104 protein-coding genes, 4 tRNA genes, 2 pseudogenes and 1 riboswitch (1 of these 111 cut by a window edge) are annotated in these 112,639 nt (G+C 57.8%); of the genes and pseudogenes, 49 read left to right on the top strand and 61 right to left on the bottom strand.

What is annotated here, in order from left to right; genetic code table 11:
- Together argE and KMP13_RS09780 are read right to left on the bottom strand one after the other, a co-directional pair.
- Positions 1–380, bottom strand: the 5' portion of a protein-coding gene (gene argE, locus KMP13_RS09785; RefSeq protein WP_215265669.1) for an acetylornithine deacetylase. Its footprint begins 781 nt before the window's first position; the window shows 380 of its 1,161 coding nt (coding positions 1–380); it begins with the start codon at positions 378–380; its stop codon lies beyond the left edge, outside the window.
- Between the two features lie 18 nt (positions 381–398).
- A complete protein-coding gene (locus KMP13_RS09780) occupies positions 399–1,583 on the bottom strand; it encodes a M24 family metallopeptidase (protein WP_215265668.1) in 1,185 nt (394 codons plus the stop codon).
- A gap of 158 nt (positions 1,584–1,741) precedes the next feature.
- On the opposite strand from KMP13_RS09780, the gene KMP13_RS09775 reads away from it, so the two are divergent.
- Positions 1,742–3,118, top strand: a complete 1,377-nt coding sequence (locus tag KMP13_RS09775) for an aspartate aminotransferase family protein (RefSeq protein ID WP_215265667.1) — start codon at positions 1,742–1,744, stop codon at positions 3,116–3,118.
- A gap of 50 nt (positions 3,119–3,168) precedes the next feature.
- Here KMP13_RS09775 and KMP13_RS09770 read toward each other — a convergent pair whose 3' ends face one another.
- A complete protein-coding gene (locus KMP13_RS09770; RefSeq protein ID WP_215265666.1) occupies positions 3,169–3,636 on the bottom strand; it encodes an Lrp/AsnC family transcriptional regulator in 468 nt (155 codons plus the stop codon).
- A 128-nt stretch (positions 3,637–3,764) separates the two neighbouring features.
- Here KMP13_RS09770 and KMP13_RS09765 point away from each other — a divergent pair, with 128 nt between their 5' ends.
- Both KMP13_RS09765 and KMP13_RS09760 read left to right on the top strand, forming a co-directional pair.
- Entirely contained in the window at positions 3,765–4,553 is a 789-nt protein-coding gene (locus tag KMP13_RS09765) for a phenylalanine 4-monooxygenase (RefSeq protein WP_215265665.1), read from the top strand.
- Positions 4,554–4,567: 14 nt separating this feature from the next.
- Positions 4,568–4,900: a 4a-hydroxytetrahydrobiopterin dehydratase gene (locus tag KMP13_RS09760; protein WP_215265664.1), complete on the top strand. Its 333-nt coding sequence runs from the start codon at positions 4,568–4,570 to the stop codon at positions 4,898–4,900.
- A 118-nt stretch (positions 4,901–5,018) separates the two neighbouring features.
- Here KMP13_RS09760 and rpoH read toward each other — a convergent pair whose 3' ends face one another.
- The gene (rpoH, locus tag KMP13_RS09755; protein ID WP_215265663.1) at positions 5,019–5,915 is read right to left on the bottom strand and encodes an RNA polymerase sigma factor RpoH; all 897 of its coding nucleotides are present in this window, start codon (positions 5,913–5,915) and stop codon (positions 5,019–5,021) included.
- 567 nt (positions 5,916–6,482) lie between these two features.
- Entirely contained in the window at positions 6,483–7,505 is a 1,023-nt protein-coding gene (locus tag KMP13_RS09750) for an RluA family pseudouridine synthase (RefSeq protein ID WP_215265662.1), read from the bottom strand.
- On the opposite strand from KMP13_RS09750, the gene KMP13_RS09745 reads away from it, so the two are divergent.
- Positions 7,504–7,812 (top strand): DUF6476 family protein, encoded by a 309-nt coding sequence (locus KMP13_RS09745; protein WP_215265661.1) that lies wholly within the window; start codon positions 7,504–7,506, stop codon positions 7,810–7,812. The two genes, KMP13_RS09750 and KMP13_RS09745, sit on opposite strands and share 2 nt — an antisense overlap.
- A gap of 21 nt (positions 7,813–7,833) precedes the next feature.
- Here KMP13_RS09745 and KMP13_RS09740 read toward each other — a convergent pair whose 3' ends face one another.
- Positions 7,834–8,409 (bottom strand): hypothetical protein, encoded by a 576-nt coding sequence (locus tag KMP13_RS09740; protein ID WP_215265660.1) that lies wholly within the window; start codon positions 8,407–8,409, stop codon positions 7,834–7,836.
- A 207-nt stretch (positions 8,410–8,616) separates the two neighbouring features.
- On the opposite strand from KMP13_RS09740, the gene KMP13_RS09735 reads away from it, so the two are divergent.
- Positions 8,617–9,012 (top strand): hypothetical protein, encoded by a 396-nt coding sequence (locus KMP13_RS09735; protein ID WP_215265659.1) that lies wholly within the window; start codon positions 8,617–8,619, stop codon positions 9,010–9,012.
- Between the two features lie 186 nt (positions 9,013–9,198).
- Here the strand turns inward: KMP13_RS09735 and KMP13_RS09730 are convergent.
- Positions 9,199–9,275: transfer RNA gene (locus tag KMP13_RS09730), tRNA-His, on the bottom strand.
- Between the two features lie 202 nt (positions 9,276–9,477).
- Here KMP13_RS09730 and KMP13_RS09725 point away from each other — a divergent pair.
- Complete coding sequence (locus KMP13_RS09725; protein ID WP_215265658.1) at positions 9,478–9,666, top strand: DUF6324 family protein; 189 nt, start codon at positions 9,478–9,480, stop codon at positions 9,664–9,666.
- 14 nt (positions 9,667–9,680) lie between these two features.
- Here the strand turns inward: KMP13_RS09725 and KMP13_RS09720 are convergent, their stop codons facing one another.
- A complete protein-coding gene (locus KMP13_RS09720) occupies positions 9,681–10,184 on the bottom strand; it encodes an MmcB family DNA repair protein (RefSeq protein ID WP_215265657.1) in 504 nt (167 codons plus the stop codon).
- A gap of 45 nt (positions 10,185–10,229) precedes the next feature.
- Positions 10,230–10,823: a hypothetical protein gene (locus KMP13_RS09715; protein WP_215265656.1), complete on the bottom strand. Its 594-nt coding sequence runs from the start codon at positions 10,821–10,823 to the stop codon at positions 10,230–10,232.
- 254 nt (positions 10,824–11,077) lie between these two features.
- Here KMP13_RS09715 and KMP13_RS09710 point away from each other — a divergent pair, with 254 nt between their 5' ends.
- Positions 11,078–12,037, top strand: a complete 960-nt coding sequence (locus KMP13_RS09710; RefSeq protein WP_215265655.1) for a helix-turn-helix transcriptional regulator — start codon at positions 11,078–11,080, stop codon at positions 12,035–12,037.
- A 118-nt stretch (positions 12,038–12,155) separates the two neighbouring features.
- On the top strand, positions 12,156–13,148 hold the full coding sequence (locus tag KMP13_RS09705) for an MBL fold metallo-hydrolase (protein WP_215265654.1): 993 nt from the start codon (positions 12,156–12,158) through the stop codon (positions 13,146–13,148).
- A gap of 41 nt (positions 13,149–13,189) precedes the next feature.
- On the opposite strand, the gene KMP13_RS09700 is transcribed toward KMP13_RS09705, so the two are convergent.
- Positions 13,190–14,062: a LysR substrate-binding domain-containing protein gene (locus KMP13_RS09700; RefSeq protein ID WP_215265653.1), complete on the bottom strand. Its 873-nt coding sequence runs from the start codon at positions 14,060–14,062 to the stop codon at positions 13,190–13,192.
- Positions 14,063–14,160: 98 nt separating this feature from the next.
- On the opposite strand from KMP13_RS09700, the gene KMP13_RS09695 reads away from it, so the two are divergent.
- Both KMP13_RS09695 and KMP13_RS09690 read left to right on the top strand, forming a co-directional pair.
- Complete coding sequence (locus KMP13_RS09695; RefSeq protein ID WP_251363776.1) at positions 14,161–14,400, top strand: DUF6552 family protein; 240 nt, start codon at positions 14,161–14,163, stop codon at positions 14,398–14,400.
- A 379-nt stretch (positions 14,401–14,779) separates the two neighbouring features.
- Positions 14,780–15,607, top strand: a complete 828-nt coding sequence (locus tag KMP13_RS09690) for a hypothetical protein (RefSeq protein WP_215265651.1) — start codon at positions 14,780–14,782, stop codon at positions 15,605–15,607.
- A 185-nt stretch (positions 15,608–15,792) separates the two neighbouring features.
- Here the strand turns inward: KMP13_RS09690 and KMP13_RS09685 are convergent, their stop codons facing one another.
- The 7 genes from KMP13_RS09685 to KMP13_RS09655 all read right to left on the bottom strand — a co-directional run bounded on the left by KMP13_RS09685 (position 15,793) and on the right by KMP13_RS09655 (position 20,241).
- Complete coding sequence (locus tag KMP13_RS09685) at positions 15,793–15,930, bottom strand: hypothetical protein (protein WP_215265650.1); 138 nt, start codon at positions 15,928–15,930, stop codon at positions 15,793–15,795.
- 140 nt (positions 15,931–16,070) lie between these two features.
- Entirely contained in the window at positions 16,071–16,574 is a 504-nt protein-coding gene (gene nusB, locus KMP13_RS09680) for a transcription antitermination factor NusB (protein WP_215265649.1), read from the bottom strand.
- A complete protein-coding gene (locus tag KMP13_RS09675; RefSeq protein ID WP_215265648.1) occupies positions 16,571–17,122 on the bottom strand; it encodes a 6,7-dimethyl-8-ribityllumazine synthase in 552 nt (183 codons plus the stop codon). The genes nusB and KMP13_RS09675 overlap by 4 nt, the downstream gene beginning before the upstream one ends.
- Positions 17,123–17,135: 13 nt before the next feature.
- Positions 17,136–18,257: a 3,4-dihydroxy-2-butanone-4-phosphate synthase gene (gene ribB / locus KMP13_RS09670; RefSeq protein ID WP_215265647.1), complete on the bottom strand. Its 1,122-nt coding sequence runs from the start codon at positions 18,255–18,257 to the stop codon at positions 17,136–17,138.
- Between the two features lie 279 nt (positions 18,258–18,536).
- The gene (locus KMP13_RS09665; RefSeq protein ID WP_215265646.1) at positions 18,537–19,115 is read right to left on the bottom strand and encodes a hypothetical protein; all 579 of its coding nucleotides are present in this window, start codon (positions 19,113–19,115) and stop codon (positions 18,537–18,539) included.
- A complete protein-coding gene (locus tag KMP13_RS09660) occupies positions 19,112–19,702 on the bottom strand; it encodes a riboflavin synthase (protein ID WP_215265645.1) in 591 nt (196 codons plus the stop codon). The genes KMP13_RS09665 and KMP13_RS09660 overlap by 4 nt, the downstream gene beginning before the upstream one ends.
- Positions 19,703–19,848: 146 nt before the next feature.
- Positions 19,849–20,241 carry a hypothetical protein gene (locus tag KMP13_RS09655; protein ID WP_215265644.1) on the bottom strand — a complete coding sequence of 131 codons (393 nt, stop codon included), beginning with the start codon at positions 20,239–20,241 and terminating at the stop codon, positions 19,849–19,851.
- A 172-nt stretch (positions 20,242–20,413) separates the two neighbouring features.
- On the opposite strand from KMP13_RS09655, the gene KMP13_RS09650 reads away from it, so the two are divergent.
- From KMP13_RS09650 to KMP13_RS09640, 3 genes are all read left to right on the top strand, one after another.
- On the top strand, positions 20,414–21,709 hold the full coding sequence (locus tag KMP13_RS09650; RefSeq protein ID WP_215265643.1) for a capsule biosynthesis protein: 1,296 nt from the start codon (positions 20,414–20,416) through the stop codon (positions 21,707–21,709).
- An 89-nt stretch (positions 21,710–21,798) separates the two neighbouring features.
- The gene (locus KMP13_RS09645) at positions 21,799–22,932 is read left to right on the top strand and encodes a polysaccharide biosynthesis/export family protein (RefSeq protein ID WP_215265642.1); all 1,134 of its coding nucleotides are present in this window, start codon (positions 21,799–21,801) and stop codon (positions 22,930–22,932) included.
- 4 nt (positions 22,933–22,936) lie between these two features.
- Complete coding sequence (locus KMP13_RS09640; protein WP_215265641.1) at positions 22,937–24,970, top strand: capsular polysaccharide biosynthesis protein; 2,034 nt, start codon at positions 22,937–22,939, stop codon at positions 24,968–24,970.
- A 25-nt stretch (positions 24,971–24,995) separates the two neighbouring features.
- On the opposite strand, the gene ribD is transcribed toward KMP13_RS09640, so the two are convergent.
- The 11 genes from ribD to KMP13_RS09585 form a co-directional block, all read right to left on the bottom strand.
- Complete coding sequence (gene ribD / locus KMP13_RS09635; RefSeq protein ID WP_353055701.1) at positions 24,996–26,102, bottom strand: bifunctional diaminohydroxyphosphoribosylaminopyrimidine deaminase/5-amino-6-(5-phosphoribosylamino)uracil reductase RibD; 1,107 nt, start codon at positions 26,100–26,102, stop codon at positions 24,996–24,998.
- 28 nt (positions 26,103–26,130) lie between these two features.
- Positions 26,131–26,601, bottom strand: coding sequence for a transcriptional regulator NrdR (nrdR, locus tag KMP13_RS09630; protein ID WP_215265640.1), 471 nt, complete (start codon positions 26,599–26,601; stop codon positions 26,131–26,133).
- Between the two features lie 136 nt (positions 26,602–26,737).
- Positions 26,738–27,157, bottom strand: coding sequence for a secondary thiamine-phosphate synthase enzyme YjbQ (locus KMP13_RS09625; protein WP_251363775.1), 420 nt, complete (start codon positions 27,155–27,157; stop codon positions 26,738–26,740).
- 35 nt (positions 27,158–27,192) lie between these two features.
- A complete protein-coding gene (locus KMP13_RS09620; RefSeq protein WP_215265639.1) occupies positions 27,193–27,627 on the bottom strand; it encodes a hypothetical protein in 435 nt (144 codons plus the stop codon).
- 348 nt (positions 27,628–27,975) lie between these two features.
- The gene (locus tag KMP13_RS09615; protein WP_215265638.1) at positions 27,976–28,275 is read right to left on the bottom strand and encodes a hypothetical protein; all 300 of its coding nucleotides are present in this window, start codon (positions 28,273–28,275) and stop codon (positions 27,976–27,978) included.
- 235 nt (positions 28,276–28,510) lie between these two features.
- Positions 28,511–28,972: a thiol-disulfide oxidoreductase DCC family protein gene (locus tag KMP13_RS09610; RefSeq protein ID WP_215265637.1), complete on the bottom strand. Its 462-nt coding sequence runs from the start codon at positions 28,970–28,972 to the stop codon at positions 28,511–28,513.
- Complete coding sequence (locus KMP13_RS09605) at positions 28,963–29,454, bottom strand: hypothetical protein (RefSeq protein ID WP_215265636.1); 492 nt, start codon at positions 29,452–29,454, stop codon at positions 28,963–28,965. Before KMP13_RS09605 ends, KMP13_RS09610 begins: the two co-directional genes overlap by 10 nt.
- A 60-nt stretch (positions 29,455–29,514) precedes the next feature.
- A complete protein-coding gene (rpoD, locus tag KMP13_RS09600; protein ID WP_215265635.1) occupies positions 29,515–31,503 on the bottom strand; it encodes an RNA polymerase sigma factor RpoD in 1,989 nt (662 codons plus the stop codon).
- 143 nt (positions 31,504–31,646) lie between these two features.
- Positions 31,647–33,638, bottom strand: coding sequence for a DNA primase (gene dnaG, locus KMP13_RS09595; protein ID WP_215265634.1), 1,992 nt, complete (start codon positions 33,636–33,638; stop codon positions 31,647–31,649).
- 30 nt (positions 33,639–33,668) lie between these two features.
- The gene (locus KMP13_RS09590) at positions 33,669–34,046 is read right to left on the bottom strand and encodes a hypothetical protein (RefSeq protein ID WP_215265633.1); all 378 of its coding nucleotides are present in this window, start codon (positions 34,044–34,046) and stop codon (positions 33,669–33,671) included.
- Between the two features lie 155 nt (positions 34,047–34,201).
- Positions 34,202–35,632 (bottom strand): Glu/Leu/Phe/Val family dehydrogenase, encoded by a 1,431-nt coding sequence (locus KMP13_RS09585; protein WP_215265632.1) that lies wholly within the window; start codon positions 35,630–35,632, stop codon positions 34,202–34,204.
- Between the two features lie 353 nt (positions 35,633–35,985).
- On the opposite strand from KMP13_RS09585, the gene KMP13_RS09580 reads away from it, so the two are divergent.
- Genes KMP13_RS09580 through KMP13_RS09570 form a run of 3 tightly spaced genes read left to right on the top strand, consistent with a single transcriptional unit; the run spans position 35,986 to position 38,861 of the window.
- A complete protein-coding gene (locus KMP13_RS09580; RefSeq protein WP_215265631.1) occupies positions 35,986–37,659 on the top strand; it encodes a TadE/TadG family type IV pilus assembly protein in 1,674 nt (557 codons plus the stop codon).
- On the top strand, positions 37,656–38,204 hold the full coding sequence (locus KMP13_RS09575; RefSeq protein ID WP_215265630.1) for a TadE/TadG family type IV pilus assembly protein: 549 nt from the start codon (positions 37,656–37,658) through the stop codon (positions 38,202–38,204). Before KMP13_RS09580 ends, KMP13_RS09575 begins: the two co-directional genes overlap by 4 nt.
- 3 nt (positions 38,205–38,207) lie before the next feature.
- Complete coding sequence (locus KMP13_RS09570) at positions 38,208–38,861, top strand: TadE/TadG family type IV pilus assembly protein (RefSeq protein WP_215265629.1); 654 nt, start codon at positions 38,208–38,210, stop codon at positions 38,859–38,861.
- A 21-nt stretch (positions 38,862–38,882) separates the two neighbouring features.
- Here the strand turns inward: KMP13_RS09570 and KMP13_RS09565 are convergent, their stop codons facing one another.
- Entirely contained in the window at positions 38,883–39,404 is a 522-nt protein-coding gene (locus tag KMP13_RS09565) for a hypothetical protein (RefSeq protein WP_215265628.1), read from the bottom strand.
- 145 nt (positions 39,405–39,549) lie between these two features.
- Between KMP13_RS09565 and KMP13_RS09560 the strand changes: the two genes are divergently transcribed.
- Complete coding sequence (locus KMP13_RS09560) at positions 39,550–40,461, top strand: pirin family protein (protein ID WP_215265627.1); 912 nt, start codon at positions 39,550–39,552, stop codon at positions 40,459–40,461.
- A 121-nt stretch (positions 40,462–40,582) separates the two neighbouring features.
- Positions 40,583–41,539, top strand: a complete 957-nt coding sequence (ppk2, locus tag KMP13_RS09555) for a polyphosphate kinase 2 (RefSeq protein WP_215265626.1) — start codon at positions 40,583–40,585, stop codon at positions 41,537–41,539.
- A 22-nt stretch (positions 41,540–41,561) separates the two neighbouring features.
- On the opposite strand, the gene KMP13_RS09550 is transcribed toward ppk2, so the two are convergent.
- A complete protein-coding gene (locus KMP13_RS09550) occupies positions 41,562–42,167 on the bottom strand; it encodes a TetR/AcrR family transcriptional regulator (RefSeq protein WP_215265625.1) in 606 nt (201 codons plus the stop codon).
- Positions 42,168–42,273: 106 nt separating this feature from the next.
- Here KMP13_RS09550 and KMP13_RS09545 point away from each other — a divergent pair, with 106 nt between their 5' ends.
- From KMP13_RS09545 to KMP13_RS09525, 5 genes are all read left to right on the top strand, one after another.
- A complete protein-coding gene (locus KMP13_RS09545) occupies positions 42,274–42,537 on the top strand; it encodes a hypothetical protein (RefSeq protein ID WP_251363773.1) in 264 nt (87 codons plus the stop codon).
- Between the two features lie 117 nt (positions 42,538–42,654).
- Positions 42,655–43,941 (top strand): homoserine dehydrogenase, encoded by a 1,287-nt coding sequence (locus KMP13_RS09540; protein WP_215265624.1) that lies wholly within the window; start codon positions 42,655–42,657, stop codon positions 43,939–43,941.
- A 165-nt stretch (positions 43,942–44,106) separates the two neighbouring features.
- Positions 44,107–45,081, top strand: a complete 975-nt coding sequence (gene glpX / locus KMP13_RS09535; RefSeq protein WP_215265623.1) for a class II fructose-bisphosphatase — start codon at positions 44,107–44,109, stop codon at positions 45,079–45,081.
- A 108-nt stretch (positions 45,082–45,189) separates the two neighbouring features.
- Complete coding sequence (gene recJ, locus KMP13_RS09530; RefSeq protein ID WP_215265622.1) at positions 45,190–46,929, top strand: single-stranded-DNA-specific exonuclease RecJ; 1,740 nt, start codon at positions 45,190–45,192, stop codon at positions 46,927–46,929.
- Between the two features lie 94 nt (positions 46,930–47,023).
- Positions 47,024–47,098: transfer RNA gene (locus tag KMP13_RS09525), tRNA-Glu, on the top strand.
- Between the two features lie 118 nt (positions 47,099–47,216).
- Here the strand turns inward: KMP13_RS09525 and KMP13_RS09520 are convergent.
- Entirely contained in the window at positions 47,217–48,539 is a 1,323-nt protein-coding gene (locus KMP13_RS09520; RefSeq protein WP_215265621.1) for an aspartate aminotransferase family protein, read from the bottom strand.
- The gene (locus KMP13_RS09515) at positions 48,536–49,384 is read right to left on the bottom strand and encodes a 3-keto-5-aminohexanoate cleavage protein (RefSeq protein WP_215265620.1); all 849 of its coding nucleotides are present in this window, start codon (positions 49,382–49,384) and stop codon (positions 48,536–48,538) included. Before KMP13_RS09515 ends, KMP13_RS09520 begins: the two co-directional genes overlap by 4 nt.
- 141 nt (positions 49,385–49,525) lie before the next feature.
- On the opposite strand from KMP13_RS09515, the gene KMP13_RS09510 reads away from it, so the two are divergent.
- The 4 genes from KMP13_RS09510 (at position 49,526) to KMP13_RS09495 (ending at position 54,573) form a co-directional block, all read left to right on the top strand.
- On the top strand, positions 49,526–50,392 hold the full coding sequence (locus tag KMP13_RS09510) for a MurR/RpiR family transcriptional regulator (RefSeq protein ID WP_215265619.1): 867 nt from the start codon (positions 49,526–49,528) through the stop codon (positions 50,390–50,392).
- 50 nt (positions 50,393–50,442) lie between these two features.
- A complete protein-coding gene (locus KMP13_RS09505; RefSeq protein WP_215265618.1) occupies positions 50,443–51,405 on the top strand; it encodes a TAXI family TRAP transporter solute-binding subunit in 963 nt (320 codons plus the stop codon).
- A 95-nt stretch (positions 51,406–51,500) separates the two neighbouring features.
- Positions 51,501–54,134: a TRAP transporter permease gene (locus KMP13_RS09500; RefSeq protein ID WP_215265617.1), complete on the top strand. Its 2,634-nt coding sequence runs from the start codon at positions 51,501–51,503 to the stop codon at positions 54,132–54,134.
- Between the two features lie 13 nt (positions 54,135–54,147).
- The gene (locus tag KMP13_RS09495) at positions 54,148–54,573 is read left to right on the top strand and encodes a universal stress protein (RefSeq protein ID WP_215265616.1); all 426 of its coding nucleotides are present in this window, start codon (positions 54,148–54,150) and stop codon (positions 54,571–54,573) included.
- A gap of 28 nt (positions 54,574–54,601) precedes the next feature.
- On the opposite strand, the gene KMP13_RS09490 is transcribed toward KMP13_RS09495, so the two are convergent.
- From KMP13_RS09490 to KMP13_RS09460, 7 genes are all read right to left on the bottom strand, one after another.
- Entirely contained in the window at positions 54,602–55,345 is a 744-nt protein-coding gene (locus KMP13_RS09490) for a substrate-binding periplasmic protein (RefSeq protein ID WP_215265615.1), read from the bottom strand.
- A gap of 181 nt (positions 55,346–55,526) precedes the next feature.
- On the bottom strand, positions 55,527–55,685 hold the full coding sequence (locus KMP13_RS09485; RefSeq protein ID WP_215265614.1) for a hypothetical protein: 159 nt from the start codon (positions 55,683–55,685) through the stop codon (positions 55,527–55,529).
- On the bottom strand, positions 55,682–56,149 hold the full coding sequence (locus tag KMP13_RS09480; protein WP_215265613.1) for a hypothetical protein: 468 nt from the start codon (positions 56,147–56,149) through the stop codon (positions 55,682–55,684). The genes KMP13_RS09485 and KMP13_RS09480 overlap by 4 nt, the downstream gene beginning before the upstream one ends.
- The gene (locus tag KMP13_RS09475; protein ID WP_251363772.1) at positions 56,149–57,423 is read right to left on the bottom strand and encodes an agmatinase family protein; all 1,275 of its coding nucleotides are present in this window, start codon (positions 57,421–57,423) and stop codon (positions 56,149–56,151) included. Before KMP13_RS09475 ends, KMP13_RS09480 begins: the two co-directional genes overlap by 1 nt.
- Entirely contained in the window at positions 57,398–58,171 is a 774-nt protein-coding gene (locus tag KMP13_RS09470; RefSeq protein ID WP_215265612.1) for an ABC transporter ATP-binding protein, read from the bottom strand. Before KMP13_RS09470 ends, KMP13_RS09475 begins: the two co-directional genes overlap by 26 nt.
- Positions 58,168–58,929, bottom strand: coding sequence for an ABC transporter permease (locus tag KMP13_RS09465; RefSeq protein ID WP_251363771.1), 762 nt, complete (start codon positions 58,927–58,929; stop codon positions 58,168–58,170). The genes KMP13_RS09470 and KMP13_RS09465 overlap by 4 nt, the downstream gene beginning before the upstream one ends.
- Before the next feature lie 121 nt (positions 58,930–59,050).
- Complete coding sequence (locus KMP13_RS09460) at positions 59,051–60,121, bottom strand: putative urea ABC transporter substrate-binding protein (protein WP_215265610.1); 1,071 nt, start codon at positions 60,119–60,121, stop codon at positions 59,051–59,053.
- 98 nt (positions 60,122–60,219) lie between these two features.
- Positions 60,220–60,331, bottom strand: a riboswitch (guanidine-I (ykkC/yxkD leader).
- Positions 60,332–60,621: 290 nt separating this feature from the next.
- On the opposite strand from KMP13_RS09460, the gene KMP13_RS09455 reads away from it, so the two are divergent.
- Entirely contained in the window at positions 60,622–61,410 is a 789-nt protein-coding gene (locus KMP13_RS09455; RefSeq protein WP_215265609.1) for an HAD-IIB family hydrolase, read from the top strand.
- On the top strand, positions 61,403–62,638 hold the full coding sequence (locus KMP13_RS09450; protein ID WP_215265608.1) for a glycosyl transferase: 1,236 nt from the start codon (positions 61,403–61,405) through the stop codon (positions 62,636–62,638). The genes KMP13_RS09455 and KMP13_RS09450 overlap by 8 nt, the downstream gene beginning before the upstream one ends.
- Here the strand turns inward: KMP13_RS09450 and KMP13_RS09445 are convergent.
- From KMP13_RS09445 to KMP13_RS09430, 4 genes are all read right to left on the bottom strand, one after another.
- Positions 62,616–64,367 carry a sugar phosphorylase gene (locus KMP13_RS09445; protein WP_215265607.1) on the bottom strand — a complete coding sequence of 584 codons (1,752 nt, stop codon included), beginning with the start codon at positions 64,365–64,367 and terminating at the stop codon, positions 62,616–62,618. The two genes, KMP13_RS09450 and KMP13_RS09445, sit on opposite strands and share 23 nt — an antisense overlap.
- Positions 64,368–64,550: 183 nt before the next feature.
- Complete coding sequence (locus tag KMP13_RS09440) at positions 64,551–66,194, bottom strand: transcriptional regulator (RefSeq protein ID WP_215265606.1); 1,644 nt, start codon at positions 66,192–66,194, stop codon at positions 64,551–64,553.
- 354 nt (positions 66,195–66,548) lie between these two features.
- A complete protein-coding gene (cueR, locus tag KMP13_RS09435; RefSeq protein WP_215265605.1) occupies positions 66,549–66,956 on the bottom strand; it encodes a Cu(I)-responsive transcriptional regulator in 408 nt (135 codons plus the stop codon).
- 48 nt (positions 66,957–67,004) lie between these two features.
- Positions 67,005–69,449 carry a heavy metal translocating P-type ATPase gene (locus KMP13_RS09430; protein ID WP_435370352.1) on the bottom strand — a complete coding sequence of 815 codons (2,445 nt, stop codon included), beginning with the start codon at positions 69,447–69,449 and terminating at the stop codon, positions 67,005–67,007.
- A gap of 336 nt (positions 69,450–69,785) precedes the next feature.
- On the opposite strand from KMP13_RS09430, the gene KMP13_RS09425 reads away from it, so the two are divergent.
- Positions 69,786–70,919, top strand: a complete 1,134-nt coding sequence (locus KMP13_RS09425) for an S-(hydroxymethyl)glutathione dehydrogenase/class III alcohol dehydrogenase (protein WP_215265812.1) — start codon at positions 69,786–69,788, stop codon at positions 70,917–70,919.
- Positions 70,920–70,997: 78 nt separating this feature from the next.
- Here KMP13_RS09425 and KMP13_RS09420 read toward each other — a convergent pair whose 3' ends face one another.
- From KMP13_RS09420 to KMP13_RS09410, 3 genes are read right to left on the bottom strand one after another with little or no spacing between them, the layout of a single operon-like run.
- Positions 70,998–72,512 carry a SpoVR family protein gene (locus KMP13_RS09420; RefSeq protein WP_215265603.1) on the bottom strand — a complete coding sequence of 505 codons (1,515 nt, stop codon included), beginning with the start codon at positions 72,510–72,512 and terminating at the stop codon, positions 70,998–71,000.
- Positions 72,502–73,836 carry a YeaH/YhbH family protein gene (locus KMP13_RS09415; protein ID WP_215265602.1) on the bottom strand — a complete coding sequence of 445 codons (1,335 nt, stop codon included), beginning with the start codon at positions 73,834–73,836 and terminating at the stop codon, positions 72,502–72,504. Before KMP13_RS09415 ends, KMP13_RS09420 begins: the two co-directional genes overlap by 11 nt.
- Before the next feature lie 15 nt (positions 73,837–73,851).
- Positions 73,852–75,786 (bottom strand): PrkA family serine protein kinase, encoded by a 1,935-nt coding sequence (locus tag KMP13_RS09410; protein WP_285895535.1) that lies wholly within the window; start codon positions 75,784–75,786, stop codon positions 73,852–73,854.
- 719 nt (positions 75,787–76,505) lie between these two features.
- Here KMP13_RS09410 and KMP13_RS09405 point away from each other — a divergent pair.
- The 4 genes from KMP13_RS09405 (at position 76,506) to KMP13_RS09390 (ending at position 83,935) form a co-directional block, all read left to right on the top strand.
- Positions 76,506–79,100, top strand: coding sequence for an Ig-like domain-containing protein (locus tag KMP13_RS09405; RefSeq protein ID WP_215265601.1), 2,595 nt, complete (start codon positions 76,506–76,508; stop codon positions 79,098–79,100).
- Between the two features lie 64 nt (positions 79,101–79,164).
- Positions 79,165–80,466 carry a TolC family protein gene (locus KMP13_RS09400; protein ID WP_215265600.1) on the top strand — a complete coding sequence of 434 codons (1,302 nt, stop codon included), beginning with the start codon at positions 79,165–79,167 and terminating at the stop codon, positions 80,464–80,466.
- A 20-nt stretch (positions 80,467–80,486) separates the two neighbouring features.
- Positions 80,487–82,769 carry an ATP-binding cassette domain-containing protein gene (locus KMP13_RS09395; RefSeq protein WP_215265810.1) on the top strand — a complete coding sequence of 761 codons (2,283 nt, stop codon included), beginning with the start codon at positions 80,487–80,489 and terminating at the stop codon, positions 82,767–82,769.
- Positions 82,766–83,935, top strand: coding sequence for an HlyD family efflux transporter periplasmic adaptor subunit (locus KMP13_RS09390; RefSeq protein ID WP_215265599.1), 1,170 nt, complete (start codon positions 82,766–82,768; stop codon positions 83,933–83,935). The genes KMP13_RS09395 and KMP13_RS09390 overlap by 4 nt, the downstream gene beginning before the upstream one ends.
- Positions 83,936–84,030: 95 nt before the next feature.
- Here KMP13_RS09390 and KMP13_RS09385 read toward each other — a convergent pair whose 3' ends face one another.
- From KMP13_RS09385 to KMP13_RS09360, 6 genes are all read right to left on the bottom strand, one after another.
- Positions 84,031–84,741: a trypsin-like serine peptidase gene (locus KMP13_RS09385; RefSeq protein WP_215265598.1), complete on the bottom strand. Its 711-nt coding sequence runs from the start codon at positions 84,739–84,741 to the stop codon at positions 84,031–84,033.
- 446 nt (positions 84,742–85,187) lie between these two features.
- Positions 85,188–85,994 (bottom strand): carbohydrate ABC transporter permease, encoded by an 807-nt coding sequence (locus KMP13_RS09380; protein WP_215265597.1) that lies wholly within the window; start codon positions 85,992–85,994, stop codon positions 85,188–85,190.
- Positions 85,991–86,866, bottom strand: a complete 876-nt coding sequence (locus KMP13_RS09375; RefSeq protein ID WP_215265596.1) for a carbohydrate ABC transporter permease — start codon at positions 86,864–86,866, stop codon at positions 85,991–85,993. The genes KMP13_RS09380 and KMP13_RS09375 overlap by 4 nt, the downstream gene beginning before the upstream one ends.
- A gap of 76 nt (positions 86,867–86,942) precedes the next feature.
- Positions 86,943–88,220 (bottom strand): ABC transporter substrate-binding protein, encoded by a 1,278-nt coding sequence (locus KMP13_RS09370; RefSeq protein ID WP_215265595.1) that lies wholly within the window; start codon positions 88,218–88,220, stop codon positions 86,943–86,945.
- A gap of 94 nt (positions 88,221–88,314) precedes the next feature.
- The gene (locus KMP13_RS09365) at positions 88,315–89,379 is read right to left on the bottom strand and encodes an ABC transporter ATP-binding protein (protein ID WP_215265594.1); all 1,065 of its coding nucleotides are present in this window, start codon (positions 89,377–89,379) and stop codon (positions 88,315–88,317) included.
- Positions 89,376–90,185, bottom strand: coding sequence for a DeoR/GlpR family DNA-binding transcription regulator (locus KMP13_RS09360; RefSeq protein WP_215265593.1), 810 nt, complete (start codon positions 90,183–90,185; stop codon positions 89,376–89,378). Before KMP13_RS09360 ends, KMP13_RS09365 begins: the two co-directional genes overlap by 4 nt.
- A 168-nt stretch (positions 90,186–90,353) precedes the next feature.
- Here KMP13_RS09360 and KMP13_RS09355 point away from each other — a divergent pair, with 168 nt between their 5' ends.
- From KMP13_RS09355 to KMP13_RS09325, 7 genes are all read left to right on the top strand, one after another.
- Positions 90,354–91,313 carry a dihydrodipicolinate synthase family protein gene (locus tag KMP13_RS09355; protein WP_215265592.1) on the top strand — a complete coding sequence of 320 codons (960 nt, stop codon included), beginning with the start codon at positions 90,354–90,356 and terminating at the stop codon, positions 91,311–91,313.
- Positions 91,304–92,236, top strand: a complete 933-nt coding sequence (locus KMP13_RS09350; RefSeq protein ID WP_215265591.1) for a proline racemase family protein — start codon at positions 91,304–91,306, stop codon at positions 92,234–92,236. The genes KMP13_RS09355 and KMP13_RS09350 overlap by 10 nt, the downstream gene beginning before the upstream one ends.
- Positions 92,229–93,467: an NAD(P)/FAD-dependent oxidoreductase gene (locus KMP13_RS09345; RefSeq protein WP_215265590.1), complete on the top strand. Its 1,239-nt coding sequence runs from the start codon at positions 92,229–92,231 to the stop codon at positions 93,465–93,467. Before KMP13_RS09350 ends, KMP13_RS09345 begins: the two co-directional genes overlap by 8 nt.
- 67 nt (positions 93,468–93,534) lie before the next feature.
- Entirely contained in the window at positions 93,535–94,206 is a 672-nt protein-coding gene (locus KMP13_RS09340; RefSeq protein WP_215265589.1) for a GntR family transcriptional regulator, read from the top strand.
- A 162-nt stretch (positions 94,207–94,368) separates the two neighbouring features.
- A tRNA-Ser gene (locus tag KMP13_RS09335) sits at positions 94,369–94,458 on the top strand.
- 147 nt (positions 94,459–94,605) lie between these two features.
- A complete protein-coding gene (locus KMP13_RS09330) occupies positions 94,606–95,097 on the top strand; it encodes a DUF6538 domain-containing protein (RefSeq protein WP_215265588.1) in 492 nt (163 codons plus the stop codon).
- Between the two features lie 51 nt (positions 95,098–95,148).
- A protein-coding gene (locus tag KMP13_RS09325) for an IS3 family transposase (protein WP_251363769.1) occupies positions 95,149–96,302 on the top strand; the annotation gives its coding sequence in 2 pieces (ribosomal slippage) (positions 95,149–95,410 and positions 95,410–96,302; 1,155 coding nt in all).
- A gap of 880 nt (positions 96,303–97,182) precedes the next feature.
- Here the strand turns inward: KMP13_RS09325 and KMP13_RS09320 are convergent.
- From KMP13_RS09320 to KMP13_RS09300, 5 genes are all read right to left on the bottom strand, one after another.
- The gene (locus KMP13_RS09320; RefSeq protein ID WP_251363768.1) at positions 97,183–98,124 is read right to left on the bottom strand and encodes an ABC transporter permease; all 942 of its coding nucleotides are present in this window, start codon (positions 98,122–98,124) and stop codon (positions 97,183–97,185) included.
- Positions 98,125–98,156: 32 nt separating this feature from the next.
- The gene (locus KMP13_RS09315) at positions 98,157–100,637 is read right to left on the bottom strand and encodes an ATP-binding cassette domain-containing protein (protein ID WP_215265586.1); all 2,481 of its coding nucleotides are present in this window, start codon (positions 100,635–100,637) and stop codon (positions 98,157–98,159) included.
- A gap of 9 nt (positions 100,638–100,646) precedes the next feature.
- On the bottom strand, positions 100,647–101,744 hold the full coding sequence (locus KMP13_RS09310) for a substrate-binding domain-containing protein (RefSeq protein WP_215265585.1): 1,098 nt from the start codon (positions 101,742–101,744) through the stop codon (positions 100,647–100,649).
- 300 nt (positions 101,745–102,044) lie between these two features.
- Positions 102,045–103,745: an FAD-dependent oxidoreductase gene (locus tag KMP13_RS09305; RefSeq protein ID WP_215265584.1), complete on the bottom strand. Its 1,701-nt coding sequence runs from the start codon at positions 103,743–103,745 to the stop codon at positions 102,045–102,047.
- A 46-nt stretch (positions 103,746–103,791) separates the two neighbouring features.
- Complete coding sequence (locus KMP13_RS09300; RefSeq protein WP_215265583.1) at positions 103,792–105,216, bottom strand: amidase; 1,425 nt, start codon at positions 105,214–105,216, stop codon at positions 103,792–103,794.
- Positions 105,217–105,447: 231 nt separating this feature from the next.
- Here KMP13_RS09300 and KMP13_RS09295 point away from each other — a divergent pair, with 231 nt between their 5' ends.
- The 7 genes and pseudogenes from KMP13_RS09295 to KMP13_RS09265 form a co-directional block, all read left to right on the top strand.
- Positions 105,448–106,221: an IclR family transcriptional regulator gene (locus KMP13_RS09295; protein ID WP_215265582.1), complete on the top strand. Its 774-nt coding sequence runs from the start codon at positions 105,448–105,450 to the stop codon at positions 106,219–106,221.
- A 38-nt stretch (positions 106,222–106,259) separates the two neighbouring features.
- Positions 106,260–107,063, top strand: a complete 804-nt coding sequence (locus KMP13_RS09290; protein WP_215265581.1) for an IclR family transcriptional regulator — start codon at positions 106,260–106,262, stop codon at positions 107,061–107,063.
- An 89-nt stretch (positions 107,064–107,152) separates the two neighbouring features.
- Entirely contained in the window at positions 107,153–107,902 is a 750-nt protein-coding gene (locus KMP13_RS09285) for an SDR family NAD(P)-dependent oxidoreductase (protein WP_215265580.1), read from the top strand.
- A 74-nt stretch (positions 107,903–107,976) separates the two neighbouring features.
- Complete coding sequence (gene nthA, locus KMP13_RS09280) at positions 107,977–108,606, top strand: nitrile hydratase subunit alpha (protein WP_215265579.1); 630 nt, start codon at positions 107,977–107,979, stop codon at positions 108,604–108,606.
- Between the two features lie 15 nt (positions 108,607–108,621).
- On the top strand, positions 108,622–109,302 hold the full coding sequence (gene nthB, locus KMP13_RS09275) for a nitrile hydratase subunit beta (RefSeq protein WP_215265578.1): 681 nt from the start codon (positions 108,622–108,624) through the stop codon (positions 109,300–109,302).
- Between the two features lies 1 nt (position 109,303).
- Positions 109,304–109,690: a nitrile hydratase accessory protein gene (locus tag KMP13_RS20445; protein WP_435370354.1), complete on the top strand. Its 387-nt coding sequence runs from the start codon at positions 109,304–109,306 to the stop codon at positions 109,688–109,690.
- Positions 109,666–109,890 (top strand): annotated as a pseudogene (locus tag KMP13_RS09265) (TraM recognition domain-containing protein); the annotation flags it as partial. The gene KMP13_RS20445 and the pseudogene KMP13_RS09265, both read left to right, overlap by 25 nt.
- A 165-nt stretch (positions 109,891–110,055) precedes the next feature.
- Here KMP13_RS09265 and KMP13_RS09260 read toward each other — a convergent pair.
- Both KMP13_RS09260 and KMP13_RS09255 read right to left on the bottom strand, forming a co-directional pair.
- On the bottom strand, positions 110,056–110,484 hold the full coding sequence (locus KMP13_RS09260; RefSeq protein ID WP_215265576.1) for a DUF1330 domain-containing protein: 429 nt from the start codon (positions 110,482–110,484) through the stop codon (positions 110,056–110,058).
- 1 nt (position 110,485) lies between these two features.
- On the bottom strand, positions 110,486–111,277 hold the full coding sequence (locus KMP13_RS09255) for a crotonase/enoyl-CoA hydratase family protein (protein WP_215265575.1): 792 nt from the start codon (positions 111,275–111,277) through the stop codon (positions 110,486–110,488).
- Positions 111,278–111,351: 74 nt separating this feature from the next.
- Here KMP13_RS09255 and KMP13_RS09250 point away from each other — a divergent pair, with 74 nt between their 5' ends.
- Positions 111,352–111,957 carry a TetR/AcrR family transcriptional regulator gene (locus KMP13_RS09250; protein WP_215265574.1) on the top strand — a complete coding sequence of 202 codons (606 nt, stop codon included), beginning with the start codon at positions 111,352–111,354 and terminating at the stop codon, positions 111,955–111,957.
- A 92-nt stretch (positions 111,958–112,049) separates the two neighbouring features.
- Here KMP13_RS09250 and KMP13_RS09245 read toward each other — a convergent pair.
- Together KMP13_RS09245 and KMP13_RS09240 are read right to left on the bottom strand one after the other, a co-directional pair.
- A pseudogene (locus KMP13_RS09245) lies at positions 112,050–112,439 on the bottom strand (IS91 family transposase); the annotation flags it as partial.
- Positions 112,440–112,548: 109 nt separating this feature from the next.
- Positions 112,549–112,625 (bottom strand) — tRNA-Met (locus tag KMP13_RS09240).
- Positions 112,626–112,639: the final 14 nt, after the last annotated feature.

Genomic DNA, 112,639 nt, shown 5'->3' with positions numbered 1-112,639 from the left:
CGGTCGCGGACTTGGGCGCCAAGAACCGGAGCCATGGTCAGCATCGCGGCCAGGAACCCTTTCATATCGCAGGCCCCGCGCCCAAAAAGCTTGCCGTCGCGTTCGACCATTTGAAACGGATCGCTGGTCCAGTCCTGATCGGTGACCGGCACCACATCGCTGTGGCCGGACAGCAAGATACCGCCCGCCACATCGGGGCCAATGGTGGCAAAAAGGTTGGCTTTGGTCCCACAAGGAGACGGTGAGATATCGACCCGCGCGCCGGCTTCTTCCAGCACATGTGCGACATAGGCGATCAGGTCGAGATTGCTGTCGGCTGAGACCGACGGAAAGGCGATGAGATCGGCCAGAAGCGCCTTGGCGCGGTGCAGTCTATCCATGGACACGCCCTGCCTTTCCTAGTCTTTTACGAAGAGTTTACGTTCGGTGCCGCAGAGAGTTTCGGCGGGGCCGTCGGCGGTGATCAGGATCGACTCGGTGGTCTCAAGCCCCCAGGTGTCCATCCACAACGCGGGCATAAAATGAAAGACCATGCCGGGCTGCAAAACGGTCTGGTCTTCGCTGCGGATCGAGGCGGTCCGCTCGCCCCAATCGGGCGGATAGCTGAGACCGATGGGATAGCCCATGCGCCCCTCGCGCGTGATGCCATGTTTGTCGAGCACCGCCATAAAGGCATTGGCGATATCCGAGGTACGATTGCCAGCGCGTGCGGCCTGTAATCCGGCCTCGATCCCTTCGAGCTGGGCAGCTTCGGCGGCGCGGACCGCATCCGGGGGCGTGCCGAGGTAGATGGTGCGACACAGCGGTGCGTGATAGCGGCGATAGCATCCGGATAGTTCAAAAAATGTCGCCTCATCGGCGCGCATCGGATCCCCGTTCCAGGTCAGATGTGCGGCCGTGGCATCCAGCCCCGAGGGCGTCAGCGGCACGATGGCTGGGTAGTCGCCCCATGCACCATCGACCCCAGTGATGCCCGCATGCATGATGTCGGCGACCAGTTCGTTTTTCGCAACGCCGGGGGCGGCGCGGTCGATGGCGGTGGCCATGACCTTGTCCGAGATCTGCGCGGCTTTGCGGATAAAGGCGATCTCCTCAGCCGATTTAACCAGCCGTTGCCAGTTCACCACGGCGGTGGCATCCGCCAGCGTCGCATTGGGCAGGTCTTGCGTCAGAACCGCATGGGCTTTGGCGGAGTAATAGTAATTCTCCATCTCCACCCCGATGCGGGCGCTGTCCATCCCAAGGGCGCGGATGTGGCCCGCCAGATCCTGCATCGGGTGGCGTTCGGTGGATTGCACATAGTGGTCGCCGTAGCCGTGGATCGCGTCCAGCTCCATCCAACAGGTGCGCCCGGCACCGACCGCATCCATCTGACGGCCCCACCAGATCGGCGTGCCTTCGAGCCCCAGCAGCACCCCTTGGTGGACGTAGAACGACCAGCCGTCATAGCCGGTCAACCAGGCCTGGTTCGAGGGGTCGGTGACAAAAATCAGATCAAGACCGGCCGCCTGCATGGCTGTGCGGGTCTGGGCAATACGGCGGTCATATTCCGTCTGAGAGAAGGGGGCAGTTCCTGCGGGCATGGCATGCGCCTTCATTGGGTCATGGGTCAATTGTGTACATCTCAGCGGAATTCATCGCGGATTGACCAAGAAAAACCGACATGATCCTTGACGAATTCGACCAATCCGCCAACGTTGTACACAAATTGATCAAATTCTAACCGGAACGGAACCTCAGAATGCTCAAAAACGATCAGCTGGACCAATGGGATCGCGACAACTTTTTCCACCCCTCCACCCATCTGGCGCAGCACGCCCGTGGGGAGAGCGCCAACCGGGTGATCAAGACCGCGTCTGGTGTGTTTATCGAGGACCGCGATGGCACCAAACTGCTGGATGCCTTTGCCGGGCTTTATTGTGTCAACGTCGGCTATGGCCGTCAGGAGATTGCCGAGGCGATTGGAGCGCAGGCCAAAGAGCTGGCCTATTACCATTCCTATGTGGGTCACGGGACCGAGGCGTCGATCACCCTGTCCAAGATGATTCTGGACCGCGCGCCTGCGAACATGTCCAAGGTCTATTTTGGCCTGGGCGGGTCAGATGCCAACGAGACTAACGTCAAGCTGATCTGGTATTACAACAATATCCTGGGTCGGCCCGAGAAGAAAAAGATAATCTCTCGCTGGCGGGGTTATCACGGTTCTGGTCTGGTGACCGGATCGCTGACCGGGTTGGAGCTGTTTCACAAGAAATTCGACCTGCCGATAGAACAGGTGATCCACACCGAGGCACCCTATTACTATCGTCGTGCCGATCTGGATCAGAGCGAAGAACAGTTTGTCGCCCATTGCGTGGCCGAGCTGGAAGCGTTGATTGCTCGGGAAGGTGCCGACAGTATTGCGGCCTTTATTGGCGAACCGGTACTAGGGACCGGGGGTATTGTGCCGCCGCCTGCGGGCTATTGGGCGGCGATCCAGGCAGTACTGAAGAAACACGACATCCTGTTGGTCGCCGATGAGGTGGTCACCGGTTTTGGCCGTCTGGGCACAATGTTTGGCTCGGACCACTACGGTATGGAGCCCGATATAATCACCATCGCCAAAGGCTTGACCTCGGCCTATGCGCCGCTGTCGGGATCTATCATCTCGGACAAGGTCTGGGCGGTGTTGGAACAGGGCACCGATGAAAACGGCCCCATCGGGCACGGCTGGACCTATTCCGCGCATCCCATCGGGGCGGCCGCCGGTGTTGCGAACCTGAAACTGCTGGATGAGCTGAACCTGGTGTCCAATGCGGGCGAGGTTGGGGCCTATTTGAATGCCACCATGGCAGAGGCTTTGGGCGACCACCCCCATGTGGGTGAGATCCGCGGTGAAGGCATGTTATGCGCGGTGGAGTTTGTGAAGGATCGCGACAGCCGCACGTTTTTTGACGCTGGTGACAAGGTCGGGCCGCAGATTTCGGCCAAGCTGTTAGAACAGTCCAAGATCATCGCCCGCGCCATGCCCCAAGGGGACATTCTGGGCTTTGCCCCGCCCTTCTGTCTGAGCCGCGATGAGGTGGATCAGGTGGTTGCAGGCACCGTTGCGGCGGTGAATGCGGTCCTGCCGAAGTAAGACCCAATGGGCGGCGTGGGGGTCCATGCCGCCTGCCCTTTGGACCTGTGTTAGATCAACGGCCAGGGGCTGCGCGATTTGGTTTGGCGCAGGATGAAATGCGTCTGGCTTTCACGCACAAGGCCCGAGGATAAGATCCCCTTCATCAGGAAACTCTCCAGATCTTCCGGGTCCTTCGCCGCGACTTTGAGGATGAAATCCGCACTGCCGGTGATGCTGGCGCATTCCACGATCCGCACCTGCGTTTCGACCAACCGGCCAAAGGCGGCAATCGTGTCCTCGTGGTGGTCCATCAGCGTGACAAAGACATAGGCGAGCGCGTTGAGCCCCAGCCCTTTTGGATCAAGGCGCGCAACATAGCCCCGGATAAGCCCGGCCTCTTCCATCCGTTTGATCCGCCGCCAGCAGGGTGATTGCGACAGGCCTGCGACCTCGGCCAGTTCCTGAAGCGAGGCTTTGCCGTCTTTTTGCAGGACCGCCAACAGGCGGTGATCGGCCTCATCCAATGTGAGTGGCATTTTCCAATCTCTCCCGGTTTCGCGCAAAATCTTACCTCATATTGGCGCATTCTCCGCAAGTGAGGCAAATTATTTTGTCAGATCTGCGCAAAGCTGAACCTCAGGGTTGCACGCAAAGGGAGGCGCTGATGCCAAAATCCACCACCTATGCCGCCAAAGTACAGGGAGCCGATGGGCGCATCCCCTATACGGTGGCCGATGATGCCGTCTGGGGGGACCTTTATGCGCGTCAGGAGCCACAGATCCGCCAGCATATGGCGCGCCCCTATCTGGAAGGGTTTGACAAGATCACCCTGCCCCAGACCCGCGTGCCCCAATGTATCGAAGTCAGTGCGCAGCTGCGACGATTGACGGGGTGGCAGGTGGATCCGGTGCCTGCGCTCATCGGCTTTGGTCGGTTTTTTGAGATGTTGGCCAATCGCAGTTTTCCAGCCGCCAGCTTCATCCGCTCACGCGAAGATTTCGACTACATCGAAGAGCCGGATATTTTCCACGAGCTGTTCGGCCACACGCCGCTGTTGACTGATGTGCGCTTTGCCGATTTTTCCCAAGCGATTGGTGAGACCGGCACCCGGTGTGCGCCCGAGGACTACAGCTGGTTGATCCGGCTTTACTGGTTCACGGTTGAATTTGGCCTCTTGCGCGAGGATGGCGGGATCAAGGCTTTAGGCTCGGGCCTGGCCTCCTCCCCCGAGGAGCTGGCGTGGAGCCGGTCTGGGCAGCCCGAGATGCGCGCGTTCGACATTATCGACATCCTGCGCACGCCCTATCGCATCGACATTCCGCAGCCGGTTTATTTTGTGCTGGAGGATCCGGACCAGCTGTTTGCCTCTGCCAAACGTGACCTGATGGCGGACATTCACCACGCCCAAGCGCTGGGGCTACATGCGCCCAAATACCCGCCCAAAGTGGCCTGATCCGAGGACAAATCATGACTGCAACACCCACCCTGCGATGCGGGGCTGACACGCCACGGCTGACGACAGCCGAGATCGACACCCACCTGCGCGAGAGCCTGCCCGAGTGGGTGTTTCTTGACGGCGAGAATGCCCTGATGCGACGCGTGGAGACGAAAGGCTTTGCCAAGCCAGTGTATCTGACCAATCTGGCGACGTTTCTAGCGGATCAGTCCGGTCATCACCCGGATCTGCGGCTGGGTTGGGGATATTTTGAGATCCGCTACACCACCCATGACGCCGGTGGCATCACGGCAGTGGATATCGCCTGCGCCCAGCGGTTTGATGCCGTGTTGGACGCGACCTAGCAGACATGGGAAACCCCGGCACGACTAGGTGGCCGGGGTTTTCATGCGCCTGATGCAGCAGCATCAGACAGAGAGAGACACCTGGGGAGACACGTGGGGGAGATGTCTCAAGCTGGTGTTAGACGATGGCCAACATGCCTTTGTCCTTGGCCAGGTCGCGCATTTTCTTTTGCAGCTTTTCAAACGCACGCACTTCGATCTGGCGAATGCGTTCACGGCTGACGCTGTATTGGCCGCTCAGCTCTTCCAGGGTTTTGGCCTGATCGGCGAGACGACGCTGGGTCAGGATGTCTTTTTCGCGGTCGTTCAGCACATCCATTGCCAGGCTCAGAAGTTCGCGACGCGCTTCCAGCTCGTCACGGGCCTCGTAATCACCTGCCTGGTCGGCATCTTCGTCTTCCAACCAGTCCTGCCATTGCATGGTGCCTTCGCCCTCAGCACCAACCGTGGCGTTGAGCGAGGCATCCCCGCCGGACATGCGGCGGTTCATCGAGATCACTTCGGTCTCGGTCACGCCCAGATCTTTGGCGATGCGTGCAACATTGTCGGGATGCATGTCGCCTTCGTCCAGCGCGCCGATGCGGGCCTTGGCCTTGCGCAGGTTGAAGAACAGTTTTTTCTGTGCCGAGGTGGTGCCCAGTTTCACCAGCGACCAGGAGCGCAGGATGTATTCCTGGATCGAGGCGCGGATCCACCACATGGCATATGTCGCCAAGCGGAAGCCCTTTTCCGGATCAAACCGTTTGACGGCCTGCATCAGACCGACGTTGGCCTCGGAAATCACCTCAGCCTGGGGCAGACCATAGCCGCGATAGCCCATCGCGATTTTCGCCGCGAGGCGCAGGTGAGATGTCACCATCTTATGGGCCGACTTGGAGTCTTGCTCTTCGACCCAACGTTTGGCCAACATGTATTCTTCTTCGGGTTCCAACAGCGGAAACTTGCGGATTTCCTGCAGATAGCGGTTCATACCGCCTTCTGGAGTTGGGGCCGGCAGATTTGCGTAATTCGCCATTTAGGTGTCCCTCCCGTAATGTTTAAGGGCTTAACATTAAGACATATGGGTGCGTACAAACGTGTCTTCAAGACATGTCATTAATAAACTGATTAGTTCGCTTTTGAGAAAGGGTCTGTGATGCGCGTCACAGTGATGTGCAGGGCTGAAACATCGCAAGCGGCTGTGCGCCGGAGAATGCGCGCGCAAACCTTCCGGTTTTGGTAATGTTTTGAAGGCTTTGTCATCCGTGCCAAAGCGCGGATGCGACGCGTGAGACCACAGGAATTTTATGCGATTTCGATGTAGGTATTTTCAAAAAATATGGATTTTGTAATATTTTCTGGGGAGTTTTTTCGGTTTTCATCCCGATTTTCGCAAAATCCGATAACAGATTCGGAAATTTATTCTGCGCGCCGGTTTGGTTGCACCCGCCACCACAAGGGCTCCCGCCCCCGCTCCATGGTTCTACGAACCACGATCAGCGTTGGGCCAAGCGCCGCGCCGAAGGCGCGGCGCCGGTCGCCTCGGGCAGAGCCCGAGGCGAAACACCTCATCCTCAAATGTTACTGAATAACGCGACGTCCGTTAAGCCAACGCGTCCAGAACGTCCTGCATATCCGCAGGCAATGGCGCTTCAAACCGCAGGTCGGCGCCGGTGACCGGGTGGTCGAACCCCAGGACTGCGGCATGCAGAGCCTGCCGCGGAAAGCCCGTCAGCGCGGCAATGGCTGTGGGCGACAGGGCCTTGGGCGAGAGTTTGCGTTTTCCACCGTAGGTGGGGTCCCCCACCAGCCCGTGACCGGCGTGCGCCATATGCACGCGGATCTGATGGGTGCGGCCCGTTTCCAACCAGCATTCCACCAGTGCGGCCGCCGCAGGCGTGCCAAAGCTTTGCACCACGCGCACGCGGGTCACCGCGTGGCGGCCGCCCTGAAACAGCACCGCCTGGCGTTGGCGGTCGGTCTTGTGGCGGGCCAGTTGGGTTGTCAGTTTGAGGATATTGCCGGGTTCGAAATTCGCACCGCGCACGCCGCGCAGACGGGGATCGGTGCTGGCAGGCACGCCGTAGCAGATGGCGCGATAGTAGCGTTCGACCGTGTGTTTCTCAAACTGCGCAGCCAGGCCTTGGTGGGCGGCGTCGGATTTGGCAACCACCAGCAGGCCTGAGGTCTCTTTGTCGATCCGGTGCACAATGCCGGGACGCTTCACCCCGCCAACGCCAGACAAGTTGGCGCCGCAATGATGCAGCAACGCATTGACCAATGTCCCTGACGGCGAGCCGGGCGCCGGGTGCACCACCATGCCGGCGGGTTTGTTGACCACAATCAGATCGTCATCCTCAAACACCACCTCAAGCGGGATGTCTTCGGGGCCGATATGGCTTTCGTCGGCCTCTTCCACGGTGATCTCCACCTGGTCGCCCTCGGCCACGCGCGCCTTGCCGTCGCTGACGACGGTGCCGTTGACCTGGATGCTGCCGGCCTCCAACAGGCGGGTCAGGCGGGTGCGTGAAAGCGTCGCCTCCTCTGGCACATCCCGCGAAAGCGCTTTATCAAGCCGCTTAGGCGGGTTTTCCGCAATAACAAATGAGATCTGGCGGCTGCCCATGACTGACCCTTTAAATGTCGAGACCGAGGAAGAACCGCGCCAGCTGAAGTTCCTGCGCCGATTGGTGACAGGGCTGACTGCGGTGATGGTTTGCGGGCTTGTAGTCATTGTCGCGCTGCTTGTCATCCGTTTGTCAAACAGCGGACCGCAACTGCCGGAAAATATCGCCCTGCCAGCAGGGACCGAGGCACGCGCCGTGACCTTTGGCGATGGTTGGATCGCTGTGGTCACCACGGATGATCGCATCGTGATCCTCAACAGCCTGTCGGGCGCGATCCGTCAGGAGATCACGCTCACCCCCGAATGATCCGGCGCTGAGCGCTTGCGCTTAGGAGCGTAGCAGGACCTTGTTGCTTTCCAGCGCTTCGGCGATGCGGGCGTATTGGTTGCGGTTCTTATTGTCGGCGGAGCGCAAGAGTTTGGTAGTGGCCTCTTCGAGAATATCCACCGCTTGCGCGTTCACGGCTGCCAGCGCGTCCGGTGCAATGGCATTCAGGGGACGTGTGGTGCCTTCGGGGCCTTGTCCGGGTTGCGTGGCTTTGACCCGGCCCCGGCTGCGATCGCGGTTTTGCCGCGCAAGAGTGCCAAGCTCAGCCGAGGTTTCGGCCAGGATGCTGCGCACCTCGTCATAATCCGTGCCTTCGGGGATCTCTTCGGCGACCTGTTCCAAACGGTCAGACAGACAGTCTACTTGCAGGCTTTGATCCTGGATCTGGCCACAGAACAGGCGCGCGGTTGCGAGGCTGCCGAGAAGATCGCGCAAGAACAGTGACGAGCCAAAGCCACCGGCCGGCACCACCACCGTGTACAACACACCAGTAGACTGCGCCGACACCATAGCAGGTGTCACGGTCAGCCCGACAATCGACAAGCCGGTTACCAGTGGACGAAAGAAAGCGCGCATAAATCCCTCCAGGATCAGAACCAAATAGATCAATACCAAAAGACCCGGCCCGCGTAGGGTCTTAACAGGTTCAGAATTAGCACAGCTGCCGCGATAAACCTACGGTATATTCTGGGCAGAACGACGCCGGGTGGATTCTGCATACTTGCGTCACAGGCCCTGCCTGAATTACCATTGCGGCGGTAAGTGACAGGGTAAAAACGTCTTATGTTTCTCAATTTTCCACGCAAAGTCACATGTCTGGGCGTCTTGAGCCTGATGGCGCTGAACGCACCGCAGATAGCTGATGCGCAAGTGGCCGAAGCCGCCTTGGCCGAGGCGCGGGTGCGGTTGGCCTGTGGCGGTGGCACCCCCGTGTCGGCAGTCTATTTGCCAAGCGGCGCGATCGAAGTGACCTGTCGCGCCAATGCGCCGCGCCGCGCGGTCACCAATTCTGCCGCCGTTGAAACTGCGCGGCAAAACCCGCTGGGCGGCACCGGTCTAGCCACCGCTCCGGCGGCTGGGGTTCTCGCAACGGCGGTGATTTTGGGGATTGTTGTCGGGGATGGCGGCGAAAACACCACCACAACCGAACCATCCTCTGTTGATGTTGAGCCCCAATAGAACTACGCGCCCGAGAAAATTCTTAGGAAAACGTATCAACCGCTCCGATCACAGGGGCGGTTTTGTTTTTGCACAGGCTTCGCGCAGCACCACTCAATCACGGCACTGCATGGTGTCGACAAAACCACCAACACATTGGCAACGTGTTGATCTATCGCACTATTTTTCGGAAACTTGTGAGGGTAGTGGTACCACCTCCCCGGCTTGAACGGGGGACCTCCTGATCCACAATCAGGCGCTCTAACCTACTGAGCTAAGGCGGCACTGCGGGGCGATTTATAGCACGTTTTTGGTGAGCGCAAGAGGGGGAAAACAAACTTTTGTCTGGAAGCGCGAAAAACCGTCACAATTCCGGACATAGGTATGCCCCCGCCCCCAAGTGCGCGGGTTGCGCAGAATACTTGCAAATGCCTGTGAGGCACGCTAGCAGAAATGCTCATCCCACCACTCACGCCGGAGGCCATCATGGGCATCAATACCGAACGCGATATCGAAGCCAACCTGCAAATCGGGCCCACCGACGAAGGCATGATCCGCCTGTTCATTGAAGCAGACGGGATTGAAATTCCGATGGATTTTGACCCCGAAGAAGCGGAAGACATCGCCGAAGAAATCCTGGCAGCAGCCCAGGCAGCCCGCGCCGTCGCCGGGTAAGCCATCGCTGCGGATCAGCGCCCAATGTCGTCGGGGAGATCAACGCCGGAAAAGAGATCAACGCCCTGCCCCGGGCGTGGATCACGCAAGACATGCAGGCGGCGGGCGGCGTCCATGGCGAATTTATGGGTGAGCTTTTTGCGGCGCGCAGCGGCCAGCTTGTCCTCGGGCCCCATGCGGATGATTTCGGCGTCATAGTCATCGCCGATGATCAGACCGGTGCCATCCGGCAGCAGTTCGGTTGGAAACTCGGTATCCACGGCCCAGAAGTAGCGATCACACCACTCCAGATACCCCTGCCATTTCTGGTCCGAGGTGAAATCCGCGCGGCTGGATTTACATTCCACCACCCAGATCTCCCCTTTGGGGCCCAATCCCATCACATCCACCCGCAAGCCTCGCGTGGGCACGAATTCCTCGATCGAGGCAAAGCCATGCGAACGCAAATGCCGCGCGACCCCGCGTGCAAGGCGCTGTCCCGGTTGTAAAACGGAGCTGTCATAGGTGGAATCTGCCATGGGTCAACTGTGAACAATTGGGGAACAAAAGACAAGCCTGTCCCCTTATTGGCTGGCATCACCACGGCGGCCTTCACGCCGATTGGGTTTAGACGAACAAGGATTCTCCCCACCCGGTGGCATTTCACTGGCCGAGCCAACCTGAAAATCGCCGGCAGTCGAGCCATAGGAAAAGGTCGCCGCAATAAGGCTACCTGCATGACAGCGCACACGAGCGGGCGTGCTTTGCCGTTCCGACCAAGGCTGATAGACGCTTGGTAACATCGCACTGACGTGAGACGGCCCCTGGATCACAAGGCGTTGCGCGTTTCCCCATGCATAGATCAAAGCCTCTGCATCCGACACAGGAAGCGCTGGCACCGCAGCAACATGGCAAAGCACCCAGCGACCATCCACTTCGGTCGCAGTGGCAACAAGGTTTTCGGTGGGGTGACGGATCGCCATCTGCTGCAAATCCGCGCTTGGATTAACCGGCGCCGTTTCTGGGTATTGCGACCAAAGCTTTTTGCTTTGCACCGCAACCAAAGCCTCGCAGGCGACCGACATTTCGAACCAAGGAAGGACCTCATCGGAATTAAAGGCCGATGCAGGCGTGACGCCAAATGGAAAGAGGCACAATAGTGCCAAAATCTGTTTCATAATGAGCTCTAAAAAATGATGTGCGAATGCGGTCACAGGGTGGCCACCAAAAATGGTGATTATATGTCCCGACTTTGGTCTGCAGCGCGCCAAGACGGCAGATAATACGCGTTTTGAGCTTAGGGGGATGACCGCAAAATCATCGCCAGCCCACTGATTTCGAGATCTCGGACCTGTCTCGCAGAGTTTTTACTCGACTGGCTGTCTCGTGCACTCAATCATCTGGCACCTGAGACAAAAAGCGGACGGTGGCCATGGCGCAAGGTTTGCCCGACATCCCAAACGAGACGGTGGAAAACTGGCAACGCATTGTGAATGTGATCGCCAATCTCGCCGATGTGCCTGCAAGCCTGGTGATGCGCACCCATGCGCCCCATCACGCGGTTTTTGTGGCCAATGAAGCGGAGGAGACGCCCTATGTCGTGGGTCTGCGTTTTCATCTACACGAGAAGCTTTATTGCAATGGCGCGCTCGAACAGGGGGAGCTGATCGTCGAGGATGCGACCTGTGATCCGGCTTGGGTCGACAATGACGATATGGAACATGGGATGAGCTTTTATGCGGGCTATCCGCTTTATTGGCCGGATCGCACCGTGTTTGGAACAATTTGCGTGCTGGACACCAAATGCAATCAAAAGGCGTTGATGTTTCTGGAGGGGCTCAAACAGTTTGCCCGTGTCATTGAGGCAGATCTGAAACTTCTGGTCGAGGCCGAGGCACGTGTGCAGCTGGAACAGCAGTTACAAGAGAGCCTGGATCAGCTGGAGAGCAAAGTCGCGGACCGCACCGCCGAACTGGAAGAGGCCAATATCGCATTGCGGGTCTTGCTGCAGAATGTGGAGACCTCAAAGGAGGAGCATGACGGTAAAATCGCGCGCCAGATCAACGAGTTGGTGACGCCGATGCTCCAAAAGCTGCGCCCGCGTCTGGTGGGGGATGAAACGGCCGGCGTCTATCTGGATCTGCTGGAAGAGAACCTGCGCTCCATCACCCAATCCGCCCCCGGAGAGCTGACAGATTTGATCGAGGTTTTGACCCCAACCGAAAAGGACATCGCCCTGATGGTCATGCGCGGGCAGACGACCAAGGATATCGCCCGCACCCTGTCGCGTGAGCCAAGCACGGTTGAATTTCACCGCAACAACATCCGCAAAAAGCTGGGACTGTTAAAAAGCGGTCAAAATCTGCGCAGCAAACTGTTGTCGATCCAGTGACCATGGGGGTTTGCCCCATGGTTTCTCCAAAGTTTTCCCATGCAGGGGAACCACCCCATCCTCGTTACCCTCAAGGTAATGGCGCGCAAACGGACGCCAGCAGCACAGGGAAAACACGATGGAACTCGAAGATCTGAACCTCAAACCGACCTTGATCAACGGTGAGAAGGACACGCTGACGCCGGGTCTGTCCCGCCGCTCCTTCTTTATGGCTGCGGGCGCGGCGGGCGTTGGCGGGGCCACCTCGCTTTTGTCGAGCACCGCAGCGCAGGCGCAGTCCACCGATTGGACCCAGCCGGGCAACAACAACGGCGTGATTGAGCTGCAAAAGACCACCGGCCAATCCGTCGACGGCGATCTGGCGATTGACTTTTATGGCCACTGCGCGTTGAAATTCACCTCTCCCAGCGGGGCGACGGTGATGTTTGATCCCTGGCGCGATGACCCATCGGGCGCGTGGGGGCTGTGGTTCAAAAATGAATTCCCCGAAACACCCGTCGATATCTGCATGTCGACCCACACCCATTTCGACCATGACGCGATCCACCGACCGGTGTCGACCATGGTGCTGGACCGGATGGTTGGCAATTTTGAATTCGCCGATATCAAGATCACCGGTTTTGCCGACAAACATGCCTGTGAGGCGCCGGGATGGTACAATTGGACCAATGCCTTGGCCGAATTTGGCGTCGAAGCCTGCCCGCCCAACAATGTCAGCCACATGGATATGGTGGTCTATGTGATTGAAACCGGCGGGTTGCGGACGTTGATCTGGGGCGACAACCGTCACAATCCGCCACAGGAATTCTGGGACGCCATTGGTGAGATTGATATTCTGACCCTGCCAGTAGACGGCTCACAGCATATTCTGAGCTACGGTCAGGGTGATGACATCGTCTCTCGCCTGAAGCCCAAGGTGATCATCCCAACCCATTACCTGAACGAGACCACCAGCTATACGCTGACCACGCTGCAGGATGCCGATGAATGGGTGAAATCGCAATCCAGCTATAAAATGCTCGACAGTGCCAGCCTGTCGCTGAATGCGGGTGAGGTTTCGGGGATGGACAAGGAATTCATGTATTTCGGAAACCACGCCCAGACCGCGTAACGCGGTCCAAGGTCACAATCACAACGGCGGGCGCATTGCGTTTATGGGCCCGCCGCGTCTTTGAGCCAGGCGACCACCGCCATGATCGCGCTATTGCGGTGGGAGCTGCGCGGGGACAACAGGTAGAAGTCATGTGTTTTACTGTTCGGTAGCTTTGCGACCTCCAGCAACGTCCCTGCGGCGATGTCATCGGCGACCAGAAAGCGGCTGACCAAGGCAATCCCCTGCCCCGAAAGTGCCGCATCCACCGCCAGGGCGGTCTGACTAAGGCGCAGGCCCCGTCTGGCTTGATCTATGATCCCCAGCTCGGCCAGGGCGGCCGGCCACAGGTCATGCGCGTCGTGGATTTTTGGCAGCGCCGCCAAGTCATTGGCGGTGATCGGACGCGCACAGCTTTGCACCAGCGACGGCGCGACCACGGCCACCATATCCTGTTGAAACAACAGATCTGCATTCAACATGGCACCAAAGGGCGGCGTGCCTTGGCGGATGGCCAGATCAATCCCGTCGCTGTGAAAACTGGAGACGCTTTCCGTGGCCATGATCCGCAGATCAATGTCCGGGTGTTGCGCGGCAAAATCGGGAAGGTTCGGGATCAGCCATTTGGACGCAAAACTTGGCGTGACGCTGATCACCACTTTGTTGGGTTCAGGTCGCAATTCAGAGGTCGCCTGACGCAGCGCGGAAAAGGCTGCGGCCACCTGCTGGTGATAGCTGCGCCCCGCCGAGGTCAGCGCCAGCCCTTTGGGCACCCGGTCAAACAGGGTCACACCCAGTTCAGCCTCCAGATGGCGCACATGTTGGGCCACGGCCCCCTGGGTCACGCCCAATTCATCGGCAGCCGCCCGAAAGCTGAGGCGACGCCCCGCGGCATCAAAGGCGCGCAACCCGTTGAGAGGCGGAAGGGAGATCATAATGCAATAGTTTTCCTACTGTCAGACAAGGCAAGTTCTCAGTCGCGAGATCAGCTTAACACATATATTTAAATACGTATCACAGTGAAAGCATGGTCATGACAGTAGAAACATTCGCAAACCCTCGACTGGTGTTCATTATCAAATGGGCGGCCTCTGTTGTGCAAATCATGGGATATGCCGCGACCGGGTTTGGCTGGATGCCTTGGAATCTGTACCTGTTCTTGGTCGGGGTTGTGGGGTGGTTTGTTGTGGGTTTCCTGTGGAACGACAAGGCGCTGATGCTGGTCCATCTGGTCGCCTTGGGCGCGATGATCGCTGGCATGATCAGCAGCTAGCCGCTTCCTTGCGCACAGTGTTGCAGGCGCTGATGTTTGAACCGGCACGACGCGGATGTTGCGCGCAGGAGGGACAAGCGGGCCTTGTCTCCCAGTGCGCAAGGGCATAGGTAGGGCACAGGCGGGTTCTGCCCTTCTTGTGATTAGCAGCATTCCGGTGGCCTTAAGCAAATCCGAGGGAGCTGGCTCTGTTCGGGTCGTGGCCTGATTACCTGGCACCCACCTGTATATACAGGTCCTCGGGAATCAAAGCAGCACGGTTGACTGGTGGTCCCGCCGCATCACCCCATTTGACGTAAGCGTTGCAACCTGTCTTTGCCCTGTTACAGGGGTGGTTTAAAAATGCGGGTCTTTGCTCCCGAATTCTGCCGAGGCCCCCATGTATTTTGAAACGCTCCAATCAATCAGCCTGAATGGTAAAATCGGCGTGCCCAATGATGATCGCGTGGGATCGTCGCCAGATCGGGCCTGGGTTGTGGATGGTGCCACCGATCTGGGCGAGCCCGGACTTTTGGGCAACCAAGGTGGTGCTGCTTGGCTGGCCACGGCGGCAAGCCACGGCTTTGCGCAGGCGACCGGCGCGGATCTGCGGCGCAGCTGCACCGAGATGTTTGACCATGTCGCCGCCCGTTTTGATCACGACCGCACGCGTGCGCCTGTTGCGGCCTGGGAGCTGCCCAAGGCGGCCTTTGCCGCGGTGCAACTGGTGGGCGGGCAGATCGAATGTGCTTGGGCGGCGGATTGTCCGATCCTGTTGCGCGGTCAGCACGGCGCGGTTTGGGGCACTGGCGCGCCGGATACGTCTACCGAAGTGGCGGACGCGCAGGCCTTGGGCATTGGCACAGGTGCAGCGCCTGAGCTGTCAGGTGCCGTCCTTGAGGACCGCCGCGCCCGCCGCATGGGGACAGATCACGCAGCCCTCAACCCCAATCCTGTGGCGGCGGCGCGCATCACCCAATACAGCCAACACCCGATTGCGATTGGCGATGAGGTGCTGATCATGAGCGATGGATTCTCCTCCCTGGTCAGCGACTATGGCGCCTATACGGCCGAGACCCTGTGGCAAGCGGTGCAAGACAACGGGCTGGCCGCCTTGGCCCAGGAGATCCGCGAGATCGAGCGCGCAGATGAGGCCTGCGCCCGCTTCCCGCGTTTTAAGGTCAGCGATGATGCCACCGCGATCTGGCTGCGCGTCGCGCGGCGTTAACGCGACGACTTGCAAAACGCAAAACACGCCGCAGGATATGCGGCGTGGGCTACGTATCTATCCGAGTATGATCCCAAATACGGCTTCCAAATTTTCCGGCGCAGTTATACCGATCAGGAAACAATCAAGCGGGTATCTGCCGACTGGAGCGTCATGCCTGCCCAAAAGAATAGCAGGCAGTGCAGTTAGCGGCGGGTTCGAATCTGGCGATCAACCGGACGTTCTGGGCGGCGGGCGACGACCCGCGCGCGCTGAACTAGGCCAAACCCCTCAAGGATATGAAGAATTGCAATGCGAAAGTCGCGTTTCAGCTGCTCGACCATGGGTTCCTCCGTTTACGTCTTAAAAGCGTAACATGCGCAGATCTGAGGTCCAGAGGCAGAGCAGAAGTTTTACAAAAAAACGCACCCAAACGGGTGCGTCACTTTCACTTATGTAGCGTGAATTACATCGCAGAGCAGTCTCAGAACGCTTCGGGACGGGCCTCGCGCGCCATGTGGTCGAGAACTGCGTTGACGAATTTGGCTTCCTTGCCTTCGGGGAAGAAAGCGCGGGCGATGTCGACGAATTCCACAATGATCACTTTGGGCGGTGTTTTGCTTTCGACCAGCTCGGCACCGGCGGCGCGGAATAGGGCGCGTAAGGTAGGGTCGATCCGGTCGATCGGCCATTTGGCCACCAGGGCGCGGTCGGTCATCTGGTCGACTTTGGCCTGGTTGTTGACCGCATCTTTGATCAGCGCGCGGAACAGTTTGGGGTCCCCTTCCACCATTTCGTCACCGTCATATTCGGCGCCAAAGCGGTGGTCTTCGAACTCCACAATCACCCGATCAAAGGACAGGTTGCTGTGTTCCATTTGGAACAGCGCCTGCACCGCATAAAGCCGTGCTGCCGAACGCATCTGGTGTTTGTCAGTGGCCTTGGACGGCTTTTTGGCGGAATCGCCTGTGGAGTTCGTATCGGTCATGCGGTTGTGGGTCCATTGTCTGCGCCAGCCAGTTTGATGGCTTCGGAGGGCGCTTTGAAACCGACGCCCTTGGTCTGGGCGCCCCACTTACGCGTGAGCGCCACAAGATGCAAGGCCGCAGCCGCCGCACCGCCGCCTTTATTCTGTTCGCTTGGATCTGCGCGCACTTCGGCCTGGGGGCGGTTTTCCACGGTCAGGATGCCATTGCCGATGCACAGGCCCTGCAGACCCAGCAGTTGGATCGCGCGGGAGCTGTCGTTGCAGACGGTGTCATAATGGGTGGTCTCGCCCCGTATCACACAGCCAAGCGCCACGTATCCGTCAAAATTCGAACGCGCATCAGTGATGGCGATGGCGGTGGGGATTTCCAGCGCGCCGGGCATCTCGATCACCTCAAACGTGCCGCCTGCGGCCTCGATCTCGGCCATGGCGCCAGCGACCAGATTGTCGGCAATGTCCTTGTAATAAGGCGACACAACAATGGCGATTTTCACCGGCTTGTCGAAGTCTGCGCGCGGCATAATGTAATGTTGTTCATGTCCAGCCATGTCAGCTCTCCTCTCACGCGTCTTTCATAATCGGGCGGGTGCCCACGATGGCCAGGTCAAAGGCGTCCAGACCAAGATAGGTGGTTTGCGGCGAGTCAGTGAGCAAAATCAGCTCCTTCACGCCAAGGCTCGACAGGATCTGCGCGCCCATGCCGGTTTCCTTGATGGTGCGCGGCCCCTCGTCTTCGGCGGCGTAAAGCGCACTGTGCGGCGCGCGAAACAGACAGACGATGCCGCGGCCTTCCTCGGCGATTTTGCGCATCGCGGTTTGCAACTCACCCGCAGGTTTGGGCCCCAATCCCAAAAGGTCCGAGGCTTCGTGTTGAGCGTGGGTGCGCACCAGAACCGGTTCCGGCGTGGTGATGTCACCTTTGATCAAGACCACATGTTCGATGCCGTGGATCTGGTCGGTGAACAGGCGCATCTGCCAATCACCACCAAATTCCGAGGTGACGGTGCATTGGCTGGTTTCCACCACCAGATTGTCATTGCGCGACCGATAGGCGATCAGATCGGAGATGGTGCCGATCTTCATATTATGCACAGCGGCGAACTCCACCAGATCCGGCAAACGCGCCATGGAGCCGTCTTCTTTCATGATCTCACAGATCACCGCCGAAGGGTTCAGCCCGGCCAGGCGCGAGATATCGACCGAGGCCTCGGTATGGCCGGCCCGCACCAGAACCCCGCCCTGTTTTGCCCGCAACGGAAACACATGGCCCGGTGTGGCCAGGGCTGCCATGGTGTTTTGCTCGTTGATGGCCGTGGCAATGGTCAGCGCACGGTCCCCGGCCGAAATCCCGGTAGAGACCCCTTCGCGCGCTTCGATGGAGACGGTGAATGCGGTTTCGTGGCGGGAGGAGTTATTGACTGCCATCATCGGCAAGTCCAGGGCGTCGATGCGCGATGCGATCATCGGCAGGCAAATCAGCCCGCGCCCATGGGTGGCCATGAAATTGACGGCATCCGCATCGGCAAATTCGCCGGCAATGATCAAATCACCTTCGTTTTCGCGATCTTCGTGGTCGACCAGGATATACATCTTACCCTGACGGGCATCCTCGATAATATCCTCAATGGGGCTGATGGCGTCTTTCAACTTGGCCTCAATCGGGCCGGGCGTTGCATAACTCATGGCGCAGTCTCTGTGTTTGGGTCTCCCCCAAGCGCCCAACGGAATCAAGCCACAAGGCGCGGGGGGCTGCTGCGCACAGGGATAGACCAGTGCCTGTGTCATTACCAGCCCAAGACATGCAGAGCTGATGGGCCGCACAGGTTTGGTTCAATGGGTTTTATGGAAATTTAAGCACATGAAACGGCGGCGCACAGGTCGCGCAAGCGACCTGCCACGCCCAAGGCTTGTGTTCGGGCATCTTTGATGCCTGAACAAGGCGCGGGAGCACGCCCGTTTGCTTTAGCCTGCGCCTCTGTGGAAATACTCTGCCGCCGTCAGATATCCCCCTGCGCGGGCGGCGGTGCTCCATTCGCTTTCCATTGGTGCGTCGCCGATCACCAGAACCGTATTGCCCGGCAGTTTCTGCGCCTGGATCAGGCCTGAGACCCGGTCGCGCATGGCGCTCCAGTTCTCGTTGAACTTGGGCGCCACATCCGCCGCATCCAGCACCGGATTGGCAGCGATCACCCCCTCCGGCGTATTGGGCGCATGGACCAGTGTCAGCTTTTGCGCCGCACGCACCGTCTCCAAAGCGCGGGTCTGAGCGTTCGGCATCTTGGCCCCCTGCCCGATAATCCGCAGCGCATTAGAGGAAAACATCAGCGCCAGAATATCCTGCCCCGAGGTCTGACGGATGCTGGCATAGGTTTTGTAGTCCATTCCCAGCTCGGCCGCGCGTTTCATCCGCATTTTGACAATCATCAAGGGGATCGTCTTGCGCATCAGCTGTCGCTGGGCCGAGCGCCATTGGTGAGTGCGCCAGCGGTGACCCGGCTCCATCGAGGGGCCTTGGTTATGACCAATCCCCGCGCCGCTCATGATGTGAACGCGCCCAGACGCGCCACGTAACGGGCCAGCGTGTCGATTTCCAAATTGATGCGATCGCCCACTTTGGCGCGGCCCCAGATGGTGACCTCTTTGGTGTGGGGGATGAAGTTGATGCCGAAATCACAGCCCTCGACCTCATTCACTGTGAGCGATGTGCCGTTCAGCGCGACCGAGCCTTTGGGCGCGATAAACTTCGCCAGCTCTTCGGGGGCACGCAAGGTAACCCGAGTGCTGTCGCCTTCGTCTTTCATGGCGATGATCTCGGCCACGCCGTCCACATGGCCCGACACGATATGACCGCCCAGCTCATCGCCGACCTTCAACGCGCGTTCCAGGTTCAGGCGGCTGCCCACCACCCAATCACCAATATTGGTTTTGGCCACGCTTTCGGCTGAGATCTGCACGTCGTACCAATCGTCCCCAAGTACGACCACAGTCAGACAGACCCCGTTTGACGCGATCGAGGCTCCCATGTCGATGCCCGCAGTGTCATATGACGTCTTGATCCGCGCCCGCAGGTCACCGGTCTGTTCCAGCTCGGTAATTTCCCCAACATCGGTGATAATGCCTGTGAACATCGCAAATTCTCCTGTTACCGCCCGCGCGGCAGCCTGTGTGTTGATTTGAGAGGTAATGCCTGCAACCCAAACCGGCAAGGGCTAGCGTCACCTGCGGCGCACAAGTCGGGTCCAAGGCGCGCGAAAAACAGGATGTTCACATTGGATCAGGTGTTGCCCAAGATCATTTCGGATAACCCTTCAATCTCTGGACTCGACCTGAGGTTCCCGGTCGCCAACCGAACAACTGCACGTTCCGAGTCTTCAAGGGAACCGCAACCAGCTTCCATTGCATCCGCGACATTTTCAAAATCCACAGGGGTGCATGTGAAGACACTGTATCGGCCGATCTTATCGTTGAATTCAGTGAAACCCGCCTTTTGAAGAATACGCGCAGCACCCTCTAGGTCACCTGTGTTCAAATTATCAAAGACCCAGACATGTCCCTTGGTTCTATGCGGCTCTTTGCGATAATGCGCATCGTGAATGCAACGCGCGAGCGCGAGCACTAAGCCACGTTTGGAAAGATCAGGTTTGGGAAGCCAAGGAGGATAATCCATATCGACAGTTCTGGCATTTTTCGCACTGAAGACAAGTGTGGCATCCTGTACCTGCTTATCCTTCCACTTGTCCTCCCTTCAACTTGGGAAAGACACAGTTTCGCCCCAGAGGTTTTTTATTTAAATACATTAACCAAAACAGCAGACCGACCAGAGTACGATTGCCGCCATTATGATCCAGTCCAATCCGTCACGTCATTTCCTGTTCCTGCAAGGACCGCATGGGCCGTTTTTTGCGCGGCTGGGGCGGATGCTGGGCGCTGCGGGCTGTAAAGTCTGGCGGGTGGGATTTAACGCGGGCGACCGTGCGTTCTGGCCTGATCGCACCAGTTACATCCCGTTCACCGATCCGGTTGAGACCTGGCCAGATACCTTTGCCCGACTGCTGGAGCAGCATGGGATCACCGATATCGTTCTCTATGGCGACACCCGCCCCATCCACGCCCAAGCGGTTGAGGTCGCCAAAGCGCGCGGGCTACAGGTCCATGTGTTTGAGGAAGGTTATCTGCGTCCCTATTGGGTCAGCTATGAACGTGGTGGCTCCAACGGGCATTCGCCCTTGATGGCGCTGTCGGTGCCTGAAATGCAAGAGGCGCTGGCGCGCTCTGATATGGAGGCTCCGCTGCCGCCGTCCCATTGGGGTGACATGCGCCAACATGTGTTCTACGGCGCGCTCTATCATTGGTTTGTGATGTTCTGGAACAAGAAGTACCGGAACTTCCGCCCCCATCGCGAACTAACCGTGGGCAAGGAATTTCTGTTGTATCTGCAACGCCTTGTCCTGATGCCGTTGCAAGCGCTGGAGCGTCGGGTGGCCACTTGGCGCGTGCGCAATGGCGGCTTTCCCTATCACCTGGCGCTGTTGCAGCTGGAACATGACAGCTCGTTCCAGATGCACTCTCCCTTTGCCTCGATGTCGGATTTTCTGGACCTGGTGGTTTCGGAATTCGCCAAAGGCGCGCCGGGTCATCATCATCTGGTGATCAAGGCGCATCCGCTGGAAAATGGCCGGGTGCCGTTGCGCAAGATCCTGCGCGACCTCGCCCGCAAACACGGAGTGGCGCACAGGGTGCATTACTTGCGGGGCGGCAAGTTGGCGCAGCTTTTGAACGAGGCCCGCACGGCCGTGACCGTCAATTCCACCGCCGGTCAGCAGGTCCTGTGGCGCGGCATTCCGCTGCGTGTGTTTGGCAAGGCGGTCTATGACAAGCCGGAATTTGTCTCCCAACAGCCCCTGGCGGACTTTTTTGCAACCCCTGCGCGCCCCGATGCGCGCGCCTACCGCGATTTTCGCCGCTTTCTGCTGGAAACCTCGCAGGTTGCCGGCGGGTTTTATTCCCGTTCGGGTCGGCGTCAATTGTTGCGGCAGGTTGTGGACCTGATTCTGGCACCCGACGATCCCTATGATGCGCTGAAACAGGGCACAGCGGCACCGCGGCAACAGTTGCGACTGGTCAACGACGCTTAAAACCCTGTGGGACTGGATTTTTCTCTTTGGCTGGGCTAGCCTGCAAGAAAAAAGCAGGCAGTTACAATTTTTGGTCAGGAGACCGAGCAGTGAAATCCGTATCCATTGGATGGGCGAAGAGCGTCGCCCTTTGTGCCGCCCTTGGTATTGTGGCCTCTTGTGGCCTGCCAAAGGTTGGGCCCAGCAAACGCCAAATCTTTGCCGGTTCCGTGCAACGTGAAGGCGATGCCTTTGTCATTTCGGTCAATGACCGGGTGACCCGTGCGACGGCCGTTGTGCCCGCGCTTGGGTTTTCGTCGAAATTCACCAATGCCGCACGTCTGACGTCGGATGTGATCCGTCCAGGCGATGTTCTGGGTCTGACGATCTGGGAAAACGTGGACGACGGTTTGCTGGCCGCCGAAGCCACGAAATTCACCGCATTGGAAGAAGTCCAGGTCGACAGTGCCGGCTTTATCTTTGTGCCCTATGCCGGGCGTGTGCGGGCCTCGGGCAACACCCCCGAACAGCTGCGCAAATCCATCACCACAGAGCTGGAAGGCCAGACGCCGGACCCGCAGGTTCAGGTGCGTCGCCTCGCCGGTGATGGCGCGTCGGTCTCTTTGACAGGGGCTGTAAACGGTCAGGGTGTTTACCCGATTGAACGCCCCACCCGCACGTTGGCGACCATGTTGTCCCAGGCCGGCGGTGTGTCCATTGAACCCGATATCGCCCAGATCTCACTGATCCGTGGCAATGAGAGCGGCACCATCTGGTTGCAGGATCTCTATGAACATCCGCAATTGGACATTGCTCTGCGCGGCGGTGACAAGATCCTGGTGGAGGCGGACACCCGCACCTTTACCGCGCTTGGCACCACCGCGGCGCAAGCGCGCGTGCCCTTTGAAAGCCGCGATATGTCGGCGCTTGAGGCGATTGCCCAAGTGGGCGGCTTGATCTCAACCTCGTCCGATCCGACCGGCGTCTTTGTCTTGCGCAACGAACCGGCCGAGATTGCGAACCAGGTGCTGGGGCGTGACGATTTGGTGGGCGCGCAGCGTCTGGTCTATGTTCTGAACCTCGAAGAGCCGAACGGTCTGTTCATGGCGCGCGATTTTGTGATCCGCGACCAAGATACGCTTTATGTGACCGAGGCGCCTTATTCGCAATGGACCAAGACGATCTCGCTTCTTGTGACCCCGGTTGGATCCCTGTCCAGCGTCGGCACAGCATTTGAAGGCTAACACCATGCGGCTGCGCGTCAGCCGTGCAAAAGCCGGGGGCAACAGCACTCGGCTTTTTGTGTATAACGGCGGATTTCTGACACAGGCGCGGCTGCGCCGTATTCTGGCGCTCAAAGGGTATGAGATGACCCTTGGGCTGCCCGGCGACGACGATCTGGTTGGTATCTGGGGCAATTCCCCCACCGCCCATCGGGGCCGCAACATCGCCAAGGATCACAGTGTCGGCTTGCTGCGGGTTGAGGATGCCTTTTTGCGCTCGGTCCTGCCGGGACGCTCTGGCAGCCCGCCGCTAGGTTTGCTGCTGGACCGAGGTGGCAATCATTTTGATGCCAGCACCCCCAGCGATCTGGAACAGTTTCTGGCCAACGCGCCACTGGACGACAGCAATATGATGCGGCGTGCGCGTGGATCGATCGACCGGCTGCGCGATCTGCATCTGTCCAAATACAACAATTTCACCCCCGAGGCCGAAGTGCCTGATCCCGGCTATGTTCTGGTGGTGGATCAGACGCGCGGCGATGCCTCGGTCCGGGCTTCGGTTCCGGATGCAGAAAACGCCGATCTGGCCCGGTTTCGTGAGATGCTGGTCTTTGCTCAACAGGAACACCCCGGCGCGCGCATCCTGATCAAGACCCATCCCGAGACGCGCGCGGGCTTCCGCCCCGGCTATTTCAGCGCAAAAGACGCGCAAGGACGGATCGAGCTGTTTGATCGCGCCGTCTCCCCCTGGGCGCTGCTGGACGGGGCGATTGCCGTCTATACCGTGTCATCGCAATTGGGGTTTGAGGCGATCCTGACCGGGCATAAACCGCGCGTCTTTGGCCAGCCGTTTTATGCGGGCTGGGGGCTGACGCAGGATGAATTCCCCATCGACCGGCGTTGGCGCAAACTGACCCGCGCGCAGCTGTTTGCCGGGGCGATGATGATGTATCCCTGTTGGTATGACCCGTTTGAGGACCGCCTGTGCGACTTGGACCGGGCGATTGATATTCTGGAGGCCGAGGTGCGCGCCTGGCGGCAGGACCGTGCGGGGTGGGTGGCATCCGAGATGCGCCTGTGGAAACGCAAACCCCTGCAGGGGTTCTTTGGCCGTCACACTGCGATGAGCTTTACCGACGACCCCGACGCCGCACGTGCCAGTGGCAAGAACTGGATGGTCTGGGCTGGCAAGGCCACCGAGGCCCATCAGGGCGCGTGGCGGGTGGAAGATGGGTTTCTGCGCTCCCGTGGATTGGGGGCCGAACTGGTGCCGCCCCTGTCCCTGGTTCTGGACCGGCAGGGGATTTATTACGACCCCAGCCAAACGTCGGACCTGCAAGACATGATTGCCGCGCGCGAGGTTCTGACCCCCGAAGAAGAACGCCGCGCCGAGGCTTTGGTGATGCGTCTGGTGCGCGAGAGCCTGTCGAAATACAATCTTGGGGGCGCCCTGCCCGATCTGCCGGAAGGCCACCGCATTCTGGTGCCTGGGCAGGTGGAAGATGATGCCTCGATCCTGACGGGGACCGGCAAGATCCGCACCAACCTGGATCTGCTGCGCCGCGTTCGGGCGGGAAATCCCAAGGCGGTGATCATCTATAAGCCCCATCCGGACGTTGAGGCCGGACTGCGCAGTGGCAAGGTGACCATCCCCGAGGAACTGGCTGATGTGATTGCCCATGGGGCCGATCCGATGGCCCTGCTGGATGTGGTGCAAGAGGTCTGGACCATGACGTCGCTTTTGGGGTTTGAGGCCCTGTTGCGCGGCGTCAAGGTGACCACGCTGGGCGCGCCTTTTTATGCGGGATGGGGGCTGACCCGGGATCTGGGCACAGTGCCGACCATTCGCAAGGCCCGGCCCAAGATGTTGGGGTTGGCCCACGCGGCCTTGATCGACTATCCGCGCTATTTTGACCCCAAGACCGGCTTGCCCTGTCCGGTGGAGGTGGTAGTCGACCGCCTTGCCAGCGGCGATATGCCCAAACCGGGACTGGCCAATCGGAGCCTGTCAAAACTGCAGGGGGCCTTTGCCTCATACGCGGGGCTGTGGCGGCGGTGAGGCCATTCCCAAGCCGGGTGTTACGTTAGATCTTTTCCTGACGACGCACCCAGCGGTGCAGGATGTCGGCCCCAACCGGGCGGACTTCTTCCAGCACATAGCGCGGCGCCTCTTCGAGACGTCCCAGCCCCAAAGCCCCGATGGAGGGCAGACCTTCGGCGCCAATGCCAAGACCTGCGGTAAAGCCGATCAGCTCATCCACCAGGTCAAAAGCCAAAAGGGACGCCGCAAGAGCTGAACCACCTTCGCAGAAAATCCGGTTGAGCCCGGCCTGGCCCAGCTGGCGCAGAACATCGGCAGGATCAAGCTGCACGCCGTGCACCGCGCTGGGGATCATCCGTGCACCCAGCCCTTCCCAGGCGCGAATACGTTCCACATCGGCCCCCGGCCCATGGGCGATCCAGACCGGAATGTCATTGGCGGTGCGCGCAAGCTGACCCATCAGGGGCAGATCCAGATGGCGCGAGATGACAACCCGCACCGGTTGGTGATTGACGCCCATGTCCCGCACCGTGAGCGAGGGATCATCGGCGCGTGCGGTGCCTGCGCCCACCATGACCGCATCATGGCGCATGCGCATGGCGTGGACCATGCGGCGCGCCTCGGACCCGGTGATCCATTTGCTTTGCCCTGATCCGGTGGCAATACGCCCATCAAACGAGCTGGCCAGTTTCAAGGTCACCCAAGGACGCCCCTGTTCGGTGCGGCGAAAGAAGCCCGCATGATCGCGCGCGGCCTGATCGCTGAGCACACCGGTTGTGACTGTGATGCCCGCGTCGCGCAGCATCTGGAACCCCTGGCCTGAGACACGCGGATCGCTGTCTTCGATCGCGGCGACCACATGGGCCACACCCGCATCGATCAACGCCTGAGCACAGGGCGGGGTTTTGCCAAAATGGGAACAGGGTTCAAGGGTGACATAGACGGTTGCCCCACGCGCCCCCTCCCCGGCTTGCGCCAAGGCCTGGGGTTCGGCATGGGGGCGGCCGCCCGGTTGCGTCCAGCCGCGTCCCAGAACGCGACCGTCTTTGACAATCACACAGCCCACCGCAGGGTTTGGCCAGCAATTGCCCATGCCACGCCGCCCAAGAGACAGCGCCAGCGCCATAAACCGTTTGTCTGTATCACTCACGCCAGAAGTACCCGAGTTTGGAGGAAGATCAGCTCTCTTCCGGTGGCACGTCGGGCCGCAGCTCATGGACGAAATCTTCGAAATCATCGGCGGCCTGGAAGTTCTTATACACGCTTGCAAAGCGCACATAGGCCACCGTGTCAATGCGCGCCAACGCCTCCATCACGATCTCACCGATTTTCTTGGAGGGGATGTCGGTCTCCCCCATGCTTTCCAGACGGCGCACGATGCCGGAAATCATCTGATCTATACGTTCCGGGTCGACCGGGCGTTTCTGCATGGAGATGCGGATCGAACGCTCCAGCTTGTCGCGGTCAAAATCTTCGCGGCGACCGTTGGTTTTCACCACCACCAGATCGCGCAGCTGCACCCGTTCATAGGTGGTAAATCGCCCCCCACAGGACGGGCAGAACCGGCGGCGCCGGATCGAGACGTGATCCTCGGCGGGGCGAGAATCTTTTACTTGGGTATCAATGTTTCCGCAAAACGGGCAACGCATCGGCCAGTCCCCCTCGACTCTCCAAATGGAAAAGTAGTGCTGCTTTCGGCTTAGTTATCCACAACTATAGGGGAGCCGCTAGGGTTTGGGTAGTGGGGAAATTCAATCTCTATACTTGGGGTCAAAATAACCCGGTTCAGGCGAGATGGGCAAAGATCCGCCGCGCATGGGGGGCGTCGCGGTGTTCAAAAAGGAAGATCCCCTGCCAGGTGCCCAGAACCGGCTGTCCGCCGCTGACGGGAATTGTCAGGCTCACCGGCAGGATTGCCGCCTTGATATGAGCGGGCATATCGTCCGGCCCCTCATAGGTGTGGCGCAGATAGGACATGGCGGGATCGCTGGAGGGGGGCACCAGACGTGAGAAATAGGCGAGCAGATCCGACTGGACCTCAGCATCGGCATTTTCCTGGATCATCAACGAACAGGAGGTGTGGCGCACAAAGAGCGTCAACAGGCCGGTTGAGACACTGCTTGCCGCCACCCAGTCACAAATGCTGCGGGTGAGCTCATAGGTGCCCTGCCCGTGGGTTTGCACCCCAAATTCCTTTTGCACCATAGACGCCACCCTGTGATGAGATCCCGCCATTAGGATCAGTCCCGAAACAGGGTTGGGAAACGGTCACAGCTGTAAAAGGCGGAATTCACGCTTTTGGCGCGGCCGACTGAGAGGGTTCCCACAACCCGAAACTCTTTGTCCAATGGGGTAACACCGGCGGCGGTCGGATCCAAGGTAAAGAGCACCGCATCGCGGCTGTTCACAGCCTGCGCAGGTCCCAGACCGCGGGCGACATAGACTTTTTGGTTCCACGACGTTTTCTGCACCCGGTGCAAGTAGTCGCCCACGGCACACCAGTAGTCATCCAGACCAGCGTTGCGGGTAAAGCCGCCGACTTCGATCAGCACATTGTCACGCGGTGCAACCCGCATATCGTTTTTGGCGCGAAACACGCCATTTGCGGCCTGAACAGGCAAAGCAAGCGACACGGCGGTCAGGGCCGCCAGAAGAGTGGTAAAACGAAGAGACATAGTAAAAGCCTTCCCTTGCCAAAATAGGTTCACATGGCACCCTGTGCTTGCGCGAATGAACATGCGCGGCGCTCTGGATGCGTCTGAAGTGTTACTTAGGTAGGGCGATGTCCATTGCGAATAAACCCGTATCACAAGCCTGTGCCTATTCGCGCATTCATCCCAGTTTTAGACATTAAAAAAGGGGGCAAGGCCCCCAGCAGTGATACATTAATACGGTATCATCGGATCATCTGCTCCTCATCCTGGCCTGCCTTGGGGGCCCTGTCTGCTGTGGTGAGGTCAGTTGGTTATCAAATCTTGTGGCAGCTGCGTGGCGATCAATATCACCAAGTCCCGGTGCGTGGTTCAGCCTGCGTGCATCTCCCGTGGGAAGGGAATGATCTCAGCCGTGTGGCCATTGCCCAAGGCCTGTTCCAGAATGGACAGTACGGCCGGGTTCGGCTCTTCACCGTCGTTTTGACGAAACTTGGCACGGGCCCGTTCGCGCAGCATTTCACGGGTTTCGTCGCCGCCCATCACATGCAGCCGCTCGGCTTCTTCGCGCATGCAAGACACCAGAAAATCATTCGCCAGCACAAGATTGTTCAGCACCTCTACCTTGCGATCCAAGGCGCCCAGAGCTTCGTTGACATTACTGTAGACCATTTGTCATCCCCTGCGATTTCCTAATACTTCATTAATCTGCAATCAATATAGGCCAGCCGATATGGCCCAGCAACGCCATGACCGCCTGTCTTTGGGTGAAGCATATATATCCCTTTGGATAGGATCTGCATCGTTTGGGCGAAAGTTTAACGATTTATCAATGAAATTTAACAATTCGCTAAAATCCTCGGCATTGTCCGTGCGTGCTTTGGCAAACGTCCGCGAAAATCGGGCTCTAAATTTTGGATTTTTGCGGCTGTTTGGCGAACCCATCGGGGGCAAATCGGGATTGCAACTCTGGCGTTGGCAGCAAGCACTGCTCGGAACGGCCAAACAAGCGGTAGCGGTTTTGGGCGATCAGATTATAGGCAGGGTCCTTGATCCAGCGCGGCAAATGTCTGAGCAGCGACAGCGCGCCCCATGGAAATGGAAGATGGCGCGCCACGGCGGCCACTGCGTCCAGGCGCACGAAGGCCACCCCATCAACCTGCACCACCATCGTGTCCAGATCATCGTGGCGCAGGCCAAGTCCAGCATAGATCACCTGCCCCAAAGGGGACTGCGCAGTGGCGAATTGGAAATACTCCGCCCGGTCGCGGCGCAGGACCCACTGAAACAAACCAGCACATAACACGCAGTGGCCATCAAACAGGATCAGCGCGTCATGAGCGGGCCCTGGGGCGCGCCCTACTCCCAAGAATACGTCTGGTGATTGTAGTGCTGCCCGGCGGCGCGTTTCGCGTCAAAAATCGGCAAGGCGTACCCGGCCGAGACAACGCTGCCTGGATCGCATGTCAGCGTGGCCAGCACGTCCTCTCCCTGTTGCACCATGAGACGGCCGCTGATCTCGGTCGTGCCGGGGTCGCGGTCCTGTGCATAGGCCACAAGATAGGAGAAACCGTCGTTTTCAAACGTCATCTCTTCCCAGATCGTGCGGCTGACACCCGGCCAGGGGGCAAGCCCGACCTCGGTGACGGGGCGGACAAGATCCAGATCCGGGCTGCGGTTGGTCGCACCAAAGCGATACAGCACCTGATCGCCAGCAATGCAGGTCTGCAGCTGTTTCTTGCCCCCCTCAAAGGTGCAGGACACCAGTGTTTCGCTGCCATTGGGACAGGCCAGCGCGGCAGAGGCGAGGGCTGCGGTGCAACATAGCGTCAGGGGAATATCACGGCGCATAAGGAGCCTCCAAACAAAAAAGAGGCGCCCAAAAGGGCGCCCCTGATATCTGGTCTGGATTTATTGATCCAGGAAGCTGCGCAGTTTGCGTGAGCGGCTTGGATGCTTGAGTTTCCGCAGGGCTTTGGCTTCGATCTGGCGGATCCGTTCGCGGGTCACGCTGAACTGTTGGCCAACCTCTTCCAATGTGTGGTCGGTGTTCATGCCGATACCAAACCGCATCCGCAGGACGCGTTCTTCGCGCGGAGTGAGCGAGGACAGAACCCGTGTGGTGGTTTCCTTGAGGTTTTCCTGAATGGCGCTGTCCAAGGGCAGCACGGCATTCTTGTCCTCGATGAAATCGCCCAGTTGGCTGTCTTCTTCGTCGCCGATCGGTGTTTCCAGCGAAATCGGCTCCTTGGCGATTTTCATCACCTTGCGCACTTTTTCCAGCGGCATCTGCAGCTTTTCCGCCAATTCTTCCGGCGTCGGCTCGCGGCCGATTTCGTGCAGCATCTGACGACCGGTCCGCACCAGCTTGTTGATCGTCTCGATCATATGGACCGGGATACGGATCGTACGGGCCTGATCCGCAATCGAGCGGGTGATGGCCTGACGGATCCACCAGGTCGCATAGGTGGAGAATTTATAACCGCGGCGGTATTCAAATTTATCAACCGCTTTCATCAAACCGATGTTACCTTCCTGGATTAGATCCAAGAACTGCAGGCCCCGGTTGGTGTATTTCTTCGCGATCGATATCACCAGACGCAGGTTGGCTTCGACCATTTCTTTCTTGGCCTGACGGGCCTCTTTCTCGCCCTTTTGAACCTGCTGCACGATGCGGCGGAATTCAGAGATGTCCAGACCAACGTATTGACCCACTTGCGCCATATCTGCGCGCAGGCCTTCGACCTTGTCGGCGGAGCGTTCGATGAACATCTGCCAGCCCCGGCCCGGCTTTTGCGCCATATCAGAAAGCCAGTTCGGATCCAGCTCGCGGCCGCGGTAGGCTTCGACGAATTCACGACGGTTGATCCGCGCTTGGTCGGCCAGTTTCACCATGGAGCTGTCGATCGACATGACACGGCGGTTGATACCATAAAGCTGGTCGATCAAAGCTTCGATACGGTTGTTATGCAGGTGCAGTTCATTCACCAGCAAAACGATCTCGGACCGCAGGGCCTGATACCGGGCCTCATCCGCCTGCGAGAACGAACCGTCCTCGTTCAGCGTGGCAGAGATCCGGCTGTCCTGCATTTCGGACAATTGCGAATAGTCGGACGAGATGCGTTCCAGCGCTTCCAACACGCGATCCTTGAGCGCGGCTTCCATCGCGGCCAGGGACATGTTGGCCTGTTCATCTTCTTCTTCGTCGTCGTCAATGTTCAGGATCGGGTTGCCGTCGGCGTCCAGCTCGGGCTGGCCCTCTTCCTTGGGCTTGGCGGTTTTTACTGCCGAAGGATCGATGCCAGGTTCGGTCACCCCGCCTTCTTCGTCCATCTGATTGCCAAAGGTGGCTTCCAGATCGATCACGTCGCGCAGTAGAATGTCTTCGGACAGAAGTTCGTCATGCCAGATGGTAATCGCGTTGAAGGTCAGCGGGCTTTCGCACAGACCGGCGATCATTGTGTTGCGGCCGGCCTCGATGCGTTTCGCAATCGCGATCTCGCCTTCACGGCTCAGAAGCTCAACTGAGCCCATCTCGCGCAGATACATCCGCACAGGGTCATCGGTGCGGTCCAGCTTTTCAGCGCCAGCGCCAGCAACAGCAACTTCACGGTTGGCTTCGGTGGAAACCAGTTCGGTGGAGCCTTTATTCTCCTCCTCTTCGGCCTCTTCGTCCTCGATGATATTGATGCCCATCTCAGACAGCATGGACATCACATCCTCGATCTGCTCCGAGCTGACCTGATCGGGTGGCAGAACCTGATTGAGCTGATCATACGTGATGTAGCCCTTCTCACGCGCTTCCGCGATCATCTTTTTGACCTGGGTCTGGCTCATATCGAGCGAGATTTCAGCGTCCTGGTCATCAGGTTTGCGGTCGTCAGTGTCTTTGGCGGCCATTCAATGCTCCTCACAAAGGGGCTGGGTTCACGGGCGAAACGATTCGGTGACCCGAATCATTAGCGCGAAGTTTTGATTCGTCACCCCGTTTACCCAAATTTCTTTTGGACTTCCTTAGCAAAACGTCACTTTTACGGGCGGTTTCATTTTTTGGAGAAGCCGATTCGGTCCAATAAGGCCCCAAAACTGTCTCTCTCTTCGCGATCAAGCCGCACCCCGTTGTCCGCAACGTCGTAATTCGCCCGGTCTTCACTTTCACTGCGTACGGCTTCGTTGCGGGCCTGGGCAGCCTGCCGCAAACGCCACGTCACAGCCTCATCCTCACGCGCGCCAATATCATTGGCCGCTTCGGCGAGTTCCACATCCAGTCCGCGCGCAGATTCGATTTTTGCGATCTCCTCACCCAGAACCAGCCGGGCGGTTTCGTGATCGCCGGGGTTACGCACGCCGGCACTGATAGCGACATGGCGCAGCGCCATGAGGTTTTCAAGGGTATGAGGCCCTAAATTATAGTCAATCTCGTCGCGCAACCGCTCTGGTGCATCAATTCCGACCCGCACGATCAAATCGCGCAGCATCACATGGTCGCTGTCTTGGCATTCCAGACGGTCCAGATTGCTTTCGTATTCGGCAATAATGTCCGGGGTCGAAATCAGTGTGGCCAGCACCACCGCTTCGCGCATCTGCACAAAGGCGCGTTCATCCGCACCCGCCAACAAAGAGGCCCGCGTGGTTGAGACCGGCCCAGCAGGCGCGCCGCGCCAAGGCGCACGGCTGCCATCGCGAAACCCATTGCCGCCACGCGATCCACGCGGTTTGAAATCACCACGTCCGGTGCCAGAGGACCGGTTGCCCCGGAACAGCTGCCAGCGCAGTTCTTTGATGTCTTCGCCGTAATGTTTGCGAATAGACGGATCGCGGATCAGTTTGATCTTTTCCCGCAAGGCTTTGTCGAGCGCTGCTTTGCGTTCGGGGCTGTCAAACACCTTGCCCTCAGTCTCACGCTGCCACAGGAGGCGGACCATGGGGATCGCCTTGTCCAACACGGCTTGCACCGCTTCGGCCCCTTCGGCGCGGATCAGATCGTCGGGATCTTTGCCATCGGGCATCACCGCAAAGCGCAGGGATTTCCCGGCCTCCAGTTGCGGCAGAGCCATGTCGATCAAGCGCATGGCGGCGCGGATACCGGCCTTGTCACCGTCCAACGCGATGATCGGCTCATCCGACATGCGCCACAGCATCTGCAGCTGGTTTTCGGTGATCGCGGTGCCAAGTGGTGCCACCGAGGCCGTAAATCCGCCTTCGGCCAGGGCGATCACATCCATATACCCTTCGGCCACCAACAGCGGCGCGTCGCGTCCGGATGCGGCGCGGGCTGGGCCGTGGTTGTAGAGGCTGCGCCCTTTGTCAAACAGCTCAGTCTCGGGCGAATTCAGGTATTTGGCGTTGTCATCGGGATCCATCGCCCGGCCACCAAAGGCAATCGCACGGCCACGCGCATCGCGAATGGGGAACATGATCCGGTTGCGGAATGTGTCATAGGGTTTGCCGCCCTTGTTAGACGGTTTGGCAAGACCGGCCGCAATGATCAGATCTTCGGGGACATCCTTGCCCCGCAGCGCATCCCACAGGTTCTGCCAGCCGTCCGGGGCAAAGCCGATTTCCCAGCGCTCCAGCGCCTCGGGCGTCAGGCCCCGGCGCTGCAAATAGGCGCGCGCGTGATCGGCACGGCCCGTGCGCAGTTGCAGGCGGAAATACTGCACCGCCTGCTCCATGACCTCGGCCAGAAGCGCGCGGCGGTCCTGTTGCTGCTGGGCACGAGGGTCGCGTTTGGGCAGTTCCAACCCGGCTTCGCGCGCCAGGATTTCAACCGCTTCCATAAAGCCGACGTTTTCCGTCTCCTGCACGAATTTCAGCGCATCCCCTTTGGCATGGCAGCCAAAGCAGTAGTAAAACCCCTTGCGATCTTCCACGTGGAAAGAGGCGGTTTTTTCCTGGTGAAACGGGCACGGAGACCAATAGTCCCCTTTGGCGGTCTGGCTTTTACGCTGGTCCCAGGTCACCTTGCGCCCGACCACATCAGACAGGCTGATCCGGTTGCGCAGTTCATCAAGAAAGCCGGGCGGCAGGGCCATGGTGTGCTGGATCTTCCGAGTTAGGTCGTTTTAGTTCGAGGGCTGCTGCAGATCGTTTCGCAGCTGCTGGATCTGGTCCCAATTGGCGAGGCATTGTTCCTCAAATACCGCGCCAAGGTCGACGCCGCGCAGATCGCTGCGCTTTTGAGCATAGACATGTTTGACCAGCTGGGGAATGGCTTTGGAGTATTGTTCGGGCCATTCCGGTTCAGAGTCCAAAATACGCGCTTCGACGTTTTCCTCTTTGACCCGCTTGCGGCGTGCGTCCTGGACGGCGCTCATGACCTCACCTTGGTAGCGGCAGCTGTCTTCTTTGCTGTCCTGGGCAAGGGCTGGGGCTGACATCAAAGGAACGACGAGGGCGACTGCTGCTGAAATGCGCAGGCCTGCCGGGAAAATGCGCTTCATAAAAAGGCTCCGGGAATCAGTTTGTGGTTGGCCGAGATTAGCCGCGCTTGCCCACCGCCGCCACGATGGATTTTGCGACCCCGATGGCATGTGAAAAAGCGCCCCAGTTATGAGGCGCGTTTTGCAAGGTTTATTTTCACCATTGGGGCCGTGATTTACAGCCCTTTGGCGCGATAGCTGCTGGCCACTTTTTCGATGGAAACCAGATAGGCGGCGGTGCGCAGGTCATCCACGTCATCGCGTTCATGCCAGATCTTGCTCATGGCCTGGTAGGCCACGCGCATGGTGTCATCGAGACCAGAGCGGACCAGCTCCAGTTCATCTGCGCCGCGCAGGTAGCGTTCCTTGAACTTGCCATCCAACGTCCAGGTGTTGCCCATGGAGGACGAAAGTTTTTCCAGCTCATCCACCACCAATTGGTGGCGCGCCTCTTCCTGGCGACGCTGCATGCGACCAAACCGGATATGGCTGAGGTTTTTGACCCATTCGAAATAGGAAACCGTCACACCACCGGCGTTGGCATACATGTCGGGAATGATCACACAGCCCTTTTTGCGCAGGATGTCATCCGCGCCCGCAGTCACCGGACCGTTCGCAGCCTCGATGATCAGCGGGGCCTTGACGCGATCTGCGTTGGAGAGGTTGACCACCCCTTCCAGCGCGGCCGGGATCAGGATGTCGCACTCTTCCTCCAACAGAACAGCGCCGTCTTCGACGTATTGACCGTTTGGACAGCCTTTGACGCCGCCATGTTTCATGATCCACTGGCGGACCTCTTCGACATCCAGACCAGTGTCGCTGAACAGGCCACCGTCACGTTCAATGATGCCGGTGATGATGCTGCCGTCTTCTTCGCTCAGGAACTTGGCCGCGTGATAGCCCACGTTGCCCAGACCCTGGACGATGACGCGTTTGCCATCGAGGGACCCTGTAAGTTTAGCCTTGGCCACATCGTCGGGATGGCGGAAGAATTCGCGCAGCGCATATTGCACACCGCGCCCGGTCGCTTCGACCCGGCCGGCAATACCACCCGCGTTCAGCGGCTTACCGGTGACACAGGCTTTGCCATTGATATCGGTGGTGTTCATGCGCTGATACTGGTCCGCAATCCAGGCCATCTCACGCTCGCCTGTTCCCATGTCAGGGGCAGGTACGTTTTGGGCCGGGTGGATCATATCGCGTTTCGCAAGCTCATAGGCGAAACGGCGGGTGATTAATTCCAGCTCATGTTCTTCGTATTCGCGCGGGTCGATGCACAGGCCCCCTTTGGAGCCCCCGAACGGTGCTTCGACCAGCGCACATTTATATGTCATCAGCGCCGCGAGCGCTTCGACCTCATCCTGGTTAACCCCGGTTGAAAAGCGGATCCCGCCCTTGACCGGTTCCATATGTTCGGAGTGCACCGAACGATAGCCAGTGAACGTGCGGATTTCGCCCCGCAAGCGTACCCCGAACCGGACTGTATACGTGGCGTTACAGACGCGGATTTTTTCCTCTAGCCCCGGAGCCAAGTCCATCAGAGCAACCGCCCTGTTAAACATCATGTCCACGCTCTCGCGGAAGCTGGGTTCGTTTTGAAGGTGCATTCCACCTACTCCAAAAGTTTACGACGACTCACTGCTGCATCTTTGGATATGTGAGCATTTAAACGTTTATACTTTGCCAATTTTTTAAGCAATTTATGAAAAGCTTTTCTGTGACGACTCGTGCTCACTCGATTCGTTAAGCCTTTGGGCCCGCCAGTTCTCAATTTGGAAACGGCCATCCCATTTGACACGGAACTGTTCAGAATTGTCAACAAAAACAGGCGATTTCGTCTAATTCGCGCCCAATTTTGGTCACCTTTCTAAATCATATCTAAATGAGAATATCTTTGAAAACCAGCCACCCCTGTCTCCATATCCGGGAGTCCACGCGGTGGTCTATCAGGTGATTAACAATGACTGCGTTCGACCGAAAAGATAGATCTCTCCGTCCGCGCACCGCCACTTCTGCGTTTGCGCTGCTGCGCGCGTTTCGTCGCAAAGAAGAAGGCGTGCTGGCGAAACCGATGATCCTCGTCACTTTGTTGATGTTGATGGTGGGTGGCATTGGCATTGATTTGATGCGGTTTGAGCGTGACCGAACGGTGCTGCAATACACCTTGGACCGCGCGGTGCTGGCGGCGGCGGATCTGGACCAGGAATTTGAACCCGAAGCCGTGGTTCAGGACTATCTGGAGAAATCCGGTCTGGGGGAATATTACGACACCCCACTCGTGGAGCAGGGCCAGGGCTTCAAAAAGGTCGAGAGCACGATCGAGACGCCATTTGCGGCACAGTACCTGCAGTTGTTTGGCGACTCTGAGCTGATGCTGCGGGCACGCTCGCGGGCGGAAGAAAGCATTGACGACATCGAGATCACGCTGGTGCTGGACGTCTCTGGCTCGATGAACTCAAACTCTCGCCTGCCGAACCTAAAGGTCGCGGCGCAAGAGTTCGTGGATGCCATCGGGCTGAACACGATCGAAGGCAAAATGTCGATGTCGATCGTGCCTTACGCAACGCAAGTGGCGGGGCCGGACGAGCTTTATGCCGAATTGAACACATCCGGCGCACACCCCTATTCCAACTGCATCAACTTTGATGCGGCGGACTTTGAAACCTCCACTATCAGCCTGACTGATAGCTACGAGCGTACAATGCACTTTGCGCCCTGGTACACCATCGACCGGCGCTCTGATGACACACGTCTGGTGACCCTACCCGTCTGTGACGAACGAGCCTCGCGCGAAATGATGCTGTTGGAAGATGACGCCGATACGCTGAAGTCCTTCATTCAGGGGCTGGTTGCCGAGGGCAATACCTCGATCGACCTTGGCATGAAATGGGGCACCGCCCTGCTGGATCCGAGCATCAACCCGGCCATCGTTAACCTGACCACCGGCGATGACCCCTATATTGATCCCACGTTTGCCACCCGCCCGGCGGCCTATACCGACCCCGAAACGCTCAAGATCATCGTGTTGATGACCGACGGGCAGAACACATCGCAATATTACATCCGCGATCACTTCCGGGGTCAGACCTCTGACGTTTGGTACAATGATACCGCCAGAGTTTATTCGACCTATAGTGCGTCTCGGAATGAATATTATTGGCACAGTGACGGCAACAGCCTGAGCGACCTGCCCCGTTGGGAAGACCACCCTTACGGCGACGGCGAATACCGTAAATGTAGCTATTACAGCTGTTACTGGCAGAATGAATCCGGATCGGCGGAACGGCTGACTTACGAAGATCTGTGGGCTGACACCAGCCTGCGCTATGTTTCGGACCGCCTGTTTGCCGATTGGCAGGGCACCAGTACAGCGCGCAGCACCTACTATAATGGCGCATACAGCACGGTCGGCGGCAGCACCAAGAACAACCGCACCCAAGACATCTGTGACGCGGCCAAGGCACAGGGCATCATTGTCTATACAATCGGTTTCGAAGCGCCATCCAATGGCCAGACAGTTTTGAAAAACTGCGCAAGTTCAGACTCTCATTTCTTTGATGTGGATGGTTTGGAAATTTCAGACGCCTTTGCATCCATCGCAACCTCCATTCGCCAGTTGAGGCTGACCCAATGATCCGTTCTCGTTTAGCGCAGTTTGTGCGCCGCTTTCGCCGCAATGAAGAAGGCTCGATCACGGTTGAGTTTGTCATCTTCTTCCCGCTTTTGTTGCTGATCCTTATGACCACCATCGAATTGGGCCTGATCCAGATGCGCGGCTCGATGTTGGAACGCGCCTTGGATCTGACCGTGCGCGAGCTGCGCCTGGGCACCGGGGTTGCGGTCACCCACGATGACATCCGCGATGACGTCTGTTCCCGTGCCGGGTTCATCGACGATTGTGAGACCCAGATGCGGTTGGAACTGGTGCAGCTGGACCCGTTCAACTGGACTGATGTGGTGCCGGAGTATCCCGATTGCGTGGACTCAATTGACGCAGACACCATCAGCCCGGTGCGCAGTTTTGAAAATGGTCAATCCAACGAGCTGATGTTCGTCCGCGCCTGCATCAAGTTTAACCCTTTCATGCCAACCTGGGGCCTAGGTGCTGCCCTGCCCAAGGACGCTGACGGGCGTATCCGTCTTTATGCAGCGTCGGCATTTGTTCAGGAACCGAGGTAAACCATGCGTAAGTTGTTTTCCAAAAAGGCCAAACGGTTTGCATCAGATACCGATGGCTCCATCGCGGTCGAGTTTGCGATCTACGCACCGCTGGTCCTGTTCATCTTTGCGATGGTTGTAACCTTCTTTGACGCCTTCCGCCAGGAGAGCATCAACCTGAAAGCGGCCTATACCGTATCAGATCTGATTTCGCGTGAAACGCAGGAATTGAACGAAGACTACATCGACAGCATGCAAGACATGGCTGAGCTGCTGGTGCGCCCGGACTCCGACCTATCCATTCGCATCACCATTGTGCGCTGGGATGAAGATGACGACCGTCATTACATCGATTGGTCCAAAGCGCGCGGTGACGCCTATGCGGAGCGTACGGATGCGGATATTCAACTGATCGCTGATAACCTGCCGAATATGCCCGATCAGGAACGAGTCATCCTGGTTGAGATGCACAATCTGGTGCGCCCGGTGTTCCCTGTTGTCTTCCTGGAACTGCGGGACGCGGATTTCAACGACAGTGAAGAAAACCTGTTGCAGCAATCCCTGATGGAGATCGAAAGCTTCGTCTTTACCCGCCCGCGATTTGCACCGCTGGTTCGGTTCGAGGGGCTCATAATCTCAGGCCCATCCCATGACGATGGCATCGACGAAACCATCTAACGTTCCTACTTGACGTGCAGATTATTGACCGTTTGGATCACGTTGGTCCAGGCGGTCTTTGATATCATCGACCATCGTTTTATCGGCGACAAAGGCTGCAAGGATATCTGCCATTGTCTTGGCATGTTGGCCCGGTGTCACCCCACCAATTCCGACGCTTTTACCCAGGCGCCACCACATGCCCGGCCGCCATGCCCGGGGCCCGGCCTGCTTGGTGCGCAGTGTGAACCCGTTGGATGGTTTGAACGCAAAAGCGCCTTTTTCCACCCGCGTGATATTGTCCAGTGCTGCGATCAGTGTGCCATCGCTGTCATAAAGACCATCCACGGTGAGGATCACGCTTTGTTTGGTGGCCTGCAGCATGCGCAGGGCCAACCACATTGCGCCCCCGCCCATAACAATCAAAAACAGGCTCAAAAACGCGCCCTGCCCGCCTTGCATCGCAAGATAGGGGAGCAGAAAGCCAAGACCGGTCAACATGGCCACGCCAACAATGCGGCGCGGGGCAGAGGCAGATACGGTTGCCAGGGGTTCGTCGTTCATCACTCTCTCCTATGGGCACGGCCTGTTAAGGGCACGATCAGGGGCCTCTCTGTGCGTCTTCACACAGGCCCCGTGCCCGGCTGCCTCTACTCATTCGGGGGCGCAAAGTCTAGGTCTAGAGCATCACAGCCACAGGAGAAGCACCATGTCATTGCGGCCAATTCTGGAAAGACGCGCGGCGGTTCCCACCATGGAAGGCGCAGGCGTGAAACTGCACCGGGCCTTTGGATTTGATGATCCAAGCGCGCAGGATCCCTTCCTGCTGTTTGATGATTTTCGCGGCGACGACCCGGCGGATTACGAACAGGGCTTCCCCTGGCATCCCCATCGCGGGATCGAGACGATCACCTATGTTCTGTCGGGATCGGTGGAGCACAGCGACTCCTTGGGCAATGCTGGCACTCTGGGCTCTGGCGCCGTGCAATGGATGACCGCCGGGTCCGGCATCCTGCACCAAGAGATGCCCAGCGGCAATGCGGCCGGTCAGATGCATGGGTTTCAGCTGTGGGGCAATCTGCCCAGCGCCGACAAGATGTGCGCGCCGCGCTATCAGGACATTCAAGGACAGGACATCCCCGAGGTGATCGACGATGATGGCACCCGGGTGAAGGTCATTGTCGGCGCATTCTGGGGCGCGCGTGGTCCGGTGGACGGGATCGCATCGGATCCGCAATATCTGGATGTCTTTGTCCCGGCCGGCGTGAAAAAGACCTTTGCCATCGACACCTATCGCCGGGCGTTTGCCTATGTCTTTGACGGCAGTGGCTTGTTTGTAGACGCCTCTGCCCCGCAGGGGGTTCTGTTGGAAAAAGAGGTCATGGGCCAAGAGGTCAATATCCGCGACCTATCCGGCAACCGCACTTTGGTTCGGTTTGGCACCGGGGATGAGGTCACGGTGCAGGCGGGGCCAGAGGGGCTGCGGTTCCTGCTGATCTCAGGAGCACCGATCGAGGAACCTGTGGCCTGGCACGGACCCATCGTAATGAACACCCAAGACGAGCTGCGCACCGCCTTTCGCGAATTGCGCAATGGGACCTTCATTCGGCCAGCCCATTAATCCGCGCCGGGATCGTTCAGGGACGCGCTGCAGTTTGTAACGTTTTATTGACACGGATCAACGCGCGATTGTGCGTGGGTCGTCAGTGTGCGGGTGCCCCCAGAAAAAGGAGACCCCGCGCATGGAGACCGTCACCCAGATTGCTCCCAAAGACCAAATCGCAGCCAATGAACCGGCTGTGGCCGACGCGCCATCTACCACGCCTAAGAAACCGCGTGCAGCCGCCCCCAGTGCCGAGGCCGTGCGCAAGGCGTTCGAAAGCGGCAAATACCCCTATGGTCGCAAAATGGCCCGGCGCGCCTATGAGGTTGAAAAGGCCAAGCTGCAGGCGGAATTGTTGAAAGTACAGCTATGGGCGCAGGAAACAGGTGAGCGTTTTATACTGCTGTTTGAGGGGCGCGACGCCGCAGGCAAAGGCGGCACCATCAAACGGTTCATGGAGCATTTGAACCCCCGTCAGGCCCGTGTGGTAGCTCTGAACAAACCCACCTGGGAAGAAAAAGGCCAGTGGTATTACCAGCGCTATATCCAGGAGCTTCCGACAGTTGGCGAAATGGTGTTCTATGACCGCTCCTGGTACAATCGCGCCGGGGTCGAGCGGGTCATGGGATTTTGCTCTGCCAATGAATATCTGGAATTCATGCGCCAGACACCGGATTTGGAACGGATGTTGGTGCGCTCTGGCATCCGCTTTTACAAATACTGGTTTTCGGTCACCCAGGATGAGCAACGCCGCCGGTTCAAAGCCCGCGAGACGGATCCGTTGAAACAATGGAAGCTCAGCCCGATCGACAAGGCCAGCCTGTCCAAATGGGATGATTATACCGAGGCCAAGGAAGCGATGTTCTTTTACACCGACACCGCCGATGCGCCCTGGACGATCATCAAGTCAAACGACAAGAAACGCGCCCGGCTGAATTGTATGCGCCATTTCCTGTCGACCATCGACTATCCAGACAAGGACGTAGAACTTGTGGGGCAACCAGACCCGTTAGTCGTCGGACAGGCCCATCATGTGATTCACAATGCGGACCATATTCTGGGCACCACGCTGCGTCCGGACACGCGGGCGAAATAGGCGACAGACCCCGCCTGTCACGTCAGCCCAGATCCGGGCTGACGGATTTGCGCACCATATCCCAATAGATCGTCTCGACCTCTTCTAACGACAGACGCCCGCCGCTGCGATACCAGGTCATCACCCCGTTCAACATGCCGATCACCGCCAGCGTGGTGATCTTGGCATCGCTGATGTTGAACTGCCCTTCGGTCACCCCGTCTTGCAAGATCGCGCGCAGCTCATCCTCATAGGTGCCGCGCAGGGCCTCGATCCGAGCGAAGTTTTCATCCGTCAGATTGCGCAGCTCCATATAGGCGATAAAGACCGCGTCCGGGCGTTCCATATGATAGAGGATGTGAAACCGGGTAAAGGCCTCCAGCCGCGCCAGACTATCTTGCCCCTGCAGATTTGCGCACCGGTTATGCCAGGCGGCCAGCACTTCCTCCATATGGGTTTGCATCAAGGAGACCAGCAGGCTTTGCTTGTCGGGAATGTAGTTGTACAAAGCGCCGGCCTGCACGCCGACCTCTTTGGCGATTTGCCGCATGGAGACAGCCGCAAACCCGTGTTGCGCAAACAGCCGCAAGGCGGTGCGCTGGATCTTGGGTCCGGTGACGTCGGAATGGGAACCTTGGGTACGTGCCATGGCGCAGATCATAGGGTTTAAGAACAGATGTTCAATAAAAACCCTCTCTTGCCAGGCTCCCTGCAAATATGGTTCACAAGGGCAATTGCGACAAAGGATCCCCAATATGCTGCGCCCTGCCCTGCCTGCCTTGATGCTCAGCCTTGTTATGTGCGCCGGGGTCATGGGCTGTTCGCGGGTGCCAGAGCTTGAGGACCGGCTGACCCCGGACCTGCGCGGTGCGGCCTATCCGACGCTGATCCCGCTGGGCGATGCCCTGCCGCCGCAAACGGTGCCTGCCGAAGAAGGCGCGGACCTGGACGCTGAGTTGAAAGCACGCGCAGCCCGGCTCAAGGCGCGCGCGGCGGCGCTTAATAATACCAACATCTAAGGGGCGATTTCGCCTTAGCTGCGCATTTACTCCATTCTGTGATTGTCCCCACATTGCACCCATGCGTCGAACCCGATATGCGGGGGTTTGAACGATGACCAAAAGGGACTTCCGATAATGACTGAGCCGCTTCGCCTTGGAATCGCAGGTTTGGGAACCGTCGGCATCGGCGTTGTGAAAATCATTCGCCGCCACGCCGCACAATTGGAAGCCCGCACGGGGCGCCCCATTGTCATCACGGCCATCTCTGCCCGTGACGCCAGCAAAGATCGCGGCGTGTCGCTGGCGGATTATGCTTGGGAAACCGACCCGGTCGCACTCGCCAAACGCGATGATGTGGATGTGCTGGTCGAGCTGATGGGCGGCCATGAAGGCCCAGCAAAAGACGCCATTGAGACAGCCCTTGCAACCGGCAAGGACGTGGTCACCGCCAACAAGGCGTTGCTGGCCATCCATGGTCAGGCACTGGCCGAACAGGCCGAGGAATTGGGCCGTGTGATCCGTTTTGAAGCGGGCGTCGCCGGCGGTATCCCGGTGATCAAATCCCTGACCGAAGGTCTGGCCGGAAATGAGATCACCCGCGTGATGGGCGTGATGAACGGCACCTGCAACTATATCCTCACCCAGATGGAGGCCACCGGCCAGGGCTACAACGCCCTGTTCGAGGAATGCGGGCGCCTCGGCTACCTTGAGGCGGATCCAAATCTGGATGTGGGCGGCATTGATGCAGGTCACAAGTTGGCGATCCTGGCTTCGATCGCATTTGGCACCAAACCTGCCTTTGAAGATGTGCAGCTGGAAGGCATCCAGCGGATCTCACCCGAAGATATCAATGCAGCGGCCGATATGGGCTATCGCATCAAATTGCTGGGCGTGGCGCAGCGCACCGGCCGTGGTCTGGAACAGCGGATGACCCCCTGTCTGGTGCCCGCGAACTCGCCACTGGGTCAGCTGGAAGGCGGCACCAATATGGTTGTCATCGAAGGCGACGCGGTGGAGCAGATTGTGCTGCGTGGCCCCGGTGCCGGCGAAGGTCCAACCGCAAGCGCGGTTCTGGGCGATATCTGCGACATTGCCCGTGGCTTCCGTCTGCCGACCTTTGGTCAGGCGGCATCGACCTTGCAAGACGCGCCAGCCGCACAGGCCGAACTGCCCGCGCCGTTCTACCTGCGCATGGCCCTGCAGGACAAACCCGGCGCCTTGGCCAAGGTCACCGCCGTGATGGGCGACTGCGGCATCTCCATCGACCGCATGCGCCAAAACGGCCATGCCGACGCCGCCGCTCCGGTTCTGTTTGTCACCCATAAGACCAGCCGTGCCAGCATTGATCAGGCCCTGGCCGAGTTGGAAAAGGTCGATGTAGTCTCAATCGCGCCGGTCGCCTTGCGCATCGAAACCGTGTGATTGAACGCACGAAACCTGTTTTATCCCGGGCAAACTGAGTTTGCGCGCCTCCCGCTGAAGCGTGCATAAAACGGCGGCGTGCATTGCCCCCAAAGACGGGACACTTGCCGGAACACCGCCTGCTGCGTTAGACGGGTATGAGGGTTTTCAAGCAAGGATATCGTTATGTCATCCATTCCTGAGTTCCACGATCGCATGTTGTCCTTAGGCTTGGCCCGCGTTGCGGAACAGGCGGCCCTTGCATCTGCCTCGCTGATTGGGCGCGGCGATGAGAAGGCCGCAGACCAGGCCGCAGTGAATGCGATGCGCGAACAGCTGAACCTTTTGGACATTGCCGGCGTGGTGGTCATCGGCGAAGGCGAACGCGATGAAGCGCCGATGTTGTATATCGGGGAAGAAGTCGGCACGGGTAACGGACCTGGCGTCGACATTGCGCTCGATCCGCTGGAAGGCACCACGCTCACTGCCAAGGATATGCCAAACGCGCTGACCGTGATCGCCATGGGGCCGCGGGGGTCGATGTTGCATGCGCCTGATACTTACATGGATAAGCTGGCAATCGGTTCGGGCTACCCGGACGGCGTGGTTTCGCTGGATATGTCACCGCGCGAACGCGTCGAGGCCCTGGCCAAAGCCAAGGGATGCGCACCGTCCGATATCACCGTGTGCATTCTGGAACGCACTCGTCATGAGCGCATGATCGCAGATGTGCGCGAAACCGGGGCCGCGATCCGCCTGATCACCGATGGCGACGTTGCCGGGGTGATGCATTGCGCCGAAGCTGAGCTGACCGGCATCGACATGTATATGGGCCAAGGCGGCGCGCCCGAGGGGGTTCTGGCCGCCGCAGCGCTGAAGTGCATGGGAGGTCAGATTTTTGGCCGACTGCTGTTCCGCAACGAGGACGAGAAAAACCGCGCGGCCAAGGCTGGCATCACCGATTTGCACCGGATCTACACAGGCGATGAGATGGTGACCCAGGATGTGATTTTTGCCGCGACCGGCGTGACGGGCGGATCGCTTCTACCGCCGTTGAAACGCTCACCGGGTTGGGTGGAGACGACGACGCTGTTAATGCGCTCCAAGACCGGATCGGTTCGGCGCATGACCTACCGCACCCCGCTGGCCTCGCATCAATAATTGCAACTCTCAGCGCTTGCAGCGACCGGCGGAATTTAAGTATTTATAAAAAGATGAAAGGGTCGGGCTCCGTGAGGATCCGGCCTTTTAATAATCGAAAGGTAGATCATGAGCTTTCTGGGCGTTGAGACATCCCTGACCGGGCGCAGTTGGGTTGGACCTGGGGTGGATGTGCAACGTGCAGCCGAAATGATGACCCAGCAAAGCGCGTTGCCTGCTGCGGTCTGTCAGGTGCTCGCCAGACGCGGTGTGCCTGCAATGGAGGCCACCGGTTTTTTGGAGCCTAAGCTGAAAGAGCTGCTGCCCGACCCGCTTGAGATGAAAGATATGCAGGTTGCGGCCGCACGGTTTTTGCAGGCGGTGCAGCGGCGCGAACGGATTGCGGTCTTTGCTGACTATGACGTTGATGGCGGCGCGTCGGCGGCGCTTTTGTTGGTGTGGCTGCGCGATATGGGCCTGCAGGCGACGCTTTATATTCCCGATCGCATCGACGAAGGCTACGGCCCCAATGTGCCCGCCATGCAAGAGCTGGCCGCGGCCCATGATCTGATCATCTGCGTCGATTGCGGCACGCTGAGCCATGAGCCCATCGCCGCCGCCAAAGGTGCGGATGTGATTGTTCTGGACCACCACCTGGGCAGTGAAACCCTGCCCGATTGCGTGGCCGTGGTGAATCCGAACCGACAGGATGAAAGCGGTGATCTCGGCTATTTCTGTGCGGCGGGCGTGGTGTTTTTGATGCTGGTGGAAACCGGTCGCCAAATGCGCGCGGCCGGGCTGAAAGGCCCCGATTTGATGAGCCTTCTGGATCTGGTGGCCCTGGCGACGGTTGCAGATGTGGCGCCACTGATTGGCGCAAACCGCGCCTTGGTGCGGCAGGGATTGAAAGTCATGGGCGCGCGCAAACGCCCCGGGCTGGTGGCGCTGGCCGATGTCAGCCGGATGGATGCGGCGCCGTCGACCTATCACCTTGGGTTCTTGCTGGGGCCACGGGTCAATGCCGGCGGGCGCATCGGCAAAGCAGATCTGGGCGCGCGTCTTTTGGCCACGGACAACCCACATGAGGCCGCCGCAATGGCCGAGCGTCTGGACCAGTTGAATACCGAACGTCGTGATATCGAAAGCGCTGTGCGCGCAGCCGCGTTGGAACAGGCCGAGGAACGTGGGCTGGACGCGCCCCTGGTCTGGGCCGCTGGAGAAGGCTGGCACCCGGGCGTGGTGGGCATCGTCGCCTCCCGTCTTAAAGAAGCCACCGGACGACCTGCGGTGGTGATTGGTTTGGACGGTGATGAGGGTAAAGGCTCGGGGCGCTCTGTCTCGGGCATTGATCTGGGGGCTTCGATCCAGAAAGTTGCCGCCGAGGGGCTGTTGATCAAAGGCGGTGGACACAAAATGGCCGCAGGTCTGAGCGTTGCGCGTTATCAGTTGGAGCCTGCCATGGCACGGCTGGCCGAGCTGTTGGATAAACAGGGTGCAGGCGCGCTGGGGCCACAGGATCTGAAAGTGGATGGTATCTTGATGCCCGGTGCCGCCCGGGTGGATCTGATTGAACAGATCGAACAGGCCGGCCCTTTTGGTGCTGGCGCCCCTGCCCCGCGCTATGCGTTTCCGGACGTGGAGATCAAATTTGCCAAACGTGTCGGCGACAGCCATCTGAAACTGAGCCTGTCCGATGGCATGGGCGCAAAGCTGGATGCGATTTGTTTCGGAGCCTTTGACACGCCGCTGGGCCAACGGATGCTGGACCACGGTGGTGCCCGTTTTCACTGCGCCGGACGGCTGGAAATCAACACCTGGGGCGGGCGTCAGGCACCGCAGCTGCGCCTGGAAGATGCGGCCCCTGCATAAGCCCTTCGCATGTGGATAAGAAATTTTACAAAATCGTATTTTTCCACTTGCGGGTTTCGGCACTAGGAACTAAATACCCGCTCACGCCAAGAATGGCCCGTTCGTCTATCGGTTAGGACGCCAGGTTTTCAACCTGGAAAGAGGGGTTCGATTCCCCTACGGGCTACCATTTTTCCCAGATGTTAGATCGCAAGCCACTGCAACAGAACAGTTTTCCGCTGTTTCATGGCCTTTGATGCCTTGGGCGGCGATGACGCCCAAAGCCGGTGATTGTCCGGGCGCATCGCTTATGGAAATACCTTTGCCAGAGCCACTTTGAGCGTCTCTACAATCAGGTCAATGTGGGTGTCTTCAATAATGAATGGCGGCGCCAACAGGATATGGGCCCCGCGCTGACCATCAATCGTGCCGCCCATCGGGTAACAGGCCAAGCCGACCTCAAAGGCCGCTGACTTTACCCTCTCAGCCAGTTTAAGATCGGGGGCAAAGGGGGCTTTGGTCGCGCGGTCTTCCACCAGCTCCAACCCCAGAAACAGGCCGCGCCCCCGGATGTCGCCAATATGCGGATGCTGGCCAAATTCAGCCTCCAAAGCGCTGCGCAAACGGGAGCCTACCGGGTTCACCCGCGCAGCAATTCCATCATCCGTCAAACGCTCCAAAACCGCCAGCGCGCCGGCCGCGGCCATCGGGTGCCCCATATAGGTGTGACCATGCTGGAAGAACCCGCTGCCGCCCTTGATGGCGGCATAAATCTGGGCGGAACAGAGCATCGCGCCGATGGGCTGATAGCCTGCACCTAGACCTTTGGCGATGGCGCAGATGTCTGGGGCAATCCCCTCCTGCTCGCAGGCGAACAAAGTGCCGGTGCGCCCCATTCCGCACATGACTTCGTCCAGAATCAACAAGACACCATGGGTATCGCAGATCTCACGCACCCGTTTAAAATAGCCCTCAACCGGCGGCACGGCACCGGACGTCGCCCCCACCACGGGTTCCGCCACAAAGGCCATGACGTTCTCCGCGCCGAGCTCCTGGATCTTTGCCTCAAGCTCATTGGCGGTGCGTTGGCCGTAATCAAAAGCGCTTTCGCCCTCTTCCTGCCCGCGATAGGCGTAGCACGGCGCGATATGGTGCGTCTCAATCAGCATGGGGTCAAACTGGGCCCGTCGCCAGGCATTGCCGCCCGTGGCCAGTGCTCCCAATGTATTGCCATGATAGCTTTGGCGTCGCGCGATGATGTGCCGCCGGTTTGGTTGGCCAATTTCCAGAAAATACTGACGCGCCAGTTTCAGCGCGCTTTCCATTGCTTCTGATCCGCCGGACACCAGATAGACCCGGTCCAGGCCTTTGGGCGCATGGGCAATCAGCTTATCCGCCAGAGCTTCTGCCACATTTGTGGTGAAAAACCCCGTATGCGCATAGGCGAGCTGATCCAGCTGTGCATGCAACGCTTGCGTCACCTTTGCGTCTGAGTGGCCCAAACAGGACACCGCCGCCCCACCCGAGCCATCAAGATACCGCCGTCCGTCGCGCCCAATCAAGAACACCCCGTCTCCACCCACGGCAACAGGGGGCGGCTTGCGGGTGTGGCGTGGAAAAATATGGCTCATGAGGAGTGCTCTTTCAGCAAAGGCCTACCTGCAGCGCGGGCCAGTTCAACAACGGCCGCTACGCTTTCGGCATTGTCGCGTAATGGGGCTCCATCTGGGCGAAAGAAGTTGTTTTCAAATCCCACGCGTACGTGTCCGCCCAGTTCAATTGCGATCTCAGCCACTGCCAATTCGGTCCGCCCAAAGGCGCAGACGGTCCAATCGGGAAAGTCATCGCCCAAGGCCGTAACAAAGGGCGCGACCTCATCCGGGTTTGCTTCCTGTGGTTCGCTAAAGCGGCCAAACACCATCAACACGCGGCGCATGCTTTGGGGAAGGATCCCTTCGGCCAAAAATCCTCGCAGCCGCTCCAGATCGCTTTGATCATAGAGAATGTGCTGCACGTCGATCCCGACACTGTCGCACAAGGCATACACCTGCGCGGCGAGATCGAGATCTCGCGACATCTCGCGCACGGAAATACTGGCGGCTTGCGGGCGCAATTCCCGCAGCAGGTCGAATTGTTCGGTGACGCCAAAACGACCGGCAGCCTCGGATGTGACCTGGATGGAGATCCCGGGCACAATTGCCGAAATCGCCGCAATCGTCTGTTCGTAAGTGTTAACGGACAGGGAGTGGCGGCCCAGTTCATCGCGCACATGTAAATGCAGCTCATACGCGCCGGCCGCTGCGCAGGCTTTGGCCGCCAGAGCTGTCTCCGCTGTATTGATCGGCACAGCCACATGGTCGCGTTTTTGACGGCGCGCACCATTGGGAGCCACGGTGATTTTGAGCGGAGATTTACAGCGCACTGAAACGGTGGCCGCGCTGCCTGTGATTTTGTCTGTCTCTATGTCGACTTGCATCGCACGTCCCCCACATGGCGCGGGTGCTTCACAGGATATGCCAGCAAAGTCACCTTCCACAATTATGATGATTGAAACAGGTGTTTCAATCGTTGACTTTGATTAAAACGAATGAAAATATCGTGTCAAGGGAGACCGTCCTTGAATATCGAAACAAGAATAGAAGACGTGGTGTCCGAACGTTACACCGACCTCAGCCAGACGTTGCGCGCCGCGGCGGATTTTGTGGTGGCCAATCAGATGGATATTGCCACCCGGTCCTTACGCAGTGTGTCCAGCAGCAGCGGCGTGTCTCCAGCCGCTTTCTCGCGGCTTGCACGCGCATTGGGGTTTGACGTCTATGAAGACCTGCGCGAGGCCTGCCGCCACGGCCTGTGGGATCGGGGTGCGTCATTTGCGGAACGTGCCGAACGGTTGAGCGATGCGACGCAGGACAGTGACACGATCCTCAACCGGCATTCGTCGGCCTGTATGAACAATATCTCAGAAATGGCCGGCTGCATCTCACCCAATCGGCTGGGAGCGGCGGTTGATGCGCTGCAAAGCGCGCGCAATGTTGTGCTGTTTGGTGCGTTCAGCTCCACCGGGATTGTTGAATATATGGCCTATTTGGCGCAGTATTTTGCATCCAATTGGACCTTGGCCGGACGTATGGGCGCATCGCTTGGCAGCGCGTTGGCTGGACTGGGCGCCGAAGATGTGCTGCTGATCGTCACCAAGACACCCTATGCACGGCGTGCCGTGTTGGCTGCCGAAATGGCCCAGAAAGCCGCACCGCAGGTGATCGTGATCACCGACAGCCACGCCTGTCCTGCAATTCAATACGCAAATTTCCCCTTTATTATTCCATCGGACAGCCCACAGTTTTTTTCATCCTACGCCGCAACCATTGCCCTGATGGAAACCATGGTGGCCATGGTTGTTGCGCAGACAGGGGAAGCGGCCACCAACCGCATCTCCGAAGTCGAAGGTCAAAACAGACGTCTCGGAGAGTTCTGGACCGACTGAGATCTTCAAAAGCACTAAAACCAAGACCAAAAATCAAATGGGAGTAATCTATGAAACACATCGTAAAAATGGCGGGGATTGCTGCAATCTCCTCTCTCGCTGTTGCGGGATCTGCATCTGCAGATGAGTTCATTTCGATCGGCACCGGTGGCGTCACCGGCGTTTATTATCCAACCGGTGGTGCAATCTGCCGTCTGGTGAACAAAAGCCGCAAAGAGCATGGTATTCGCTGTGCGGTGGAGTCCACTGGTGGGTCCGTTTACAACATCAACACCATCAAAGGTGGCGAGCTGGAATTTGGTGTTGCCCAGTCTGACTGGCAGTACCACGCCTTTAACGGCACTTCGAAATTCTCCGAAAACCCTTTCCCGGGCATTCGCGCTGTCTTCTCTGTACACCCTGAGCCGTTCACTCTGGTTGTACGTGGCGGCACCGGCATCGAAGATTTCGCAAGCCTCAAAGGCAAACGCGTCAACGTCGGCAACCCCGGCTCTGGTCAGCGCGCGACAATGGAAGTTGTAATGGGTGCTTATGGTCTGTCCATGGACGATTTTGCCTTGGCGACCGAATACAAAGGTTCGGAAATGGCCAAGCAGCTGTGTGACGGCAATATCGACGCGATGATCTACACCATCGGTCACCCGTCTGCGGCGATCAAAGAAGCCACCACCACATGTGATGCGCATCTTGTCTCGGTCACCGGTCCGGAAATCGACGCACTGGTTGCGGAAAACCCCTTCTACCGCACGGCCACCATTCCAGGCGGCACCTACAAAGGGACCGATGGCGACACCACAACATTCGGCGTTGGCGCAACGTTTGTGACGTCGGACAAAGTCTCTGACGAAGTGGTCTATGTGGTCGCCAAATCGGTGATGGAAAACGTCGAAGACTTCCGCAAGCTGCACCCTGCGTTTGCAAATCTTGACCCATCCGAAATGGTCACCGACGGCCTCAGCGCGCCGCTGCACCCTGGTGCTGCAAAAGCCTATGAGGAACTGGGCCTGAAATAAGCGACGCGCCTGTCGCACAATAATAACAATGCAAAAGTGGCGCGCCGCAGACGCAAAAACATGCGGCGCGCCCTTCTTTGTTTCAGGGGATTGAAATGACACAACAGGACCACACCCAAGGGAGTGCGGCCGCAGACGCCATGGTGGCCGAAGCGGATACTGGCGCCCGTAGCGCGACCGGTGTGCAGGGAAAGGCCATCCTGGCTCTCTGCATCATCTGGTCGGTGTTCCAACTCTATATCGCATCAAAGCTACCCGGCATTCTGGCACAGCTGACCGGGTTTTCGGATTTCGCCAATATCGTCGCCCAGGCGCGTTACGTGCATCTGGCCTTTGCTATCGCACTGGCAACGCTTGCCTTTCCGCTGTTCAAGTCATCGCCGCGCGACCGTATCCCAGCCTATGACTGGGTGCTTTTGGCGCTTGGCGTTGGGGCCTGTCTGTATCTGGTGATCTTTCGCTACCAGATCGCCGACCGTCCGGGCCTGTGGAACAGCAGCGACATCGCGGTCTCCGCCACGGGTATGATAGTCTTGATGATCTGCGTCTACCGCGCGCTTGGCCTGCCGCTGGTTGTCATCGCTTCGACCTTTGTGCTGTTTGCCTTTTTCGGTGGCTATTCCGAATGGGTCCGCGAGCTGACCAACTATGGCGGCTCCTCCCTCAGCAAGGCGCTGGGGCATTATTGGATGCAGACCGAAGGCGTGTTCGGCGTGGCGCTGGGTGTGTCCACGACGATGATTTTCCTCTTTGTTCTATTCGGCGCGCTGTTGGATCGTGCAGGGGGCGGCAACTGGTTCATCAAAGTCGCCATTGCCATGCTGGGTGCGCTGCGCGGTGGCCCGGCCAAGGCGTCGGTGCTGTCGTCAATGTTGACCGGCATGATCTCGGGCTCGTCAATTGCCAATACAGTCACCACCGGAACCTTCACCATTCCGCTGATGAAACGCATCGGCTTTTCCGCCGAAAAGGCCGGCGCGGTTGAGGTTGCGTCCTCTACCAATGGCCAGCTGACCCCGCCTGTGATGGGAGCTGCGGCCTTCCTGATGGTGGAATATGTCAATATCCCCTATATCGACGTGGTCAAACACGCCTTCCTGCCGGCCGTGATTTCTTACATCGCGCTGTTGTACATCGTGCATCTGGAGAGCCTGAAAATCGGACTGGAAGGTCTGCAGAAACGCGGGCGTCGGATTGGGGTTCTGATGATCCTGATCCTATTCCTGTCGGGGTTCATCTTCCTTGGCGTTGCAGCGTTTTTGATGATTGGTGTACGGGCGCTGCTGGAACCTGTTGTGGGTGACACGATCTATGTCGCACTGGCGATTGTTGCGGTGCTATACGTCTTTCTTGTCGCGGTTGCCGCGCGCTATCCAGATGTCGAGGTCGACGATCCAAACGCTGCTGTCCCCGAAGCGCCGCGTCTGACACCGACACTGCTGGGCGGCGCGTACTTTGCCCTGCCGATCTTTATCCTGGTCTGGAACCTGATGGTGCGCACCGAAAGTCTGGATCGCCTGTCCCCGGCCCTGTCGGCCTTTTGGGCGACGATCTTTATGATCATTGTGGCGCTTACCCATCGCCCGCTAAAAGCTTTCTTCCGCAAACGTGATTTTGCGGCCGAGATGACAGCGGGTTGGAACGACTTTGTGCAAGGTCTGATCATGGGCGCGCGCAATATGATCGGGATCGGTGTTGCAACCGGTGCTGCAGGTATCATCGTTGGCACGATTTCCCTGACCGGTGCCCATCAGGTCATCGCCCAGGTGATCGAGGTCGTCTCGGGCGGGCATCTGATGGTGTTGCTGTTCCTGGTGGCGGTCCTGTCGCTGATCCTTGGCATGGGCCTGCCTACTACCGCCAACTACATCGTGGTCTCCAGCCTGATGGCGCCGGTGATTGTCACCGTCGGCGCGCAATCCGGCCTGACCGTACCCCTGATCGCGGTGCATATGTTTGTGTTCTACTTTGGCATCCTGGCCGATGACACGCCGCCCGTGGGGCTTGCGGCCTATGCGGCGGCGGCGATCTCACGCGGGGATCCGATCAAGACCGGCATCCAGGGCTTTGGCTATGACATTCGCACCGCATTGTTGCCCTTCCTCTTCATCTTCAATACCGATCTTTTGTTGATTGATGTGGGACCGCTCAAGGCTGTGTTTGTCTTTGCCGTGGCTTTGATTGCGATGCTGCTTTTTGCGGCGGCGACCCAAGGGTACTTCATTGCCAAATCTCGCCTGTGGGAAACCGGTGTTCTGCTGTTGATCGCCTTCACCCTGTTCCGGCCCGGGTATTTCCTGGATCAGATCTCAGAGAAATACGCCGAAGCCTCAGGCCCGGCAGCGATTTCCTTGATGTCTGAACAACCCGATGCCAGCGACATACGTTTGATCGTGGCAGGGCCTGATTTCGACACGGGCGACATCAGGCGCACAACCATCGTGATCCCCGCCATCGCCGAGGACGCAACTGCCGCGTTGGAGGAACAGGGGCTGACGGTTCTGCCAGAAGACGAGACACTGGTTCTGGAAGAGCCCTTCCCCGGCACGGCACATTTCGACACGCTAGGGACCGAGTATGATTTCTATGGCGACACCCCTGTCGTGATCGAGAAGATCCAGGTGGAAAATGACCGCCTGCCCAAAGAGATCTTCTTTATCCCGGCCTTCCTGTTGCTAGCAGCCCTGGTCTTGATCCAGCGTCGCCGCGCAACCCAGCCTGCGTTCTAAGAGGGAGAGTGATATGTTCAAGACAGTACTTCTGGCCGTGGATGTGAACGATCCCAAAGGATCTGAACGCCCGGCTGAGACCGCGCTGCAACTTGCCAAATCCAAAGGGGCCACATTGCACATCATGAATGTGGTGCCCGACTTTGGCATGTCGATTGTCGGATCGTTTTTCACCAAGGACCACAACCGCCAGATCATGGCCGAAGCCAAGGCCGCGTTGGAGGGCTGGGTTGAGGGGCTGGAGGCCGTGCCCGACACCACGGTGTTACACGTGGATCAAGGCACGATCTATGAGCAGGTCTTGAAAGAGGCGGCTCAGATCGAGGCTGATGCCATTGTGGTTGGGGCGCATAAATCCCAGCTCAAAGACTATCTGATTGGCCCAAACGCCGCCCGCATTGCCCGCCACGCGCAGCAATCGGTCTTTGTTGTCCGGTAGATAGCGCGAGATAAACCGATGTGGGGCTTCACGGCCCCACATGTTTCTTCAGGACCTTAGCGAGACTGCCATCTGCGCGCATCGCGGCCAGAGTTGTGTTGAATTCCTGAATAACCTGATCCCGATTGGGCAGATCATTGCGTACCGCCATGTGGATGCCCTGGGTCGCTAGGACTCCGGGAGCAAATTCCACCCGCCCGTTCAATGTCGGATCATCCGAATGGACGGCGTAGTTCACCACATCAACACTGTCGAGCGTCAGATCGACCCGCGCATGTGCCACCATTTGAACGGCCTGCAACGTCGTGGTCACCACCACTTTGTTCAGGTAATCGGCGCGGTCAAATTCATCCTGATAGAGAAACCCATCCCCAACCGCGATGCTGAACGGGCGCAGCGCGTCCACGGATGTATAGGCGTGCTCGGCGCCACTGCGCTGCACAAGGCGCACATCGGTTTCATAAAACGCATCCGCATAGGTCAGATAGCTTTCCAGCGCCGGGTCGAAAAACAAGCTGCCGATCACGTCATATTGCCCGCTGGTCGCACCATTCATGATCCGCGCCCAAGGCACGACCTCGGTTTCGACCTGATAGCCAGCCCGTTTCAAGACTTCGCAGATGACATCCAATGAAATCCCTTTGCTCGGCAGCGATGCGCCAGAAAAGGGCGGCCATTCGTCCGCTACGATTTTCAACGTCTCCGCGCTGCTCAGCGTGGGCAACCCCAGTGCCAAAGCCGCTGCCAAAAAAATGTCGCGTAGTGTTCGCATCAAAGGCTCTCCCCTGCCGCATGAAGCACCCCATAGATTTGGCCTAGGGGATGATTTGATGGCGCGTACCCTGATAGAACACGGTGAAGATGTACTTAATATAGAAATTCCATAATGTGTTACGCTCCCAGTTTGAAAAACCGGAAGCGCTTTTGGGTCTTGCCGTCTTTAACGCATCCGCTTAGCGGGCGCGAAAGAAGACATAGGCAGAGGCCAGAACAGCAAGAACCGCCAGAACAGGTGTCAGTTCGGTGCCATGCGGGTGAAGATGTGCACCATCATGGGCCCAGACAGGAGTGCTGCTGGCGAGTGCTGCAACAGTCAAAGCAATGCGTTTCATGTTTCGATTTCCATTTTACGTTGTTTCAAAAAGTCGCGGATGTCGAACGTGGATTTCTCATCCATCGACACATAGATCAGCGACATATTGGTGCGTTCTTGAACCATCTCACCGGGAAACGGCAGATAGCTGAGCTCGCGGGAGCCAAAGGACGGTGAGGCCGTGCCAACCTGCCAGTCGGTTTTCAACTCAACATCAATCAGCTTCAATGCTTTTGAGCCGTCCTTGGCAGGACGTTCAAACGGCACCCCGGCCAGTTTCAGATAGCTGGTCTTGTCTGCGGCCTGCAAAAACCCGTCGATGAACTGTGTCGCCAGAACCTGAAGGTCTGCGGCCTCATCTTCGGCATGCATGTGCGAATGCAGGTGGTCAGCGTGCGCATGGTTGTGACCCGCCCCGTGAGGGGCGTGATCGTGATGATGGTGGTGACCGTGGCTGTGGTCATGGGGATGATCGTGCGGCATCACTCACCTATCTTATGTGGTTCAGCATTGGCCCAACGACGACCCGAGAATTCGCCGTGTGGCAGCGAGACCGGCTTGTCGATGTGACGCTTGTGCGCGCCAAGCTTACCGTTAGAGACCATCGCACCCAGAACATCCACGATCACGCGGGTGCCCATCAATGCGGTAATATCCGAGGTGTCATAGGGTGGCGAGACTTCCACCAGTTCCATGCCACAGATACCTTCGGCGGCAATGCCCGAGGCCAGCGCCAGTGCTTCGCGCGGCAGGAACCCGCCCGGTTCAGGCCAGCCTGTGCCCGGTACGAACCCACAGTCGATGCTGTCGATGTCAAAGGACATATAGACCATGTCGACATCTTTCCACGCCATCTCCAGCGCCATTTCGATGGTCTTGGCGATGCCCATCTTCTCAACGTCACCCATGGTGATGATGTTGGTGTTGCGCTCGCGGGCGACCTTGACCGCTTCGCGTGGGACCTGCCAGCCGCCGATGCCGATCTGCACCAGATTGGTGGCCGGAACATTGGGCAGGTTGGTGGAGTGGAACCAGGGTGTGGTGTGCATACGTTCATCCAGGTCTTTTTCCTGAATGTCGGCGTGGCGGTCAAAGTGCACGATGCCGATACGTTTGGACGTGCACTCTGCAATGCCGCGCACACAAGGGAAACCGATGGAGTGGTCGCCACCGATCATAATCGGCAGGGAGCCGGACGAGAAAACATGGCTGACGCCACGGCTGATCTGGTCAAAGCTCTTTTCGATATTGGCAGGGATGGTAAAGACATCGCCCGCGTCACACATGGTCATCTGCTCACGCAGATCGACGCCCAGCTCGTAGTTGTAGGGGGTATAAAGTGCCGAGATCTTGCGCACGCCTTGCGGGCCAAAGCGCGTGCCCGGACGATAGGTAGTGCCACCGTCAAACGGGATACCCAGAACGGTTGCGTCATAATTTGCAACGTCCAGCACGTCCTCGGCATACGGCGCCTTGAGGAAGGTGTTGATGCCGGCGAAATGCGGCAGCTCGCCACGGGCAAAGGTCGGGATCGATTTATCTTCGATCGTGTCCGCCCCTGTGAGGCCCATGCGCAGCGCCCAACGGCGCTCTTCTTCGTGGCGGCCTTCGGGCAGGTCCGCTTCTTTCTGCATAGATTTCCAACCCGCGAGCTTAGTCAGATCCGGGTGGTGGGCGCGTTTTTCGCGCCGGTCCAATCGCGCCCGCTGATCGACAGGATGGTGCGATCGGTTATGCAGTCGCTGCGTGAACAACATTTTCAGTCTCCTTGGTGGTTTGAAACGGGATGCCGTTGTTACGGGCATCAAAGTCGTAGGTAATGGTCGCCCCATAGCGACCCGGGTCGTGGGGGTCCCAGCGGGGCTTGTCAAATACCAGACAGCGATCCCCGAGCTTGAAGCCTTCTTCAAGATCATGGGTGACCATAAAGACGGTCATATTGGTCTCGGCGCGCAGCTCCTGCAGGAATTCATGCATCCGCAGCCGCGTGCCCGGATCGAGCGCGCCAAAGGGTTCATCCAACAACAAGACGCGTGGTTTCGCGGTCAGCGCCTGTCCGATGGCCAGACGTTGCTGCATGCCGCCCGACAGCGACGCCGGGAATTGATCGGCCACGTGGTTCAGGCCGATACGCTCCAGCATCTCATCCGCGCGCTCTACTGCTGCGCGGCGCTGCACGCCAAACAGACGCCCCCAAAAGGTGGCAAACCCTTCGCCGGCAACCAAGTTTTCACGCACCGTCAGATGCGGGAAAACCGAATAGCGCTGGAACACAACACCGCGTTCTGGGTTTGGTTCAACAGCGGGCTCACCGCCGTCAATGCGAATGGTGCCTTTCGTCGGCGTCTCCTCCGCGAGCAGCATCCGCAGGAATGTGGATTTGCCACAGCCCGACGCGCCAACGATGGAGATAAATTCACCCTCTTCGATGGCGACATTGACGCGCTCCAGGATCGAACGATCGCCATAAGCCTGCCAGACGTTTGATACTTCGACGAAACTCATAGGCCTGCCTCCAGCCATGGGAATGCCTTGCGCGAAATGGTTTTCAGCAACCAGTCGACAACAAAAGCCAGAAGCGTGATCCAGATGACATAGGTGAGGATCACATCCATCGCCAGATAGCGGCGCACCAGGAAGATGCGGTAGCCAAGGCCCACGTTGGACGCCACCGCTTCGGCGGCGATCAGGAACAGCCAGGCCGATCCCAACGACAGGCGCACGTTTGAGATCAAGCGCGGCAAAAGCTGCGGCAGCACAACATTCAGCGCCACAACCCAGGTCGAGGCCCCCAATGTCTGCGCTTTGACGAATTGTTCACGCGGAATGTCTAGCACCCGCTGCGACAGATCCCGCGTCATAAAGGGCGTGATACCAATCACGATCAACACGACTTTGGACACCTCCCCAAGGCCAAAGACGATGAACAGGATCGGCAGCAGCGCCAGTGGCGGCACCATGGACAGAACCGCAACAAAACCGGACAGGCCGCTGCGGGCATAGGGTAGAATGCCAATGGCCATGCCAATGATCATGGCAATCAAAGCCGAGATGGCCACGCCCCCCAAAAGCCGCGCAAGGCTGGCAAATGTGTCGTTCCACAGCAGGATCTCCTGGCTGCGTCGGTCAGGTTCGGTAAACAGCCGGATGGCAGTGTCCCAGATGGTGCCCGGCGCCGGCAACAGCTTGTCGGCCGGATTGGCGGTCAGTCGAATGTCGGACCCGATGGCATAGGCCGCCAGGACCAGTACAAATGGCAACATAGCAAGCGCTACCGCCCCGGGTCGGCCCGGGAAGTGGTTCATGAGTCGCATAGTGAAAACCCCGCGTTGATGTTCCGTGTGATGGAAGAAGGCCGCGCCGTTCGCGGCCCTCACGCGAGGATCAGAGCGCGCCGTCGGCAGCCATCTGCATATACGTCGCGTCGAAACGGAACTTCACATTGCCCGCATCACCGCTGATCGAACCATCTGGGTATTCAACACCGACGAAATCTGCGCTGGGAGCGCCCTCGCCCAGGATCCCTTTGTCAAAGAGGAATTCGGCGACATTGGTCATCGTGGTTGGCAGTGCTGAGGATTGCGTCTGTGCAACGGCATCGGCAGGGTCAAAGAACATCTCAGTCGCGGCCAGCTGCGCTTTGTATCCTGCCAGATCGGTGCCCGAGGCCTCGGCCATGGCGGTCAACGTGGCTTCGTCGCCTGCTGCCATCAGCGCCATGACTTCATACCAAGCACCGGCAACAGCCTTACCAAAGGCGGGGTTGTCGGCCAGTGTTTCGGTGTTCACCACCATCAAGTCGAGGATTTCGCCTGGGATCTTGGAGCTGTCGAACAGAACGGTTGCATCCGGGTTTGAGCCTGTGATCTCGGACACCAGTGGGTTCCAGGTCACAACGGATTTCACGTCAGAGGTAGCATAGGCAGCGATCATATCCGCATCAGAGGTGTTGATGACGCTATCCAGATCGGATTCCTTCAACCCAACAGTGTCCAGACCGCGCGCCAGCAGGTAATGCGACACAGACAGTTCGACCAGGTTGACGGACGCGCCTTTGAGATCTTCCAGCGTGCCTTCACCTTTGAGGATCACAGCGTCGTTGCCGTTGGAATAGTCGCCAATGATCAGCGCAGTGGTATCAACGCCGCCGCCCGATGGGATCGACAATGTGTCCATATTGGTGGCTGAGACGCCATCAAACGCACCTGCGGTATATTGGTTGATCGATTCCACATAGTCGTTGATCTGCACGATCTCGACATCGATGCCGTATTTGTCGGCCCATTTACCCATGATGCCGCTATCTTCCAGATAGCCCCAAGGCATCCAGCCAACATAGATTGACCATGCAAGTTTGAATTCAGTTTTTTCTTCGGCGGCCAGTGGTGAGACGGCACCCGCAAGTACCCCCAATGCCAATGCGATTGCTGACAGAAACTTAGTCTTCTTGGTCATGACTTTCCCCGTTGTCGCGTCCCGCCAATTTTATTTTTGATGGTTTTCGGGCCGCTGGCAGAACAAAGAGATAGGGCGCGGTTAAAACCAGCGCAGTACTCTCCCGGGATTTTGGCCCGCCGTGTGCCAACACGGAGTTTGCCGTGTTGGTGGCACTTCTCGGACCAGACTTGTCGTATTTGCGACAACGGAACCCTAAGCACCCTGCAGATCCAGTAGCCGATTTAAAGTGGATTCTGTCAAAATTGAGATAGGTAAAAACCACCCAAAAAATCGAAATGCGCGAATTTTCCGCGAAAATTCACTGCAAGTGCACAGGTTAGCGCCGCTTTTTGACTGAAATTTGTTGCGGAGCCTTCATCATAGCTGGGCAAATTCGATCCATGCATTTGGAAGACCCCCCTCATGTGCTTAAAAAATAAGCGTACCAATATAACTTTCGATGTCGCTTTCCTACCTCAAGGATGGTCACTCTTCTCACGCCTTGTTACGGTAGCGTTATGACGAGCGCACTTCCCCTGTTGGTTTTTTCAGACCTCGACGGCACCCTTTTGGATCACCAGACATATCGCTGGGAGGCCGCACAACCCGCGCTGCATGCCCTGAACACCTGTGGCGCAGGTGTCGTTCTGGCCAGCAGCAAAACCGCCGTGGAAATCCAGAAACTTCAATCTGAAATGGGTCTCAACCGATGGCCCGCTATTGTGGAAAACGGCGCTGGTGTCATCTGGGCCAGCGAAAGCGGCGCGTTTGATACCTCAGCCTATGACCGCTTGCGGAACCTCGTCACATCACTGCCTGCGGGCTTTGATGGATTTGGCGACATGACCGATCAGGATGTGGCTGATGTGACCGGTCTGGCATTGCCAGATGCCCACAACGCCCGCCAACGTTGCTTCAGCGAACCCGGACTGTGGCGTGGATCGGACGAAGAGCTCCAACTTTTCTTGGCGGCGGCCGCTGAACTGGGCATTCACGCCCGACAAGGCGGACGTTTTCTGGCGCTCTCTTTTGGTCGCACCAAGGCCGATGCCATGGCCGAAGTTGTCGCGCAATTGGCGCCCGACACCACCATCGCCCTTGGCGATGCCCCCAATGATATGGAAATGCTGGCCGCTGCTGATCACGGCGTGCTGGTCGCAAACCCATCGGCCCCGCCAATGCCGCAGCTTGATACACAATCAAACCTTATCCGCACGACAGAGCACGGCCCCAAGGGCTGGAACTCTGCAACCCTCACACTTCTGAACGACCTGAACTTGACCAAAGGCACAACCGCACATGGCTGACTTTCACCAAAACGGCAACATCACCACCCTGCATAATCTGCGGCAGCGCCCATTGGGGAGTTTGGACCATGAAATCTCGGTCATTGCGCAGTCACGCAAAGTATCGCTGATCTTGCCCTGCCTTTATTCAGAACTGGAAGGGCCCGCGCTTTCGAACATTCTGGATGAACTGGCGCAAGTCCCCTATCTGCACCGGATCATCATTGGCCTGGACCGCGCAGACGAGGAACAATACCGCAAGGCGCGCGCCTTCTTTGCCCGGCTGCCGCAAGAACATGTGGTGATCTGGAATGACAGCCCGCGCATGTTGGCCTTGCAAGACCGACTGGCGGAATTGGGCCTTGGACCGCAAGAACCCGGCAAAGGCAAAAATGTCTGGTCCTGCATCGGTTATCTGATTGCCTGCGCTGACAGTTCAATCATGGCGATCCACGATTGTGACATCGTAACCTATGAACGCGAAATGCTGGCGCGTCTGATCTATCCTGTTGTGAATCCAGCATTTCCCTACCAGATGTCCAAAGGGTTTTACCCGCGCGTTGGCGATGGCAAGCTGAACGGTCGGGTGACGCGCCTGTTGGTCAGCCCGCTGTTGATCGCATTGAAACGGGTGATCGGGGATCGCGACTACATCGATTACCTGCGCAGCTTCCGCTATCCGCTGTCCGGTGAATTTGCCATGCGCACCCCGATTTTGCCGGATCTGCGTATCCCCTCCGATTGGGGGCTCGAAATTGGCGTCCTGTCAGAGGCCTGGCGCAATCTGGCACCAAAATCAGTCTGCCAAGTCGAAATCTCGGATGCCTATGACCACAAACATCAGGACCTGTCACCCGAGGACGCCAACCAAGGCCTGAGCCGGATGTCAGTGGACATCTGCAAAGCTTTGTTCCGCAAACTGGCGGCCGATGGCACCGTGTTTACGCCCAATATCTTCCGCACCCTGAAAGCGACCTATTACCGCTCGGCGCTGGATCTTTTGGAAGGCTATTACAACGACGCCAAGATGAACGGTCTAGAGCTCGACAGGCATAAAGAAGAAAAGTCGATCGAGCTGTTTGCCGAAAATATCTTGGTTGCCGGTCAGGTGTTCCTGGAGAACCCCCATGAAACACCCTTTATCCCGACGTGGAACCGGGTGCATTCGGCAGACATGAGCTTTCTGCCAGATATGCACCGGGCCGTGTCAGACGACCTGTCTGAGTTCAACTCGCCTTCCGGTTCGTGATCCAACGGCACTGGTAGGGTGCCAAGACGATATCTTTGCCGGTGGGGAAAGTCACCTCACCGGTGAGCAGATCCATCCAGTCATCCCCTTCGATCAGATTGACCGCCATCGGGCTGATCCCAACGGTTTCATCCGAGACATTGTGCATGGCAAAGATCGACTGATCCCGGTCCAGACTTTGCCGCCACAGACCAAAGACCCGGTCATCCAAACGAAGGGTAAACTGGGTCGCATTGGGGTGGAACGCAGGCTGTTCACGGCGGATGCGCAGACGGCGGGACAATTCAGCCAGAACAAGCGACTGGTTCGACCCCGGATCCGCCAAACGCGCATTCAGCTCTGCGTAATCCCAGCGATGACGGTTGATCGCCCTGTTCATGCCGCGTCGTTCCACCGCGTCGTGGTCATTTGGCGTCGCCAGCAAGGAATGGATGTAAAACGCCGGAATGCCTTCGAGCGACATCACAATGGTTTGCGATGAGATAAAGCGCGCCAGATGATAGGCGTCTTCGCCTTTGAACGTCGCGCCCATCGCCTCAAAAAAACTACAGTTCAGCTCATAGGGTTCCTCACTGCCGCCTGGCAGCGCCCGCATGGACACCAATCCGCCAAGGGTACGCACGGTGTCGATCATGCGCTCTTTTTCTTCCGGTGGCAGCACCCCTTCGGCGGGGCGCATGCCAATACCGTCATGGCTGGCGGTAAAGTTCAGATAGGCGCAGCCCAATTGTGCGGGTGGCATCGCGGACTGCCAGCGCAGCAAATATTCGACCGACCCCGATTGCATCGCATGCAGGATCAGAGGCGGCAGCGGGAAGTTATAGACCGCATGCGCCTCGTTGCGATTGCCAAAATAGCTGAGGTTTTCGGTCCGTGGCACATTGGTTTCGGTCAGCAAAACAACGGTTTCCTGCGTGTAATCACACAGCAGGCGCATCAACTGCACAATCGCATGGGTCTGCGACAGGTGGATGCTGGGACTTCCAACCTCTTTCCACAAAAACGCCACCGCATCCAACCGCAGGATCCGCACGCCATTGTCGATATGCATGCGGATGATCCGCAACATCTCAAGCAGCACTTCGGGATTGGCAAAATTCAGATCGATCTGGTCGTGGCTAAAGGTGCACCAGACATGGCGCGGGCCTGAACTCGTCTCAACCTCGCGCAGCAAAGGTGTGGTGCGGGGGCGGATAACCTCGCTCAGATCATCATCGGGTGAGGCCTCAAAAAAGAACTGATCATGGGGCGACTTGCCTTGTAAGTAGTTGTTGAACCAGGGGCTTTGGCTCGACATGTGGTTCAGGACCAGATCCGACATCAACGGAAAATCATCCGCGATCCGCTGAATATCCGGCCAATCGCCAAGCTGCGGGTTCACCGCGCGATAGTCCGTCACCGCAAAGCCATCGTCCGAGGTAAACGGGAAAAACGGCAGGATATGCACGCCGCCAATCACGTCTCTCAGATGACGTTCCAGAAAATCATGTAACACATCCAGAGGTTTATGCGCCTTGTCGACAATCGAGTTGCCATAGGTGATCAAGACGCTGTCTTTTTCCGACCACAGGTTGTTGCCTGGCTTTCGCCCCTGTTTGCGGCGGTGCGTTCCGGCCGGCCAGAAGGCGTCGATGATCTGATCGGAGATCGCTTCGATATCATGTTCGGGATAAACCTGACCCAAAAGGTCACAGAGACGGCGAGACAAAGTAAGACTGGAGGGGGACACGGCGGCCTATTTTCAGTTCAGATAGTTGATTGCGTGCGTTCAGTGTTTGGCCCTTTGGAAGGGCTGTCAACCGGATGCACATATTCCGCACAAAAAACAACGCACCCCATGCATATTACATGGGATACGACCATTCTGTAATCGGACAGAGGCCACGGCAGGCAGGTGCCGTGGATGCAAAGCTTACCGGATGCCGGTGGCCGCAGGCTGCACCGAAGGCAATTCGCCAAAGCTGCGACGCGGAGAGCGCAGGGAGAATTCGGGCATCTTGGACTTCAGCAATTTGATCGCATCGCGCCCACTGCCACCAATACGCTGGATCTGATTGATCACGCTCAGCACGCGAATGGTTGGCGGGAAGCCCGGGTTTTCAGACAGGGCACGTTCCGCATGTTCGGTTGCCCGTTCAAATGCCCCCGCCGACAAATGCGCCACTGCGGACATCGTATCAAAGTAGTATTTCTGCGGTCCGCTTGGCGACAGGGTCACGGCCGCGTCGGTCAGCGCAATGGCACGTTCGGGCATGTCCAGATAGGCACAAGTGAGGCCTTTCAAACCAAGCGCCAGCGCTTCGTTTGGATTGTCCTCCAACGCCAGTTCGAGCGAGGCATAGGCCGCATCAAAGTTATAGGACATCTGGCTGGCAATCATCCCGTTCAGCGCATGCGCAAGGGAATAGAGCGGATCAACCGCCAGCGCAGCCTCAGCATGGTGGCGCGCGGCCGCCATATCCGCGGCGCGGCTGTCGGACAGACCATGTTCGAACCGCATCACGTGCCAAATCCCCTGCCAACAACGGACGGTCGGGTGATTGCTTTCCCGTTCCGCCAGGGTGCGCAGGATATCTTTGGCCTGATCGAACATCGCCCGCTGCCCCATCTGCATCATGGCAATCGCCGACATCAGCAATGTATGGTTTTCCAACTCATTCGTCTGGGTAAAGGAGACCGTATCCATAGCATCGCCCCAAATAGTGCGGGCAATGTCGCGCACCATCCGTTGCGTATGCACAAAGGCACCCGAGGCCCCTTGGGTTGTCGCGTCATCCTCATATCGGCGCGACCAGATCAGCTTTTGGCGCTGCGTGTCATGGAGATCCAGATCAATGGTGACATGGTCCCGATTGATCGAGACAGAGCCGCCCACCATAAAGGCCGCTTGCGACCCGGTGCCCACGTCTGGCCGACTGGCATGGGGCTGGTCAAATGACTTGGCTGCCAAAAAGGACGTCACACTGAACGATTGCGACCGAGCCAGGCAGCGCGTCAGATCCTCGGTCAGGAACGAGATATTGGGCATCGGCACATCGCCATCCTTACTCACCTGAAACGGGAGTACGGCGATTGTGGGCAACACGTTGTCTTTGGTGCTGCGCAGCCCTTTGGAAACACTGCCTGTTGCAGGCGATGATATCGCATTCGGGCGTTGAAATTGCCCGCGCATCTTTTCCAACCATTTGGCGAACCGCTCTTCATGGGAAAGCTCAAACCCCTCCATGAATTCGCCTTTGGCCGGGTCGTCATCAATTTCGACATACTCAATTTTTAATGTCACCCGTTCCCGATTGGCGACTAAAATCTTCGCCGCATCAGAACCCAGATGACGTTTCAATGTGGAGAGCGCTGTGCGCAAACTTGCCTTCGCCTGCTCGGGTTGAGAGAGGCACCACAGGGTGTTTTCAAGGAATGACCGCGTTCGCACCCCTCCTTCTCCTGTCGTCAACAAAGCCAGCAAGGCTTGATGTTTCGCGCCCAGCGGAATGCTGCGCCCATCGGCGTGAAACACACCAAAAGCACCGAAGTGCCGTACTTTTAATAATACAACCATTTTAGATCACCAAATGTGTAAGACACCGTATAAGTAATACTATCCTACAATGAATTTAATTCCACAAGCTTTACCACCTTAAATTGCAAAATAAGCTAAAGGTGAGGTGTATGACAAATTGAGAAATTTGAATTTGCTCCCTGCATAGGCACCGCAAAGCAGTGCCCCCACGATGGAATGTATCGCAAAGGTTGCAGTAAGTCTACCGCAAATCTCTACAATTGGAATATGTTACACAAAGCTTAGACCGCAGAAAAAGATCTGGGCGCCGCGCTCATACACGACAAACGATCATAAATTGGGCAAATGCCAGTTTCGGTGGCTTACGTTAACATCGTGTCGGGACAGACCGGCTCACGCGCCTTGCGTGCAGTCAGACTCACCTGCCAGGTCGCGCAGGATCGGACAATCCGGGCGATTGTCCCCGGCGCAGCACTGGACCAGCTCGGTCAATGTGTCCCGCATGGCCTGCAGATCGGTAATCTTGGTCTCGATAATGCTGAGATGTTCCTGCACCAGTTGTTTTACATCCGCACTCGCCCGCGTTTCATCCTCGTAAAGCCCAAGCAAAGTCCGACAATCTTCTATCGTGAAGCCCAAGGCACGTGCGCGCGCCAGAAAGGCCAGTTTGTGCAGATCAGTTTCCGCAAAACACCGATAACCATTGGCACTGCGATGTGGACGGATCAGGCCAATGTCTTCGTAATAACGGATCGTTTTTGCCGGCAGACCCGAGCGTTCCGCAACATCACCAATATTCATCCTGACCCTTCCCTCTTCGCGGTTTTGCCACCACAAGACCCGCGACAATTACCGCGCATCCTCCGTATCATGTATGCGCGGATCCAATTTTCGCAACCTCAGAGCATTGGACAAAACCAAAACGCTTGAGGCGGCCATCGCGCCTGCGGCCAAGCCGGGCGAAAGCTGTGGTCCGCCAATGGGCACCAATATCCCGGCAGCAACCGGGATCAGCAGGATGTTATACCCAAACGCCCAACCCAGGTTCTGGCGAATATTGCGCAAGGTGGCCCGGCTGATGTCAATGGCGCGCAGCACGCCCAATGGGTTGCCGGAGGACAAGACGACCTCGGCCGCTTCCATCGCCACATCGGTGCCACTGCCCAAAGCGATGCCACAGTCAGATGCCGCAAGCGCGGGCGCGTCGTTGATCCCATCCCCCACAAAGGCGGTGCGGCCGAACCGGGACTGCAACTCTTGCAAAGCGGTGAGCTTTTGATCGGGCAAGCATTCCGCATGGACAATCTCAATCCCCAGATGCGCGGCCACGTGACGTGCTGTGCCTTCGGCGTCACCGGAAATCATCGCAACTTCGATACCTTTTGCGCGCAAATTTGAGACGGTCGCACCGGCATCAGGTCGGATTGGATCACTGACCGAGATCAACGCGGCGGCCTGACCATCAATGACGACGGCAATCGGCGTCTCGCCCCGCGCGGCCATGTGTGACGTTGTGGAGCGCCACGCATCGGGCACCTTGGCCTGCGCTTCGACAAAGGACAGACGCCCAATGGCGACCTGTTGTCCGGCGACACGGGCTGTCACGCCCTGACCCGGAACCGCTGTCACTGAAACGGCCTGTGGCAGTTCTGATGCGTCCACAGCGGCCACAATGGCGCGGGCAATCGGGTGTTCAGACTGGGCCTCAACCGCCGCAACCAGGGGCAACACCGTGTCCCTGTCCCAGCCCGGCACACAGCGCAGATCGGTGAGGGTTGGGCGTCCTTTGGTCAACGTCCCGGTTTTGTCAAAAACCACCAGACGCACGTCTTCCAGCCCCTGTAGCGCCGTGCCTTTGCGAAAGAGAACCCCCATTTGCGCAGCACGGCCAAGGCCCACCACGATGGATGTGGGCGTCGCCAATCCCATGGCGCACGGGCAGGCTATGATCAAAACCGCCACGCCCGAGACCAAACCCGCCGCGATCCCCTGCCCCAGCGCGAGCCATGTCATCACAGTGGCCAGCGCCACGACCAGAACGGCGGGCACGAACCACAATGTGATCCGGTCCACCAGCGCTTGAACCGGCAGTTTGGCCCCCTGCGCACGCTCCACCAATTCGATGATCTGCGCCAAGCGCGTGTCGCGTCCGACGCCGGTGACTGCAATCTCCAGCACGGACGCGCCGTTGATGGTGCCCGCACTGACCGTATCGCCGACGCTCTTTTGCACGGGCAGCGGCTCACCGCTCAACATGCTTTCATCGACGTCCCCGGTGCCAGCCCGAACCAGAGCATCGACCGCCACACGTTCACCCGGACGCAGGCGCACGTGATCTCCGGCGTTGATCTGCGCGATTGGCGTCTCAACCGTGTTATCCCCGTGGATCACAAGCGCGGTATCTGGTTGCAGTTCGGCAAGGGCGCGGATCGTGGCACCTGTGCGCCCTTTGGCGCGCGCTTCCAGCATCCGTCCCAACAGGATCAGGGTGACAATAACGGCCGCCGATTCATAGTAGACCTGCACCGTCTCACCCGGCAAAAGACCGGGCAGAAACGTCGCGACCAGCGAATAGGAAAACGCAGCCGCCGTACCAATCGCAACCAAGGCGTTCATATCCGGCGCGCCGCGCATCAGGCCCGGAATGCCACGCGCAAAGAACCGACGCCCTGGCCCCAGAAGCACCGCGCCCACCAGAACCGCCTGCAACGACCAGCTAAGTGTTTGGCCAAGGGTCTGTTGGACCAAATGGTGGAAAGCCGGCACCATATGGCCGCCCATCTCGATCACAAACACCGGGATCGTCAGCACAAGGGCCAGCCAAAAATCACGCAGCAATTTGCGCTGTGCTGACCCGTCGTCTGTGTGGCCCTGCTCCCGTGGCGTGGCCGTATATCCCGCATGTTGGATCGTCGCTTGCAGATCTTCCATCATTAGGCTGCCCGCGATGTATCGCACCCGGGCGCTGCCATCGGTCAGGGCCACATGAGCCGCCCGCACCCCGTTCAGCGCCAAAAGCGCGGCCTCGATACGCCCGACACAGGATCCGCAATGCATGCCGTCGATGTGAAACACCACCTCTGCCTCGCCCAAAGGGTAGCCCGCATCCGCCGCCGCTGTGGCAAGCGTCCCGACCGAGGCTTCAGCGCCGACCTCAACCGTGGCTGTGGCGGTGGCAAAATTTACCGCAGCGCTCAAAACGCCAGGCGCGGCTTTTAGGGCGCGTTCGGCCCGGCCCGCGCATCCCGCGCAGCTCAATCCGGTGACCGGCAATGCATATTCATGCGTGCTCAAGCTTGTCATCCCACGTTACTTCCGTCGTCTCTAATTGCGTCGCGCTGCGCAGCATATGGGGGTTCCAGTTAGGGGAAGGTCAAGGGCGATGCATTTGGTTTTGCCGCCAAATCTGTGACCAAACCCTTTCACAATAACGTTCACTCAATACACCCCGGTGAATTTCGCCAAACTTGATAAGTTTTGCAAATGGCGGGATAATAGACCCGAACTTGCCTGCCACGGGTCGACAGGTTAGCGGTGGGACATATCTTCATTGAGAAGACTCAAAAAATGATCTGTGGCAGGGTCCTGAATATGCCTGTCGCAAAGAGCAAAACAAAGGAAGCCATCATGATGCGTACGCGCGCTGCAGTTGCCTTGGAAGCCGGTAAACCGCTTGAAGTCATGGACGTGAACCTCGAAGGCCCAAAGGCGGGCGAGGTTCTGATCGAGGTTAAGGCGACAGGCCTGTGCCACACCGACGAATTCACCCGTTCCGGCGCCGACCCCGAGGGGATCTTTCCCTGTATTCTCGGCCACGAGGGCGCAGGCATCGTGATGGAAGTCGGCGAAGGCGTGACCACGTTGAAACCGGGCGACCATGTGATCCCGCTCTATACGCCGGAATGTCGTGAGTGCCACGCCTGCCTGTCCGGGAAGACCAACCTGTGCACCGCGATCCGCGACACCCAAGGCAATGGTCTGATGCCCGATGGCACCACCCGGTTCTCGATGCTGGATGGCACGCCGCTCTATCACTACATGGGCTGTTCCACCTTTGCCAATCACACGGTCCTGCCCGAGATCGCGCTCGCCAAAGTCCGCGATGACGCGCCTTTTGACAAGATCTGCTACATCGGCTGCGGTGTCACCACCGGCATCGGTGCGGTGATCAATACGGCCGGTGTTGAGATCGGCTCCACCGCTGCGGTCTTTGGCCTTGGCGGTATTGGGCTGAACGTGATCCAGGGTCTGCGCATGGCAGGCGCGGACAAGATTATCGGCGTGGACCTGAACGATGACAAAGCGGAGATGGCCAAGAAATTCGGCATGACCGATTTTGTGAACCCTTCCAAATTGGACGGCCAAACCGTGGTGGAAGCCATTGTTGAACTGACTAAGACCGAAAAAGACCCCTTTGGCGGCGTCGATTATTCTTTTGATGCGACCGGCAATGTGCAGGTGATGCGCGACGCGCTGGAATGTTCGCACCGGGGTTGGGGTGTTTCTGTTGTGATCGGCGTGGCCCCTGCGGGCGCCGAAATCTCAACCCGTCCGTTCCAACTGGTCACCGGTCGTGTCTGGAAAGGCACCGCCTTTGGTGGCGCCAAAGGGCGTACTGATGTGCCGCAAATGGTTGACTGGTACATGGACGGTAAGATCGAGATCGATGAGATGATCACCCACAAGCTGACGTTGGATCAGATCAACGAAGGCTTTGATCTGATGCATCAAGGCAAATCCATTCGCGCGGTTGTGGAATTCTAAGCCGCGCCACATGGTAAAACGCAGACAGCCGCAGATCCTCTCTGCGGCTGTTTTTTGTGGCAGTTTGGACCAACTGCGTTAGGAAGATACGTCCAATTCCACCGCATCCATGCTGACGCCATAGCCCCACAGGCGGCGCAGGTGCAGCAAGACATGTTCCTTGTCTTCGTCTTGCAGATGGATCCCTTCGCGCACCGTATGGGTCAGTTTCAGCTCCCGATCCCCTTTGAGGTCCGCGTCCGTGACCTGAATATCCGGCTCAATATAGGCGAGATCATATTGCTTGGCCAAATCACGCCGAATGGTTTTGTATCCGGTGCGGTTGTGGATCTGACTGACCACCATATTGGGCTGGGTCGCGTCATCCGTCAGGGTAAACAGTTTGAATTTGCGGATCAGGTGCGGCGACAGGAACTGCTGAATAAAGCTCTCATCGCGGTAATTGGCCCAGGCATTCCGCATTACTTTGCGCCAGTCTGGATCGCCTGCGAAGTCCGGGAACCACTCCCGGTCCTCTTCCGTCGGGTTCTCACAGATACGCTGGATGTCCTGCATCATCGCAAATCCCAACGCGTAGGGGTTCAACCCCGAAAAGCGCGGGTCGTCAAACTCTGGCTGCAACACTACATTGGTGTGGCTGTGCACCATCTCCATCAGCGCGCCCTGGGTGATGCGCCCCTGTTCATAGAGCTTGTTGATGATGTAGTAATGGACAAAGGTCGCGCAGCCCTCGTTCATCACTTTGGTCTGTTTCTGCGGGTAGAAATACTGCGCCAGCATCCGCACGATCCGCAGGATCTCACATTGCCAGCTTTCCAACACGGGGCTGTGCTTTTCCAGGAAATACAGGATGTTCTCCTGCGGCATGTTCATCGATTTGCGACGGCTGCTGTAAGGCTCATCTCGCGAGACCTCGCGCTTTTCCTTGCCAAGGGTTGAATCGGTCCAGATGTCCAACAGGGTTTGCGCGCTGGCGTGACCGTCCCGTACCCGCTGCATCGCTTCCAGCTCTGCCGCCGTTGGCTTGGGCGGGCGGCCATAGCGGAACACCCCTTGGTTTTGCAAGGCATGGGCCGCATCCAGGATTTCCTCAACCGCGTCCCAGCCATATCGTTCTTCGCAGGCGGCGATATAGTTCTTGGCAAAGGCCAGATAGTCCTGAATGCCGTCCGCATCGGTCCATTGCTGGAACAAATAGTTGTTCTTGAAGAAATGGTTATGCCCAAAAGCTGCATGCGCCATCACCAGGGTCTGCATCGCCATGGTGTTTTCTTCCATGTTGTAGCTGATGCAGGGGTTGGAGTTGATGACGATCTCATAGGCCAGGCCCTGACGGCCAGTGCGATACAGCGCTTCGTCCCGGGCGAAATGTTTGCCAAAGGACCAGTGGTTGTACATCAAGGGCAGACCAACGCAGGAATAGGCATCCAACATCTGCTCCGCCGAGATAATCTCGATCTGGTTGGGGTAGACGTCCAACCCCAGATCATTGAGCGCGATGTCCTCAATCGCGTCCCGCGCCTTTTCCAGCAGTTCAAAGGTCCACTCGGGCCCGTTGAACAACAGATCAGGCGCGCCATTTTTATCCAGCATTCACTCCCCCTCTCGCCTTGGGCATGAAGAATTCGCGGAAGATCGGGTAGATATGTGAGGCGAATGCCACGCGCTGCATCTCAAAATGCGGCGCCTGTGATTGAACTTCACGGAAGTTCTGCCACAGATCCTCTCCGGCTTCCGGGTTCAGCAGCAGGTGATCTGCCGCCTCCTCCACAATCTCCATGTAGGCGTAGAACTGACAGACTGGCAAAAGCTCCTCGAGCAGCAGCGTTTTGCAGCGTGCCGAGTCATTGCCAAAGTTTTCCCCGTCCGAGGCTTGCGCTCCGTAGATATTCCACTCATCCGGGGGATAGCGTTCGTCGATGATCTCCTTCATCTTTTCCAGAGCCGTCGACACAATCGTGCCGCCGGTCTCACGCGCGTAGAAAAACGTATCCTCATCCACTTCTTGGGCGTGGTGCGTGTGACGCACAAACACGATTTCCATATGTTCGTAACAGCGCGTCAGGAACAGATGCAGCAACAGGAAGAAGCGTTTGGCCAGATCCTTCTCCCGCTCTTGCATGGAGCCCGATACGTCCATCAAGCAGAACACAACCGCACGTGAATTTCGTATCTTTTCAGGGACATAAGTATCAAAGCGCAAATCCAGAGGGTCGATATAACCCACCACTTTGCGCTTGCGGATCAACCCTTCAAGCTTGCGTTTCAGCTCGGCGAGCATTTCTTCTTGGGCCGGGTTGCGGGGATCGATTTCTTCCAGTTCTTCGATCTGCGCCTCCAAGGCCATTTGCGTGGATTTGGAGGGTCGTTGGAGCGCAATCCTGCGCCCCAGAGAATTGCGCATGGTGCGCACAAGGTTGAGGTTATTGGGGGTGCCCGCGGTGGTTAGGCCTGCGCGCCGGGTCCCAATGGTTTCTGTCTCAACCGTTTGTTTTTCAACCAGATCCGGCAGCTCCAGGCCGTCGAACAGGATCTCAAGGTATTCTTCACGGGTCAAAGTGAAGGAGAATTCATCCGACCCATCGCCGTCGTCAGAACCCTTCTTGCCGCCCTCACTGCCACCGGCGGGTGGGCGTTTGATCTGGTCTCCAACGACAAAGTCCTTGTTGCCCGGCAACACATGCCGCCGGTGTCCGCCTTTTGAGTCATGGAAAAACCGTGGCTCTTTCAAACCCTTGGCAGGGATTGTTACTTTTTCGCCCGACGCTTGATCTGCGGATCCATCCTGGATCGACTTATCTCGAACTGAACGGTCGACGCGCTCTTTGATATTCTCCCGAGCGCGGCGCAAGAAGCGTTGGCGATTGCCAATGCTCTTGCCCTTCGGGTTCGCGCGCCTGTCTATGAAGTGGTGCATATAGTGACCTCGTCGTTAACCCGCCTTGTTCACACGCATGTACCATTCCACGAGACGCCGAACTTGCCGCGAGGTGTACCCATGGTTCTGCATCCGGTCGACAAACTCCTGGTGTTTGCCTTCGGTCTTGCTGTCCTTCTTGCTACCAAAAGAGATCACCGGCAGGAGTTCTTCCACCTGGCTGAACATGTGTTTTTCGATCACATCGCGCAGCTTTTCATAGGAGTTCCAGGCCGGGTTCGCACCGGTGTTCGCGCGGTGACGCAGCGAGAATTTCACCACCTCGTTGCGGAAGTCCTTGGGATTAGCGATGCCGCAAGGTTTTTCGATCTTGGACAGTTCCGCATCCAGAATTTCGCGATCATAGAGCTGACCTGTATCGGGGTCCTTGTAGTCTTGTTCCTCGATCCAGGCATCCGCATATGAGATGTAGCGGTCAAAGACGTTCTGACCATATTCGGTGTAGCTCTCCAGATAGGCTTTCTGGATCTCATTCCCGATGAATTCCTCATAGCGCGGGGCAAGCTCTGTCTTGATAAACTCAAGATACTTGGCCTCGGTCTCGGTAGGGAATTGCTCCCGTTTGATCATCTGCTCCAGCACGTACATCAGATGCACAGGGTCAGCTGCGACCTCTTCGGTGTCAAAGTTGAAGACCGATGACAGCACCTTAAAGGCAAAGCGGGTCGAAACCCCATCCATCCCCTCATCCACGCCGGCGCGGTCTTGGTATTCTTGCACCGTCTTGGCCTTGGGATCCGTGTCCTTGAGGCTTTCACCGTCATAGACGCGCATTTTGGAGTAAAGGTTTGAATTCTCATGCGGCTTCAGCCGTGTCAGAACCGAGAACCGGCTGAGGATTGTGAGCGTCTCAGGAGCGCAAGGCGCGTCCTTCAACTCACTGTATTCAACAAGCTTTTGATAGATCTTCCGTTCGTCTGAGACCCGCAAACTATAGGGCACTTTGACAATCGACACCCGGTCGATAAAGGCCTCATTGTTCTTGTTGTTCTTAAAGGTCTGCCATTCACTTTCGTTTGAGTGTGCCAGGATCAAGCCATTAAACGGGATCGCACCAAAGCTTTCGGTGCCCATGTAATTGCCTTCCTGCGTTGCGGTCAGCAACGGGTGCAGCATCTTGATCGGCGCTTTGAACATTTCCACGAATTCCAGAACGCCCTGGGTTGCGCGGTTCAAACCACCCGAGAAGGAGTAAGCGTCGGGGTTGTCTTGGCTGAAATGTTCAAGCTGTCGAATGTCGACCTTTCCAACCAGTGTTGAAATATCCTGGTTGTTTTCGTCACCTGGTTCCACCTTGGCGACACAGACACGGCGCAAGCGGGAGGGGTAGACGCGCACGACTGAGAATTTATTGATATCGCCTTCGAATTCATCAAGGCGCTGAACGGCCCATGGGGACATCAGCCCCGGCAGGCGGTGCGGGGTAATCCCGAATTCTTTTTCTAGGATTTTGCCCATTTTTACCGGATCAAAGAGACCTAGGGGGCTTTCGAAGAGGGGCGAGATGTGATCGCCAGCCTTCAGAACATAGATAGGTTGGTCTTCGACGAGGCGTTTGAGCCGTTCTGCCAGCGATGACTTACCGCCACCTACAGGCCCAAGGAGATAGAGGATTTGTTTGCGTTCTTCCAAACCCTGCGCCGCGTGGCGGAAGTATCCCACGATCCGTTCGATCGTGTCTTCCATTCCATAGAAATCTTCGAATGCTTTGTATCGTTTGATCGTTCGGTTCTGGAATATGGGTCCTAATCGCGCGTCTTTCGACGTGTCGACTAGCTCTTCCGCCCCGATAGCTTTGAGCATGCGTTCCGCCACATTGGCGTACATGCTAGGGTCGTCGCGACAGGCCAGCAGATAGTCCTGCAAGGACATCTCCTGCTCTTTCGCTTGCCCATACTGCTCGGCAAAAATTTCCGCGATATTCATCATATGATCGAGCCTCCTGATCTACGTTGCGCCCGTTCCTCCTGGGGTTCCACAGTGCACACAGACAGAGCACCCTCATACGAGGGCCAAGGACTGTCCGCGTCGGTCTAAAACTTAGAATTCTGCTCGGCGCCGCGGACAATTGCACGCGATCCCGCCTCTCGCCTCTGTGGGCGATGAATGGCCGGGAACCAGATCCGCGGCGTCGGTTTGTTATCTATCAGACTACTATATTCGTGTAGCTCACGCTATGAGTAACTGATGTATTTTAGCTTAATTGCTACAAACTTTTAATAAACAAGGGTTCACAAGCCAGCGATTTGTGCATTCTTGCAAGGGCCGCTGTCGACGCAAGCGTGAGCCCAGCTGAGTCCGCACACAACTGCGCGCGGATCCAGGTTACCTTCCATGATGCCATACTTACCCCTAGCACCGCAGGAATTTCTTTATGAAAGGTTAACAAGCTGTGGCTTTCCTTCAACACCGCCACTCTTGTTGCGCAGTTCATGCCACCATTGCGACACAATAGCCACAACACATAGTCGTTTACCTTTATGCGTGCACAGACAGTACTGGACAAAGCAGTAAGTTCCGCCCCATTATATCCACAAAACGGCCACCAAAAGGCCATGAGGCAGTTAGGCATAAATCAGGCATCCTCCGATTTTCGGCGGCATTACACGCGCGTGCGGCGGTGCCACAATTAAAACGAGCGGTAAAACATGAGTACTGTTGCATTTATTACCCGGGATCCTTCGGGCACCAAACAACATGGCGAGTTCGCCGATGCGAGCCCTGTGCTGGACGCAACCTCCGCCAAGGACATCTCCCTTAATCTTTCGACCGCAGACGTTCAAAGCTACCAACGTGTTGGCAATGATCTGCAGATCCTGACGATGGACGGTCAAACCCTTGTGCTGGACAATTACTTTGCAACCGGCCTCACCGGGCAAAAGAACCTGTTCCTGAGCGACAATGGCGAATTCATCGAAGTTGTGATAGAAAGCGGCTCCGAAGGCATGCTCTATCCGACGTATGAGCCACTGGACGTATCCGGCAAATGGAGCGCCTACGACGAATTGGTGTTTCTGGAGCTTGACCGCGTTGAGCCGGTGATCGCACCGCTTATCGCAGCCCCTGCCCTGGGCGGCCTTGGTGCAGCGGCAGCTGCAGCCGGCGTTGTTGGTGCTGGCGCTCTGATTGGCGGTGGCGGAGACGACGACGTTGCGGGTGGCGGCGGAACCGGCGGCGACGGCGGATCTTCTGACGGCGGCGATTCAGGCGTCACACCTACCGTAGACGATCCGGACGCAACCTATGACGTCTCAGGCAGCACCACAGATCCGGTGACAATTACCGGCACCGGCGCGCCAGGCTCGGAAGTCGAAGTGACAATTGGCACCGCAACCCAAACCGTAACCGTCGACGATGACGGCATCTGGACCGCGCCTTTTGACCCCACGGACCTGCCGGATGACGGCAACTACGATGTAACGGTTCATGTCGAAGACCCAGACGGCGAGACATTTGATCTTGATGGTCCGACCATCAACATCGACACAACCCCGCCTCCGATTGACATCACAGATGGCACCCAGTCGGTTGGCGAAGTTGTCAACGCCAGCGAACACAGCGGCGGCCCCGTTATTGCAGGCACTGGCGAAGCAGGCGCCTCCATTGCGGTGGAAATCAACGGCACCACCCATACCACAACCGTCGGCGACGATGGATCCTGGACAGTGACCTTTGCCGCCAGCGAGATCGAGACCGGTGAATATGAAACCAGCGTCACCATCACCAGCTCGGACGCTTTTGGAAATACCACCGTTGTAACGGATATTCTGGAAGTCGATACCATCGCCCCACCCATTGGGATCGAGACGGTAGAGGGCGATGACTTTATCAACGCAGCTGAGGCATCAGACGGTGTGGTGCTGTCCGGTACCGGCGAAGCAGGCGCGTCGATCTCTGTTGATTTTATGGGTGAAATCGCGACAACCACGGTTGCAAGTGATGGGACCTGGTCCGTTGGGTACAGTGCATCAGTGATCACCGCCGGTGAATACGACACGACCTTTACCGTGAGCAGCACAGATGCGGCGGGCAATACCGAGACCAGCGAACACACCGTGACCATCGACACGGTTGCGCCAACACCAACGGTCGATACCGTCGAAGGCGATGACGTTGTGAACGCAGCAGAAGCCGCAGATGGTGTCACCCTCAGCGGTGGCGGCGAAGCAGGCTCAACCGTTTCAGTTACCTTCCTCGGCACAACCCGAACCACAACTGTTGCAAACGACGGCACTTGGTCTCTGGACTATGCAGCCAGCGACGTTCCGGCGGGCGAAAGCAGCCAGACAGCCTCGGTCACGATGACAGATATTGCGGGCAATACGGGCCCAACGGTCACCCATACCGTGGAAGTCGACACTCTGGTTAATCCGCTGACAGCAGATGCGTTACAAACTGCGGATGACATGATCAACAACGCAGAACGCGCGGCAGGGCTGACATTGACGGGTACGGTTGAGGCCGGATCGACCGTCGAGGTTACGATCAATTCGATCACGCGAACCGCAACCGTTGACGCCAGCGGCAACTGGTCTGTCGACTTTGAGGCCAGCGACCTGCCCGAAGGTGTTTACAGCGAGACCGCAACAATTTCAGCGACCGACGCTGCGGGCAACACGGCCTCCATCAGCGAGACATTTGCCGTCGACACATACGGTGCGCCCGAATACCACGGGTTGGAAACCAATTCCGGCAACATCGAGACGCTGATCTTTGAAGAAGAGATCACCGGCATGACCGTCAACACGGTTGCCGATGATGGCACAGTCACCGCAGTCAGCGGTGTTAGCCAGACAAACGATGTGACCGACCCCTTTACCTCGGTTGTTTCCACCGAAACCTCGTTCTTCCTATCGGACCCGACGGATGTTCCCGATGGCTCCCGCCTGGTGATCACTGGCACGGACACATCCGGCAACACTGCGGACTCCCTGCTCATTTTAGAAGACGCCGTATCCGGCAATGTCCTGGACAATGCAGGCTTCAGCGGCTTCAACATCGAGACGCTGGAACTGGACGAAAGCGCGGATGCCAATATCACGATCAGCGAAGATGACATCAAAGCGCTGTCAGAGAATACAGACACTTTGGTTGTACACGGCGGCAGCGACGACACGATCACCGTCACCGGTGTCACAGCGCAAGATACCCGCACCATCAACGGTGAGAACTTCAACGTCTATACCGTCGGCAGCGATGGAACCACGTTGATTGTCGAAGAAGACGTCAACGTTATCATCTAATCCCTTTTGACCCGGCGCGCGTTATGTGCCGGGTCAAATACAACGAAATGGCGGCGGGGGTAGGATGCGGTTTGCGCGTTCATTAATCGGTATTTTGGCGGTCAGCTCAGTTTTGGGCTGCACCGAAAACGCAGGCATTTTAGGCCCGCGTTCCAGCAGTGCTACGGCGCAGGTCGCGCAGGGTAATTTCGATCAAAGTGGTGACGAACAACCTTCCGAGGTTATCGACCAGCTTTTGCAGCGCCGCTCCCTTTTGGAACAACAAAGCATCTATGGCTCGGTGGCCAATGCCTCATTGACCGCGTCTTTGCGGTCGTCTGAGGCAGAGTTGATCAGCGCAAAACTGCGCGCCGAAGCCCGGGCCAAGAACTGGCTGCCGACCCTGGGCCCAACGATCAGCCTGACGGATCTGGGCGACATGGTCGCGGGCCTCCTGATCGAACAGGTTCTGTTTGACAATGGACGGCGCAAGGCCGAGCGCGCCTTTGCGGCAGCCGATGTCGAAGTGGCCGCCGTCAACCTGTCGGTAGACCAAAACACACGGGTCGAAACGGCGCTTTCGCTGTATCTTTTGGCGCAGCGCGACGATGAAAAAGCGCGGTTCGGCCAAAAAGCCGTCAGCCAGATGCATGAGTTCGAACGTGTCGTAATCGGTCGCGTCGAAGGCGGCGTCTCGGATCGCTCTGACCTCCAAGTGGTTCAGAGCAAGATCGCGGGCCTTCGGTCAGGCGTCGCAACCGCCGGCGAAGGTGCCTCAACCGCGCGTGCTGAGCTTTATGAACTCACCGGACAAGATTTCGACGAAAAGCCGCAGCATCTGTCCATTGGCACCCCGCCCGAGGCGGCAGGATACCTTGACGTGCTACTGGCCAAATCAGAAGCAAACCGGTCGATTGCCCAAGCCACCTTGGAACGCGCTGGATTGCTACCGACCGTTTCTGCGGCAGGCAATATTACCAGCGATGGGTCTGGTGCGGGTATCACTGCTGGCATCGGGCAGCCCTTGGGCCTTGGCACCCCTGCGGCGTTGAAAGCCGTTGAAGCCTCCAAAGAAGTGGCCCGCCGTCAAATCGGCGAGGCCGAAGAGGACGCACGTCGCTCTTATGCGCGCCAATTGCAGCGCCTGACATCGTTTCGCAGACAAGAAGAAGAAACAAGCCGTCTGGCACGCACTAGCCATGAGACATATAAACTCTTCAAAGCACAGTTTGAAGCTGGACAGCGGACTGTTATAGACGTCATTAATATTTATGAAGAGTATGTCCGCCGCGAGCTGGCCCGCATTGAGGCAAAATATGAAGTTATCCAGATCCAGCTTGAAATGGCGCGAGATCAGGGGCTTCTGGCAGACGGGGACAAGATTTGAGCGAGCACACGACCCCGAATATGGATGAACATTCCGAAAGCGCGCGCCCAACCCTGCGCGCGGTCGACGGGGGCCAAAATGATGGCTCTGAACGACCAACTGCTGAGCCAGAAATTCTGGCGCCGGACGTAAAACTTGGCGATATCAAATTGGAGGGTGGCGAGGATCGCGCCTCTGAAGTGCATGCGCTGATCGAGGGCACGTCGTCGCGTATCCAACACCGCGCCACATTGGTGTCGACCCTAGCGGCCATCAACGGTGTGGAAGCCCCGGCCAGTGATCTGGCTGACTTCCTGTGGAGTAACAATCCCGGCGATCAGACGTTTGAAACCATGGGGCGTGCGCTGGATTACACCGGCCTGAACCCGGTCATCAATTCCAATGTTCGACTGCAGCCAGACGCCTGGCCTGCGGTTGCAATGATGAACAATGGCCAATGTGTTCTGGTTCTGGGACAAGATACCGACACCCTCAGCATCTTTGATCTGACCTGCGCCGAACATCGCGCCGAGGTTCCGGTTGCGGATTTTCAGCCCTATTTCACCGGTTCGACCCTTTCTGCGCGCCCGTCGATCGATCAGGTTGCCGCGCGCCATACGCCAAATCTGAAGGCGAACCATTGGTTCTGGGGTGAATTCCAGAAATACCGCCGCCAGGTGATCGAAATCATGCTGGGCTCATTGGTGGCAAACGTGCTGGCCGTTTCGGTCGCGCTGTTTTCGCTGCAGGTCTATGACCGTGTGGTGCCACACCAGTCGCAGCCGACCTTGTGGGTTCTGGCCTTTGGTGCCGTGCTGGCGATCATGCTGGAAGGCGCGCTGAAACTGGCCCGTGCCCGGCTGACCGATGCCGCCGGCCGCCAGATCGAATTGTCGGTGCAGCGCAACCTGATGCGCCGCCTGATCGGCATGCGTTCGGACAAGAAACCGTTGCCGCCCTCGGGCCTGTTTGCCGCGATGCGCGATTTTGGTGCGGTGCGTGAGTTTTTCACCTCCTCCACCATCTCTACGCTGGCGGATATCCCCTTTATCGCGATCTTCCTGCTGCTGGTTGCCTCGATCGCTGGCAATATCGTCTGGGTTCTGGTGCTTGGCGCGGTGCTGATGCTCGCGCCCGCCTATTTCATGCAGCGCAAGATGATCGCGCTGACCCGCCAGACACAGGGTGCCAATGCCAAGGCTGGCCGTCTGCTACACGAGGTGATCACCGAGCTTGATACTCTCAAGACCCAGCGCGGCGAAGACCGTGTGATGCGTCTGTGGGACGAGCTGTCGGCGCTGTCCTCACATTCCGCCGCAGAGCAACGCCGCCTGTCCAGCTCGCTCACCTATTGGTCGCAGGGCGTCCAGCAGTTCACCTATATCGCCGCTGTGGTCTTTGGCACATTCATGGTTTTCAAAGGTGAATTCACCGTCGGGACCATCATTGCTACCGGTATTCTGACCAGCCGCACCCTGGCCCCGCTGACGCAATTCGCAGGCGCTATGGCGCGCTGGAGCAATGTTAAGGCCGCACTGGAAGGTCTGGATGCAATTGCATCAGCTGACCAGGAAAAAGAAGAAGATCGCACCTATCTGCGCCGTGAAAATCTGCAAGGCAAGTTTGAGCTGCGCGAAGTGGTCTTCCGCTATGACGAAGACGGATCACCGACTGTCGACGTGCCGGCCGTTGCAATCAAACCCGGCCAGCGCGTGGCGATCTTGGGTGTCAACGGCTCTGGCAAATCGACGCTTTTGAAGCTGTTGACCGGGCTTTACGCGCCAGATCAGGGCCGTGTCATCATTGATGGCACCGATATGAACCAGATAGACCCACGTGATTTGCGCCGCCATATCGGCTATCTCAGCCAGGACATTCGCCTGTTTGCCGGGTCCTTGCGCGAAAACCTTAACATGAACCTGTTGGAGCGCAACGACGACCGTCTGATGGCGGCATTGGATTTCTCTGGCCTTGGGGCTTATGTGCGCAATCACCACAAGGGGTTGGATCTGGAAATCAGCGACGGCGGCGGTGGCCTGTCCATCGGGCAGCGCCAGTCGATTGGCTGGGCGCGTCTGTGGCTGCAAAACCCGTCGATTGTGTTGTTGGACGAACCCACAGCCTCGCTTGACCAGACGTTGGAGCGCACTTTGGTGAGCCGTCTGGACACTTGGCTACAGGGACGTACAGCTGTGATCGCCACCCACCGTATGCCGATCCTGCAACTGACCAACCGCACCTTGATCCTGCAAGCTGGCCGTATGGTTGTGGATGGTCCGCGTGATCAAGTTCTGGCCCATCTGGCCGCAGGGGACAAAAAATGACGCAGATGCAACAGGAGCTGGCCCGCAGCTCATTGGGCTCAAGCCGCATCATCTATCTTGCAGCGGGCGCCGTCCTGGTCTTTTTGATCTGGGCGGCTTTTGCGTGGATCGATGAGATTGTGCGCGCGGATGGCGAAGTTGTCTCCTCCTCCCGGTCGCAAATCATTCAAAACCTCGAAGGCGGCATTCTGGCTGAGCTTTATGTGCGCCAAGGTGACACGGTTGAGGCCGGGCAGATCCTTGCCAAACTGCAAGACACCCGGTTCCAGACCACAGCCGATGATCTGCAGGACCAGATCGACGCTTTAGAGATCAAGCAATATCGTCTGGAAGCCGAAGCCTCGGGCGCATATGAATTTGACGTCAGCCCGTCGCTGCAGCAACGCTCTCCCAATATTCTGGCGTCTGAACGTGCATTGCTGCGCGCCCGACAAGCCGATTTCAATAGCCGCCGCGACAGTGCCAAGAAGATCCTGGATCAGCTGCGCGAAGAGCTGGCGAATATGGAACGCTTGCACAAGCAGCGCATTGTGGCCCTGATTGAGGTCAATAACGCCAAGAAGGCCGTCACCGACGCCGAGGCCAAATACAATGACATTGGGACGCAGGCCGAGCTGCAACTGGCCGAGGAATACTCCCTTACCCTGCAGACACTGACATCCCACCAGCAAGAATTGCGCATCGCATCTGACCAGCTGTCGCGCACCGTGATCACTTCTCCCATGCAGGGGGTAGTGAACAATATGGCGGTGACCACGATTGGCGGCGTCATCCGCCCCGGTGATGAGATTTTTGAGATCATCCCACTTGGCGAAGAGCTGTTTGTCGAAGCCCGTGTGAAGCCGGAAAACATCGCAAGCGTGCAACCCGGGCAGGTGGCGACGATCAAACTCTCCGCTTATGACTATACGATCTATGGCGCACTGAAGGGTAAGGTTGATTTTGTGTCGGCGGATACGTTTGAAGACGACCGCAATCCACGCGTTGAGCCTTATTATCGCGTGACGGTTAAAGTGGACCGTAGCAGTTTCACCGAACGCCAACGCGATATTGAGATCCGCCCCGGTATGCGCGCCATTGCGGAACTGCAAACGGGTTCCAAAACGGTACTGCAATATCTGTTGAAGCCGCTTTACAAATCCAAGGATGCGTTTCGCGAACCCTGACCTGGGGCGCCCGGAGTTGGGAGACCCGCAAAATGAAAAACCCGCGCCATCCTGGCTGCGGGCTTTTTTCTGAGAGCGGAGCGGGTTTGGCGGCATTATCCTGCGCGTTGCACCAGCTCCCACAGGGAATTATCGATAGCCGTCCCGATAGAGACGCGGCGATTGCCCATCGCAGCCTTGGCCGAGATTACGGAGACAAGGCGTGGCGGACGTCCTGGCAGAACCTCGAATACAGGTGATCCGGATGCGCCGTATTCAACGCGGCAGGTCATCACCATAGTTTGGGCTTTGCGCGCCAGAACGTGACAGGGTTGCTCCCAATTGGGCCGATCGCGGTGTTCATAGCTGTAGGACATCACCCCCACAGCATCTCCTCTGCCCGCCTGCGACGAGGTAGCAAAAGGTTGGATATGTTCCGTGCTGATCGGGCGATCCAGGCGCAGCACAGCCAGATCATGACCGATTTGCGCATCGCCAACCGGGCGGAACACATATTTGGGGTGAACCACGGCTTTCACAACCTGACGCGCGGCTTTTGCATAGCGTCCGTTTAGCCCGGCTTCGAACCGGATATTGCCCGGGTTCACGGCCCGTCCTGTTTGGGGATCAAAAAGACAATGTGCTGCGGTCAGCACAAGGTTGGGCGCAATCAATGCACCCGTACACATATTCCGCCCGGAGATGTTAAGGCGCCCCACAGCCTCCCATCCCGTAACTGAGCGTGCGGCTGCGCTATCTTGCGCTGCTGCAACGTTCGGCAGCGCCAAAGACAGGCACGCCGCAACAACCGCTATAAGTCGTTTCATTTTCCACTCCAGTTTCCCACCTAACCAATTTCGTTTAGTGGTGCGGCTGGAATGTGGCCCAAAGCCGCGAAGCAGCGGCGGTTTCATGGATAGATTGTGGCAGACTTAACAAAACACTAACCCCCAGTGTCAAAACGCCCTAATCATCGCAAAATCCGCCAAAGGTGCACGTAGAATCCGCGATTTCCGGAAAGATTTTATTTAAATACCTGAAATCAATTACCCTTTTGGTAAGGTGTCAACGTGCAGAAAGCACCGTTTTCCCCCTGTCCCCGGTGGGAAACGAGCGCATTTCCCCGCGACTCCCTCTAGATTGAGGCAACAATGCGGCGGGTTTTCTTACGAAGACGTGACGCATCCGTTACCCAGACTGTTAAGATTTTAAGGAATGACCGGACAATTCCCTCCACGCGGCGGGGTGAGTCTTTCTGCGGGGCAATACCGGGCTATTTGATCCCTGCGCGCATAAAGCTCTGTACGAATTGGCGTTGAAACAGCAAGAATGCGATCAGCAGCGGACCGGAGGTCATCAGGGTCGCCGCATTGATCACGCTCCATTCGACCCCGGAGTCGATCGAGGCAAAGACGCTCAAGCCCACAGTCACCGGCCGTGTTTCCACTGAGTTGGTGATGATCAGCGGCCACAGGAAGTTATTCCAGTGATGACTGACCGAAACCAGCCCATAGGCCAGATAGGTCGGGATCGCGAGCGGCACATATACCTTCATCAGGACACCCAGCGTTGACATCCCTTCGATCTGGGCGGCTTCTTCTAACTCTTTGGGCACGGATAGGAACGTCTGACGCAGCAGAAAGATACCAAAGCCAGAGGCGATATAAGGCAAGGCAATCGCAGGGATCGTGTCGATCAGATCCAGCATTCGGATCAGCTTGTAATTCTCCACGATCAAAATGTCCGGCATGACCATCAGTTGGACCAGCACCAGCCCAAACAGGACCCCACGCCCCGGAAACTGGTATCGCGCAAAGGCATAGGCCGCGAGCGTACAGAGGATGAACTGACCGATCAGAATAGCCGTGACCAGAAAGAACGTATTGAGGAAGTACCGCCCAAACGGCGCCGCACTCCAGGCCTTGCCAAAGTTTTCCAGCGTGAGCGGTGCCAATAGATCAAACCGCGCCTCATAAGCTGCCGGGTGAAACGCCGTCCACACCGCATAGGCCAGGGGCAGCACCCACAGCAGCGCCAGCGCCCAGGCCGCAAAAGTGTTCAACGCACGGTCCCAGCTCATTTGTAATGCACCTTGCGATCAAAGAAGAAGAACTGCCCGATGGCCAGCGCCGCCAGCAGGCCCAGCAACACCACGGTCAAGGTCGCGGCATAGGCTGTGTCCCAGAACCGAAACGCGGTCTCATATATATAAAACAGCAGCAGGGAGGAGGCATTGTCCGGCCCGCCCCCGGTCAGGATAAAGATGTGATCCACCATCCGGAAAGAATTCACCACCGCATTGACCGAGATAAACAGCGTCGTCGGCATCAACAGCGGAAAGGTCAGACGGCGAAAGATGGTCCAGGCCCCTGCCCCTTCGATACGTGCGGCCTCGATCAGGCTGGGCGGAATGGTTTGCAGCGCAGCGAGGTAGAAGATCATAAAGAACCCCGCCTCTTTCCAGATGGTCACCACCATCACCCCAATCAGCGCGGTGTCGCTTTGCCCCAGGATATTGGACTGCGCCATGCCAAATAGGCCGGTGATCTGGTCGATCAATCCAAAACCAGGCGTGTAAAAGAACATCCAGATATTGGCGACCGCGATCATCGGCAACACGGTGGGCGTGAAATAGGCCATGCGGACAAACCCACGCCCCGCCAGTTTCTGATTGACCCAGAGCGCCATCGCTAGGGATATCGCGATTGAGGTTGGAATGGTGCCCAGCGCAAACCACAGGTTGTTGATCAGCACTTTCCAGAACACCGGATCGGCCATCAAAGTCTCGTAATTGTCGAGTCCGGCCCAGCGGCTGGGTCTGCGACCGCGCGCAGTGGTCCAGAAACTGTTCCACAGAGTGGTGATGGCGGGAATATGGGTAAAGGCCAAAAGAAAGACAAAGGCCGGCAGCAAAAGCAGCCAGGCATGGATCCACTGTCGCATCCTTTGCATGTCTTTTGTCCTTTGGTGCGGGAGGTTAACCTGCGCGCGGCCACAACAGGGCCACGCGCAGATCGGGGTCTCGGGCTTAGCGGTAAGGCTTCAAGATCGCCTCGGCCTGGGCCTGTGCTTCTTTCAGCGCTTCGGCTGCTGTCTTCTCACCCGTGATGGCGGCGGCCAATGCGTCGTTGAACGCGCGGGTCACACGCTGGTTCTCGTAAGTAGAAAGCTCTGCAACCGCATGTTCCAGCTGGTCGCGCGCAACCAGTGCTGGCGGGAAGTCGACGGTGTATTGCTGCATCACCTCGGTGTCCCAAGTCGCAGGCGATGGGGCGACGTAACCGGTTGCAATGGTCCACTTGGCCGCTTGTTCCGGCTGGGTGATCCATTTGATGAACTCAAACGCTTCTTTGGTCTGTGCCTCATCAGATCCTTTGAACAGGTAGAAGTTGCCACCACCGGTTGGCGCGCCACGGCGTTCGTTGGCTGGCAGCATCGCAACACCAAAGTCAAACGGTGCATTGCTGCGCACGTTGGTCAGGTTGCCAGTTGAGGTCCACATCATCGCGGTCTGACCTTCAAAGAAGGCTTTGGGCGTTGCACCCCATTCGATGATGCCGGGCGCCATGACTTCGTGGGTTTTGGACAGGTCCACCAGATATTCCAGCGCTTCGACAACCTTTGGATCGTCAAAGTTAGTCTTGGTGCCATTTTCCGTCGCAAGGATGGCGCCGTTCTCTGTCGTCAGGCCCTGGAACAACCAGTAGGGAAAGCCAGAGGACGGGATGCGCACACCCCATTGGGACACATTGCCGGACGCGTCTTTGACGGTCAGCTTTTTGCCCATCTCAACCATTTCGTCCCAGGTCGCAGGCGCGTGTTCTGGATCGAGACCGGCCGCTTTGAACGCTTCCTTGTTCCAGTACAGAACCGGCGTGGAACGCTGGAACGGGATGCCATAGGTTTTGCCGTCGATCTGGCTGTTTTCCATGAACGCCGGATAGAAGGACTTGAGCCAGGCTTTGTCTTCGTCCGTTGTGGCATAGTCGTCAAAGGCTTGGATCAGGTCTTCGTCGTACATGGTGTACATGTCGACCGACAAGATCACGCTCAGCTGTGGCGCGTTACCACCACGGGCAGCCGTCAGCGCCTTGGCCACGGTGTCCTGATAGGAGCCAGCATAGATTGCTTCGATGTTCACACCGTCATGGGCTGCGACATAGTCCTGGGTCAGCTCTTCGATGGTGTTTGCAGCAGCGCCGCCAACCGCAACTGGGAAGTAGAATTGAAGATCGACATCAGCCGCTGCAGGTGCAGCCGCAAATGCCAGGGCGGCCGCAGCCGCTTTGAATTTGGTCATCAGCATGGAATTTCTCCGCAGAAAATGAGCCGGGCTTCAGCCGGCGGGCAACATCCCGAAACCTTCGGGAGTATTTGGGGCCCTGAGCACGGCGCGAGGGTCATGGATGTCCCCCCGATATGCGTGCCACAAGGGAAGGATCATCGATGCGCTGGTTGCTCTCGGTGCTAAACAGATGCACCGCGTCTGAGGGCAGCGCGAACCGCAACGCGTGACCTGGTTCAAAGGCGTGATTTCCCGGCAATTTGGCCAGCAGCCGCGCACCTGCGGCCGTAAGTTCCACCAGCGTGTCCGCGCCCAGAAATTCGACCGATTGCACCTGGCACAACAACGCACCATGGCTGTCCTGCACCATCACCTCGGGCCGGATCCCAACCAAGAGATCCGCAGGTGCGGCGGACAACAGATCGCCAAAAGCAGCCGCTGGCAGCAGGTTCATCGGCGGCGTGCCGATAAAGCGCGCGGCAAAGGGCGTGGCCGGTTGGGTGTAGATCTGATGCGGGGAGGCCACTTGTTCCACCACCCCTTGGTTCATCAAGACAACCTGGTCGGCCATGGTGATCGCTTCGGTCTGATCATGGGTGACATAGACCATGGTAAAGCCAAGCGCGCGTTGCAGCTTGCGGATTTCCCGACGCATTTCATCGCGCAGGCGCGCATCCAGGTTCGACAACGGCTCATCCATCAAACAGACCGGACGGCGTGATACCACCGCGCGCCCCAGGGCCACACGTTGCTGCTGCCCACCGGACAAGGCCGCCGGTTTGCGGTCCAAATAGGGCGTCAACTCCAACAGCTCGGCGACTTCAGCCAGCCGAGCCTGCCGTTGCGCGCGCGGCATCCGGGCGACCTTCAGGCCAAAGATGATGTTTTCCGCCACGCTCAGATGCGGAAACAGCGCATAGGATTGAAACACCATCGACAGGTTACGCTTGGCGGGGGGCTGTTGGGTGACATCGCGGTCGCCAATGTTCACTGTGCCGCTTGTGACATCTTCCAACCCGGCAATCACCCGCAACGTGGTGGATTTACCGCAGCCAGAGGGGCCGAGAATAGCGGTGAACTTTCCCGCCGGGATATCCAGATCGATGTCGCGCAGGGAAACGGTCTCTCCCCAGGATTTGCGCACTTGGCGCAGAGAGATGGACTGGCCCTGCACGCTCATGCCGCAACCTCATCACAAATGGTCAGCGCAACGCGGGCCTGATGTAGCATGGTGCAGATCTCGGCCGGGGGGCGGGTGTCGCAGATGACATGTTCCACATCGGTAATCAGGCCACTGCGCGCATGGGCTTTGCGGTGGAATTTGCTGGTATCCAGAACCAGAATGCGCATGTCGGAATTGCGGGTAATGGCTTCGCGAGAATGCACGTCCTCGGCCGACAGATCCAAAAGCGCGCCGCTGTCATCAACCGCCGCTACCCCGAATAAGCCCACATCGAATTTGTAACTGTCGAAAAAATCCACCGCAGTGGGGCCCACAATGTCCGCCTCTGCCGCGCGTAATGTGCCGCCTGGAATGGTGACGCTTGTGGTTTCAAACCGCTGCGCCGTCATTGCCACATGCAGGTTGTTGGTGAACAGGCGTAGCCCGCGATGTTGCCCCATGAAGGCCACTGCCATCTCGGGTGTGGTTCCGATGGAGACCGCGACCGAGGCCTCATCCGGGATGATCCGCACCGCAGCCTCACCGATGCTACGTTTCGCGCCAAGGTTCAGCACCCGCCGCAGATCGTAGTGACCGGCAGAGACCGGAGACAGCTCCACCCCGCCATGCACCCGCCGCAGCAGGCCACCGGCGCACATGGCATTTATGTCTTTGCGGATCGTCTGGGTTGAAACGCCAAAGCGCTGCGCCAGGTCATCGACCTTGGCATGGCCTTCCTGACGCACGATCTCGGCCACTTGGGCCTGTCGTTCTGTGCCCCATTCCACGGTGGGTGGGCGCTTGAATCCCGATTCAAGTTTCATATGAACGCGATATCGACTTCACACGAAACCAGAGTGACGGTTTTGTTTCAGTCTCAAGACAGACCTTTGGCAACGGCTTCACACATTCAACCGTCAGGGAGAAATTGACAGCGCGCTTCCAATTGGATCCAATATCCAAAATCCAGAATCGATATGTGAGAGCCCCCAATGTCCGCAAACATATTCACCGGCACGATGCCCGCCCTGATGACCCCCTGCACCGCTGACCGCAAACCCGACTTTGATGCGCTGGTGCGCAAAGGGCAGGACTTGATCGCGACCGGCATGTCCGCCGTGGTCTACTGCGGCTCGATGGGGGATTGGCCACTGCTGAGCGACGCAGAGCGGATGGAAGGTGTCGCCCGGTTGGTGGCAGCTGGCGTGCCGGTGATCGTCGGCACCGGGGCGATCAATTCCGCCGCCGCTGTCGCCCATGCGGCCCACGCCCAAGAGGTCGGTGCCGCGGGGCTGATGGTCATCCCGCGTGTTCTGTCCCGTGGCAGCTCGGCTGCGGCGCAGAAAAACCACTTCAAAGCCATCCTCGCCGCCGCCCCGAATCTGCCCGCGATCATCTACAACAGCCCCTATTACGGCTTTGCCACCCGCGCCGATCTGTTCTTTGCCTTACGTGCCGAACATTCCAATCTGGTGGGCTTCAAAGAGTTCGGCGGCGCGGACGACCTGCGCTATGCGGCGGAATTCATCACCTCGCAGGACAAGGACGTCACCCTGATGGTTGGCGTCGACACCCAGGTGTTTCATGGCTTTGTGAATTGCGGCGCGACGGGGTCGATCACCGGCATCGGCACCGCCCTTCCAAAAGAGGCACTGTTGCTGGCCGACCTGTCACGCATGGCCGCAACCGGAAACGCAGAGGCCCGCCAACGGGCGCAAGAGCTGACCGAGGCAATCCATGTCCTGTCCAGCTTTGACGAAGGGCCCGATCTGGTTCTGTATTACAAACATCTGTTGGTTCTGAACGGCGAAGAAGAATACCGCCTGCACTTTAATGCAACCGACGCCCTGAGCCCCTCGCAACAGGCCTATTGTGAGCAGCAATATGCGCTGTTTCGCGCCTGGTTTACCGATTGGTCCAAACAAGGCGGGGTTCTGTCTGAATGCGCGTGATCGACAGCCACACCGGAGGCGAGCCGACGCGGGTGATCCTGGACGGTGGACCGGATTTGGGCGGTGGCTCCCTTGCAGAGCGTGCCGCGCGGTTGGCCACAGAGCACAAGGACCTCTATCGCGCGATCATGCTCGAGCCACGGGGACAGCCCGCGATGGTTGGCGCATTTGTGGTGGACCCGGTCGACCCGAATTGCGCGGTCGGTGTGATCTATTTCGACGCGGCAGCAGTGATTGGCATGTGTGGCCATGGCACCATCGGGCTTGCCGTGACGTTGCACCGCACTGGTCTGCTGCCCCTTGGTACCCATATGATCGAAACCCCCGCCGGGCGCGTGCGCGTCACGCTGCATGACGGCCATACGGTCACGGTCGAAAACATCGAAAGCCGTCTGGTGCGGCGCGACGTTACCTTGGATGTGGCGCAATTGGGTCTCGTGACTGGCGATCTGGCCTATGGGGGCAATTGGTTCTTTATCGTTGATCCGAGCCCGCTGCCGCTGGAGCCGGATAACATCCCGGCTCTGACGGAGGCCGCCAAAATGGTGCGCGCAGCAGCCTGGGCACAGAACATCTGCGGCGAAAAGGGCGAAGCGGTGGACCACGTGATTTTCCAGGCGCCATCACCGGTTGCGGGCGTGTTAAGCCGGAATTTTACCCTGTGCCCGGATGACGCCTACGACCGCTCCCCCTGTGGCACCGGCAGCTCCGCGCGACTGGCCTGCCTCGCGGCGCGTGGTGGATTGCCGCCCGAGACCGAGATCATTCAGGAAAGCATTATCGGCAGTCAGTATCGCCTCAGCTATCGGCCCGGTCCACAAGGCGGCGTTTTGCCGTCTATCACCGGCGCGGCTTTTATCACCGCTGAAAGTCGGTTGTTTTTCCAGGAAGGCGACCCGTTCGTGGGCGGTATTCATGCCTAAGTCCGTATTGATCATTGGCGCCGGGATCATCGGCATCAGCGCAGCGCTGGAATTGCAAAGCAAAGGGTTCCACGTGCGCGTCCTGGATCGCAAGGGCGTTGCGGCCGAAACCTCGCAGGGCAATGCCGGTGCCTTTGCTTTTAGCGAGGTCACGCCGCTCGCCACACCGGGCATCCTGCGGCAGGCACCAAAATGGCTGTTTGACCCGCTCGGACCTTTGTCGATCCCCCCACGTTATGCGGCGCAGATCGCACCTTGGATGTATCGCTTTTGGCGGGCCAGCCGTGCCCGCAGATTTGGGGCTGCACGCGCCGCACAGACCGCGTTGATGACCCTTGCACAGGCAGCCACCGAACGGCAAATCAAACTGGTCCAAGGCGAAGATCTGATCCGGCGCGACGGGCAGCTGCGCCTATATGATGACCCGCGACAGTGGCAGGCGGACCAGAGCCAACGCGCCTTTCTGCAAGAACACGGCGTCCTGGCCCATGAGCTGCTGTCCACCAACGACATCGCCGAAATCCAGCCGGGCTTGAACCCGCGTTTCACCCATGCGCTTTACACGCCGAACTGGATGAACACGGTGGATCCAAAAACCTGGACCGAGCGTTTGGCGCAAAAATTTCTGTCGCTTGGCGGTGTCATCGATCAAACCGACGTCAAAGCGCTGACCAGGATGGGCGGAAAAACCCGGCTGGAGACCAGCCAAGGCCCTCAAAGCGCCAGCACAATTATTCTGGCGGCGGGCGCGTGGTCCCACAGTCTCGCCAAAGGGTTGGGTGATGCGATCCCACTGGAAACCGAACGTGGCTATAACACGACTTTGCCGCAGGGTGCCTTTGATCTGCGCACCCATCTGACCTTCGCCGCGCATGGGTTTGTGGCAAGCCGCATTCAGAATGGCGTGCGCATTGGCGGCGCTGTGGAGCTTGGTGGGCTGGAGCTGCCGCCCAATTTCACCCGCGCCGACGCACTCCTGCACAAGGCGCAAGACTTTATGCCGGATCTTAATCCCCAAGGCGGCCAGCAATGGATGGGGTATCGCCCGTCCCTGCCCGACAGCCTGCCGGTGATCGACTATGCCCCAAACGCGCCCAATGTGATTTATGCCTTTGGCCACGGCCACCTTGGACTGACCCAGGCCGCCGCCACGGCTGAAATCATTGCCAACCTGGTCAGCCATGCCCCGCCGCCCATCGATCTGACACCATTTTCGGCCAATCGATTTTAGGCTATCTAGATCAAACCCGACGCTGGGGACAAATGTCACCGGCGCCCCCAAAGAAGACCCAAAGACCATGACCGCAAACCGCGCCATCGCCCGCAAAAGCCTGCCCGACACGATCGCCAATGATCTGCGCGAACGGATCCTATCAGGTGAATTGGCGGAAGGGGCCCCTATTCGGCAAGAAACATTGGCAGCCGAATACGACGTCTCGCGCATGCCGATCCGCGAAGCGTTGAAACGTCTGGATGCCGAAGGTCTGGTGCAGCTGACCACAAACAAGGGCGCGACGGTGACGCAGCATTCCTTGCGCGACATAGGCGAAATCTTTGACCTGCGCGCCCTGATCGAGGTCGAACTATTCCGCATCGCGATCCCCAATATGACCCCGCAACACATCGAGGACTGTGCCCAGACCCTGACGCGGATGGAAGCCTCTTATTATGCGGGTGATGTGGCCACCTGGGGCGCTTTGAACTCGGAATACCACGCAGCGCTTTATGCGCCTGCACAGCGCTCCTTGTCCCAGGACGTGCTGCAGCCCTTGAACCAGAAATCGGATCGATATGTTCGGATGCAGTTAAGCGTCACAAAGGACATCGCCCGCGCAAAAGATGAGCATCGCGAGCTGTTGGCCCTGGCCACCCAAAAAGACGTGGAGGCCGCCTGTGCATTACTGCGCAAACACATCCATCACGCCAAAGAAGATATTTTGCAGTTCATTTCCAACTCGCGCTGTAGATAGGCCCTGTCGACTTCGGTTTTCTGCTCTGACATCAACCAGTTATTAAAGACTTGCCGCCCGCATGCCCAGATGCCCGGCCTCATGCTACGTTAATCAGAATTTTTCACAAAAGCTTCGATTTTGGCCTTGTTTCCCCTTTGCCTGCCAAATATACGGGTCAGCGGAGACGTGGCCGAGTGGTCGAAGGCGCTCCCCTGCTAAGGGAGTATACCGGAAACGGTATCGAGGGTTCGAATCCCTTCGTCTCCGCCATTATTATGCACTTATGGCAGTGCAAATTTTCAAAAACCCCAATGATATCAATGTGCGTACGGTCAGTTTTCTGATTGAAAACATGTTTATACGCATAATATCCCGCATGAATTCCCGCATAGCTTGGAACGTTGAGGGGGTATTGCGATGGGTTTGACTTTGGACCGTGGCCGTTACTATTTTGTGCTGAACGTACCAAAGGATTTGCTTGGAAAAGTCCGAGGCAAGTCTGGGCAACCTGTTAGACAAGTGCGTCAAGCACTCAGGACCGCGGATTTGACCGTGGCAAAGCGAAAGGCCTTTGAACTCGAAGAGATCAAACGGGCAGAATGGCAATTGCTGGCGCTCGGCAATGAAGCACTCGCGCATCAGAAGTTTGAGGCGGCAAAGCGGACGGCTGAGAGTCGTGGCTTTGACTACATTCCGAGTGATGTATTGCTAAAGGGCTCGTTTCAGGAAAATCTGCCACGGCTGCTTACCGCGGCAGGGACGGACAAAAACCCGACGACGCCGGAAGTAGCTGAAGCAATTCTTGGAGGCGTGAAGCCAGTCTATCCACCTCTGGACACGGTTCTGGAAGAATTCATCGACCTCACCAGAACCAAACATCTGAGCTACCCCCCGAAAATCGGACACTGACGTAAGCTACGATTTGTTGTCTGTTGATCTTCAACACGAAGGAGATTGACGATGTCGAAACGAAAGCAACATCACCCTGAGTTTAAGGCCAAGGTCGCATTGGAAGCACTGAAAGGCGAGGAGACGGTCAGCGAGTTGGCCAGTCGGTTTGGCGTGCATCCAACGATGATCCATCAATGGAAGCGCGCATTACTTGAAGGCGCTTCCGGCGTATTTGAGCGCGGCGGGCGGACGGCACCGGAAGTTGATGAGGAGCAGGTCAAAGACCTGCACGCCAAGATTGGGGAGTTGGCCGTCGCCAACGATTTTTTGGCCAGAAAGCTCAAACCTTGGGCCGGCAAGTGAGGCGCAAGATGATTGAGCCGAACCTAAAAGGTCTGTCAGTCAGCAAGCAATGTTCGCTGCTGTCGATCTCGCGGTCGTCATTTTACTATGAGCCAACAGGCGAAAGTGAGATGAACCTCGGTCTGATGCGCCTGATCGATAAGCAGTTCTTGGAAACCCCGTTTTACGGCGTACGTCAGATGACGTGGCACCTGCGCAATGACGACCACCTCGTCAACGAGAAGCGGATCAGACGCTTGATGCGGCTGATGGGCCTCATGCCGATCTACCAGAAGCCCAACACCAGCAAGGCAGCGAAGGGTCACAAGATTTATCCATACCTGCTGCGTGGCTTGCGCGTGGGTCGGCCCAACCAAGTTTGGTGCGCCGACATCACGTACCTGCCGATGCGGCGTGGGTTTCTATATTTGGTCGCCATCATGGACTGGCACACGCGGAAGGTACTGGCGTGGCGCATCTCGAACACGCTGGAAGCCGAGTTCTGTGTGGATGCCTTGAATGAAGCGATCCACCAGTTCGGCCCACCTGAGATCATGAATACGGATCAGGGCAGCCAGTTCACGTCATTTGCTTGGACCGACCGCCTGCGTCGATCAGGCATCCGCATCTCAATGGACGGCAAAGGCCGGTTCCTCGACAATATCTTTGTCGAACGACTGTGGCGCTCGCTGAAATACGAATCCGTTTATTTGCACGCATGGGAGACCGGATCAGAGGCCAAAGCTGGCGTCAGAAAGTGGATCGCATTCTACAACCACAAGCATCCTCATTCTGCCCTTGGCGGCAAACCACCCGCTGTGATCTATTGGCAGCGAAACGAAACAACCAACCCCGATCAGCAGGTGCAAAGAGTAGCTTAAATCACGCCAGATCCTGTCCAAGGATTGGGGGGTAGCTCAGGGTTAAAATGGTGAGAACCATTCTTGTTACAGAAACCCAAACGCAACGCTGAATGTCGGCATTCGACGATGAGACTAGAAAAGTCGCGAGCGCAGCGAATGTCCGCATTCCGCCCCCTATGTCGAACCATTCACCAAAATTCGGCAGTGCCCCCCCTGCCCCAATGGGCTCATATACCTTGTGCAAAATTTGTGCCCTAAGCAAAAAACTGGCTGTTCGAGTCGGCTGCGTTCTGCACCTGATATCTGCACCATCCCATCACTTTGCAAAACAAGGGTTTCTTAGGGTGGTGCAGATATCATGCATTTCGCTCCACAGACAGAAACCGGCCGTTCAAACCTTGCGCAGCGAATTGCTCGAAAGAGCCCAACCCTGCCACTATGTTTTTATACTGCATGCGATCGCAGCGCTAAAGATGTGGCAAGGTCGAAAAACATCGCGTCGCAGTATAGTAGGAAATGCGGCCATTCGTGCAAGTCGCAGCAAAGATCAGATGGCGCCTTGATTATCTGGGGAATAGCCGGTTCTGGAACGGTCCTGTGCCACGTCCGAATGTGCAAAAGTATCATCGGAAACTGGCGTTCCGCCCCTATCTCGTCACTGCATTTACTAGATCGCGAGGCTCACGCAAACGACTTCAGACTGGGTAGCCATCAACCGCTCTTGGAGAGGCCCTATTGTCCGTTAGAACGGTGACGCATCACCCTATGGGCGAGGCTATGTTTGATATGTCGCGTCCTGCGGCACGAAATCACACAACAATCGAGCGCCAAATCCTTGCGTCTTCGAACACCATATCCAAGGCACAGCTTCTGCCGTTCCTATAAAGGCCAGTACATATCAGGACGTCTTTTTGCGTGTCATTCCAGAGACGCTGCGCAAGGTGACAGCCAACACGAGCGCGAGGGCCTGAACCAGTAATTGCACCGCAGAACTTGCCCCGAGGGACAGCACTAAGATGCCTAGCTGCGTCATAAAGATCGCCGCAACGCCAGAGGCGATCACACTGCCGCGCCCCCCGCTGAAGGGGGTGCCACCAACGACCACTGCTGCGATGCCGGGCAACAGAAAGTCATTCCCCGCGATCTGCGAGGCAGAGCCGATAAAGCCCGCATAGAGCATACCTGCGACTGCAAAACAGACCGCCGCGGCAGCATAGGTCATCACCTGATATGTTAAGACCGGCATGCCAGCTGCGCGCGCTGTGCGGGGGGTTGCACCTACTGCGATGAAGCGGCGTCCGATCACCGTTTGCGCGCTTATGAAGGCCACGAAGGCGACAAAGACGACCGACAAGATTAGCGTGTTGGGAATGCCGAATACTCCGGAATGGGAAAAACTCTCAAGAGCATTTGGCACCGACATCGGGCTGCCGCCCGAAAGGGTCGTGATGCCGCCCAGCAGGATAGCGTTGGTAGCAAGGGTCGCGACAATTGGCATGATGTTGAGCCTTGCGATAAGCAATCCGTTCACCATGCCACACAAAGCCGCCACGCCCACCGTGCCAAGGACCGCAAGCGGGATAGAGCCGGTGACGAAACCAAGCTTGGCCACGACGATACCGCCAAGGCTCATGAGCGCCGCGCTCGACAAGTCCAGCCCGCGTTGCTGGATGACGATGGTTTGTCCGACTGCGACGATCGCTAGCATCGCCGCAAACGGCAGAATCGCGATCAGGGCCGAAGGCCGCACCGTTCCGGGTGCAACCACGGCGCTGATTGCAAACAGCACCACTGTTGCGATCCAAATCCAGCCAAATTCTCCAACACGAACGCGGGCCATTTTCGGGGGTTCTACCAAGTTATCTGCCTGCATCATCCGGCCACCACCATTTGTCTGCTTTTGGAATACAGCGCGACAGCGACGATGATCATCACGCCCAGAAGATAGGATTGCCACGCCGCGTTCAAGCCGAGGAAATTCGTGACCGTGTTCACCTGAATGATGAACGCGGCGCCCAGCAGCGCGCCGATGAACGAACCGCGCCCGCCAAACAAGCTCCCGCCGCCAATCACGACAGCCGCGATACTGGCGAGTGTGTAGCTCAGGCCTGCGCGAGGATCACCGATGCCGACTTGCTCCATCATGGCGACGGCTGCAAAGAAGGTCAGGACCGAACAGCCCACATAGGCCATCAGGCGGACCCGTGCGGGTGTGATGCCCGCCACGCGGGCGGCTTCGGGCTGTGATCCCAAGCCGCGCAGCGTCAGGCCAAAGCGGCCCTTGAACAGCAGCAGGTCCAGCAGGATCGCCAACAGGAGTGCAACGATAAACATAACCGGCACCCAACCGATGCGCGTGCCAAGGGTGAACATCAAATCTCCCTCTAACATACCGCCCGGCGTGGGCCGCAGCAGCAAGGACACGGCTTGCACACCCATATAGGTGGCCAGCGTTGCGACCATGGGATGCAGGCGTAACGGTTCCACAAGGCACCAATTGGTCAGACCCACGGCAACAGCAATCGCCAGCATCGCAGCCCAGCCCGTCATTTGTGTGCCAAGGCCCGCCCCGTCTATCAGATAGAAAGACGCGACCACCTGCACCAGCCCCATAAGGGGCCCGACCGACAGATCAATCCCACCCACCAACATCAGCATTTGCTGACCATAAGCCACCATCGCCAACGTCGCGATCAGGACCAACATCCCTCCGAAATTCCGGGTCGACATGTAGAACGGGTTGTAAGCCGCCGCGAGCAACCCAAGTGCAATGATTGCGGCACCAATCATGACAATTGGGGCTGCGTCGCCTGCGGCCCAAGACCAGATCTTATTGACCGAGCGACCGACTTTTGCCCGCACTGCGGTGGACCGCAAAGCCGCACCGGTAATGTTCTCTTCTGTGACGTCATCACCGCCCAGCATTTCAACGATCTGCCCGCGTGAGAAGACGGCAATGCTGTCACACAGCCCCGCCAGCTCAGCCGCGTCCGAAGATAGCACAACAATCGACACGCCATCATCTGCAAGCCCGCGCAAGGTTTTGTAGATTTCCGCACGTGCGCCGACGTCGACGCCTTGGGTCGGCTCGTCCACCAACAACACTTTTGCGCCCGTGGCGACAACCGAGGCGAGCACCAGCTTTTGCTGATTGCCGCCGGATAAAAACCCAATCGGCGTTTCACTGCCGGGTGTTTTCACCGCATATTGGCTGATCGCATCCTGCGTGCGCGATCCTTCAGAACTGCGGCTGACCAGCCCCAGCGTCATGTCACTGGCCGGGCTTCTGGATGTGAAATTCTCGCGGACGGTGAGGTCAGCAAAGATGCCTTCGCGTTGCCGGTCGCCGGGCAGATAGCTTAGCCCGTGTTTCATCGCCCGTTTGACCGATGCCAGGCGCACATCATCGCCGCCCACACGGACCTTGCCGTGATTGGGTGCGTTCAGTCCCGCAAGTGCGCGCAGAAAATCAAGTTGGCCGTTTTCCGAAATACCGCCAAGGCCTAGAATTTCACCCTTGCGTACTGTCAGATTGGCATCAGAAAAGCCTTGGCCGGTCAGCCCTTCGATTTCAACCACCGCAGGGCCGAGTGTCGCTGCTTTGGTGGGAAATTCTTCTTCAAGATCACGACCGACGATCAGCCGGACAACGTCATCTTCGCTTAGTGTAGCAACGTCGTAGGTTCCTTGCCCTTGGCCGTCCCGCAGAACCGTCAAACGATCCGCAATGTCGCGGACTTCTTTGAGGCGGTGAGAAATATAGACCACGCAGGCCCCACGTGCGGTAACCGAGCGCACTCGCTCGAAAAGCCGTTTCACGTCGTCGCCGGACAGATGCTCGGTCGGCTCGTCCAGAACCAAAACCTTTGGTTCGCTGGCCAGCGCTTTGACGATCTCGACGATAAAGCGCTGTTCAGGGTTGAGCGTGTCCACACGGTCGGACGGTGAGATGCCGACATCATCGCTCCAGCCGGACAAAAGGTCACGGCTCCATGCCGCCAGCTTGCTCATTGGGGGGGCGATCTGGGCAGGCACACCCAGATAGAAGTTTTCTGCCACGGTCAGATCAGGCATGAGCGCGGGCTCTTGCCGCACAATGGCCAGACCAAGAGCGCGCGCCTGCTCTGGATCGGAGTTTATCTGGGTTCCATTGATCGCAATCGTTCCGTTTGTCGGCGTTAGTGCGCCAGAGGCCACGGCCATCAACGTCGACTTGCCCGCGCCGTTTTCTCCGACAAGGCCATGCACCTCCCCCGCCTGCACCTGAAGGGTCACATCATCAAGTGCAAGAACGCCTGGAAAGGACTTGCTGACCCCTGTAAGGGTCAGCAGCTGTTCGATACGATCACCCATCAGCCTGACCTACTGGAACAGGGCGCTGAGTTTGTCGGCAGGCAGGCCGCTGGACAGGTCTGCATCCGGCGGGGCCGCCGGGTCACACAGCGGATCAATACCTGCTGCACTGTCGGCATAGACAAAAGGCACAACAGAAGTCGGGTCAGAGTTTTCGGTGCCTTGGAACGCCGCGACACCAGCACGGGCCGCAAAGCGAACAGTGCGCACGGTGCCATCTAACGAGAAGTACTCCCAAACAGTGCCTGCGGCCTTTGCTTCAACATACTTGCAGTTGATTTCGTTGTTGCTGGCAAGTGTCGCTTGTGCGGGCACATCCAGACCTGCTTGTTCAAACGCCTTGATCGCAGCAAGGGTCGTTACGCCATAGTCGGACGCGATGCCGTCAATCTCTGGGTACTGCGCAATAAGGCCCGTAACGGCGCGTTGCGCATCCGCTGGGTTCCAGTTTGTGACGATAAAGTTCTCGTCCAGCAGTTTGATGCCTGGATAATCTGCGATGCCCGCCTTGAACCCGTCAAGAAACACCTGCGACGACGCCGCACCGGCTACGCCCCCCAAGACAACGACATTGCCTTCGCCGTTCAGTGTCTTGCCCATCCAGTCAGCCCAGAGGCCACCCACATAGTATTGATCCTGATACAGGTTCGCGGCGTAATCCGTCCCGGCTTCACCAGAAATGTTCGAGAAATATGGGACAATCGTCACACCATCACGGTGGGCTTTGCGATAAGTCTGCAGTGCCGCATCGCCGAAGTCGGTGAAAGCCACAATCACATCCATGCCCTGCGCGATAAGGCTGTTGATGTCGCCGTTGTATTTCTGTTGGTCACCGTTCGCATCCACATAACGGACTTCAGTGACGTTGTCGCATTTGCTCAGCTCGTCTTCGAATTCTGCACGTGTGATCTTGCGCCATGTGTCGCCACCGAACCCGTCGATCAGCGCCACACGCATCGGCTTGTCACCGCACATCGACGCAATGTCTGCGCCTTGGTCCATAAAGATCGGCTCTTCGGCTGCGGCCGTCGTCACCATGCCGGCGCAGGCAAGCGCAGAGCCCAGCAGGCCTGCTCGGATTGAATTGATAGTGTTGCTGTTCGTCATCTGTCTTCTCCCTAGAAATCGAATTCTTAGTTTTCAGCAGCGTGTCCCGCCCCACTCGAATCGTAAGTTCGCGCTTCTCACTTCCTCAGAATAAATTATTCATTAGCGAATATGTTAGTCAACAGAAGATTACCTGCCACCTGCTTGAGTGTTCAGAAACCTCAGAATTTTATCTAGAGAACTCTCGTCAAAATCCGACTCGCCACAGATATCCCACACCCCCGAAGCCGACAAAAAAGGTGCACATGAAAAAAGGCGCGCCTCGCAGGACGCGCCCTTTTGTTGCGTAGCCTCGTGGTCTTAGGCGTTTGCACCCGCCATATGACGCGCCGCGATGTAACCGAATGTAATGGCAGGCCCCAGCGTGATGCCGCCACCGGGATAGTTGCCGCCCATGATGCTTGCCGCGTCATTGCCAGATGCGTAGAGGCCGGGGATCGGTTCGTCCTTGTCGTCCAGCACCTGTGCGTTCTCGTTCGACTTTAGCCCTGCAAAAGTGCCCAGATCTCCGATCACCAGTTTTACGGCAAAGTACGGCCCCTTATCGATCGGTGCGACGCACGGGTTTGGCCCATGTTCGGGGTCACCAAGAGACCGGTTGTAAGATGTGCTGCCTTTCTGAAACGCAGGGTCTTCACCTTTGCGGGCATGGACGTTGAACTCCGACACGGTCTTTTCTAGCTGTGCGGGGTCCGCGCCGATCTTGTCACCCAAATCAGTGAGCGTGCGCCCTTCGATCAGATAGCCCGATTTCACCTGTGACTTGTACGGAACCGGCGATGGCTTGGCAAAACCCAGCCCGTATTTGCGGAAGGTCTTGTAATCCGCGATGAAGTAGGAACAGACCTCGCCGCCCTCGTCCATACAGCGCGCATACATCGCCTGACAGAAATCATGGTAGGAATTCGCCTCATTCACGAAACGCTTCCCTGACCGCGTCACCGCGATCACGCCGGGCTTGGAACGGTCCACGAAATGCGGGAAAGTACCGAGTGTGCCGTCCGCCTTGACGGGTCTTGAAATAGGCACCCAAGCGGCGGCATGGGGCAGATCATCCTTGACTTGCGCGCCGATCTTTTCGCCCATTCGCAGGCCGTCACCGGTATTGCCAGGAGGTGCGGGAGAAGCATGTTCGTGGCCCGCAGGCGCATGAGGGAACAATTGTTTCCGGCGCACTGGGTCTTGAGGGAAACCACCTGCAGCCATGACGACGCCCTTCTTGGCAATCACATGCTTCTGACCAGTGGGTGTGTCGACGATGGCGCCCGTGACCCGCCCGCCGTCTTCGCGCAGAACCTCGCGCACGGGGCTTCGGGTCCAGATCGGGACGCCCTGATCTGCACAGGATTTCGCCAGCCGCGCCACAAGCGCGTTGCCGTTCATCAGCCGCATCGCGCGGCCATGAAACACGCGATCCCGCACGAATTTGGCAAACAATTGTCCAACGTAGGCCGCCGAGATAGGCGAGCGCGTGACGTTAAAGAAGTGTAGCAGCTCCTTGCCCGAGCCGATCATCATGCCCAAGAAAGTGATCTCGGCCAATGGCGGGCGCAGGCGCTTGATGTCTTTGCCAAGTTCGCGCCCATCAAATGGGCGGGCTACGATGGATCGCCCGCCGTCCATACCGCCCGGCGCATCGGGATGATAATCGGCAAAGGTTGGGCCAAGGTCGAATTGAAGCGTCGTGTTTTCCTCAAAAAACTCTACGGCCTTTGGCCCGTTTTCGAGAAAGGCCTCTACGCGGCGCTCATCATAGTGCTCGCCTGTTTCGTGCTTCATATAGGTCCGTGCCTTTTCGACAGAATCCTCAACCCCGGCGCGTTTCGCTGGTGCGTTGTTGGGGATCCACATCCATCCGCCAGAGCGGGCAGTTGTGCCACCAAAGACAGGCTCTTTTTCAACCACCACAACCTTTTGGTGGTTGTGGGCGGCGGTCACGGCCGCCGAAAGCCCACCGGCCCCCGAACCAATAACCAAAACATCGCATTCATAGGTTTCCATAATCTTTCCTCAGCAGAGTGTTTAGCGCGGCGCGCCAGATGGCGCGTTACGGCAAAGGGTGGCGCGTGTGCCAGTTGGTGGCGCGTTGAAACGCAGCACCGGCACGCACAAGCGTGTCTTCGTGAAAATGTGGGGCGACCAGTTGCACGGCGATGGGCGGTCCGTCCCCGCTGTCGCGCCAGCCCGCCGGCATGGTGATCGTGGGGTTGCGCGACATGGTGAACGAACAGGTGAACTGATGCAGGGCGACGATCATATCGTCGTCCACCTGCGACATGCGTTCAATGGTCGGCACTTCGATGCCAAGGGCGGGGCAGATGATAAGGTCACAATTGCGAAACAGCGACTGGACCTTTCCGGCAAAAGCTTCGCGGCGCAGCAGAGCGTCTTGGTAGTCAATGGCTGACATGCCACCTCCCAGATCAAGCAATTGCGCGAAGGCTGGGCCATAGGCGTCGCGATTTGACGGGAATGTTGCCTGATGTGCCCGTGCCGTTTGCGGAGCACAGACATTAAACCAGTCAAATGCGATTTGAGTGGGGTCGGGAAAGGTGATCTCGACCACCTCGGCGCCCAAGGACTGCAGCGTCGTCAGCGCATCAAGTACCCGCGCTGTGGTTTGCGGATCGACATCTTTGCGCAGCCATGCGTCGTCCAACCCGATGCGAAGACCCCGCAGATCGCCATCTTGCGGAGCAGACGGAAATTCAGGAACAGGATGGGCCGACGTGGTCGGATCATCCTGATCCAGCCCCGCCATCACACCCATCATCATACCGCAGTCGATCGCGCTGCGGGCTATCGGGCCGATGTGATCCAGCGTGGCGGCCAGTTCAAACACGCCATGGCGGCTGACCCGCCCCCATGTCGGTTTCAGGCCAGTCACGCCATTCGCTGCGGTTGGCAAACGGATTGACCCACCCGTGTCACTGGCCACAGCGCTGTAACAAAGGTCGGCTGCAACGGCGACACCGCCCCCGCTGGAGGACGCGCCGGGCCATAACGTGTCATCCCACGGATTAACCGGGGGCCCGTACGGGTCGACATGCTCGGCATAAACGCCTTCGCACATGTTTAGCTTACCCAAAGTAACCGCCCCAGCGGCTTTCAGGCGTTTCACGATTGTAGCGTCTTGTGCAGCTTTAGCGGTTTGACGTGACGGCATGGCCGCAGTGGTTGCCACGCCCACCACATCAAAGATGTCTTTCAGCGCCACAGGCACGCCATGCAGCGGCCCGAGCACGCGGCCCTGAGCTAGCACTTTGTCAGCCTCGCGGGCCTGCGCGCGCGCATCGTCAGCGCAAAGCGTGATAAAGGCGTTGAGATGTGGATAGGTCGCGGTAATGCGGTACAGCAGGCTATCGGTAACGGCTGCCGACGTCACAGACCCAGCACGCAACATCTTTGCAACCTGATGAAGCTCAAGCGCGTGCAATGGCTGCGATTGCCTTGTTTGGAATTTGTCAAGCATGCTTGGCCTCCCTGTGAATCTTCTAAGAATATTATTCTTATGGCAAACTTATTCGTCAAATACAAATTTTCTGTTCCCCGTGGGAGGGTTCCAGATCTAGCACCTACTTCCGCCAGCAGGCTGATATTACGTCGCACCGTCGGGAGAATCATTTTCTTGGCAATGAATTCGCCAGCGTTTAATTGCATTCATGGCTGCGTTGATCGCGGCAGCATGAGATAAAGGGGCATCATGGAAGGCCGTGGCATTCAATCAATCGAAGTGGGTGGGCGTCTGCTGGACTGTCTGGTGCGTTCTGGCGTTCCGATGAGCTTGCGCGCCCTTGCGGCTGAGGCGGACCTCACGCCAGCCCAGACACATGCCTATCTGACAAGCTTCAAGCGTACAGGCATGATTGAACAAAAGGTTGAATCCGGCCCCTACAGCATAGGACCCCTTGCCTTGAATCTTGGGCTGGCGCGACTGCAATCTGTCCCGCTATACCGCGATGCTAGCCAGTTAATCCTACGTCTGTCCGAAACGTACGGTTTCATGTCGGCCCTAGTCGTCTGGGGGCCGTTTGGGCCAACAACGGTGTCGGTCGCCCAACCAAGCCACCGCCAATACAACCTCAATATCCGCATGGGCACGCTCTTCTCTGTCACGGGTACGGCCAGCGGCAAGCTGTTCGCGGCTTTCGGTGAAAACGCCGCCGTTCATGCCCGTATCAAAGAGGAGCTAGCCGGTTCGCCTGAATTGCCCGGCATTTCAAACGAGACAGACAGACGCGGATTTGAAGCGAGCGTCGCGAAAGCCCGCAAGGATGGCTACGCAACGATCGAGAATTCCATCGTTCCCGATGTCTTCACCCTGGCGCTGCCAATGTTTGAATCGGACAAGACGCTCGCAGGTGTGATTACCTGTATCGGATCGGAGGGCGCTTTGAAGGAGGATGCTTTTCTGCAAACGCTGGATGCCGTGCGGACAGAGATAATGCACTTGACCAAAGCAGGGGGCACATCGTGATGCGGCATCCCTCCTGTTACCGGTTTGGAGACTGAGACATGGCAAAAGCACCCAAAGGTGAAGGCCGCGGCGTCCAGTCAATTGAGGTTGGCACAAAGCTGCTACAGGCTTTGGCCGAACGTAGCGAACCGATGATGCTGAAAGACATTGCGGCGGCGGCGGGCGTAGCGCCTGCACAGGCGCATGCCTATCTGCTGAGCTACCGAAAGCTGGGAATTATCGAAAAGGACGGGCAAGCCGGGCGCTACCGCATCGGTCCGCGCGCCTTAGACCTTGGGATCGTACGGATGCGCAATTTTGATTCCATACAGTTGTTCAGCGATGCCGCAGAAGCCCTGCGCGAAGAAACCGGCATGACGGTGCTTTTGTCGATTTGGGGTGCGTTTGGGCCAACGGTTATCAAGGTGTCGGAAGGTCAGGGGCAGTTGCATATGAACACCCGTGTTGGCACGGTATTTTCGGTCACGGCAACGACAACGGGGCATGTTTTTGCAGCCCACATGCCGCCCGACATCATTCAGGACTTGTTGAAATTTGAGAAATCAAAAGGCTTTGCTGAAAAACGTGTCGGTGACGTGAAACCACTGACCCAAGCGCAGTTGGCGGATGTCCGCCAGCAAGGGTTTGCGGCAATTGAGAAAGCGCCAGTGCCTGGCGTCGTTGCTGTCGGCGCGCCGATCTTCGACCACGTGGGCCAGATACAAGCGGTTGTCACGCTTGTCGGCACAGAGACCCAACTGAAACGCGCGGCAGACTGGCCGCAAGTCCAGCAATTGCTGGCCAATACACGTCAAACATCGCAGCAGATGGGGTTTAATCCGAAGGCACCCGCATTCACTTAAAATTATTTAATTGCGAAGTTATTCGTATTTGGATAACAATTTCTCGACCGGCCGGGCTGTTGATACCCGTGCCAAATGGGAGGTTTGAAATGAGGCTAAAGGGAAAACTCGCCCTGATAACCGGCGCGGGCCAAGGCGTTGGCGCGACGCTTGCCAGGGGTTTAGCAGCCGAGGGTGCAACCATCATCAGCACAGACCTTGATCTGCCGAGTGCGCAGGCAACTGCGGACGCCATCATCGAGGCCGGCGGCAGTGCGGTGGCCTACGCGCTTGATGTTACCGATGCCGATGCTTGCACCGCGCTTGCAAAGGAAGTCGGCGCAACCAAGGGTGATATCGACCTTTTGCTAAATAATGCAGGGGTATGCCCCCGCAACAGCATCGATGCAGACGATGTGCGCGAAAGCTGGAAACTCGGCATCGACGTTAATCTGAACGGTGCATTGAATGTGACCTTGGCCTTTGTGCCTGCCCTGCGGCGCAGCCAGGGCAACATCATCAATATGGCCTCGATCGCGTCTTTCGTATCAACCGCAACCTCGATTTCCTATTCGACGTCGAAAGCCGCGATCAAGATGCTGACCCAAAATCTCGCCGCCGAACTTGCTTGCGATGGGGTGCGCGTCAACGCCATCGCACCCGGCACCCTGAAGACTTCAATGACCGAGGCCACACGAAACGTGCCCGAACGGCGCGAGGCCTTTCTGGCCCGTATCCCGATGCGCCGTTTCGGAGAGCCTGAAGAGATCGTCGGCCCCGCTACTTTTCTTGCCTCAGATATGGCCAGCTACGTCACCGGAACGACGCTGGTCGTTGACGGCGGGTACCTTGCCGGCTGAAATTAATTGACGAAGTCATTCGTTAATGATGAGTTTGAAGACAGATCGAACAACACGTAAGACGGAGCACATCCATGCCCCATGATCACGACCATGATGACCACAGCCACAGCCATGCCCCCCCAGAAGACATTGTTGTCAGGGTCAAGGCGCTGGAGAACCTGATGATAAAGAAGGGTTTCGTTGATCCTGCTGCCGTCGACGAAATCGTGGAACATTACGAACGCCGGATCGGTCCGCATATTGGCGCGAAAGTGGTTGCGCGGGCTTGGGCTAATCCCGCCTACAAGGCGCGGCTTGTGTCTGACGCCAATGCGGCGTTAGCAGAACTCGACGTGTCGCGGCTTCAGGGTGAAGACATCGTTGTTGTTGAAAACACGGATAAAATCCACAACGTTTTGGTCTGTACGCTTTGTTCTTGCTACCCGTGGAACCTGCTGGGGCTGCCGCCCGTCTGGTACAAATCCACGCCCTATCGTTCGCGTATCGTGAAGGAACCGAGAGTTGTCTTGAAAGAGGACTTTGACCTGCCCGTGGCTGATGACGTCGAGGTACGTGTTTGGGATGCCAATGCAGAGCTGCGCTATATGGTGCTGCCGCAGCGCCCCGAGGGCACCGACGGCCTGTCCGAAGAAGAACTGGAAAAACTTGTCACCCGTGACAGCATGATTGGCACCGGCCAACCTGCGCGCCTTACGAAGTAGAAAGGGGATATCGCAATGGACGGCATTCATGACTGCGGCGGTATGGACGGGCACGGCCCTGTCTTGCCAGAGAAAAACGAACCTGTTTTCCACGGCGACTGGGAACGCCGGATGTTTGGCCTGAACTGGGCCATCGGGATGAATGGATTCTGGAATCAGGACGAATACCGCCACGCAATGGAAAACCGTCCCGTTCTCGATTATCTGGGCGATCCCTATTACGCGAAATGGCTTTACGGCGTCGAAACCTTGCTGGTGGGAAAGGGCATCGCCACGGCCGCCGAAATTGCCGAAGCCCGTGCGCTGCCCCCACAAAAGAAGGTCGGTGGCGTCGAAACGCCGCTGACGGCTGAAATTGTGCCGCAGATCATAAAAGACGGCTTCACCTTCCGGCGCGAGGCCGACGCAAAGCCTGCCTACGCGGTTGGCGACAAGATCCTGACGCGCAATATCTTTATCAAAGGTCACACCCGCCTGCCGCGCTATGCCCGCGAAAAGATCGGCGTGATCACGCAACACCACGGTATCTTTTCATTTAATGATTCAGCCGCAAACGAACAGGATGAACGCCCGCAGCACCTCTATACCGCCACCTTTACTGCGCGCGAATTGTGGGGGCCTGAAGCCTCCGCCATCGACAAATTAAACTTGAACGTCTGGGAAGAACACATTGACCCGGCCCCAAGCGGACGGTGATGTGGTGAGCTTAGAACTTTGCCTGAATGCACCAAACATCCCCAAGAATGAAGACGGGGTCGTTTTCAACGCCCCATGGGAAGGCCGCGCCTTCGCACTTGTCGTCAATCTGCACAAGGCCGGCGTCTTTGCATGGGAGGATTGGGTCGAAACCTTCAGCTCAGAGATCGCGCAGGTCGAAGCAAAGGACGGACCGCAGCAGAGCTACTACGAATGCTGGGTGTCCGCGTTGCAGAAAATCCTCGTCGCTAGCGACGTGATGTCAGACGCAGAGTTTGCAGCGTTTGAGGCCGAAACCCTGACCGATTGGCCCCATCCCACCCACGTCCCGATGCGCGAACCGATCACGCGCGATACGGGGATAACGCCGGCATCAAACTCTACCTGACGCCGTCAGATGAGAAGACCGTCGAGGAACTGAGCAAAGCCGTCGGTAAAACCACCAAGACGGTTGTGACGCGATCGCGCTCTGTTGGGAAAAACCCGTTTGAAGGACGCAGTCAATCGGAGCGCACAGAAGAGACGCCGCTTTTACCTGAGGATGAGGCAAGACGATTGCCGCTCGATGAGATTGTGGTCGTCGTCGAGCCAGTCTTTCGTGACTGGCGTAGCGAAGGTGTCGGGAGAGCCCATTTTACCGGATGCTGCGCAGACTACGAATGGCCGCTATCGCCGGATAGATGTAGAAAAAGTGGTGCGCCCAACGCTCATGACTACGTCGAGCGCCCGACCGCTGAGAGTGCCATAGCAAATCTATCCAGCAAAGCTCTTACCTAGGCGATCCGCACTGAACCTAGCCAAGCGGCTATCGAGCACCCCGGCTTGCCGATGGCCCATTGCCTCGCGGTAAGTCGGATTTTTCATCATGTCCAAAAATGCTTGGACGCTCGGATACTCCGCTACGAACGCGATGTCCCAAATCTCGTTGTGAGACCCAACCATCGTTAACTCGTGACCGCCTCGCCATACGATCTTGCCACCCAACTCTTGAAATACGGGCGCGCTCATGTCGCTATAAACCTGATAAGCGTCCGCGCCCGTGCAGGCGCGGCCATCAGAGTAATCCGCTTCCTCGCGCAGACGGATGAAGTTCAGCATGTGGATTGGTCCTGGTCGCTGGTCCTCCTTGAATTTTTCCCACGTTTCTTTGGAAAAACTGGTATGAAACTCGCTGTCACTCATCTTATGCACCTGTGTATCTTGGTGTCCGACGCGCGATCCACGCGCTTAAGCCTTCATGGACATCATTGGTTGCAGCCATCCTTGCAAATTGCTCCCGCTCAATGAGCAAACCCTCGTCAATCGTTGTGTTTAGGCCTCTGGTTACAGCGGTGATAATCCGCGCGGCAGCGAGAGGAGAGTGTCGGGTAATGCGTTCGGCCAATTCAAAGGCGGCAGGGAGCAACTCGTCGTGCGGCACGACCTTGTTCACCAACCCCAACTCGTATGCCCTCTGCGGCGCGAAGGTATCCCCGGTCAAAAGTAGTTCCAACGCCCGCTTGCGACCCGCCAATCGGGGAAGTCTTTGAGTTCCACCAAATGTGGGCGGAATGCCAATATTAATTTCCGGCTTCGCAAAGAGCGTATTTTCACTCGCCACAGCAAGATGAACTGCTTCGGTGATCTCACACCCGCCTCCGAAAGCAATCCCATTGACTGCCGCAATGATCGGTTTTGGGAATGACTCCAGCCTAGCCGTCATCGTTTGACCCCGTTTGCAGAAGTCCCTGACGGCGATGTCCACGCCAGCTTTAACGCTCTCCGTGAATTCATGGATGTCTCCACCGGCCGAAAACGCTCTGTCACCCGTGCCGGTAAGGACAATCGCGGCTATTGACGCGTCGATCTCGATCACATCCAACAGCTCAAGCAACCTATCGTTTGTCGCATAGTTCAGAGCGTTGAGTTTTTCGGGTCGGTTCAGTGTGAGAAGGGCGATAGCGCCTCTTTTTTCATGCTTGATCAAATCTGCCATGACGGCCTCCATTCGTTTAGGAGACGGTATCGAGCGTTGAACTTGGTGTATACTCACTGTATAGTATACCAATTATGTCAACACCTTCTCCCTCTGCGAAAAACCGCATCCTTGATGCCGCAAACCGCTTGTTTTACGGGGAAGGCATTCGTGCTGTGAGTGTTGATGCCATCGCCACCAGAGCTGGCTTGACGAAAAAGACACTCTACTACCATTTCAAGAGCAAGGACGATTTGATCGAGGCCTACCTGGCATCTCGCGATCAACCCAATCTGGCACTTTTCAGGAAATGGTTTGATGAGGCGGAAGGCGATCTTGCTGACAAAGCCGAGGCCATTTTCGTGAATCTGGCTCAGTCAGCCCGGCATCCAAAGTGGAAGGGTTGCGGGTTTTTGCGAACTGCTGCCGAGTTAGCGAATATGCCGGGCCATCCAGCTATGAAGGTAGGCGCTGACCACAAGAAGAAATTTGAGGCGTGGCTTTGTGAGGTGTTCGGAGAAGGTAGGACTGCCGACCCAGATGAATTGGCGAGGCACATCGTCTTACTTATGGACGGTGCGTTTTCCACTGTGCTTGTGCATCATGATCCGGCCTATATCGAATCTGCCGGGCGCGCAGCGCGGGAAGTGGTTACAAACGCCTTATGTACGCCACCGAAGTCGAAAGCACCTTTGCGCTAAAACGGACATTCGAGTTGTCGCAACGAAAGCCCGCTTTGTTTAAGGTTTTTCGATGCGGGCCTGAGCGCTCCATTTCGGCTTGATGCGACGGAGTCTTTCCATTTGAACGCGACAGTGTTGGCGTCAGCGTTGATAAGGCGGCTGTTTGAGATCGCGACACGGTGGGTGTATCGACTGAGATAGGCGAGCACTTGCTCGGGCCCACCGAAGGGTGGTTTAGCATAGACCACCCATTCCTTTTTGCCCAGTGGCGCAAGATATGCTGCAAAAGCGCCAGCATCTGACAGTCCAGTCAGATCACCGAAGAAGACCAGTTCGCCAGCACGGTGCAATGCCAGCAACCCCTCGATGAATAGACGTCGGAACAATCGGGATAACACCCGCACATGCAGAAAGAACCCCGGTTTGCATGCGACCCAACGACTGCCAGCTTTCGATAAACCACCACCCGGTACGATCATGTGGACATGGGGATGGTGCGTGAAGAACCTAAAGAGGGTACTGTTAGTGCTGACTTAGATGTCTTGAAGTCATTTCCGACTGCCATTCCATTACGTTCAGATTTTGGTATGTCTGGTATCGTAGGGATTTTGGTTGCGGGAGTAGGATTTGAACCTACGACCTTCAGGTTATGAGCCTGACGAGCTACCTGGCTGCTCCATCCCGCGCTGGTTTTTTGTTT

The sequence above is a fragment of the Epibacterium ulvae genome (genome assembly GCF_018678075.1).
In the GTDB taxonomy this organism is placed as follows: Bacteria; Pseudomonadota; Alphaproteobacteria; order Rhodobacterales; family Rhodobacteraceae; genus Epibacterium; species Epibacterium ulvae_A.
The sequence above is the reverse complement of the archived record's forward strand: the minus strand, read 5'-3'. Positions and strand labels throughout refer to the sequence as shown.

What these genes read in the sequence shown, in the direction of transcription:
- nusB (WP_215265649.1), bottom strand. Translation starts at nt 16,574, where the DNA reads ATGACCGATACGAACTCCACAGGCGATTCCGCCAAAAAGCCGTCCAAG.
- cueR (WP_215265605.1), bottom strand. Translation starts at nt 66,956, where the DNA reads ATGAATATTGGTGATGTTGCGGAACGCTCGGGTCTGCCGGCAAAAACG.
- KMP13_RS09295 (WP_215265582.1), top strand. Translation starts at nt 105,448, where the DNA reads ATGGAAGGCCGTGGCATTCAATCAATCGAAGTGGGTGGGCGTCTGCTG.
- KMP13_RS09675 (WP_215265648.1), bottom strand. Translation starts at nt 17,122, where the DNA reads ATGGCTGGACATGAACAACATTACATTATGCCGCGCGCAGACTTCGAC.
- KMP13_RS09685 (WP_215265650.1), bottom strand. Translation starts at nt 15,930, where the DNA reads ATGGTCGAGCAGCTGAAACGCGACTTTCGCATTGCAATTCTTCATATC.
- KMP13_RS09700 (WP_215265653.1), bottom strand. Translation starts at nt 14,062, where the DNA reads ATGATCTCCCTTCCGCCTCTCAACGGGTTGCGCGCCTTTGATGCCGCG.
- KMP13_RS09690 (WP_215265651.1), top strand. Translation starts at nt 14,780, where the DNA reads ATGTATTTTGAAACGCTCCAATCAATCAGCCTGAATGGTAAAATCGGC.
- KMP13_RS09585 (WP_215265632.1), bottom strand. Translation starts at nt 35,632, where the DNA reads ATGCACCTTCAAAACGAACCCAGCTTCCGCGAGAGCGTGGACATGATG.
- KMP13_RS09505 (WP_215265618.1), top strand. Translation starts at nt 50,443, where the DNA reads ATGAAACACATCGTAAAAATGGCGGGGATTGCTGCAATCTCCTCTCTC.
- KMP13_RS09345 (WP_215265590.1), top strand. Translation starts at nt 92,229, where the DNA reads ATGCCTAAGTCCGTATTGATCATTGGCGCCGGGATCATCGGCATCAGC.
- KMP13_RS09250 (WP_215265574.1), top strand. Translation starts at nt 111,352, where the DNA reads ATGTCAACACCTTCTCCCTCTGCGAAAAACCGCATCCTTGATGCCGCA.
- KMP13_RS09285 (WP_215265580.1), top strand. Translation starts at nt 107,153, where the DNA reads ATGAGGCTAAAGGGAAAACTCGCCCTGATAACCGGCGCGGGCCAAGGC.
- KMP13_RS09315 (WP_215265586.1), bottom strand. Translation starts at nt 100,637, where the DNA reads ATGGGTGATCGTATCGAACAGCTGCTGACCCTTACAGGGGTCAGCAAG.
- KMP13_RS09575 (WP_215265630.1), top strand. Translation starts at nt 37,656, where the DNA reads ATGATCCGTTCTCGTTTAGCGCAGTTTGTGCGCCGCTTTCGCCGCAAT.
- KMP13_RS09485 (WP_215265614.1), bottom strand. Translation starts at nt 55,685, where the DNA reads ATGAAACGCATTGCTTTGACTGTTGCAGCACTCGCCAGCAGCACTCCT.
- KMP13_RS09775 (WP_215265667.1), top strand. Translation starts at nt 1,742, where the DNA reads ATGCTCAAAAACGATCAGCTGGACCAATGGGATCGCGACAACTTTTTC.
- KMP13_RS09460 (WP_215265610.1), bottom strand. Translation starts at nt 60,121, where the DNA reads ATGACCAAGAAGACTAAGTTTCTGTCAGCAATCGCATTGGCATTGGGG.
- KMP13_RS09375 (WP_215265596.1), bottom strand. Translation starts at nt 86,866, where the DNA reads ATGCAAAGGATGCGACAGTGGATCCATGCCTGGCTGCTTTTGCTGCCG.
- KMP13_RS09665 (WP_215265646.1), bottom strand. Translation starts at nt 19,115, where the DNA reads ATGAGCGGCGCGGGGATTGGTCATAACCAAGGCCCCTCGATGGAGCCG.
- KMP13_RS09340 (WP_215265589.1), top strand. Translation starts at nt 93,535, where the DNA reads ATGACCGCAAACCGCGCCATCGCCCGCAAAAGCCTGCCCGACACGATC.
- KMP13_RS09370 (WP_215265595.1), bottom strand. Translation starts at nt 88,220, where the DNA reads ATGCTGATGACCAAATTCAAAGCGGCTGCGGCCGCCCTGGCATTTGCG.
- KMP13_RS09410 (WP_285895535.1), bottom strand. Translation starts at nt 75,786, where the DNA reads ATGATGAATATCGCGGAAATTTTTGCCGAGCAGTATGGGCAAGCGAAA.
- KMP13_RS09725 (WP_215265658.1), top strand. Translation starts at nt 9,478, where the DNA reads ATGGGCATCAATACCGAACGCGATATCGAAGCCAACCTGCAAATCGGG.
- KMP13_RS09440 (WP_215265606.1), bottom strand. Translation starts at nt 66,194, where the DNA reads ATGGTTGTATTATTAAAAGTACGGCACTTCGGTGCTTTTGGTGTGTTT.
- KMP13_RS09415 (WP_215265602.1), bottom strand. Translation starts at nt 73,836, where the DNA reads ATGCACCACTTCATAGACAGGCGCGCGAACCCGAAGGGCAAGAGCATT.
- KMP13_RS09560 (WP_215265627.1), top strand. Translation starts at nt 39,550, where the DNA reads ATGTCATTGCGGCCAATTCTGGAAAGACGCGCGGCGGTTCCCACCATG.
- KMP13_RS09425 (WP_215265812.1), top strand. Translation starts at nt 69,786, where the DNA reads ATGCGTACGCGCGCTGCAGTTGCCTTGGAAGCCGGTAAACCGCTTGAA.
- KMP13_RS09495 (WP_215265616.1), top strand. Translation starts at nt 54,148, where the DNA reads ATGTTCAAGACAGTACTTCTGGCCGTGGATGTGAACGATCCCAAAGGA.
- KMP13_RS09770 (WP_215265666.1), bottom strand. Translation starts at nt 3,636, where the DNA reads ATGCCACTCACATTGGATGAGGCCGATCACCGCCTGTTGGCGGTCCTG.
- KMP13_RS09380 (WP_215265597.1), bottom strand. Translation starts at nt 85,994, where the DNA reads ATGAGCTGGGACCGTGCGTTGAACACTTTTGCGGCCTGGGCGCTGGCG.
- KMP13_RS09260 (WP_215265576.1), bottom strand. Translation starts at nt 110,484, where the DNA reads ATGAGTGACAGCGAGTTTCATACCAGTTTTTCCAAAGAAACGTGGGAA.
- KMP13_RS09385 (WP_215265598.1), bottom strand. Translation starts at nt 84,741, where the DNA reads ATGAAACGACTTATAGCGGTTGTTGCGGCGTGCCTGTCTTTGGCGCTG.
- KMP13_RS09465 (WP_251363771.1), bottom strand. Translation starts at nt 58,929, where the DNA reads ATGTTGCCATTTGTACTGGTCCTGGCGGCCTATGCCATCGGGTCCGAC.
- KMP13_RS09450 (WP_215265608.1), top strand. Translation starts at nt 61,403, where the DNA reads ATGGCTGACTTTCACCAAAACGGCAACATCACCACCCTGCATAATCTG.
- KMP13_RS09390 (WP_215265599.1), top strand. Translation starts at nt 82,766, where the DNA reads ATGACGCAGATGCAACAGGAGCTGGCCCGCAGCTCATTGGGCTCAAGC.
- KMP13_RS09350 (WP_215265591.1), top strand. Translation starts at nt 91,304, where the DNA reads ATGCGCGTGATCGACAGCCACACCGGAGGCGAGCCGACGCGGGTGATC.
- KMP13_RS09650 (WP_215265643.1), top strand. Translation starts at nt 20,414, where the DNA reads ATGATCCAGTCCAATCCGTCACGTCATTTCCTGTTCCTGCAAGGACCG.
- KMP13_RS09320 (WP_251363768.1), bottom strand. Translation starts at nt 98,124, where the DNA reads ATGGCCCGCGTTCGTGTTGGAGAATTTGGCTGGATTTGGATCGCAACA.
- KMP13_RS09515 (WP_215265620.1), bottom strand. Translation starts at nt 49,384, where the DNA reads ATGCAAGTCGACATAGAGACAGACAAAATCACAGGCAGCGCGGCCACC.
- KMP13_RS09455 (WP_215265609.1), top strand. Translation starts at nt 60,622, where the DNA reads ATGACGAGCGCACTTCCCCTGTTGGTTTTTTCAGACCTCGACGGCACC.
- KMP13_RS09625 (WP_251363775.1), bottom strand. Translation starts at nt 27,157, where the DNA reads ATGGTGCAAAAGGAATTTGGGGTGCAAACCCACGGGCAGGGCACCTAT.
- KMP13_RS09655 (WP_215265644.1), bottom strand. Translation starts at nt 20,241, where the DNA reads ATGGATTATCCTCCTTGGCTTCCCAAACCTGATCTTTCCAAACGTGGC.
- KMP13_RS09355 (WP_215265592.1), top strand. Translation starts at nt 90,354, where the DNA reads ATGTCCGCAAACATATTCACCGGCACGATGCCCGCCCTGATGACCCCC.
- nthB (WP_215265578.1), top strand. Translation starts at nt 108,622, where the DNA reads ATGGACGGCATTCATGACTGCGGCGGTATGGACGGGCACGGCCCTGTC.
- KMP13_RS09520 (WP_215265621.1), bottom strand. Translation starts at nt 48,539, where the DNA reads ATGAGCCATATTTTTCCACGCCACACCCGCAAGCCGCCCCCTGTTGCC.
- KMP13_RS09480 (WP_215265613.1), bottom strand. Translation starts at nt 56,149, where the DNA reads ATGCCGCACGATCATCCCCATGACCACAGCCACGGTCACCACCATCAT.
- KMP13_RS09620 (WP_215265639.1), bottom strand. Translation starts at nt 27,627, where the DNA reads ATGTCTCTTCGTTTTACCACTCTTCTGGCGGCCCTGACCGCCGTGTCG.
- KMP13_RS09615 (WP_215265638.1), bottom strand. Translation starts at nt 28,275, where the DNA reads ATGGTCTACAGTAATGTCAACGAAGCTCTGGGCGCCTTGGATCGCAAG.
- KMP13_RS09590 (WP_215265633.1), bottom strand. Translation starts at nt 34,046, where the DNA reads ATGAAGCGCATTTTCCCGGCAGGCCTGCGCATTTCAGCAGCAGTCGCC.
- KMP13_RS09640 (WP_215265641.1), top strand. Translation starts at nt 22,937, where the DNA reads ATGCGGCTGCGCGTCAGCCGTGCAAAAGCCGGGGGCAACAGCACTCGG.
- glpX (WP_215265623.1), top strand. Translation starts at nt 44,107, where the DNA reads ATGTCATCCATTCCTGAGTTCCACGATCGCATGTTGTCCTTAGGCTTG.
- rpoH (WP_215265663.1), bottom strand. Translation starts at nt 5,915, where the DNA reads ATGGCGAATTACGCAAATCTGCCGGCCCCAACTCCAGAAGGCGGTATG.
- KMP13_RS09255 (WP_215265575.1), bottom strand. Translation starts at nt 111,277, where the DNA reads ATGGCAGATTTGATCAAGCATGAAAAAAGAGGCGCTATCGCCCTTCTC.
- KMP13_RS09360 (WP_215265593.1), bottom strand. Translation starts at nt 90,185, where the DNA reads ATGAAACTTGAATCGGGATTCAAGCGCCCACCCACCGTGGAATGGGGC.
- KMP13_RS09365 (WP_215265594.1), bottom strand. Translation starts at nt 89,379, where the DNA reads ATGAGCGTGCAGGGCCAGTCCATCTCTCTGCGCCAAGTGCGCAAATCC.
- KMP13_RS09565 (WP_215265628.1), bottom strand. Translation starts at nt 39,404, where the DNA reads ATGAACGACGAACCCCTGGCAACCGTATCTGCCTCTGCCCCGCGCCGC.
- KMP13_RS09310 (WP_215265585.1), bottom strand. Translation starts at nt 101,744, where the DNA reads ATGACGAACAGCAACACTATCAATTCAATCCGAGCAGGCCTGCTGGGC.
- nthA (WP_215265579.1), top strand. Translation starts at nt 107,977, where the DNA reads ATGCCCCATGATCACGACCATGATGACCACAGCCACAGCCATGCCCCC.
- KMP13_RS09300 (WP_215265583.1), bottom strand. Translation starts at nt 105,216, where the DNA reads ATGCTTGACAAATTCCAAACAAGGCAATCGCAGCCATTGCACGCGCTT.
- KMP13_RS09500 (WP_215265617.1), top strand. Translation starts at nt 51,501, where the DNA reads ATGACACAACAGGACCACACCCAAGGGAGTGCGGCCGCAGACGCCATG.
- KMP13_RS09475 (WP_251363772.1), bottom strand. Translation starts at nt 57,423, where the DNA reads ATGTTGTTCACGCAGCGACTGCATAACCGATCGCACCATCCTGTCGAT.
- KMP13_RS09490 (WP_215265615.1), bottom strand. Translation starts at nt 55,345, where the DNA reads ATGCGAACACTACGCGACATTTTTTTGGCAGCGGCTTTGGCACTGGGG.
- KMP13_RS09750 (WP_215265662.1), bottom strand. Translation starts at nt 7,505, where the DNA reads ATGGGCAGCCGCCAGATCTCATTTGTTATTGCGGAAAACCCGCCTAAG.
- KMP13_RS09705 (WP_215265654.1), top strand. Translation starts at nt 12,156, where the DNA reads ATGGAACTCGAAGATCTGAACCTCAAACCGACCTTGATCAACGGTGAG.
- KMP13_RS09305 (WP_215265584.1), bottom strand. Translation starts at nt 103,745, where the DNA reads ATGGAAACCTATGAATGCGATGTTTTGGTTATTGGTTCGGGGGCCGGT.
- dnaG (WP_215265634.1), bottom strand. Translation starts at nt 33,638, where the DNA reads ATGGCCCTGCCGCCCGGCTTTCTTGATGAACTGCGCAACCGGATCAGC.
- KMP13_RS09780 (WP_215265668.1), bottom strand. Translation starts at nt 1,583, where the DNA reads ATGCCCGCAGGAACTGCCCCCTTCTCTCAGACGGAATATGACCGCCGT.
- KMP13_RS09470 (WP_215265612.1), bottom strand. Translation starts at nt 58,171, where the DNA reads ATGAGTTTCGTCGAAGTATCAAACGTCTGGCAGGCTTATGGCGATCGT.
- KMP13_RS09760 (WP_215265664.1), top strand. Translation starts at nt 4,568, where the DNA reads ATGACTGCAACACCCACCCTGCGATGCGGGGCTGACACGCCACGGCTG.
- KMP13_RS09395 (WP_215265810.1), top strand. Translation starts at nt 80,487, where the DNA reads ATGGATGAACATTCCGAAAGCGCGCGCCCAACCCTGCGCGCGGTCGAC.
- KMP13_RS09400 (WP_215265600.1), top strand. Translation starts at nt 79,165, where the DNA reads ATGCGGTTTGCGCGTTCATTAATCGGTATTTTGGCGGTCAGCTCAGTT.
- rpoD (WP_215265635.1), bottom strand. Translation starts at nt 31,503, where the DNA reads ATGGCCGCCAAAGACACTGACGACCGCAAACCTGATGACCAGGACGCT.
- KMP13_RS09695 (WP_251363776.1), top strand. Translation starts at nt 14,161, where the DNA reads ATGACAGTAGAAACATTCGCAAACCCTCGACTGGTGTTCATTATCAAA.
- KMP13_RS09605 (WP_215265636.1), bottom strand. Translation starts at nt 29,454, where the DNA reads ATGCGCCGTGATATTCCCCTGACGCTATGTTGCACCGCAGCCCTCGCC.
- ribB (WP_215265647.1), bottom strand. Translation starts at nt 18,257, where the DNA reads ATGAGTTATGCAACGCCCGGCCCGATTGAGGCCAAGTTGAAAGACGCC.
- recJ (WP_215265622.1), top strand. Translation starts at nt 45,190, where the DNA reads ATGAGCTTTCTGGGCGTTGAGACATCCCTGACCGGGCGCAGTTGGGTT.
- KMP13_RS09330 (WP_215265588.1), top strand. Translation starts at nt 94,606, where the DNA reads ATGGGTTTGACTTTGGACCGTGGCCGTTACTATTTTGTGCTGAACGTA.
- ppk2 (WP_215265626.1), top strand. Translation starts at nt 40,583, where the DNA reads ATGGAGACCGTCACCCAGATTGCTCCCAAAGACCAAATCGCAGCCAAT.
- KMP13_RS09740 (WP_215265660.1), bottom strand. Translation starts at nt 8,409, where the DNA reads ATGCGCGCTTTCTTTCGTCCACTGGTAACCGGCTTGTCGATTGTCGGG.
- KMP13_RS09580 (WP_215265631.1), top strand. Translation starts at nt 35,986, where the DNA reads ATGACTGCGTTCGACCGAAAAGATAGATCTCTCCGTCCGCGCACCGCC.
- KMP13_RS09545 (WP_251363773.1), top strand. Translation starts at nt 42,274, where the DNA reads ATGCTGCGCCCTGCCCTGCCTGCCTTGATGCTCAGCCTTGTTATGTGC.
- KMP13_RS09715 (WP_215265656.1), bottom strand. Translation starts at nt 10,823, where the DNA reads ATGAAACAGATTTTGGCACTATTGTGCCTCTTTCCATTTGGCGTCACG.
- KMP13_RS09570 (WP_215265629.1), top strand. Translation starts at nt 38,208, where the DNA reads ATGCGTAAGTTGTTTTCCAAAAAGGCCAAACGGTTTGCATCAGATACC.
- KMP13_RS09405 (WP_215265601.1), top strand. Translation starts at nt 76,506, where the DNA reads ATGAGTACTGTTGCATTTATTACCCGGGATCCTTCGGGCACCAAACAA.
- KMP13_RS09745 (WP_215265661.1), top strand. Translation starts at nt 7,504, where the DNA reads ATGACTGACCCTTTAAATGTCGAGACCGAGGAAGAACCGCGCCAGCTG.
- KMP13_RS09720 (WP_215265657.1), bottom strand. Translation starts at nt 10,184, where the DNA reads ATGGCAGATTCCACCTATGACAGCTCCGTTTTACAACCGGGACAGCGC.
- KMP13_RS09660 (WP_215265645.1), bottom strand. Translation starts at nt 19,702, where the DNA reads ATGTTCACAGGCATTATCACCGATGTTGGGGAAATTACCGAGCTGGAA.
- nrdR (WP_215265640.1), bottom strand. Translation starts at nt 26,601, where the DNA reads ATGCGTTGCCCGTTTTGCGGAAACATTGATACCCAAGTAAAAGATTCT.
- KMP13_RS09290 (WP_215265581.1), top strand. Translation starts at nt 106,260, where the DNA reads ATGGCAAAAGCACCCAAAGGTGAAGGCCGCGGCGTCCAGTCAATTGAG.
- KMP13_RS09540 (WP_215265624.1), top strand. Translation starts at nt 42,655, where the DNA reads ATGACTGAGCCGCTTCGCCTTGGAATCGCAGGTTTGGGAACCGTCGGC.
- KMP13_RS09765 (WP_215265665.1), top strand. Translation starts at nt 3,765, where the DNA reads ATGCCAAAATCCACCACCTATGCCGCCAAAGTACAGGGAGCCGATGGG.
- KMP13_RS09735 (WP_215265659.1), top strand. Translation starts at nt 8,617, where the DNA reads ATGTTTCTCAATTTTCCACGCAAAGTCACATGTCTGGGCGTCTTGAGC.
- KMP13_RS09550 (WP_215265625.1), bottom strand. Translation starts at nt 42,167, where the DNA reads ATGGCACGTACCCAAGGTTCCCATTCCGACGTCACCGGACCCAAGATC.
- KMP13_RS09710 (WP_215265655.1), top strand. Translation starts at nt 11,078, where the DNA reads ATGGCGCAAGGTTTGCCCGACATCCCAAACGAGACGGTGGAAAACTGG.
- KMP13_RS09420 (WP_215265603.1), bottom strand. Translation starts at nt 72,512, where the DNA reads ATGCTGGATAAAAATGGCGCGCCTGATCTGTTGTTCAACGGGCCCGAG.